General features: G+C 70.3%; 99 protein-coding genes, 4 tRNA genes and 1 pseudogene (2 of these 104 only partly in view). 53 read left to right on the top strand and 51 right to left on the bottom strand.

Going from position 1 to position 114,293, the window contains the following annotated elements; genetic code table 11:
- The 6 genes from IPJ17_12635 to IPJ17_12610 form a co-directional block, all read right to left on the bottom strand.
- On the bottom strand, window positions 1-1,275 hold the 5' portion of the coding sequence (locus IPJ17_12635; GenBank protein QQR72361.1) for a M14 family metallopeptidase. 558 nt of this gene lie to the left of the window's left edge; 1,275 of the gene's 1,833 nt are visible here — the first part of the coding sequence; the start codon lies at window positions 1,273-1,275; the stop codon falls past the left edge of the window.
- Between the two features lie 236 nt (window positions 1,276-1,511).
- The gene (locus tag IPJ17_12630; protein QQR72360.1) at window positions 1,512-3,629 is read right to left on the bottom strand and encodes an enoyl-CoA hydratase/isomerase family protein; all 2,118 of its coding nucleotides are present in this window, start codon (window positions 3,627-3,629) and stop codon (window positions 1,512-1,514) included.
- Window positions 3,608-4,789, bottom strand: coding sequence for a CoA transferase (locus IPJ17_12625; protein QQR72359.1), 1,182 nt, complete (start codon window positions 4,787-4,789; stop codon window positions 3,608-3,610). The genes IPJ17_12630 and IPJ17_12625 overlap by 22 nt, the downstream gene beginning before the upstream one ends.
- A complete protein-coding gene (locus IPJ17_12620; protein QQR76160.1) occupies window positions 4,786-6,228 on the bottom strand; it encodes an acetyl-CoA C-acyltransferase in 1,443 nt (480 codons plus the stop codon). The genes IPJ17_12625 and IPJ17_12620 overlap by 4 nt, the downstream gene beginning before the upstream one ends.
- A 28-nt stretch (window positions 6,229-6,256) precedes the next feature.
- A complete protein-coding gene (locus IPJ17_12615; GenBank protein QQR72358.1) occupies window positions 6,257-7,069 on the bottom strand; it encodes a hypothetical protein in 813 nt (270 codons plus the stop codon).
- A gap of 20 nt (window positions 7,070-7,089) precedes the next feature.
- Window positions 7,090-7,368, bottom strand: coding sequence for a hypothetical protein (locus IPJ17_12610; protein QQR72357.1), 279 nt, complete (start codon window positions 7,366-7,368; stop codon window positions 7,090-7,092).
- A 58-nt stretch (window positions 7,369-7,426) separates the two neighbouring features.
- Between IPJ17_12610 and IPJ17_12605 the strand changes: the two genes are divergently transcribed.
- Window positions 7,427-9,166, top strand: a complete 1,740-nt coding sequence (locus IPJ17_12605) for a M48 family metalloprotease (protein ID QQR72356.1) — start codon at window positions 7,427-7,429, stop codon at window positions 9,164-9,166.
- A gap of 4 nt (window positions 9,167-9,170) precedes the next feature.
- Here the strand turns inward: IPJ17_12605 and IPJ17_12600 are convergent, their stop codons facing one another.
- The 3 genes from IPJ17_12600 to IPJ17_12590 form a co-directional block, all read right to left on the bottom strand.
- Window positions 9,171-9,635: a CBS domain-containing protein gene (locus tag IPJ17_12600; protein ID QQR72355.1), complete on the bottom strand. Its 465-nt coding sequence runs from the start codon at window positions 9,633-9,635 to the stop codon at window positions 9,171-9,173.
- Between the two features lie 116 nt (window positions 9,636-9,751).
- Window positions 9,752-10,282 carry a DinB family protein gene (locus tag IPJ17_12595; protein ID QQR72354.1) on the bottom strand — a complete coding sequence of 177 codons (531 nt, stop codon included), beginning with the start codon at window positions 10,280-10,282 and terminating at the stop codon, window positions 9,752-9,754.
- A 64-nt stretch (window positions 10,283-10,346) separates the two neighbouring features.
- A tRNA-Phe gene (locus tag IPJ17_12590) sits at window positions 10,347-10,422 on the bottom strand.
- 171 nt (window positions 10,423-10,593) lie between these two features.
- On the opposite strand from IPJ17_12590, the gene IPJ17_12585 reads away from it, so the two are divergent.
- The 4 genes from IPJ17_12585 to IPJ17_12570 are packed head-to-tail and all read left to right on the top strand — an operon-like array spanning window position 10,594 to window position 14,633.
- Window positions 10,594-11,445 (top strand): hypothetical protein, encoded by an 852-nt coding sequence (locus IPJ17_12585; GenBank protein QQR72353.1) that lies wholly within the window; start codon window positions 10,594-10,596, stop codon window positions 11,443-11,445.
- Window positions 11,352-12,905, top strand: coding sequence for a bifunctional phosphoribosylaminoimidazolecarboxamide formyltransferase/IMP cyclohydrolase (gene purH, locus IPJ17_12580; protein ID QQR72352.1), 1,554 nt, complete (start codon window positions 11,352-11,354; stop codon window positions 12,903-12,905). Before IPJ17_12585 ends, purH begins: the two co-directional genes overlap by 94 nt.
- Before the next feature lie 8 nt (window positions 12,906-12,913).
- Window positions 12,914-13,576 (top strand): outer membrane lipoprotein carrier protein LolA, encoded by a 663-nt coding sequence (locus IPJ17_12575; GenBank protein ID QQR72351.1) that lies wholly within the window; start codon window positions 12,914-12,916, stop codon window positions 13,574-13,576.
- A gap of 37 nt (window positions 13,577-13,613) precedes the next feature.
- Window positions 13,614-14,633 (top strand): polyprenyl synthetase family protein, encoded by a 1,020-nt coding sequence (locus IPJ17_12570; GenBank protein QQR72350.1) that lies wholly within the window; start codon window positions 13,614-13,616, stop codon window positions 14,631-14,633.
- Here IPJ17_12570 and IPJ17_12565 read toward each other — a convergent pair.
- The gene (locus tag IPJ17_12565) at window positions 14,556-15,668 is read right to left on the bottom strand and encodes a hypothetical protein (GenBank protein ID QQR72349.1); all 1,113 of its coding nucleotides are present in this window, start codon (window positions 15,666-15,668) and stop codon (window positions 14,556-14,558) included. The two genes, IPJ17_12570 and IPJ17_12565, sit on opposite strands and share 78 nt — an antisense overlap.
- Window positions 15,669-15,787: 119 nt before the next feature.
- Between IPJ17_12565 and kdsB the strand changes: the two genes are divergently transcribed.
- The 7 genes from kdsB to selD all read left to right on the top strand — a co-directional run bounded on the left by kdsB (window position 15,788) and on the right by selD (window position 22,568).
- Window positions 15,788-16,528 carry a 3-deoxy-manno-octulosonate cytidylyltransferase gene (gene kdsB / locus IPJ17_12560; GenBank protein ID QQR76159.1) on the top strand — a complete coding sequence of 247 codons (741 nt, stop codon included), beginning with the start codon at window positions 15,788-15,790 and terminating at the stop codon, window positions 16,526-16,528.
- A 3-nt stretch (window positions 16,529-16,531) separates the two neighbouring features.
- Window positions 16,532-18,190, top strand: a complete 1,659-nt coding sequence (locus IPJ17_12555) for a CTP synthase (protein ID QQR72348.1) — start codon at window positions 16,532-16,534, stop codon at window positions 18,188-18,190.
- The gene (gene kdsA, locus IPJ17_12550) at window positions 18,187-19,023 is read left to right on the top strand and encodes a 3-deoxy-8-phosphooctulonate synthase (protein QQR72347.1); all 837 of its coding nucleotides are present in this window, start codon (window positions 18,187-18,189) and stop codon (window positions 19,021-19,023) included. The genes IPJ17_12555 and kdsA overlap by 4 nt, the downstream gene beginning before the upstream one ends.
- The gene (locus tag IPJ17_12545) at window positions 19,020-19,991 is read left to right on the top strand and encodes a KpsF/GutQ family sugar-phosphate isomerase (protein ID QQR72346.1); all 972 of its coding nucleotides are present in this window, start codon (window positions 19,020-19,022) and stop codon (window positions 19,989-19,991) included. The genes kdsA and IPJ17_12545 overlap by 4 nt, the downstream gene beginning before the upstream one ends.
- Window positions 19,992-20,007: 16 nt before the next feature.
- Complete coding sequence (locus IPJ17_12540; protein QQR72345.1) at window positions 20,008-20,580, top strand: HAD hydrolase family protein; 573 nt, start codon at window positions 20,008-20,010, stop codon at window positions 20,578-20,580.
- Window positions 20,581-20,585: 5 nt separating this feature from the next.
- The gene (locus tag IPJ17_12535) at window positions 20,586-21,512 is read left to right on the top strand and encodes a lysophospholipid acyltransferase family protein (GenBank protein QQR72344.1); all 927 of its coding nucleotides are present in this window, start codon (window positions 20,586-20,588) and stop codon (window positions 21,510-21,512) included.
- A gap of 75 nt (window positions 21,513-21,587) precedes the next feature.
- A complete protein-coding gene (gene selD, locus IPJ17_12530) occupies window positions 21,588-22,568 on the top strand; it encodes a selenide, water dikinase SelD (protein QQR76158.1) in 981 nt (326 codons plus the stop codon).
- A 42-nt stretch (window positions 22,569-22,610) separates the two neighbouring features.
- On the opposite strand, the gene tatC is transcribed toward selD, so the two are convergent.
- Together tatC and tatA are read right to left on the bottom strand one after the other, a co-directional pair.
- Window positions 22,611-23,342, bottom strand: coding sequence for a twin-arginine translocase subunit TatC (tatC, locus tag IPJ17_12525; protein ID QQR72343.1), 732 nt, complete (start codon window positions 23,340-23,342; stop codon window positions 22,611-22,613).
- A gap of 81 nt (window positions 23,343-23,423) precedes the next feature.
- Entirely contained in the window at window positions 23,424-23,807 is a 384-nt protein-coding gene (gene tatA, locus IPJ17_12520) for a twin-arginine translocase TatA/TatE family subunit (GenBank protein QQR72342.1), read from the bottom strand.
- A gap of 76 nt (window positions 23,808-23,883) precedes the next feature.
- Here tatA and IPJ17_12515 point away from each other — a divergent pair, with 76 nt between their 5' ends.
- Window positions 23,884-25,515, top strand: a complete 1,632-nt coding sequence (locus tag IPJ17_12515) for a S41 family peptidase (protein ID QQR72341.1) — start codon at window positions 23,884-23,886, stop codon at window positions 25,513-25,515.
- A 391-nt stretch (window positions 25,516-25,906) separates the two neighbouring features.
- On the opposite strand, the gene IPJ17_12510 is transcribed toward IPJ17_12515, so the two are convergent.
- The 7 genes from IPJ17_12510 to IPJ17_12480 all read right to left on the bottom strand — a co-directional run bounded on the left by IPJ17_12510 (window position 25,907) and on the right by IPJ17_12480 (window position 30,922).
- Window positions 25,907-27,136, bottom strand: a complete 1,230-nt coding sequence (locus IPJ17_12510) for a hypothetical protein (protein ID QQR72340.1) — start codon at window positions 27,134-27,136, stop codon at window positions 25,907-25,909.
- Window positions 27,137-27,282: 146 nt separating this feature from the next.
- Window positions 27,283-28,221 carry a histone deacetylase gene (locus IPJ17_12505; protein ID QQR72339.1) on the bottom strand — a complete coding sequence of 313 codons (939 nt, stop codon included), beginning with the start codon at window positions 28,219-28,221 and terminating at the stop codon, window positions 27,283-27,285.
- Between the two features lie 39 nt (window positions 28,222-28,260).
- Entirely contained in the window at window positions 28,261-28,881 is a 621-nt protein-coding gene (locus IPJ17_12500; protein QQR72338.1) for a hypothetical protein, read from the bottom strand.
- An 82-nt stretch (window positions 28,882-28,963) separates the two neighbouring features.
- Window positions 28,964-30,355: an amidohydrolase family protein gene (locus IPJ17_12495; protein QQR72337.1), complete on the bottom strand. Its 1,392-nt coding sequence runs from the start codon at window positions 30,353-30,355 to the stop codon at window positions 28,964-28,966.
- A gap of 76 nt (window positions 30,356-30,431) precedes the next feature.
- Entirely contained in the window at window positions 30,432-30,587 is a 156-nt protein-coding gene (rpmG, locus tag IPJ17_12490) for a 50S ribosomal protein L33 (protein ID QQR72336.1), read from the bottom strand.
- A gap of 149 nt (window positions 30,588-30,736) precedes the next feature.
- Window positions 30,737-30,813, bottom strand: a tRNA-Asp gene (locus IPJ17_12485).
- A 34-nt stretch (window positions 30,814-30,847) separates the two neighbouring features.
- A tRNA-Val gene (locus IPJ17_12480) sits at window positions 30,848-30,922 on the bottom strand.
- Window positions 30,923-31,121: 199 nt separating this feature from the next.
- On the opposite strand from IPJ17_12480, the gene IPJ17_12475 reads away from it, so the two are divergent.
- The 9 genes from IPJ17_12475 (at window position 31,122) to glmM (ending at window position 39,623) form a co-directional block, all read left to right on the top strand.
- Window positions 31,122-31,730 (top strand): superoxide dismutase, encoded by a 609-nt coding sequence (locus IPJ17_12475; protein QQR72335.1) that lies wholly within the window; start codon window positions 31,122-31,124, stop codon window positions 31,728-31,730.
- A 95-nt stretch (window positions 31,731-31,825) separates the two neighbouring features.
- Window positions 31,826-31,901: transfer RNA gene (locus IPJ17_12470), tRNA-Met, on the top strand.
- The gene (gene tilS / locus IPJ17_12465; protein QQR72334.1) at window positions 31,901-33,298 is read left to right on the top strand and encodes a tRNA lysidine(34) synthetase TilS; all 1,398 of its coding nucleotides are present in this window, start codon (window positions 31,901-31,903) and stop codon (window positions 33,296-33,298) included. Before IPJ17_12470 ends, tilS begins: the two co-directional genes overlap by 1 nt.
- A complete protein-coding gene (locus tag IPJ17_12460) occupies window positions 33,295-33,828 on the top strand; it encodes a hypothetical protein (GenBank protein ID QQR72333.1) in 534 nt (177 codons plus the stop codon). The genes tilS and IPJ17_12460 overlap by 4 nt, the downstream gene beginning before the upstream one ends.
- A 72-nt stretch (window positions 33,829-33,900) precedes the next feature.
- Entirely contained in the window at window positions 33,901-35,832 is a 1,932-nt protein-coding gene (gene ftsH, locus IPJ17_12455; protein QQR76157.1) for an ATP-dependent zinc metalloprotease FtsH, read from the top strand.
- A gap of 62 nt (window positions 35,833-35,894) precedes the next feature.
- A complete protein-coding gene (gene folP, locus IPJ17_12450; protein ID QQR72332.1) occupies window positions 35,895-36,800 on the top strand; it encodes a dihydropteroate synthase in 906 nt (301 codons plus the stop codon).
- Window positions 36,797-37,591 (top strand): TIGR00159 family protein, encoded by a 795-nt coding sequence (locus IPJ17_12445; GenBank protein QQR72331.1) that lies wholly within the window; start codon window positions 36,797-36,799, stop codon window positions 37,589-37,591. The genes folP and IPJ17_12445 overlap by 4 nt, the downstream gene beginning before the upstream one ends.
- Window positions 37,588-38,280, top strand: a complete 693-nt coding sequence (locus IPJ17_12440) for a hypothetical protein (protein QQR72330.1) — start codon at window positions 37,588-37,590, stop codon at window positions 38,278-38,280. The genes IPJ17_12445 and IPJ17_12440 overlap by 4 nt, the downstream gene beginning before the upstream one ends.
- Window positions 38,277-39,623, top strand: coding sequence for a phosphoglucosamine mutase (gene glmM / locus IPJ17_12435; GenBank protein QQR72329.1), 1,347 nt, complete (start codon window positions 38,277-38,279; stop codon window positions 39,621-39,623). Before IPJ17_12440 ends, glmM begins: the two co-directional genes overlap by 4 nt.
- A 7-nt stretch (window positions 39,624-39,630) precedes the next feature.
- On the opposite strand, the gene IPJ17_12430 is transcribed toward glmM, so the two are convergent.
- Window positions 39,631-41,337: a M28 family peptidase gene (locus IPJ17_12430; protein QQR72328.1), complete on the bottom strand. Its 1,707-nt coding sequence runs from the start codon at window positions 41,335-41,337 to the stop codon at window positions 39,631-39,633.
- Window positions 41,338-41,460: 123 nt separating this feature from the next.
- Here IPJ17_12430 and IPJ17_12425 point away from each other — a divergent pair, with 123 nt between their 5' ends.
- Window positions 41,461-41,928: a CoA-binding protein gene (locus IPJ17_12425; protein ID QQR72327.1), complete on the top strand. Its 468-nt coding sequence runs from the start codon at window positions 41,461-41,463 to the stop codon at window positions 41,926-41,928.
- Window positions 41,929-41,977: 49 nt separating this feature from the next.
- Here the strand turns inward: IPJ17_12425 and IPJ17_12420 are convergent, their stop codons facing one another.
- The 7 genes from IPJ17_12420 to IPJ17_12390 all read right to left on the bottom strand — a co-directional run bounded on the left by IPJ17_12420 (window position 41,978) and on the right by IPJ17_12390 (window position 49,379).
- Window positions 41,978-42,703 (bottom strand): pyridoxine 5'-phosphate synthase, encoded by a 726-nt coding sequence (locus IPJ17_12420; protein QQR72326.1) that lies wholly within the window; start codon window positions 42,701-42,703, stop codon window positions 41,978-41,980.
- Between the two features lie 16 nt (window positions 42,704-42,719).
- Entirely contained in the window at window positions 42,720-42,935 is a 216-nt protein-coding gene (locus tag IPJ17_12415) for a hypothetical protein (GenBank protein ID QQR72325.1), read from the bottom strand.
- A gap of 3 nt (window positions 42,936-42,938) precedes the next feature.
- The gene (locus IPJ17_12410) at window positions 42,939-44,432 is read right to left on the bottom strand and encodes a sigma-54-dependent Fis family transcriptional regulator (protein QQR72324.1); all 1,494 of its coding nucleotides are present in this window, start codon (window positions 44,430-44,432) and stop codon (window positions 42,939-42,941) included.
- Between the two features lie 66 nt (window positions 44,433-44,498).
- Window positions 44,499-46,547, bottom strand: coding sequence for an NAD-dependent DNA ligase LigA (ligA, locus tag IPJ17_12405; GenBank protein ID QQR72323.1), 2,049 nt, complete (start codon window positions 46,545-46,547; stop codon window positions 44,499-44,501).
- A gap of 87 nt (window positions 46,548-46,634) precedes the next feature.
- Window positions 46,635-48,146 carry a hypothetical protein gene (locus IPJ17_12400; protein QQR72322.1) on the bottom strand — a complete coding sequence of 504 codons (1,512 nt, stop codon included), beginning with the start codon at window positions 48,144-48,146 and terminating at the stop codon, window positions 46,635-46,637.
- A gap of 28 nt (window positions 48,147-48,174) precedes the next feature.
- Window positions 48,175-48,714: a hypothetical protein gene (locus IPJ17_12395; protein ID QQR72321.1), complete on the bottom strand. Its 540-nt coding sequence runs from the start codon at window positions 48,712-48,714 to the stop codon at window positions 48,175-48,177.
- 47 nt (window positions 48,715-48,761) lie between these two features.
- The gene (locus tag IPJ17_12390; GenBank protein ID QQR72320.1) at window positions 48,762-49,379 is read right to left on the bottom strand and encodes a sigma-70 family RNA polymerase sigma factor; all 618 of its coding nucleotides are present in this window, start codon (window positions 49,377-49,379) and stop codon (window positions 48,762-48,764) included.
- 72 nt (window positions 49,380-49,451) lie between these two features.
- Here IPJ17_12390 and IPJ17_12385 point away from each other — a divergent pair, with 72 nt between their 5' ends.
- From IPJ17_12385 to IPJ17_12300, 18 genes and pseudogenes are all read left to right on the top strand, one after another.
- Complete coding sequence (locus tag IPJ17_12385) at window positions 49,452-50,009, top strand: chalcone isomerase family protein (GenBank protein ID QQR72319.1); 558 nt, start codon at window positions 49,452-49,454, stop codon at window positions 50,007-50,009.
- Between the two features lie 3 nt (window positions 50,010-50,012).
- Window positions 50,013-51,932 (top strand): M1 family metallopeptidase, encoded by a 1,920-nt coding sequence (locus IPJ17_12380; protein ID QQR72318.1) that lies wholly within the window; start codon window positions 50,013-50,015, stop codon window positions 51,930-51,932.
- Complete coding sequence (locus IPJ17_12375) at window positions 51,929-52,933, top strand: hypothetical protein (GenBank protein QQR72317.1); 1,005 nt, start codon at window positions 51,929-51,931, stop codon at window positions 52,931-52,933. The genes IPJ17_12380 and IPJ17_12375 overlap by 4 nt, the downstream gene beginning before the upstream one ends.
- Window positions 52,930-53,715 (top strand): DNA alkylation repair protein, encoded by a 786-nt coding sequence (locus IPJ17_12370; GenBank protein ID QQR72316.1) that lies wholly within the window; start codon window positions 52,930-52,932, stop codon window positions 53,713-53,715. The genes IPJ17_12375 and IPJ17_12370 overlap by 4 nt, the downstream gene beginning before the upstream one ends.
- A 138-nt stretch (window positions 53,716-53,853) precedes the next feature.
- On the top strand, window positions 53,854-54,663 hold the full coding sequence (locus IPJ17_12365; protein ID QQR72315.1) for an RHS repeat-associated core domain-containing protein: 810 nt from the start codon (window positions 53,854-53,856) through the stop codon (window positions 54,661-54,663).
- 938 nt (window positions 54,664-55,601) lie between these two features.
- Complete coding sequence (locus tag IPJ17_12360; GenBank protein QQR72314.1) at window positions 55,602-56,612, top strand: RHS repeat-associated core domain-containing protein; 1,011 nt, start codon at window positions 55,602-55,604, stop codon at window positions 56,610-56,612.
- Between the two features lie 223 nt (window positions 56,613-56,835).
- Window positions 56,836-57,183 carry a hypothetical protein gene (locus IPJ17_12355; protein QQR72313.1) on the top strand — a complete coding sequence of 116 codons (348 nt, stop codon included), beginning with the start codon at window positions 56,836-56,838 and terminating at the stop codon, window positions 57,181-57,183.
- Window positions 57,184-57,608: 425 nt separating this feature from the next.
- Window positions 57,609-58,574, top strand: a complete 966-nt coding sequence (locus IPJ17_12350) for a hypothetical protein (GenBank protein ID QQR72312.1) — start codon at window positions 57,609-57,611, stop codon at window positions 58,572-58,574.
- A 750-nt stretch (window positions 58,575-59,324) separates the two neighbouring features.
- Window positions 59,325-59,597, top strand: a complete 273-nt coding sequence (locus tag IPJ17_12345) for a hypothetical protein (protein QQR72311.1) — start codon at window positions 59,325-59,327, stop codon at window positions 59,595-59,597.
- 287 nt (window positions 59,598-59,884) lie between these two features.
- Window positions 59,885-60,118: a hypothetical protein gene (locus IPJ17_12340; GenBank protein ID QQR72310.1), complete on the top strand. Its 234-nt coding sequence runs from the start codon at window positions 59,885-59,887 to the stop codon at window positions 60,116-60,118.
- A gap of 192 nt (window positions 60,119-60,310) precedes the next feature.
- Window positions 60,311-61,864, top strand: a complete 1,554-nt coding sequence (locus tag IPJ17_12335; protein QQR72309.1) for a 2-isopropylmalate synthase — start codon at window positions 60,311-60,313, stop codon at window positions 61,862-61,864.
- Window positions 61,861-63,279: a 3-isopropylmalate dehydratase large subunit gene (gene leuC, locus IPJ17_12330; GenBank protein ID QQR72308.1), complete on the top strand. Its 1,419-nt coding sequence runs from the start codon at window positions 61,861-61,863 to the stop codon at window positions 63,277-63,279. The genes IPJ17_12335 and leuC overlap by 4 nt, the downstream gene beginning before the upstream one ends.
- Complete coding sequence (leuD, locus tag IPJ17_12325) at window positions 63,276-63,899, top strand: 3-isopropylmalate dehydratase small subunit (protein QQR72307.1); 624 nt, start codon at window positions 63,276-63,278, stop codon at window positions 63,897-63,899. Before leuC ends, leuD begins: the two co-directional genes overlap by 4 nt.
- Complete coding sequence (gene leuB / locus IPJ17_12320; protein QQR72306.1) at window positions 63,896-64,945, top strand: 3-isopropylmalate dehydrogenase; 1,050 nt, start codon at window positions 63,896-63,898, stop codon at window positions 64,943-64,945. The genes leuD and leuB overlap by 4 nt, the downstream gene beginning before the upstream one ends.
- A complete protein-coding gene (locus tag IPJ17_12315) occupies window positions 64,942-65,901 on the top strand; it encodes a branched-chain amino acid transaminase (GenBank protein ID QQR72305.1) in 960 nt (319 codons plus the stop codon). Before leuB ends, IPJ17_12315 begins: the two co-directional genes overlap by 4 nt.
- 420 nt (window positions 65,902-66,321) lie before the next feature.
- Window positions 66,322-67,482 (top strand): annotated as a pseudogene (locus IPJ17_12310) (PD40 domain-containing protein).
- A gap of 2,611 nt (window positions 67,483-70,093) precedes the next feature.
- Entirely contained in the window at window positions 70,094-70,348 is a 255-nt protein-coding gene (locus IPJ17_12305) for a type II toxin-antitoxin system VapB family antitoxin (protein QQR72304.1), read from the top strand.
- Entirely contained in the window at window positions 70,348-70,743 is a 396-nt protein-coding gene (locus tag IPJ17_12300; protein ID QQR72303.1) for a type II toxin-antitoxin system VapC family toxin, read from the top strand. Before IPJ17_12305 ends, IPJ17_12300 begins: the two co-directional genes overlap by 1 nt.
- 187 nt (window positions 70,744-70,930) lie before the next feature.
- Here the strand turns inward: IPJ17_12300 and ilvC are convergent, their stop codons facing one another.
- The 13 genes from ilvC to IPJ17_12235 form a co-directional block, all read right to left on the bottom strand.
- Entirely contained in the window at window positions 70,931-72,010 is a 1,080-nt protein-coding gene (gene ilvC, locus IPJ17_12295) for a ketol-acid reductoisomerase (GenBank protein QQR72302.1), read from the bottom strand.
- A 17-nt stretch (window positions 72,011-72,027) separates the two neighbouring features.
- Complete coding sequence (gene ilvN / locus IPJ17_12290) at window positions 72,028-72,588, bottom strand: acetolactate synthase small subunit (protein ID QQR72301.1); 561 nt, start codon at window positions 72,586-72,588, stop codon at window positions 72,028-72,030.
- Entirely contained in the window at window positions 72,585-74,297 is a 1,713-nt protein-coding gene (gene ilvB, locus IPJ17_12285) for a biosynthetic-type acetolactate synthase large subunit (protein ID QQR72300.1), read from the bottom strand. Before ilvB ends, ilvN begins: the two co-directional genes overlap by 4 nt.
- The gene (ilvD, locus tag IPJ17_12280; protein ID QQR72299.1) at window positions 74,294-76,048 is read right to left on the bottom strand and encodes a dihydroxy-acid dehydratase; all 1,755 of its coding nucleotides are present in this window, start codon (window positions 76,046-76,048) and stop codon (window positions 74,294-74,296) included. The genes ilvB and ilvD overlap by 4 nt, the downstream gene beginning before the upstream one ends.
- Before the next feature lie 276 nt (window positions 76,049-76,324).
- On the bottom strand, window positions 76,325-77,116 hold the full coding sequence (locus tag IPJ17_12275) for an arylamine N-acetyltransferase (GenBank protein ID QQR72298.1): 792 nt from the start codon (window positions 77,114-77,116) through the stop codon (window positions 76,325-76,327).
- 3 nt (window positions 77,117-77,119) lie between these two features.
- Window positions 77,120-78,655, bottom strand: a complete 1,536-nt coding sequence (ilvA, locus tag IPJ17_12270; GenBank protein QQR72297.1) for a threonine ammonia-lyase, biosynthetic — start codon at window positions 78,653-78,655, stop codon at window positions 77,120-77,122.
- A gap of 57 nt (window positions 78,656-78,712) precedes the next feature.
- Window positions 78,713-79,837, bottom strand: a complete 1,125-nt coding sequence (locus IPJ17_12265; protein QQR72296.1) for a hypothetical protein — start codon at window positions 79,835-79,837, stop codon at window positions 78,713-78,715.
- A gap of 331 nt (window positions 79,838-80,168) precedes the next feature.
- Entirely contained in the window at window positions 80,169-80,318 is a 150-nt protein-coding gene (locus tag IPJ17_12260; GenBank protein ID QQR72295.1) for a lmo0937 family membrane protein, read from the bottom strand.
- 171 nt (window positions 80,319-80,489) lie between these two features.
- Window positions 80,490-81,266: a succinate dehydrogenase/fumarate reductase iron-sulfur subunit gene (locus IPJ17_12255; protein ID QQR72294.1), complete on the bottom strand. Its 777-nt coding sequence runs from the start codon at window positions 81,264-81,266 to the stop codon at window positions 80,490-80,492.
- Complete coding sequence (locus IPJ17_12250; protein QQR72293.1) at window positions 81,266-83,179, bottom strand: fumarate reductase/succinate dehydrogenase flavoprotein subunit; 1,914 nt, start codon at window positions 83,177-83,179, stop codon at window positions 81,266-81,268. Before IPJ17_12250 ends, IPJ17_12255 begins: the two co-directional genes overlap by 1 nt.
- A 13-nt stretch (window positions 83,180-83,192) precedes the next feature.
- The gene (locus tag IPJ17_12245) at window positions 83,193-83,927 is read right to left on the bottom strand and encodes a succinate dehydrogenase cytochrome b subunit (GenBank protein ID QQR72292.1); all 735 of its coding nucleotides are present in this window, start codon (window positions 83,925-83,927) and stop codon (window positions 83,193-83,195) included.
- A 16-nt stretch (window positions 83,928-83,943) separates the two neighbouring features.
- Window positions 83,944-85,317 carry a polynucleotide adenylyltransferase PcnB gene (gene pcnB / locus IPJ17_12240; GenBank protein QQR72291.1) on the bottom strand — a complete coding sequence of 458 codons (1,374 nt, stop codon included), beginning with the start codon at window positions 85,315-85,317 and terminating at the stop codon, window positions 83,944-83,946.
- Between the two features lie 9 nt (window positions 85,318-85,326).
- Entirely contained in the window at window positions 85,327-86,430 is a 1,104-nt protein-coding gene (locus tag IPJ17_12235) for a beta-lactamase family protein (protein ID QQR72290.1), read from the bottom strand.
- A gap of 188 nt (window positions 86,431-86,618) precedes the next feature.
- Here IPJ17_12235 and IPJ17_12230 point away from each other — a divergent pair, with 188 nt between their 5' ends.
- The 3 genes from IPJ17_12230 (at window position 86,619) to IPJ17_12220 (ending at window position 89,861) form a co-directional block, all read left to right on the top strand.
- Window positions 86,619-86,915, top strand: a complete 297-nt coding sequence (locus IPJ17_12230) for a hypothetical protein (GenBank protein ID QQR76156.1) — start codon at window positions 86,619-86,621, stop codon at window positions 86,913-86,915.
- Between the two features lie 67 nt (window positions 86,916-86,982).
- Window positions 86,983-87,660: an SOS response-associated peptidase gene (locus tag IPJ17_12225; GenBank protein ID QQR72289.1), complete on the top strand. Its 678-nt coding sequence runs from the start codon at window positions 86,983-86,985 to the stop codon at window positions 87,658-87,660.
- 143 nt (window positions 87,661-87,803) lie between these two features.
- Window positions 87,804-89,861 carry a M13 family metallopeptidase gene (locus tag IPJ17_12220; protein QQR72288.1) on the top strand — a complete coding sequence of 686 codons (2,058 nt, stop codon included), beginning with the start codon at window positions 87,804-87,806 and terminating at the stop codon, window positions 89,859-89,861.
- A 91-nt stretch (window positions 89,862-89,952) separates the two neighbouring features.
- Here the strand turns inward: IPJ17_12220 and ltrA are convergent, their stop codons facing one another.
- Together ltrA and IPJ17_12210 are read right to left on the bottom strand one after the other, a co-directional pair.
- Window positions 89,953-91,332 carry a group II intron reverse transcriptase/maturase gene (gene ltrA / locus IPJ17_12215; protein QQR72287.1) on the bottom strand — a complete coding sequence of 460 codons (1,380 nt, stop codon included), beginning with the start codon at window positions 91,330-91,332 and terminating at the stop codon, window positions 89,953-89,955.
- A gap of 549 nt (window positions 91,333-91,881) precedes the next feature.
- Entirely contained in the window at window positions 91,882-93,561 is a 1,680-nt protein-coding gene (locus IPJ17_12210) for an outer membrane beta-barrel protein (protein ID QQR72286.1), read from the bottom strand.
- Window positions 93,562-93,746: 185 nt separating this feature from the next.
- Between IPJ17_12210 and argH the strand changes: the two genes are divergently transcribed.
- Both argH and IPJ17_12200 read left to right on the top strand, forming a co-directional pair.
- Complete coding sequence (gene argH, locus IPJ17_12205; GenBank protein ID QQR72285.1) at window positions 93,747-95,240, top strand: argininosuccinate lyase; 1,494 nt, start codon at window positions 93,747-93,749, stop codon at window positions 95,238-95,240.
- On the top strand, window positions 95,237-95,833 hold the full coding sequence (locus IPJ17_12200; protein ID QQR72284.1) for a hypothetical protein: 597 nt from the start codon (window positions 95,237-95,239) through the stop codon (window positions 95,831-95,833). The genes argH and IPJ17_12200 overlap by 4 nt, the downstream gene beginning before the upstream one ends.
- Here the strand turns inward: IPJ17_12200 and IPJ17_12195 are convergent.
- Window positions 95,830-97,131 (bottom strand): aminoacetone oxidase family FAD-binding enzyme, encoded by a 1,302-nt coding sequence (locus IPJ17_12195; GenBank protein QQR72283.1) that lies wholly within the window; start codon window positions 97,129-97,131, stop codon window positions 95,830-95,832. The two genes, IPJ17_12200 and IPJ17_12195, sit on opposite strands and share 4 nt — an antisense overlap.
- Before the next feature lies 1 nt (window position 97,132).
- Window positions 97,133-98,125 (bottom strand): aldo/keto reductase, encoded by a 993-nt coding sequence (locus IPJ17_12190; protein QQR72282.1) that lies wholly within the window; start codon window positions 98,123-98,125, stop codon window positions 97,133-97,135.
- 153 nt (window positions 98,126-98,278) lie between these two features.
- Between IPJ17_12190 and ftcD the strand changes: the two genes are divergently transcribed.
- The 7 genes from ftcD to IPJ17_12155 all read left to right on the top strand — a co-directional run bounded on the left by ftcD (window position 98,279) and on the right by IPJ17_12155 (window position 106,284).
- Window positions 98,279-99,958, top strand: coding sequence for a glutamate formimidoyltransferase (gene ftcD, locus IPJ17_12185; GenBank protein QQR72281.1), 1,680 nt, complete (start codon window positions 98,279-98,281; stop codon window positions 99,956-99,958).
- Window positions 99,959-99,989: 31 nt separating this feature from the next.
- Complete coding sequence (locus IPJ17_12180; protein QQR72280.1) at window positions 99,990-100,742, top strand: hypothetical protein; 753 nt, start codon at window positions 99,990-99,992, stop codon at window positions 100,740-100,742.
- A 66-nt stretch (window positions 100,743-100,808) separates the two neighbouring features.
- Window positions 100,809-101,069, top strand: a complete 261-nt coding sequence (locus IPJ17_12175; protein QQR72279.1) for an acyl carrier protein — start codon at window positions 100,809-100,811, stop codon at window positions 101,067-101,069.
- Between the two features lie 6 nt (window positions 101,070-101,075).
- Window positions 101,076-102,317 (top strand): beta-ketoacyl-[acyl-carrier-protein] synthase family protein, encoded by a 1,242-nt coding sequence (locus IPJ17_12170; GenBank protein QQR72278.1) that lies wholly within the window; start codon window positions 101,076-101,078, stop codon window positions 102,315-102,317.
- Window positions 102,314-103,558 (top strand): hypothetical protein, encoded by a 1,245-nt coding sequence (locus IPJ17_12165; protein ID QQR72277.1) that lies wholly within the window; start codon window positions 102,314-102,316, stop codon window positions 103,556-103,558. Before IPJ17_12170 ends, IPJ17_12165 begins: the two co-directional genes overlap by 4 nt.
- Window positions 103,555-104,790 carry a hydroxymethylglutaryl-CoA reductase gene (locus IPJ17_12160; protein ID QQR72276.1) on the top strand — a complete coding sequence of 412 codons (1,236 nt, stop codon included), beginning with the start codon at window positions 103,555-103,557 and terminating at the stop codon, window positions 104,788-104,790. Before IPJ17_12165 ends, IPJ17_12160 begins: the two co-directional genes overlap by 4 nt.
- A gap of 6 nt (window positions 104,791-104,796) precedes the next feature.
- Window positions 104,797-106,284, top strand: coding sequence for an NAD(P)/FAD-dependent oxidoreductase (locus IPJ17_12155; GenBank protein QQR72275.1), 1,488 nt, complete (start codon window positions 104,797-104,799; stop codon window positions 106,282-106,284).
- 479 nt (window positions 106,285-106,763) lie between these two features.
- On the opposite strand, the gene IPJ17_12150 is transcribed toward IPJ17_12155, so the two are convergent.
- From IPJ17_12150 to IPJ17_12120, 7 genes are all read right to left on the bottom strand, one after another.
- Complete coding sequence (locus IPJ17_12150) at window positions 106,764-107,849, bottom strand: hypothetical protein (GenBank protein ID QQR72274.1); 1,086 nt, start codon at window positions 107,847-107,849, stop codon at window positions 106,764-106,766.
- 209 nt (window positions 107,850-108,058) lie between these two features.
- Window positions 108,059-108,511, bottom strand: a complete 453-nt coding sequence (locus IPJ17_12145; GenBank protein QQR72273.1) for a hypothetical protein — start codon at window positions 108,509-108,511, stop codon at window positions 108,059-108,061.
- Window positions 108,512-108,539: 28 nt separating this feature from the next.
- Complete coding sequence (locus IPJ17_12140) at window positions 108,540-110,822, bottom strand: RHS repeat-associated core domain-containing protein (GenBank protein ID QQR72272.1); 2,283 nt, start codon at window positions 110,820-110,822, stop codon at window positions 108,540-108,542.
- Window positions 110,823-110,995: 173 nt separating this feature from the next.
- A complete protein-coding gene (locus IPJ17_12135) occupies window positions 110,996-111,511 on the bottom strand; it encodes a hypothetical protein (GenBank protein QQR72271.1) in 516 nt (171 codons plus the stop codon).
- A 7-nt stretch (window positions 111,512-111,518) separates the two neighbouring features.
- Window positions 111,519-112,664, bottom strand: a complete 1,146-nt coding sequence (locus IPJ17_12130) for an RHS repeat-associated core domain-containing protein (GenBank protein ID QQR76155.1) — start codon at window positions 112,662-112,664, stop codon at window positions 111,519-111,521.
- Window positions 112,661-114,076, bottom strand: a complete 1,416-nt coding sequence (locus IPJ17_12125; protein QQR72270.1) for a carotenoid oxygenase family protein — start codon at window positions 114,074-114,076, stop codon at window positions 112,661-112,663. Before IPJ17_12125 ends, IPJ17_12130 begins: the two co-directional genes overlap by 4 nt.
- Window positions 114,073-114,293, bottom strand: the end of a protein-coding gene (locus IPJ17_12120) for a tryptophan 7-halogenase (GenBank protein ID QQR72269.1). It continues 1,558 nt past the right edge of the window; the window shows 221 of its 1,779 coding nt (coding positions 1,559-1,779); its start codon lies off the right edge, out of view — the gene reads right to left on this strand; the stop codon is at window positions 114,073-114,075. Before IPJ17_12120 ends, IPJ17_12125 begins: the two co-directional genes overlap by 4 nt.

Below are 114,293 nucleotides of genomic sequence, written 5' to 3'. Positions count from 1 at the left end.
CACGAGGTAGCCGCGCGGCCGCGGCGCGCTCGCTGCGATCCGGGCACGGTGGCGCCAGGGGACCTCGAGCGCCCGCACCTGGCCGCGCTGGTAGCGGACGATCGGACGGCCCGACACGAGCGAGGGCTCGAGCCGCCAGTCGTAGATCGGGAACAAGATCCGATCGGACGCTTCCGACTCGTCGAAGGCGAGCGACACCGTGGACGCGGCCGCGCCGGGCCGACCGCTCTCGACCTCGGCCCGCTCGGCAGCCGCCACCGCCCCCCGCAGCTCGCCCGCCCCCCGCCCGACCTCGACGAGAAGCGCCCCCAGGAAGTCGCGCACGGCCAGCACGCGGTCGCGGTACGGCTTGTAGGAGTGCATCTCGACGAGGATCGACGGCCGCTGACGAAGCGGGAAGTAGCCCGTCGAGTAGCGCGGCTCCGCGTTGAATGAGGAGAATCCCTTCGCCGGGTCGCTGCCGTCGAGCAGGTCGACGTACGGTCCGGTCTTGTGACCGGCGGCCGCCGTGGCGGCGAGCGCAGCCGGGAGGTGTGCCTTCATCCAGTTGTCGAGCGGCGCGGCAAGCTGCGGCGCCTCGGGTGCCGCCCAGGTCAGCACCCAGTCGAAGTCCGAGCCGTCGGTGACGTGGATATCCACCATCAGGTGAGGTCGCCACGCGTTGAAGAGGCCGACGAGCGCCCGCGCCTCCGGAGTCTCGACCTTGAGGAAGTCACGGTTCAGATCGTGCCCGTCGACGGTGGTGCGGAACCCCATCCCCTGGTGCGGACCGTCCTGGTTCGGGCGGTTCCACGGCGACATCCGCTCGTGGCCGTCGACGTTGTAGACCGGAACGAAGAGCACGGTCGCCGCGGACAGCAACTCGGGGTGGCGACCAAGGGCGAGATCGCGCAGGAGCATCAGGGTCGCGTCCTTGCCGTCGATCTCGCCGGCGTGGATGCCGCTCCAGACCAGCAGGACCGGCTTGCCGCTCGCCGCGGCCGCCTCCGGGGTGAAGGAACGATCCGCCGAGAGGATCGCCACGGTCATCGGCCGTCCAGCCGCCGAGGTGCCGAAGCGCTCCAACCGGAGCGCCGGGAAGCGCGCGGCCAGTCGCTCGAGAAAACCGATCGTCTCGGCGAGCGGCGGCGTCGCCTCGAAGGCGGCGAGCTCCGCGGGGGTCCGCCATTCAGCCGGGATGTCGTCGCCCGCGGCCGCCCGAGCTGCAGCGCAGGCGAAGGCGGTGAGCAGCAGAATCGTGGCGACGAACGGCGAGCGCGAGCGGCGAGTCGTCATGACCGGCGACTCTAGCCCGGATTTCTCACCCCATTCCGTCGCGAGGCGGCGCAGATGGCTGTGGCTGCAAGGCGCCGCGACCGAGGCCGGCGCAGGCGTACTGGGCAGTACGTCGAGCCGGCCGACCGAGCGCAACGCTGCAGACGCGGCCAGATGCGGCGCCGCAGCAGGAGCGGGGTGAGAAATGCGGGCTAGCTCAGCCGGCGAATCCGCATCGCTCGCTCGTGCCCAGGGATTCAGTCGTAGAAGCGCCGACCGCTCGCCGCCATCTCGCGCAGCAGATCGGGGGGCTCGAAGGCCGGGCCAGCCACGGCGACGAGGCGCTCGAACCGGCGGATGGCTTCGCTCGCCCCGAGGCTGTCGAGCAGGCGGAACGGCCCGCCGAGGAAGGGCGGGAACCCCAACCCGAGCACCGCCGCAAGGTCGCCGTCGCGCGGGCAGCGCACGATCGACTCTTCGAGGCAGCGCGTCGCTTCGGCCACCATGGCGAAGAGCAACCGGTCGGCCAGCTCGGCGCGCGGCAGCGAGCCCGCCCCACGCTCCGGCAGCACGCCGACGAGATGCGCGATCGTGCGATCGGGGCGTTTGCGCCGTCCGCGGTAGTCGTAGAACCCCCGCCGGCTCTTGCGGCCGATCCGCCCCGACTCGACGAGACGGGCGAACGGCTCGGGGAACGGCATGCGGGATCCGAACGCGGCCGCAAGGGTGCGCGCGGCTCGACCGGCGACGTCGATACCGACTTCGTCGAGGAGCGTGAGCGGCCCCACCGGAAAGCCGGCGGCGCGGCCGGCCGCGTCGATCGCTTCGGCCTCCGCACCGGAGAGAAGCAGCCGGCCGGCCTCGGCAAGGTAGGGCGCCAGGATCCGCGTGGTGTAGAAGCCGGGACCGTCGCGGACGACGACCGGCGTCTTGCCGAGCGCCAGGACGAAGGAGCGGGCCCGTTCGATCGCGGCTTCGCTCGTCGCCGCATGGCGCACGATCTCGACGAGCGGCATGCGGTGGACGGGCGAGAAGAAGTGCAGGCCGAGGACGCGCTCGGGATGCCGCAGTCCGAGCGCCAGCTCCCCGATCGGCAGGGTCGACGTGTTCGAGGCGAGAATCGCCTCGGGGGCGAGCTGGCGTTCCACGCGAACCAGCAGCTCGCGCTTGACGTCGAGATCCTCTACCACCGCCTCGACGACCAGGTCGACGCGGCGGAAGCCCTCGAGCGCGAGCGTCGGCGCGATGCGATTCAGGGCGGCGCGGGCCTCCTCTTGCCGCCAGCGCCGGCGCCGCGCGAGCTCGGCGAAGCGCTCGGCGCAGAATCCGTAGCCTCGCCCGAGCGCTTCGGGCGAGCTGTCGAGCAAGCGCACGCGGCATCCCGCGCGCGCCGCCGCGGCAGCGATCCCCGAGCCCATGAAGCCGGCGCCGAGGACGCCGACGAGCTCGACCGGCGCTGGACGAGCGACGTCTTCGGCCGTCTCCTCCGCGGCGGCAAGCTCACGCGTGGCGCGGAAGATCTCGATCAGCCGGCGGGACACCGGTCCGGTCGCGAGCTCCCCGAAGCGCGCAGCCTCGACGGCCTCGCCGGCGCCACGCCCGCCCTTCGCACCCGCCTGGGCCGCGGCGAGGATCGCCCGTGGCGCCGGGTAGAACCCACCGGTCTGGCGCTCGGCCCGCGCCGCCGCGGCGGCGAAGACGAACCGCCGTCCGAGGGGATAGCCCGCCAACAGAAGCTCGCGCCAGCCTCTGGTACGGCGCGGGCGGCGACCGGCCGCAAGACGGCGCGTCGCCGCCGCGAACAACGCCGCCGGCGGCACGACGTCGTCCACCAACCCGATCCGCAGGGCCTCGCGAGGGGCGAGCCGTCGCCCGGAGAGCAGCAGGTCGAGTCCCCGCTCGAGCCCGACGAGCCGCGGCAGCCGATGGGTGCCGCCGAGCGCGGGAAGCAGCCCGAGCTGCACCTCCGGCAGACCGAGCACCGTCGCCGGGTCGTCCGTCGCCACCCGCCAGGTGCAGGCGAGGGCGACCTCGAGACCGCCACCGAGGGCTGCGCCGTGAATGGCCGCGACGCTCGGCACCGCGAGGTCCTCGAACCGCCGGAGGACCTGCTGGCCGCGTTCAACCCAGGTGCTCGCCTGTTGCGCCGAGTCGATCTCGTCGAGCTCGTCGAGGTCGGCGCCGGCAAGAAAGATCGTGGGCTTGGCCGAGAGCAGCACGACGCCCCGGAGGTCGCGGTCCGACTCGAGCAGGTCGAGCAGTCGTTCGAGCTCGTGGATCGCCGCCGTGCCCAGGGTGTTGACCCGCTTGCCGGGCGAGTCGAAGGTGACGACGGCGAGCTCGTCGCGCCGCTCTAGCCGGATCCCAGCCGCCATCGCAGGCTCCTCCAGCTCCAGCGAGGTGCTACTCCCGCCCGTCGGCGTGCGAGATGCGAGGCTCCGGCGAGCGGCGAGCCGAGCTCGGCGAGCAGCCGTCGCGTGTCGGCACCGAGCGCCGGCAGGTCGCCGCATCGTGGCGGCCGTTCGCCGTCGAATCGCGCCGGAAAGGCCGGTCGCGGCAGACCGTCGGCACCATTCGCCACGACGCCGCGGGCGACGACCTGCGGATCGGCGAGCGCCTCGACCGGCGAGCGCACGACCTCCGCCGGCAGATCGTCGGCGACGAACAGCGCCTGCCAGTCGGCCGCGTTCCGCGAGCCGATGAGCTCGGCGACGCGGCGCCGCGCGATCGGGCTCTTGTCGTACTGCACCCGACGCAGGTCGCGCCGGCCAGTGAGGGCGCAGAAACGCTTCCAGAATTTCGGCTCGAGCAGGGCGAGCGCCACGCCACGGCCGTCGCGGGAGCGGTAGAGGTTGTAGCAGGGCAGCGCACCGGTGAGGTCACCGGCGACCGACTCGGCGCCGCCCGCCGCCGCGGCCCACTGGACGAGGTTGCCGTGCACCGCACCGTCGAGCAGGCTCGCGTCGATGGCGCTGCCCTCGCCGCCCCGCTCGCGCGCGACGAGAGCCGCCAGCACCGACGAGACCGCGCTCCAGGCGCCGAGCAGATCGGCCGCCGGGATACCGGGCATCGACATCGGCGAGGCCAGCGTGCCGGCGACGGCCTGGTAGGTCAGGTCGTGTCCGGCACGACCCGCCGCCGGGCCGTCCTGTCCGAAGCCGGAGATCGAACAGACCACCAGCCGCGGATGGCGCCGCCGCAGCTCGTCGAGTGGGAACCCGAGCCGGGCGAGGGTGCCCGGTCGGAAGCTCTCGAGCAGCACGTCGGCCCGTTCGAGCAGACGGGCGAGGAGGTCGCGTCCTCCCGGTCGCTTGAGGTCGGCCGCCGCGCTTTCGACGCCGCCGAGCAGCTCGGTGGCGAGCAGCGAACGACCCTGCCGCGCCGGCGGGGCCTGGCGCACCGGGTCACCGAGCTCCGGCTCCTCGATCTTGACGACCCGCGCACCGAGGTCGGCGAGCAGCCGGGCGACCAGCGGTCCCGGCAGGTGCCGGGAGAGGTCGACGACCAGAAGACCCGCGAGCGGCGCGGCGCTCATGCGCGCTCGACCACCATGGCGAAGCCGTGCCCGCCTGCGGCGCAAACGGTGAGCAGACCGAGCTGGAGGTTCCGCCGCTTGAGCTCGGCGAGGAGCTGGATCGTCAGCCGCCCGCCGGTCGCACCGAACGGATGGCCGAGGGCGATCGATCCGCCGTTGACGTTGACGCGTTCGAGGTCGAGCTCGCCGAGCGGGGCGCTCCGCCCGAGCTCCTCCCGGGCGAAGCGCGGTGAAGCGAAGGCCTTGAGGTTCGACAGCACCTGGGCGGCGAAGGCTTCGTGCATCTCGACGAGGTCGATGTCGGCGAGCGTCAGCCCGGCGCGATCGAGCGCGAGCGGTACGGCGTAGGCCGGACCCTGGAGGAGCTGCCCCCCCGGATCCACGGCGGCGAACGCGTAGGAGCGAATGAAACCGAGCGGCGCGATCCCGAGCGCCTTCGCCTTCTTCTCGCTGGCGAGCAGAACGGCCGATCCGCCATCGGTGAGCGGGCTGGAGTTGCCCGCCGTCAGCGTGCCAAAGCGCCGATCGAAGGCCGGACGCAGCGCGGCAAGCGCTTCGGCCGTCGTGTCGGGACGCACCCCGCGGTCGGAGAGAACGGCGCGATCGTAGGTCGGCGGAGGAAAGGTGGCGACGATCTGTCCCGCGAACCGACCTTCGGCCTGCGCTGCCGCCGCGCGCTGGTGGGAGAGCAGGGCGATCTCGTCCTGGGCACGGCGCGAGATGGCGTTCTCTTTGGCCATCTTCTCGCAGGCCTCTCCCATCGAGAGGCCGGTGGCGTACTCGGCAATGGCCGGGGGGACCGGCGCGAAGTCCCGCAGCCGGAATCGCGCACCGATCGCCAGCCGCTCGGCAGCCGAGCGTGCCCTGGAGAGGGCGACGAAACGCCGCGCGGCCTGGCGCCGGAACTGCAGGGGGACATTCGAAAGCGACTCCGCCCCTCCGGCGAGCCCCACCTCCGCCTCGCCGAGGAGGATCGCTTCGGCCACCGACACGATGGCGCGGTTGGCCGACGCACACGCCAGATTGACCGTCGTGCCGGGCAGCGACATCGGCAACGAAGCGCGGAAGACCACCTCCCGACCGAGGTTCGGCGTCTGCTGCGACGGCACGACGACCCCGAAGACCGACAGGTCGAGCTCCGACGGGTCGATGCCGCTGCGCGTGACGAGCTCGGCGGCAGCCACTCCGGCGAGATCGACCGCCTCCATCTCGCAGAGCTCGCCCCCTGCCCGGCAGAACGGCGTGCGGCAGCCGTCGAGGATCGCCACTCGGCCGGAGCTCCCGCGGAGCTTCTGGCGACGGGTCGGCGCGACTGCCGGCGCCGCCGTGGCGCGGGTGCGAACCGTGTCGGCGCGTCCCGAGATCTCCTCCTGCGCCGAAGGCTCCTCTCCCTGCGGCTGCGCCAACGACACCGGGGGTTCGGGTGAGCTTGCGTTCATCGTCGCCGGCTCGGAGCTTCGAGACATCCTAGCTCCCGGAGGCCCGGCCGGAAGGCGCTACCGCGACGCCGAAGGGCCAGCGCTCGACCCGAGCGCCCAAGCCGGCAAAGAGGGCGCTCGCGGCTTCGACCGGCGGAGCGTCGAACCACCAGACGCGCGAGAGTCGATCGAGCCGGCGCCGGAGCCTGGCCTCCGGCTGCCGCCCACCGGCGAGGGCGCGCAGGCGAGCCGCGAGCTCCGTGAGAACCGCGCCCGACTCGGCGAGGTGGGTCGGCCGGGCCCACAGGACACTGGCGCCGAAAGCGTCGACCGCCGGCTCGAAGAGCAGTGCCGCATCGGCGGCAATCGACCAGCCCAGCCGTTCGAGATCGACGTCCGACCAGGGCGACCCGGAACGCACCATCGACGGACGCACCCCGCCGCTCCGAGCCGTCGCGGCGATCGCCTCCCAATCCGCGGCCCGCCGCTCGCCGGCCGGGCCGCTTTCGCGTCGTTCGGCCACGAACTCGAGGCAGAAGCGCACCTGCGAGGCGATGAGCCCGGCGGCCTCGAGGACCTTCGCCGGACAGACTGCGCTGGCCACAGGACGAATGCCAGCCCGGATCGCACCGAGCAAGGCGCAGATGGTGCCCGGCAACACCGGCTCGGGCAGCCCGACGAGATTCCCGCGGCCGAAACCGACGTTCTCCAGAAGCTTGGCGACACGGGCCGCTCCGGCGTCGACCTCGGCCCAGGACCACCAACGCCAGTCGGCTCCTACCGGAGCGAACAGCCAGGGTTCGAAACCGCCGCGCTCGCCGTGACGGCGCAGGAGGTCGAGGATGTCCTCGGGGAGCGACACCGAGCCCCCGAACCGACCGCTCAGCCGGCGACGGCGCGCAGCGCCGCCGAGACCTTCTCTTCGATGACCGAACGCAGGAGGGAGGCGGGGGGCCTGAGCTCTGCCCGACCGATCAGCCGGCCCTCGACCAGCTTCACCGTCGCCTGGGCGCCAGGGCCCCAAAGGTGCAGGACGTCCTCTTCCCAGCGGCGCTGCAGCATTCCTCCCGGGAAGTGCTGATGCAGGGCAGCGTCGAGTGCCGGCCGGATCTCCGCCATCGCCGACTTGGCGGTCTCTACCTCGATGACGAGCTCGCTCATGGCGCCGAAACCTAGCACAGGAAAGGGTCCGGCACGCTTCCTGCTACACTGACTCGGCATGAAGCGGACCCTCGCCTTCCTGCTCCTCTCGACGCTCCTCGTCGGCCCGCTCGCCGCCCCGCTCGCCGCCCAGGCGCAGCCCCCCGAGAACCGACTCCAGGAGCTGTTCTTCAAGAGCCTCGAGGCCTCGCAGGAGGCGCTCGACCAGTACGGTGCGTGGGACAACCAGGTCGAGCTCGAACGGGTCAATCGCATCGGCTACCGGGTGGCGCGGGAGACCGGGTACTCGAAGTTCCCCTTCAGCTTCTATCTCATCGACATGGCGGAGCCGAACGCCTTCGCCCTGCCCGGCGGCCAGGTCTTCGTGACTCGCGGCATGCTCGAGATCGGCCTCTCGGACGACGCCCTCGCCGCCCTCCTCGGCCACGAGATCGGCCACGTGGTCAAAGACCACGGCATGCGGATGCAACGGCGGGCGACGCTGCTCAACCTCCTCTCCCAGGCGTTGATGGTGGGCGTCCTGATCCACGCCAATCAGAACGCCGACCGCAACACCCTGGCGCGGGTCCCCGACCCCTACGGCCTCGAGCGCACCACGAGCTCGACCGGCGACCTGGTCCAGGGGACGTACGCGGCGAGCATGATCGTCGGCGAGCTGTTGTTGCGCAGCTACAGCCGCGAGTTCGAGGACGAGGCCGACGAGGTCGGTCAACGGATCGCCGCCCAGGCCGGATTCGACCCCGAAGGCACGCGTCGGCTCATGGCGCAGCTCGGCTCGCGCCTGCCGCAGTCGCACGAATACGGCTACTGGCGCACGCACCCCTATTTCGAGGATCGCGTTCTGGCGGCCAACGCCCGCGGTGCCGAGCTGCGGCGCTTGGAGCCGAAACCTGACGAGCCGTTCCGCCAGGAGAACCAGGTCCAGCTGATCGGCTACCTCAACGGTGCGCCCAAGCCGGAGCTCGCCACGACGCTGAAGCGTGCGGCGCTCGAGGCCTGGCCGCTCGGGGATCAGGCCGAGAAGCTGCGGATCGAGAAGCTCCACGAGCAGCGGCGCAGCGAGCTCGACCGCTCCACCCTGGCGCGCGACTACGGCAAGCTCCTCGCCGCCTACGACCGGCAGATCGAGATCGTCGCGCGCCTGACGCCGCAGAGCCCGTTTCTCTCGACGCTGCGGGAAGAGCGGCTCGAGCTCGATCGCGTTCGCGCCGAGCTCTATCCGCAGGCCCTTGCGATCTGGAAGAGCGGCGTCTATGAGACGCCGTTCCTCGAGACGTTCCTGTCCAACTACCCGAAGGCGGAGCCGGTCAGTGAAGTGGCCGGCAAGCTCGGCGAGGCCTACAGCCGGCTGGGGAGACAGCCTGAGGCGGTCGAGAAGTTCCTCCTTGCTCAGCGCAGCGCTCCGCCAGGATCCGAGCAGGCATGGCGGATGGCGAACGGGCTGCGACGACTCGTGCCGGTCCTCGACAAGGTGGCCGCCCTCGGCGAGCTCGCCGAGCAGACCGACGACGTCGAGCTCGCGACGCTGGCGCGCGAACGCCTGACGACGCTCGCCGGGACCTACGGCGACATCGCCGACGGCGCCTCCTACCTGCACCGCTTTCCGACGGGCGAGCATGCCGGTGCCGTGCGCACCCGGCTCGAGGTCCTGGCGATGAATCTCTACGGAGAGGTGGTCCTCTACCAGGGCATCGGCGACAGCATCAAGGCGCTGGAGAGGATCCAGCGCATTCTCACCTATGCCCCGACCTCGCCGGCAGCCGACCGGCTGCGCGAAAAGGTCGTGGTCGAGAGCTGAGCCGTCAGAGCTCGACCGGCACCGCGTCGAACGGGTCGGTCAGCTCCTCCAACCGCGCCTCCCGGCGCTCGCGATCGATCAGCTCTTCGAGCTCGCCGACGAAGAACTGCAGGAAGTCGCGCGTCGAGAGAATCCCCACTGGACGCCCGTCTCCATCGACGACTGGCAGGTGCCGGAACCCCTTCTCGCGGATCAGCTCGGCACAACGCGAGATCGCCGTGTTGGCTGGCACGGTGACCGGGTCGGCGGTGGCCACGGCGCCGATCGGGGTGAGCGCCGGGTCCTTCCCCTCCGCCACCACGCGGCGGAGCAGGTCGCGCTCGGAGAAGATGCCGACGAGCCGGCTGCCGGCGACGACGAGCACCGCCCCGAGGTTCAGATCGCGCATCTTGCGCACGGCGAGCGCCACCGACTCCTGCGGCTCGGCGGTGAGCAGGCGCATCTTCATCACCGACTGGATGGTCGCCATGGATGATCTCCCCACGGCTGTCCGGAGACCAGGACCGGACGGTCCGTTCGACTGGAATGCTAGCGGGCGCGTCGCCATGGCGCCCCGCCCGGAAAGGGAGGGGCGCCCCCGGGGCGCTACCGCCCCAGCCCGTAGCGTTCGGCGAGAACCTTGCGGTGGTGGAGCTCGTGGCCGGCGGTGATCCAGGCGAGGGCTCGCACGCTGACCTTCTGCTTGCTGGCCTCGCCGCCACGGTTCCACATCTCCTCGTCGAGCGGCGCGAGCAGGGACACCGTCGACCGCCGCAGCCAGCCGAGCTCGGCGAGCAGGTCGCCGAGCGGCACGCGATCGTGCGGCGCCGTCTCGGCGTAGAGGTTCTCGTCGAACGAGGCGAGAGGTGTCTCGTCACCGCGCGAGAAGCGGAGGATGCGGTAAGCGAACACCCGTTCGGCATCGGCGAGATGCCCGACCACCTGGCGGACGCTCCATTTGCCCTCCGCGTAGCGGTAGCACTCCTGCTCGGGATCGAGCGAGCCGAGTCGCTTCGCCGTCTCGAGTCCTTCGCGCACGAGCGTCTCGAGGATGTCGCCGTCGGGAACCTGGCCGACGTACGGGGCATAGTACGGGGCGAACTCCGTGGACGACGGGCGAATCGCGCGGAAGCTCATCGGGACCTCCGTGGCTCCGGCGATTCGCCGGAGTGTCTGTGCCGAGTGGCTGGAAGGAGAAGGATGGTGCCCAGGGCCGGACTTGAACCAGCGACACCGGCATTTTCAGTGCCGTGCTCTACCAGCTGAGCTACCTGGGCGGAGTCACCTCGAGAGGAGCCCCGTCGCGGAAGCGACCGACGAACGATAACCGAGGGGCGAGCGAGCGTCAACCGCTGCATGCATCGGCAACCCGCGATGCGCCGCCCGCGCTATGATCCCGCCGCGCCCCGCGCGACCTGAGCGCGGCCGGCGCAGAGACTCCGAGCCCGATGCGAACCCGTACGTCAGCCGCGGCCCTCGCCGCCGCACTCCTCTTCTCCGTCGCCCCGCCGGCCGGAGCCTGGAGCGAGTCGACGCGTGCCGAGCTCGCCGAGCGGGCACGACGCCTGGCACCAGCCGATCTCGCCCGCCTCCTCTCCCGGCACCGCGATCGGCTGCAGGCCGGTGCGAAGGACCCGCGCCTCCAGATCACGCCGCAGCACCTCGCGAGCGAAGTCGACGACGCGGTGCGCCTCGTGCGCTCGCACCGTCCGTTCGCTGAGCTCGCCGAACGGCTGGGCCGGATCTCCGCGCTCGCCTCCGAGCTCAACGATCCGCTGCGCGCCAGCGACGCCGATCCGCTCGAGCCACGCTACGCGCCCGACTTCCCGCGCTACGTCGACAGCGCCCGCGGGCGATTTGCCCCGGTCTTCTACGGGCTCGACCGCGACGTCGAACGCAGCGGCGGCGTCGTCCGCCTCGGTGAGCGCGCCCTGGGACGGGGCCGACCGTTCTACGAGGCGCTGGGCCGAGAGTACCGACGAGTCGGGATGCGGCCGGGCAGCGAGGCCTTCGACGATCGCTCGACCGCCTTCGCGGTTTCGGCGATTTCGTTCAGCCGCGCCCTTTCCGACGCGGCTCAGCTCTTCCGTCTCGTCTGGTTGACGGCCGGAGGGGGGATCGCGCGGCTCGCCTTCCCGCCGCTGGCGGACCGCTCCTGCTGCTCGCGCCTGCCGCCGCGAGGCCCTGACTCCGCGAGGAGGCCCCGATGCCCGCTGTCCGACGCGCCCTGCTCTCCGTCTACGACAAGACCGGCCTGGTCGATCTCGCCCGGGGCCTGGCCTCTCGGGGAATCGCCCTGATCTCGACCGGCGGTACCCTCGCCGCGCTGCGGGCCGCCGGTTTCGAGGCCCAGTCGGTCTCCGAGGTCACCGGATTCCCGGAGATCCTCGACGGCCGGGTCAAGACCCTCCATCCGGCGATCCACGCCGGTCTCCTCGCCGATCGCCGGCGAGACGACCACGTGGCGACGCTCGCCGAGCAGTCGATCGCGCCGATCGAGCTGCTGGTCGTCAACCTCTACCCGTTCGCCGCAACGCTCGCCTCCGGCGCCGGTCGCGAGGAGGTCGTCGAGATGATCGACATCGGCGGGCCGGCGATGGTGCGCGCCGCGTCGAAGAACCACGGCAGTGTCGCGGTGGTCGTCGATCCGGCGGACTACCCCCGACTGCTCGCCGCGCTCGAGGAGGGCGACGGCTCCATCGCCGAGCCGCTGCGACGCGAGCTCGCCGCCAAGGCCTTCGCCACGACCGCCGGCTACGACCGCGATGTGGCGCGCTGGCTTGCCGACGAGAACGCCCGGCCGGCGAACGCGGAGCTGCCCGCGACGCTGGCGCTGCGGCTCGAACGCGAGATCGCCGCACGCTACGGCGAGAATCCGCACCAACCGGCCGCCATCTACCGCGAGAGCGGCGGCGCCGGCGTGCTGGGCGGCTTCGTCCAGCTTCAGGGCAAAGAGCTCTCGTACAACAACCTGCTCGACGCCGACGCGGCGCGCAAGCTCGTCGCGCTCTTCCCCGACGAGGCCGCGGTGGGGATCGTCAAGCACAACAACCCTTGTGGCGTCGGCCGTGGCTCGAGCGCGCTCGCGGCCTACGAACGGGCGCTGGCCTGCGATCCGGTCTCCGCCTTCGGCTCGATCGTGGCGACCAACCGGGAAGTCGACGGCTCGATGGCGCGCGCTCTCGCCGACCTCTTCGTCGAGGTGGTGATCGCGCCGGCGATCTCCGCGGAGGCGCGCGCGACGCTCGCCGGCCGCAAGAACCTGCGCCTGCTCGTCGCTCCGCCCTACTGCCCGGCAGCCGAGGCCATCGAGCTGCGCGGCATCGACGGCGGCTTCCTCGCCCAACGCCCCGACGCGGCGCTCGATCCCGCGGAGGAGTGGACGGTGCCGACCCGTCGCCACCCCACCGAGGTCGAACGAGAGGCGCTCGCCTTCGCCTGGAAGGTGGCGCGCTACGTCAAGTCGAATGCGATCGTGGTGGCCAACCGCGAGCAGACGGTCGGCATCGGCGCGGGCCAGATGAGCCGCGTCGACTCCTGCCGCCTGGCGATCGGCAAGGCGCAGCTACCGCTCGCCGGCACGGTCGCGGCTTCCGACGCCTTCTTCCCGTTCCGCGACGGTCTCGACGTGCTGGCGGATGCCGGGGTGACCGCGGTGATTCACCCCGGGGGGAGCGTGCGAGATGCCGAGGTGGTCGCCGCGGCGGACGAGCGCGGATTGGCGCTGCTCGTCACCGGACGCCGCCACTTCCGACACTAGGCGACCGTATGAACGCCAAGCGCATGTCGGCAAGCGGGTGGGCTGCTCTGCAGCTGCTCGCCGCGGCCTGTCCCGCCCTCGCGCAGAGTGCCGGCGCACCCGACCCGTGGACGCTGCTCGGCGAGGTCCGCCGACGTCTCGCCAGTGAAGGGGCGATCGCCACCGACTTCGTCCAGACCTACACGCCGAACGGCTTCACCAGCGGCGAGAAGGAGAGCGGTCAGCTCGCCCTGGCCGTGCCCGACTGTCTGCGGTGGGACTACGAAGAGCCGTTCCCCAAGGGCTTCCTGCTCTGCGGCGAGATCGCCTACCAGTGGACACCGGGCGAACCGACCGGGCGGCGCATCCAGGTCGAGGCGCGGCAGCAGGCCGGTCTCGATCTCTTCCTTCTCCCGGTCGCCGCGTTGCAGGAACGCTATCTCGCGACGGTCGAGCCGAAGGGCGAGCTGATCGAGGTCGAGCTCGTCCCGAAGTCGTCGACGCTCGGGCTCAAGCAGGCCCGCCTGGCACTCGACGCCGCGACGTTGCGGCCGCGCTGGCTGGCCTACAGCGACCTCGAGGGAAACCGCTCGCGATTCGACTTCTCCGCCTACCGCACTCTCGCCGACCGCGACGCTTTCACGCCGCCCCCCGAGGTCGACTGGCGGGACGAGCGACCGCCCCATATATAATCCGCGCGCCGTTCAAGGCAACTTCCGAGACCGCCGCTTGAGCCCTCACCCGAGCCTCGCCCCGACCGACCCCGCGACCGCCGTCAAGGCGGAGCGCTTCTTGTCGCTCGTCGCCGACAAGCTCGCCGCGACCGAGGAGCTCTTCCGCCGCACCCTCGACTCCGATGTGCCCTTCATCCACCAGGCCGGGGCCTACATCGCCGCGGGCGGCGGCAAGCGGATGCGACCGGCGCTCCTGCTGCTCTGCTCCCAACTTCTCGGCCACGACGGCGACGAAGAGGTCAGCTACGCCGCGGTGGTCGAGCTGTTGCACAACTCGACGCTGATCCACGACGACATCATCGATCACGCCAACCTGCGGCGCGGGCGGCGCACCCTCAACGAGCTGTGGGGCAACAGTCTCACCGTGCTGCTCGGCGACTGGATGTACGCCACGGCGATGCGCACGGCGCTCGCGCACGACAACGTGGTGGTGATCACCCGCCTCTGCGATGCCACCCTGGCGATGACCGAAGGCGAGCTGCTGAGCCTCGAACGGCTGGGCGACTCGACGCTGACGCGGGCGCAGTATCTCGACATCATCGACCGCAAGACGGCGCACCTCTTCTCCGCCGCGTGCGGCATCCCGGCCCTGATCCCCCCGGCACGTCCGGAGGCGCAGGCCGCCCTCGAACGCTACGGCCGCGCGCTCGGGCTCTGCTTTCAGATCGTCGACGACCTGCTCGACTTCACCGGCGAGGAGGGTCGGCTCGGCAAGCCGGTGCTCTCCGACCTCAAGGAGGGCAAGCTGACGCTGCCGCTCATCGCGGTGCGCGACCGCGTCGGGCCGGAGCGCTGGAAGCGGGTCGAATGGGTGCTCGAAGACCGCGACTTCGTGCGGGTCGAGCCCCGGCAGATCCTCGAGCTGGCGCGCGAGGCCGGCGGGCTCGACGAGGCCGCGGCGCTGGCGCTCGAACAGGCCTCGGCCGCCAAGGCCGCGCTAGCGGGCTTCCCGCCGAGCGCCGCTCGGGAGGCCCTCGAGCTCGCGCCAGATTTCGTCCTCCACCGGCGCTCGTAGGGGCGGCGGCACGATCCCCAGCACCCCGCGGCTCGCCTCGGCCCGCAGCTCCGACGGCGTGCGGGCACCCTCGGCGAGGTAGACCTTGGCATCGAGCAGCTCTTCCCCCACCACGACGGTGGCGTAGCGGAAGCGGCGCGGCAGGGGATCCACCCAGTAGTTGCTTCCGGGAACCCTGAGGACCAACTCGTCGGCGGGAGGCCTCTCGCGCACCGGTGGCGCGTCGCCGAAGACGACGAGACCGGGCCTCCCTTCGCCGCCGGCGAGCTCGAGCGCGAGGTAGCCCTCGACCGGCCCTCCCCAGTCGAACGTCACCGCCCTCCCGAGGGGATGCCCGGTCCTCGCCGGCTCCTCCGGCTCGACCCAGGCGTCGCCGCCGAGAAGCCGGTGACGCAGCGCCCGCACCTCGGCGAAATCTCGAGACCCAGCCGCAGGACGCAACGATCCGGCCGCCGGACTTCCCCAACGACCGACGGGGCTCGTTCCCAGATCTACCGGCAGCTCCCCCGGCGGCAACGCGGCTCGCGATTCGACTCCCGGCACCCGGTAGCGGAGGACGCGCCAGGTCCGGTCGCTGCGCAGAAGCACCTTCCCGTGGTCGTCCACCAAGCGGGCGACGAAGCCGCCGGGACCGTGGCTGCTGCGCAGATCCACCACCACCCGATTGCGCCCCGGTCGCAGGAGCGGCGTCACGTCCCAGTGATCCAGCAGGGCACCGGGATGAAACCGATTCGCCCCGACCCACTCGCCGTTGAGCAGGAGCGAGTACTCTTCGTCTCCCATCGTCAAGAGACGGGCCTGGGCCGGGACCTCCGTCAGGTCGAACTCGCGCACGAGGAGAAACGTCGCCGGGCTCAGCTCGAAGCGCTCGGTCTCCGCCCAGACCCAGCGGGCCGTGCCGACTCCCTCCGCGTCGACTCGCAACCAGGGGAGAACCCAACGCTGCGCTGCCAGGGCCGCCACTGCCACGACGATCCACGAGGCAAAGACGCCGACCCGCCTCGTCGAACCGGGTCGAGCGGGAGCCGCGATCATCGCGCGAATTTACCATGCGCCCCCCAGCGGCCCGGTCTCCAGACGCTTCACACGTCGCGCCTTCGATTGACGGCACCAGGCGGCACGGACTAGATTGGGACGTGCAACTCTCCAAGGAAATTCGAGTCGTCGGAGCCATCCCGGCGCGCTACGGTTCGACACGTCTCCCCGGCAAGGCGCTCGCGCTGCTCGCCGGCAAGCCGATGGTCCAGCACGTTGCCGAGCGCGCCCGGTCGGCGCGCGGGCTCGATCGCGTCGTCGTCCTGACCGACGACGAGCGGATCGCCGACGTCGTCCGCGCCTTCGGCGGTGACGTCGAGATGACCCCCAGCGACTGCGCCAGCGGCACCGACCGCATCGCCTGGGCAGCACGACGCTGGCAGGTCGACGCGATCGTCAACATCCAGGGCGACGAACCGCTGATCGATCCCGAGGGGATCTCGCGCGTCGCCGAGCACCTGCGCGCTCACCCCGAGGACCCGATCGTCACGCTCGCCGCCGACGCGCTCGCTGGCGACCTCGAAACCCCGAGCGTCGTCAAGGCGGTGCTCGACGCCCGCGGCTACGCCCTCTACTTCAGCCGGGCGCCCATTCCGTTCCCGCGGCAGCCCGGCGGGGCGGCCCCACTGCGCCACCTCGGGATCTACGGCTACCGCAAGGAGGCCCTCCTGCGCCTCGCCGCGCTGCCGCCAGACCCGCTCGAGCTCTCCGAGTCGCTCGAGCAGTTGCGGGCGTTGGCCAACGGCATCCCCATCCGCGTCCTGACCGGTGCGGCGCCCTCGCTCGGCGTCGACACCGCCGAGGACGCGGCGCACGCAGAACGCCTGCTCATCGAAGCCGCCAGCCGCCAGGGAGCCTGAGCCATGTCGACCAAGTTCATCTTCGTGACCGGCGGCGTGGTGTCGTCGCTCGGCAAGGGCGTGGCCGCCGCGTCGGTGGGCGCGCTGCTCGAGGCCCGCGGCTTCAAGGTCACGCTCATGAAGTTCGACCCGTACGTCAACGTCGACCCGGGCACCATGTCGCCCTATCAGCACGGCGAGGTCTACGTCACCGACGACGGCGCCGAGGCCGACCTCGACCTCGGCCACTACGAGCGTTTCACCCACACGATCACCAGCAAGCGCCACAACTACACGACCGGCAAGATCTACGAGTCGGTCATCGCCAAGGAGCGCCGCGGCGACTACCTCGGCAAGACCGTGCAGGTGATCCCCCACATCACCGACGAGATCAAGGACGCCATGCGGCGCGTCGGCGACGGCCAGGACGTGGTGATCGTCGAGATCGGCGGCACGGTCGGCGACATCGAATCGCTGCCGTTCCTCGAGGCGATCCGCCAGTTCCGCCTCGAAGCCGGGCGCAACAGCGCGGCGAACATCCACGTCACCCTGGTGCCCTACATCGCGGCCGCCGAAGAGCTCAAGTCGAAGCCGACCCAGCACTCGGTGCGTGAGCTGCGCGCCATCGGGATCCAGCCCGACCTGCTGCTCTGCCGGGTCGACCGCGCCCTGCCCGACGACCTGAAGCGGAAGATCGCCCTCTTCTGCAACGTCGCTCCGGAGCAGGTGATCACGGCGCGCGACGTCTCGACGATCTACGAGGTGCCGCTGCACTTCGCCCGCGAGGGGCTGGACGAGATCCTCCTCGGACTGCTCAACATGCCGCGCTACGACCGCGACATGTCGCGTTGGGAGACACTCGTCAACCGCATCAAGAGCCCGCGCCACCACGTACGCGTCGGCATCGTCGGCAAGTACGTCGAGTTGCCCGACGCCTACAAGAGCTTGAACGAGGCCCTGCTGCACGGCGGCATCGCCAACGACTGCCGGGTCGAGCTGGTCTACCTCAACGCCGAGGAGATCGAAGTCGGCACCTGGCCGCGCGAGCTTTTCGAGGTCGACGCCCTCCTGGTGCCGATCGGATTCGGCTCCCGCGGCACCGAGGGGAAGATCCGCGCCATCCGCTACGCCCGCGAGCACAAGGTGCCGTTCTTCGGCATCTGTCTCGGCATGCAGTGCCTGACCATCGAGTACGCTCGCAACGTCTGCGGCCTCAAGGAGGCGACCTCGACCGAGTTCGACCCCGAAGCCGCGACGCCGGTCATCTACAAGCTGCGCGACCTGCTCGGCGTCGAGGAGATGGGCGGCACGATGCGACTCGGGGCCTACCCTTGCCGGCTCAAGGAGGGAACCCTGGCCCGCCGGATCTATGGAGCTCCGGAGATCCGGGAGCGACACCGCCATCGCTACGAGGTCAACCAGAAGTTCCTTCAGTTGCTCGTCGATCACGGCCTCGTCGTCTCCGGAATGAGCCCCGACGGCAAGTTCGTCGAGATGGTCGAGCTCTCCGATCACCCCTGGTTCCTCGGCTGCCAGTTTCATCCCGAGTATCGTTCGAAGCCTTGGGACCCGCATCCGCTCTTCGTCTCCTACATCGGCGCGGCGCTCGCCGAGCGGCAGCGGCGGGAGGCCGCCGGCATCTCGGCGGCGACCGCGTCGCCCACCCACGAGGTCGCCCGATGACCGAGGGCTTCGCGCTCGCGCCAGGCGTCGCGGTCGGCGGCGACAGCTTTCCGGTGATCGCCGGACCCTGCCTGGCGGAGAGCGAAGAGCTGCTCCGCGCCGTCGCGCGCGAGCTGGCAGCGATCTCGCGGCGACTCGCCCTGCCGATCGTGCTCAAGGCCTCCTTCGACAAGGCGAACCGCAGCGTTGCCGGCGCCGCTCGCGGTCCCGGGCTCGAACCGGGCCTCGCCTGGCTCGCCACCGTCGGCCGCGAGACCGGTCTGCCCTTGCTCACCGACGTGCACGAGCCCTGGCAGTGCGAGAAGGCGGCGGCGGTCTGCGACGTCTTGCAGATCCCCGCCTTCCTCTGCCGCCAGACCGACCTCGTCGAGGCGGCGGCCCGCACCGGACGGGCGGTCAACGTCAAGAAGGGCCAGTTCATGGCCCCGGACGACATGCGCCGGATCTGCGACAAGGTGCGCACCGCCGGCAACGAACGCGTTTTCGTCACCGAGCGTGGCGCCTCGTTCGGCTACCACAACCTGGTCGTCGACATGCGCTCCTTCGCCCTGCTGCATCGCGACGGCATCCCCTGCGTCTACGACGTGACGCATTCGCTCCAGCTCCCCGGCGCGGCAGCCGACGGCAGCGGCGGTCAGCGCGAGTTCGCCGAACCGCTGGCCCTCGCGGCGGTGGCCGCCGGCGCCGACGGACTCTTCCTCGAGGTCCATCCCGACCCGGCGCAGGCGCTCTCCGACCGCGAAACCCAGCTTCGCCCGGAGCGGGCAGAGCGCCTGCTGGCCGCGGCCCTTGCCGTGCGACGGACGGTGCGAGCCGCGGGAGGTCCGGGGTGAGCGACCAGCGCTCGTCGCGCGCCGTCGCCGAGGAGGTCCTCCGCATCGAAGCGGCGGCGATCGTCGGCCTGCTGCCGCAGCTCGACGACTCGTTCGACCGGGCGGTGGCACTGCTCCTCGGCGCGCGCGGACGAGTCGTCTGCACGGGGATGGGAAAGAGCGGCCTGGTGCTGCAGAAGGTGGCGGCGACGCTCGCGTCGACCGGCACGCCGTCCTTCTTCCTTCACCCCGCCGAGGCGATCCACGGCGACCTCGGGATGATCGTCGAGGGCGATGTCGTCCTCGCCGCGAGCTTCTCCGGGACCACCGAAGAGTTGTTGCGCCTGGTCGAGACCGTCCAGCGGCTCGGCGTGCCGCTGGTGGCGATCACCGGCAACCGGGAGAGCCCGCTCGCCCGCCATGCCGACGCGCATCTCGCTGCGGCGATCGACAAAGAGGCCTGCCCGCTCAATCTCGCGCCGACCGCCTCGACGACCGCCACGCTCGCCCTCGGCGACGCACTCGCCATGGCGCTCATGGAGGCGCGCGGCTTCACCCCCGAGGATTTCGCCCGCCTCCATCCCGGCGGTCAGCTCGGCAAGCAGCTGCTCAAGGTTCGCCAGCTCATGCACGCCGGCGACGACCTGCCGAGCGTCAACCTCGAGACGCCGATGCGCGAGGCGATCTACGAGATGTCGCGCAAGCGGCTCGGCATCACTGGCGTCGTCGACGCCGCCGGGCGCCTCGCCGGGGTGATCTCCGACGGCGACCTGCGACGACTGCTCGAGCAGGACGAGGCCCTGCTGCGCAAGAGCGCGGGCGAGTGCATGCACACGCAGCCGCGCACCATCGACGGCGACGAGCTCGCGTCGGCTGCGCTGCGCAAGATGGAGGAGCACCGCATCACCTCGCTCTTCGTCTGCGCAGGCGACGGCCGGCTCGAGGGGGTCGTCCACCTGCACGACCTCTGGGGCCTCGAGCTCTTCTAAGTCAGGAGGCAAGGCGATGAAGACAGGCTCTCCAGGAGCGGCCGAGTTCGACATCCGTGCCGTGCGGCGCGCACAGCTGATCGACTGGCTGTTGCTCGACGTCGACGGGGTCCTGACCGACGGACGGCTCTACTACAGCGGCTCGGGCGAGGCGCTCAAGGTCTTCCACGTGCGCGACGGTCTCGGGATGCAGATCGCCCGGCGAGCCGGCGTCCGCGTGGGTCTGCTCTCCTCGCGCCGCTCGGCGGCTCTCGGTCGGCGGGCCGCCGAGCTCGACCTCGACGCGGTGATGATGGGACGCGACGACAAGCTGCGCTCCTACAACAGCTTCCTGACGGCCCATGCCACGCGCCCCGAGCGCGTCGCCTACATCGGCGACGACCTGCCCGATCTGCCGGTGATCCACCGCGCCGGGCTCTCCTTCTGTCCGGCCGATGCCGTCCCCGAGGTCCGCTCGGCGGTCGACCGGGTGCTCGGTTCGCCGGGGGGACAGGGAGCGGTACGCGAAGCGGTCGAATGGCTGCTGCGCGCTCGCGGCAGCTGGGAGTCGCTCGTCGCCCAGTGGTCCGGCGCTTCGCGCGGCGGGTGAGCGGCTTGGCCACTCCGTCTCGGACGCGTCACGCGTGGCGCGACCGCCTGTTGCTCCGCCCGCTCGCCTGGCTGCTGACCGCGTTCTTCCGCGACCTGTCGTGGGAGGAGGCGCAGGCCACCGGCGCCGGCCTGGGGCGCTTGCTCTGGCATCTCTCGCGCCGCGACCGTCGCCGGGCGCTCGATCACCTCGCGCTGGCCTTTCCCGAGCTCGACGCGAGGCGGCGCCGCGACATCGCCCGCGCGACCTTCGATCATCTCGGAACGACCCTCGCCGAGTGCCTTCACCTCGCCGACAAGGAGAGCGCCAGCGTCCTGCGGCGCGTGGCGTCGACCGGTTGGGAAGCGATCGACGAGGCCAAGCGGCAGGGCCGTCCGGTCCTCGTGGTGACCGGCCACTGCGGCAACTGGGAGCTCCTCGCCGCCTGGCTGGGCTGTCGCGGCCTGCCGCTCCATGTCGTCGCCCGGCGGCTCGAGGATCCGTATCTCGATCGCCTGCTGCTCTCCTTGCGCGCTCGCTTCGGCTCGACGACGATCCAACGCGGCGAAGCGGGATCGGCGCGCGCCCTCTTGCGTGCCGTTCGCGGCAGTGGCGGAATCGGCATGTTGATCGACCAGGACACCCGCGTCGACGGCGACTGGGTGCCGTTTTTCGGACGGCCCGCCTTCACCCCCCTCGGCGCGGCCGACCTTGCCCTGCGTTTCGACGCCGCGGTCGTCACCGCCTTCATCGAACGACAGGACGACGGCCACCATCAGGTCACCATCGAGCCGACAGGACCGTTGCCAACCGACCCGGTCGTGGCGACCGCCGCGCTCACGGCGGCGATCGAACGTCAGGTGCGACGCCGTCCCGAGCAGTGGGTCTGGTTCCACCGCCGCTGGCGGACGAAACCGCCGGCGAGCGGTCAGCTCCCCACCGCTTCCCCGTAGAATGCGCCCATGGCGTTCTGGCGCAGGAAGTTCCGACTGAGCAACGCGGCCACCAGCGGGGGTTGAGCGGGCAAGATCGGTCCGGGGGACCTGTCTTCGCTGCTCGGTCCTCTCCTCCGGGCGAACCGGATGGACGAGGTGATTGTCGGTCCCGAGACCGGCGACGATGCCGGTGTGTTCCGGCTCGACGACCGCGGGCTCGTGGCGACTGCCGACTTCATCATGCCGGTCTGCGACGACCCGCGTCGTTTCGGGCGAGTCGCTGCCGCGAATTCGCTCTCCGACGTCTGGGCGATGGGAGGTCGGCCGATCTTCGCCCTCAACCTCTGCATGATCCCGCGCTACGTCCCCGACGAGGTGACCGCGGAGATCCTTGCCGGTGCAGCCGACGTCCTGCGCGAGACCCGCACCGCGCTGCTCGGCGGCCACTCGGTGCGTGACGAGGAGCTGAAGTACGGTCTGGCGGTCGTCGGACTCGCCGATCCGTCCCGCCTGCTCACGAACGCCGGCGCCCGTCCCGGGGATCGCCTCCTGCTCACCAAGCCGCTCGGCACGGGCGTGCTGGTCAACGCCTTCAAGGCCGAGAAGATCGACGAGGCCGGTCTCGAGCCGGCGCTCGCCGGAATGGAGCGCCTCAACGACGTCGCCTCGCACTTCGCGCTCGGACACGGCGCCCATGCCGCGACCGACGTGACCGGGTTCGGACTCGCGGGCCACGCGCTGACCCTCGCTCGAGCCTCCGGTGTCGCCCTGCAGGTCGAGCACGCCGCCCTGCCGAGCTATCCGGGCTTCGCTGCCTGCGTGGCGGACGGCATCTCGACCGGCTGCACGGAGCTCAACGCCCGATTTGCCGGTGACGATCTCCTCCTCCGCAGGCCACTCGACGCCGCTGGCCGCGAGCTGTTGTTCGACCCGCAGACCTCCGGCGGGTTGTTGATCGCCGTGCCCGCCGAGCGCGCCGCCGCGCTGCTCGCCGCGCTGCTCGAATCCGGGCACCAGGCCGCGGCCGTCGGCGACGTGGTCGCCGCCGAACGTCCGACGCTCGAGATCATCTGACGACGAGGACCCGGCCGACTCGCCGGGGGCCGAGCTTGCCGCTCAGGCAGCTGCCGCTTCCGCCCGCTTGCGTTTGGCGCGCGAAACGAGCGCCGCACCGGCGATGCCCAGCAGGTAGAGCCCGATGGTCGGCACCGCGAAGAGGCAGAGGTTCACGATGTCGGAGGTCGGCGTGACGATCGCCGAGACGACGAAGATGATCAGCACCGCCCAGCGGAAGTGGCGCAACAGGAAGCGCGGTGTCACCAGACCGATCGCCGCCAGCAGGACGATGAGGATCGGCAACTCGAACATCAGGCCGAGCCCGAGGACGATCGTCATCAGGAAGCTGAAGTAGCGATCGGCGGTGATCACCGCCTGGAAGTCCTTGCCCAAGTCGAGCAGGAACTCGACGGTGAAGGGAAAGGCGATGTAGTAGGCGAACGCCCCGCCCGCCACGAAGAAGAACCAGCCGAAGAAGATGAACGGCCCGGCCCACCGTCGCTCGCTCGGATAGAGGCCGGGCGAGATGAAGAGCCAGACTTGCCAGAGGATCACCGGAAAGGCGAGAAAGGCACCGGCGAGCAGCGCCACCTTGAAATACAACATGAACGGGTCGGTGACCCCGAGGAAGGCGAGCTTGCTTCCCGGCGGCATCACGCGGTAGATCGGCGCGGCCAGGAAGCGGACGATCTCGGGGCTGTAGGCGAGCGTCGCCGCCACCCCGGCCGCCAGTGCCGCGAGCGACCAGACCAACCGGCGACGCAGCTCTTCGAGATGTTCGAGCAGGGTCATCCGCGGGAGCTCGGGAGGCGGCGCCCCCGTCGCGCGAGGCACGCGTGGCTCGAGAGTGGGCGTCATGCGGACGTGGGCGGCCTACGCCGGCGGCGTCTCCGGCGGGACGACCGCCTCCGGCGCCGCGTCGCTCGCCTCGGACTCGACCGGCGCTGCCGGCGGAGCCGCAGCAGGCTCGGGCGACGTGCTCGCTGTCGGGACGGACGGCTCGGCGGCGACCGTCGTCTCGGTGGCGAGCGGGCGGCGGGGAGACACCGGCGGGATCGAGGACGGCAACCGCCGGTCGTCGTCCACGGAGAGGATCTCGGTGTCGATCGTCCGCTTGAGGTCGTTGGTCGCCCGCCGAAACTCGGACAGTCCCTTGCCCAGCGTCTTCCCGATCTCCGGCAACCGCTTGGGCCCGAAGATCAAGAGGGCGAGGACCATGATGAAGAGCAGCTCTGGTAGTCCGATCGATCCGAGCATGGCAGTCCGCCGCGAATCATCGGCTCGCGCGGGAGGGAAGTCAAGGAGCGACAGGGCCGATGGTAGACTCCGCGCCATGCGCAAGCCCTGGCGCCGCGCCGCCCTCGTCCTTTTCGTCGTCGCTCTCGTCGGGGGCGGACTGTTCGGCAATCGCCTGCTGGCAATGAGCGACGAGGTCCGGCAGCGGCTGCGCCTCTACACCGAGCTGGTCACGGTCGCCAAGAGCAGCTTCGGCGCCGAGGTGAGCCATCGCGACCTGGCCTTCGCCTCGATCCAGGGGATGCTCCGTCCCCTCGATCCGCACACCAACTTCCTGACTCCGGTCGCCTACTCCTCGATGCGCGAGCGGCAGCAGGGCAGTTTCTACGGGCTCGGCATCCTGGTCGGCGTGCGCAACGGCCAGCTCACCGTGATCTCGCCCATCGAGGGGACCCCGGCGTCCCGGCTCGGCATTCGTGCCGGCGACGTGATCAGCACGATCAACGGCGAGCCGACCGAGCCACTGTCGCTCGACGAGGCGGTCCAGAAGCTCAAGGGACCCAAAGGAACCCAGGTCCGGATCGCCATCGTCCGGCGCGGACTCACCGAGCCGCTCGAGTTCACGGTGACCCGGGCCGAGATCCCCCAGACCACCGTCCGCTACGCCTACATGATCGCTCCGGGGACCGGCTACCTGTCGATCAGCGATTTTTCGCGCTCGACCGGTGGCGAGGTGACGCGCGCTCTCGCGCAGTTGCGCCAGCAGGGAATGAAACGACTGCTGCTCGACCTGCGCAACAACGGCGGCGGGCTGCTCGACCAGGCGATCGAAGTCGCCGATCAGTTCCTGCCGCCGGGGGCCAAGATCGTCGAGACCCGCGGGCGCACCCGCGACGCCTTCCAGAGCTGGAACGCCGGCGCCGACCATCCCGATCTCGGCGTTCCGCTGATCGTCCTCGTCAACACCGGGACGGCGTCCGCCGCCGAGATCCTGTCCGGAGCGATCCAGGACCATGACGTCGGCCTGGTCATCGGCACCACGACCTGGGGCAAGGGGCTCGTGCAGACGGTCTACAACCTCTCGTACGGCGCCGGCATCGCCCTGACCACTGCCAAGTACTACACCCCCTCCGGCCGTCTGATCCAGCGCGATTACAGCTCGTACTGGGACTACTACACACGTTCCGAAGAGGCCGACGAAGCGACCGGGACCTCCGCCGAACACCTGCCGAAGCCGGTAGCACCCGCCGAGGAGTTCAGCACCGACCTCGGTCGCAAGGTGTACGGCGGCGGCGGCATCACGCCCGACCTGGTGGTCGAGCCCACGGAGCTTCCCGAGTACGCCCAGTTCCTGCTGGCGCACAACGCCTTCTTCAATTTCGCCATCGAGCTCCAGGGCAGGCGGCCGGTCCCGTCCCGCGACTGGCGCCCCGAGGCCGCCCTCCTCGACGAGTTCCAGCGCTGGGTCGTCGAGCAGAAGGTGGACTCGGCCGAGGACGTCGCACACGGCCTCGCCGACGAGGCAACGCGCGCCGCGGCGCTCCGCCAACTGCGCGCCGACGTCCTGAGCTCCGCATTCGGGCTCGAGGCAGCGCACGCCGCGCTCGCCGAAGGCGACGCGCAGGTGCAAACCGCCCTGCGTCAGTTCGACCGGGCTGCCGAGCTGCTGGCCCGGCGCGAAGCGATCGGCCGCCCCGGAGCGACGTCCCGCACCGCCTCCGTGCGCTGAGCCGAGCCCCGCGGCTTCTCGAAGCCCGGGCACGCAACCCGCATCTCGAGACCTCGCGGCAGCGCTCGCCCGGGACTCGCACGCTGGCGCTGACCCTGGCCCCTTCGCCAGCTCGGAACAGGCCGCCTTCCTCTCGACGCAGCGCGTGCGCACGCGACGCCGAGCGGCCGCCGCGACCTCGCCGTTTCGACGCGGGCTCGCCCATCGAGGGGCACGGAGCCACCTCGACCCGGGGCCGCTCGGCCCGACGCCTCGGGTCAACCCCGTTCGATCCAAGAGTACGGCGCGCCCGCGACAGCGACGTTCCCCGGAAAAACGAAAGGGCCGGGACCCGAAGGGCCCGGCCCGAATCGCGAATGCTCTTGACCTGCGTCGGCGCAGGTCGCGGACGTCAGTGCCCGCCGCCTCCGCCGAAGTAGGAGTCGGTGAGGAAGGTCACCTCACCGATCACCGTGTCGGCGCCGAGCTCGTCGCGCGCCACGACTTGGAGGGTGTGGACGCCGTCCGCGTAGCGCGTGGCATCCCAGGTGAACGACCAGCCGCCTGCCGGCGTATCGGGATAGCCCGGGTAGTAGAGGTTCAGCCCGGGGTAGACGAGCCCGTAAGTGGCGTCGCCCAGCTCGAGTCCGTCGACGAAGATCCGCACCCGGTCGATCCCTTGCCAATCGAGCGCCCAACCGGTGAAGGTGACCGCCGAACCGCCGTAGATGCCGTTGGGCACCGGGAACGAGATCCCGCCCACCGAGCCTTCGGCGCCCACCGCGTAGTCGCAAAGGAAGACCACCGGGATCTCGGCGATGTTCGCCACCTGCCCCGAGTAGTCGCCGACGCGCACGGTCAGCTCGTGGAAGCCCTGGTCGAAGCCGAGGGCGACGAGCACGCCGATATCGAGGACGAATCGGTAGCCGCTGTTGAAAGCGTTGGGGATCGACGGGTACCGGGTCTTGATCTCGGGACGCGGCAGGCCGAAGAAGTTCGACCAGCCGCCGGTCGCGTCGCTGTAGAAGGAGTCGGTCACCGTGTTGGCGTAGACCGCACCGTTGATCAGCAGCTCGACCCACTTCACTCCCGTGTCGCCGAGCTCGATGCCGGTGTCGAGGGCGTATCCGGTGACCACACTGTAGCGGCGGACCGGGTCGCTCAGGTCGCAGTTGCCGAACATCTGCGCCGACGAATGGGGGAAGTCGATCGCCCCGAACGGCACCAGCGTGTGCGTGGTGTTGGTGAAGAGAATCGAGTACTGCTGGCCGTAGGTCACGCGCTCGCCCGACTTGCTCACCATCACGGCGGTGATCGTGTGCATGCCGTTGAGCCACAGCGCCGAGTTGAGCTCGAAGCCGAAACCGGCAGTCGGCGAGTCCGGGTAACCGGGATACATCGCCTGCACGTCCGGCCGCGCGAAGCCGTAGTAGGCGGTGCCGGCCGGCTGACCATCGACCCAGATCTCGACCCGGGCGATGCCACCGTCGTCGAGCGCCCATCCGTGCAGCGGCAGGAACCCGCCACCCGCGTTGGCGCCGCCGATGATGCCTCCGAAGTGACCGAACGGAGCGGCGGCGAGCCCCGGAGCGGCGAGGGCGAAGAGCCCTGCGAGCAACAGCGTCCACGTCTTACGCGTCATCGTGCTCTCCTTCGGCCGCACTGCGGTGTCGCGCGCGATCGCAGAGAGACAGGCGTTCCGCCATACCCCCGCCGCAGGCGACGACCTCGTTGGCTCGAGCGACGTCCGTCACTTGGCACAAAGTGTACGCCCCCCGAATGCGCAAGTCAAACGTCGACAACAGATAAGCCCTTCACATGAGAGGCGGCGAGGTCCGGCAGGGCGGCGACGTCGTAGCCGCCCTCGAGCACCGAGACGACCCGGCCGTCGCAACACTCGGCCGCCAGGCTCGCCAGCCGGCGGCTCCAGTCGAAAAAGCCCTGCTCCGTCACCCGCATTCCCCCGAGCGGGTCCCCCTGCCAGGCGTCGAAGCCCGCCGACAGCAGGAGCAGTTGCGGCCGGAAGCGCGCCAGCGCGGGCAGGATCTCGCGCTCGATCGCTTCGTCGTAGGCCGCATCGCCGCAACCCGCCGACATCGGCACGTTGAGGGTCGCCCCGACGCCACCAGCTCGGCCCTGCTCGCTTCGTGCACCGGTGCCCGGATAGAAGGGGAACTGATGAACGCTCGCGTAGAAGACGTCGCCGCGCTCCTCGAAGAGATGCTGGGTTCCGTTTCCGTGGTGCACGTCGAAATCGAATATCGCCACGCGTTCGAGCCCGTGACCCCGGATCGCGCGTTCGGCCGCCACCGCCACGTTGCCGAAGAAGCAGAAGCCCATCGCGCGATCGCGTTCGGCGTGGTGCCCCGGGGGGCGAACCGCCGCGAACGCCTTGCGGCCCGGCGCCGCCACCACCCAGTCGAGTGCGGCGACCGTCGCGCCGACGGCCGCCCAGGCCGCCTTCCAGGTCCCTGGAGAGAGCGGATTGTCGGCCGAATCGAGCAGGCCGTCTCCGCGCTCGCAGGCGCGTTCGAAGCGCCGCACGTAGCGTTCGTCGTGGACCGCGAGGACGGCCTCTTCGAGGCCCGCGGGGCGGTCGCTTCGCCGCTCGCGCCAGGCGGGCTCCGCCAGCCGGTCGAGAACGGCGGAGAGTCGTTCCGGCACCTCCGGATAGCCGTGCGGGCCGCGGTGTTCGAGGCAGTCGACGTCGTGAAAGAGCCGGACCATCGCGCCATGATAGTCGGCGATCGGTCGTCACGCTCCCCCTCAGCGCTCCGGCGGCTGTAGTCCGAGCGCCGTCATGCGCCGCCGGACCCGGTGGACGAGCGAGTCGACGGCCCCGGCGGAGGTCCGACCACGCGAGCGCGCGGCAATTTCACGCGAGGTGAGCCCACCGAGCAGCGCGAGCTCGACCGCATGGCGATTGCGCCGGCTGGTCCGCGGGCCGAGGAGATCGTGCAGTCGCCGGCGCGCCGTCTCGCGGCGCTCCCGCCGCAACAGTCGCGCCTCCGGACCCGGGGTGAGATCGGCGAGGTCGTAGCCGCCCAGTCCCAGCAGCACGGCCCGACGTTTCTGCGCCCGCCGGTAGCGCAGGCGGTCGACCACGACGCTGCGCGCCACGGCCGCAAGGTAGGCCGCAGCCTCGGAGCGACTCTCGCCGCGAAACGCGGTGAGGAGCCGCCCCTCGGCGGCGAGCAGGCGGCACCAGAGCTCCTGCATCAACTCGTCGACGTCGTCGTCGCCGGGGTTTGTCGCCCGTTCGACGGCCGCAGCGCGGCGCACGACGCTGCCGATCCACGGACCGAACTCGGCAACCAGCGTCTCCCAAGCAGCCGACTCGCCGCGGGCACAACGGGTGAACAGATTCGACAGGGGTGACTTGTTCATTCGCTCCTCCTTCTCGCGTTGGCGGGAAAGCGGAACGAACGGCCGGGCGGCCGGGAACGTCAGCCTCGCGAGTCTATCGCACTCACCCGAGGAAAGGAGCCGCCGCCGAAAGCTCCAGTCCCTGACGGCGAGCCCGCGAGGCGAGATCGCGCCACGCCGTCGAGGCGCGGGAGAGGATCGTCTCCAGGTGGAGACGGGTCAGCACTCCGTCGCGCACCAGCAGCTCGCCCTCGACGGCGACGTGGCGCACCGCGCCTGCCCCGGCACCGAAGACGACGACATCGTGCGGGTCCGCTTCGGGAGCCGACCAGAGCTCCGGATGGCCGGGACGGAGAACCAGCAGGTCGGCCCGCTTACCCACTTCGAGCGAGCCGACCTCCCGATCGAGCCCCAGCGCCTTGGCCCCTTCGGAGGTAACGAGCCGCAGGGCGTCGACTCCGGTGAGCTCCCGCGGCCCATGACGCGGGCGCTGCAACAGGGCGGCGAGACGCGCTTCGGCGAGGGCGTCGAGCCGGTTGCTGCAGGCCGCGCCGTCACAGCCGAGACCGACCGGCACGCCGCGCCGGCGGATCTCGACGACGTCGGCGATGCCCGAGGCGAGCTTGAGGTTCGAGCTCGGACAGTGAACGACACTCACCCGCCTCCGGGCGATTCTCGACAGGTGCGACCCCTCGAGCCAGACGCCGTGCGCCAGCCGGAGATCGAGGTCGAGAAGCCCTTCGTCGTCGAAGTAATCGATCTCGTCGCGCCCGGCCTTGAGGGCGCGGACGGCGGCCCCCTCCTCGCGCTGCTCGAGCGCATGGGTGTGCACCGGCCAACCGCGCCGGGCGGCCACCTCGCGCAACCCGCGCCAAAGGGCATCGGAGCAGGAGAGGATGAAACGGGGGTTCAGCACCGGTCGTACCCGCCCGCCGGTCGCCCGCTCGAGCCGTTCGCCGAGGCGGATCGCGTCGTCGAGGGCGCGCGCTGTCTCCTGGCAGAGCGCGTCGGGAAGTCCGTCGCCGACGTCCATCAGGCAGAGCCCGGCGAAACCTCGCAACCCGGAGTCGGCGATCGCCGCGAGCAGGCCCGCGGCCCCGGGGCCGATTCCGATGTCCTGGACCGTCGTCGTGCCGGTGAGCAGACACTCGGCTGCGCCGAGCAGGCCGCACCAGTAAGCCGACTCGTCGTCGTGCGCCGCCTCGAGCGGCCAGATGCGCTCGCGCAACCAGGCGAGCAGACGCCGCTCCTCGGCGAGGCCACGGAAGAAGGTCTGCCCGAGGTGGACGTGCCCCTGGACCAGACCCGGGAGCACCCAGTGACCGGCGAGGGCGAGCGTCTCGCCATAGCCTTCCGGGTCGATCCGTGGTGCCATCTCGACGATCCGGCCGCCGCGAACGCCGAGATCCCAACCCGGCAGCACCCGCGCCGGTTCGTCGAGGCACAACAACGTCGCCCCCTGGAAGAGCAGGGAGCCCGATGACTCGGCGATCACGGGAGAGGTCACGGGAGGCGGAGTGCGGCAGAATCCGCCGGAGAATCGGAGGGGCGGGCCATTCGGCCCGCCGCGCTCAGCGGAGCTTCTCTTCGACGAACTCGACGTGCTTGCGAACGACCGGATCGTACTTCTTCATCTTGATCTTCTCGGTCGTCGTCTTCTTGTTCTTCGTCGTGGTGTAGAAGTAGCCGGTTCCGGCCGAGGAGACGAGCTTGATGTTGTCGCGCATGATGCCTTCCCTACTCTGAGATTAGGCTCGAGGTCGATCTCGAGCATCCCTCGCCGTCGCCCGGTGCTGACGCTGACCGATCCTGCGCCTCACCGGCACATTCGGCCGGCGGCGAGGAGGGACCAGCGGGCAAGCGGCGCGATCGAAGTTGGCGGGGCCGACGGGACTCGAACCCGCGACCTCCGGCGTGACAGGCCGGCGTTCTAACCAACTGAACTACGACCCCGACTTCGAGTCGTCCGCTTGCAGGGGAGCTCGCCTGGTGGGAGGTGAGGGATTCGAACCCACGGCCCCCTGCGTGTAAGGCAGGTGCTCCACCACTGAGCTAACCTCCCTGCCCTCCAAGCCGGGCGACTATAGGCCACGGCACGACTCAAGTCAACGGTCTCGCACTCGCGCGCGGCGGTGCGACGCTGGACAAGCCGGGCGCCTGCGAGAAGAATGGGCTACCGGATCGACTCGCGATCGCAGGTGACGGATGCCCCGCGCTATGGCGGATGCCAACCCGAGCCACAACCCGCAGGAGAGACACCGATGCACGAACTACCCAAGCTGCCTTACGCCTTCGACGCACTCGAGCCGCACCTCGATGCTCGCACGATGGAGATTCACCACGACAAGCACCATCAGGCCTATGTCGACAACTTGAACAAGGCCCTCGCCTCCGCTCCGGAGCTCGCCGGCAAGAGCGTCGACGACCTGATGCGCGGCTTCGACGCAGTGCCCGAGGCCATTCGCGGCGCCGTGCGCAATCACGGGGGCGGCCATGCGAATCACAGCCTCTTCTGGGAAGTCATGGGTCCCGATGGCGGCGGCGCGCCGACCGGCGAGTTGGCAGCGGCGATCGACAAGGCGTTCGGCACCTTCACTGCCCTGCAGGAGAAGCTGACCAACGCGGCGGCCGGCCAGTTCGGCTCGGGCTGGGGCTGGCTGGTGGTGAGCGGAGGGAACCTCGAGGTGATCGCGCGTCCCAACCAGGACAGTCCCTTGGCCGAAGGCAAGACGCCGATTCTCGGCGTCGACGTCTGGGAGCACGCCTACTACCTCAAGTACCAGAACCGGCGTGCTGACTACCTCAAGGCTTGGTGGAACGTCGTGCGCTGGAGCGCCGTCGCCGATCGCTACCGCGCGGCCCGCGGCTGATCCTCCGGGGTGAGGTCGCGGCTCGCACCGCAGGACCGCGACCTTGCCCCCCTCCTTCGTTTATACTTCGTCGTCTTGCGGCGTGGCCGCGCTTCGGCGGTGTAGCTCAGTGGTTAGAGCGAGCGGCTCATAACCGCTAGGTCAAGGGTTCGAGTCCCTTCACCGCCACCATGATCCCCGCGTCGTCCCGAGTCCTTTCCGAGCTCGACACCGCGCTCGCCGGGTGCGCCCTCGCCGCTCCGGGCGCCCGGCTGCTCGTCTCCTTCTCCGGCGGCCCCGACTCTCTCGCGCTGCTCGCCGGGCTCGCTCACCTCGCCCCGACCCGGCGCGTCGAGATCGTCGCCTTTCATCTCGATCACGCTCTCGACTCCGGTTCGTGCGCTCGCGCCGAGCGCGCCGGTCGACTCGCCGCGACCCTCGACGTCGACTGCACGATCCGCCGCCGGTCGGTCGCCGACGAACGGCGCGGCGGCGAGAGCCTCGAGCAGGCGGCGCGGAGGGTCCGCTATGCCGAGCTCGCTGCTTGCCGGGTGGCGAGCGGCGCGTCGCTCGCGGTCACCGCTCATCATCTCGACGACCAGGTCGAGACGCTGCTGCTGCGATGGCTGGCCGGATCGCACTGGCCCGGGCTGGCCGGCATCGCGCCGCTCCAGGGGCAGATCCTGCGGCCGCTTCTCCGGCTGCGCCGCCGCGAGCTTCGCGCCGCCCTCGCCGAGTGGACCGGGCCGTCGGGCGACCTCGAACCGATCGACGATCCGTCGAATGCCGACCGCCGGCTGGCGCGCAATCGCATCCGCCTGCTCCTGCTTCCCCACCTCGTGGCCAGCGAGCCGGACTTGGTCGAGGCGGCGTCGCACCTCGCCGCCACCGCCTGGCGCGCGCGCGGCGCGCTCGCCCGTCATCTCGCACCGGCTCTGGAGCCGGAGGGCGTCCCCCTCGACTGGTGGCTTTCCCTGCCGGAGCCGGTGCAGCGCGAGGCGCTGCGCCTTGTTGCCGATCGCGGCGCGGGCGGTCCGGGGCTCCGCTCGACGGTGTGGTCCGAGATCCGACGGCAGGCCGCTCGCGGCGCCGGCTCGCGCTGGTCCTGCGACGCCGGCGAAGGTCGTCGTTTCGTGGCCGCGCGAGGGCGCCTGCGGCTCGAAGGAGGACCGGAATCGCCTCGGGAGTTCTCGTATACTGTCGCTGTGCCCGGATTTGTCGAGATTCCGGAAGTGAAGGGTCGCCTCCGAATCCGGCCGGTCGAGCCCGGCGAGAGCCTGACGCCCCGGCGTTCGCCCGGCCTGAGCTCGACCCCTCTTCGTGTCGCCGCCGAAACGGTGCCACCGTCCGCCGCGTGGTCGGTCCGCAGCCGTCGGCCCGGCGATCGCTTGCGCCCGGAGGGGGCCCCCGGACGGCGCAAGCTCAAGGATCTTCTGATCGACCGCAAAATCCCTCGCGCCGAGCGCGACCACTTGCCGCTCCTCTGCCGTGGCACGGAGGTCGTCTGGGTGCCCGGGGTGAGCGTGGCCGCAGGCTGGCGTCCCCGTCCGGGCGAACCGGCGTGGATCGCAGAATGGGAGAGGTCATGAGCGAGCCCCCGATCCGGGTCGTCGCCGACGCCCGAACGCTTGCCGACCGCGTGCGCGACGTGGCGCGCGAGATCCAGGAGAGCCTGCGCGAGCAGGACCCTCTCCTGCTGGGGATCCTCTGGGGATCCGAGGTGTTCCTCGCCGATCTCATCCGAGCGCTCGACTTTCCGGTTCGCTACGAGTTCCTCCGCGTCGAGTACGCGACCGACGGCGACTCGCCGGAGAACGTGATGGCGATCCACTTCCCGATCCCGGTGGACGTCCGGGACCAGCACGTCGTCGTAGTGAAGGGTGTGGTGGCGAGCGGCGTGACCGAGAGTTACCTCGGCGCCCAGCTTCGCGACCGCGGCGCGGCGAGCGTCCGGTTCGTGGCCCTGGCAGACCTCGCCGACGAACGCAAGACCTATTTTGCCCCCGACTTCCGGGCGTTCATGCTGCACCGCGCCGGACGGCTGGTCGGATATGGACTGAAAGGGGACGACGGACGCCTGGGTAGCCTGCCGTACCTCGGCGAGATTGCGCGCGACTAGCGCGGCCCCGTCCCTCACCCGACTCGAGGCACGAGAACGTTGAATTCGACACTTCGCACCCTGATCCTCTGGATGGTCATCTTCGTGGTGGTCATCGTTCTCTGGAACACCTTCCAGGCCGGGCGGGCGAGCCGGCAGGAGCTCACGTACAACGAGTTCCGCGAACAGGTCGGCAAGAAGCAGGTTGCCGAGGCCATCCTGCGCGGCACGCGGGTGAGCGGGACCTTCAAGGGCGGCGCCGAGCACGCCGAGGGGACCGAGTTCAACACCGAGCTCCCCTTCGTACCCACCCCCGATTTCATCGGCGAGCTGGTCGCCGCCGGCGTGCAGGTGCGCGCCGAGCAGCCGAAGGAGAACCCGCTGCTCACCATCCTCGTGGGCTGGGCCCCGGTGCTGCTGCTCGTCGGGCTGTGGATCTTTTTTATGCGCCAGATGCAGTCCGGCGGCAACAAGGCGATGTCGTTCGGCAAGAGCAAGGCCAAGCTCCTCTCGGCCAGCTCGAAGAAGGTGACGTTCAAGGACGTCGCCGGGGTCGAGGAGGCGAAGGAGGAGCTGCAGGAGATCGTCGAGTTCCTCAAGGACCCGCAGAAGTTCCAGAAGCTCGGCGGCAAGATCCCGAAGGGTGTGCTGCTCATGGGCCCGCCGGGAACCGGCAAGACGCTCCTCGCGCGCGCCATCGCCGGCGAGGCCAACGTCCCGTTCTTCTCCATCTCCGGCTCCGACTTCGTCGAGATGTTCGTCGGTGTCGGCGCCAGCCGCGTGCGCGACCTCTTCGAACAGGGCAAGAAGAACGCCCCGTGTATCGTCTTCATCGACGAGATCGACGCCGTCGGCCGCCATCGCGGCGCCGGCCTCGGCGGCGGACACGACGAGCGTGAACAGACGCTCAACCAGTTGCTCGTCGAGATGGACGGCTTCGAGACGAACGAGGGCGTGATCCTCATCTCGGCCACCAACCGCCCCGACGTGCTCGACCCGGCACTGCTCCGTCCCGGCCGTTTCGACCGCCGCGTGGTGGTCGACCGGCCCGACCTCAACGGCCGCATCGGCATCCTCAAGGTCCACACCAAGACGACGCCGCTGGCCGAGGACGTCGATCTCGACACGATCGCTCGCGGCACCCCCGGATTTGCCGGCGCCGACCTCGCCAACCTGGTCAACGAGGCGGCGCTGATCGCGGCGCGGCGCAACAAGAAGCGGATCGAGATGGCCGACTTCGAGTTCGCCAAGGACAAGATCGTCATGGGCACCGAGCGCAAGACGCTCGTCCTGACCGAGGACGAGAAGCGCGTCACCGCCTTCCACGAGGCCGGGCACGCCCTGGTCGCCGCCTTCCTTCCCGGGCACGACCCGGTGCACAAGGTGACGATCATCCCGCGCGGCCGGGCGCTCGGCGTGACGATGCAACTGCCGACCGAGGACAAGTACACCTACTCGCGCGGACACGTGACGAATCAGATCGCCATTCTCATGGGCGGTCGCGTCGCCGAGGAGCTCACCCAGAAGGACATCACCACCGGGGCGGGCAACGACATCGAGCGCGCCACGGCGCTGGCCAAGCGCATGGTCTGCGAATGGGGGATGTCGCAGCTCGGCCCGCTCGCCTTCGGCGGCGGCGAAGAGCCGGTGTTCCTCGGTCGCGACTTCGCGCAGCGCTCCGACTACAGCGACGACACCGCCCTGCGCATCGACCGCGAGGTACAACGAATCGTCCAGGAGGGCTACGAGAGCGCCAAGCGGATCCTCGCCGAGCGGCGCGCCATTCTCGACCGCCTCTCCGAGGCGTTGCTCGAGAAGGAGTCGATCGACGGCGAGACGGTCTACCGGATGATCGAGGAGATGACCGGCCTCAAGCTCGAGCCGCCGCGCCCGGTGCGCGAGGCCAAGCCCCCGGGCCCGGCAGAGCCGACCCTCCAGGCCGACGGCGGAGCTCCCCCGCTCCCCGCCGCGGCGCCTCCGGGTGACGCCCTCCCGGCGACGCGCGACGTCAGCGCCACGATCTGAGCCGGAGCGCTCCGGCTGCTAAACTTGCGGTCCGGCGCCCCGACCCGGCACCGGACCGCCTGATGCCTTTGCCGCTCGCGCCCGCGATCCGTCCCACGTACACCCTCGCCCTCGCCGGAGGGCGTCGGCTCGAGCTCGTGGCCGGTGCGCCCCGACTCCTCGGGGTGGTCAACATCACACCCGACTCGTTCAGCGACGGTGGCCGGTTCTTCGAGCCGGGCCGCGCCGTCGACCACGGACTGCAGTTGCTCGACGAAGGGGCCGACCTCCTCGATCTGGGGGCCGAGTCGACACGCCCCGGAGGCGCCGTCTACGGCGCCGGGGCACCCGCCGTGCCGGTCGACGAGGAGCTCCGGCGCTTGCTGCCCGTGCTCACCCGGCTGCGCGCCGCCACCGCCGCGCCCATCTCGGTCGACACCCGCAAGGCGGCGGTCGCCGAGCGCGCGCTCGCGGCCGGAGCCGACCTGATCAACGACATCGGCGCCCTGCGCGATCCGGCGATGCGCTCGCTCGTCGCCGCCGCCGGCTGTCCGGCGATCCTCATGCACGCGCGGGGCGAGCTCGCCGACATGCAGCGAGCCCCCTCCTACGGCGACGTCGCCGCCGAAGTCCGGGACGAGCTCGCCGCGGCGGTCGCCGCCGCCGAGTCCGCCGGCGTCGCACGGTCGCAATTGCTGGTCGATCCGGGCCTCGGCTTCGCCAAGAACGCCGAGCAGAGCCTGCAGCTCCTTGCCGAGCTCGAGCGTCTCGCCGAGCTCGATCTTCCCCTGGTGCTCGGAGCGAGCCGGAAGAGCTTTCTCGGCCAGCTCACCGGTGCCGCGGTCGACCGCCGCCTCGCCGGCAGCCTCGCCGCGGCTGCCTGGGGCGCCGCCCGCGGTGCGGCGATCGTGCGCGTGCACGACGTCGCCGAGACGCGTCAGCTCCTGACGGTCTGGCAGGAGCTCGACCGGCGGAGGTCGGGACGATGAGCGCCGGGCTGCTCGGGCTGCTCGACCTGCTGTCGTGGAAGGACCTGCTCGACGTCGCCGTCGTGACGCTTCTCTACTACAACCTCCTCTTGCTGATCCGCGGCACGCGGGCCGTGCAGATGCTGCTCGGCATCCTGACGATCGCCGTCCTCTTCTTCGTCGCGCGACTGGCCAACCTGGTCACGCTCGAAGCGTTGATGGACAACTTCCTGATCTTCCTGCCGTTCGCCGTGATCGTGCTTTTCCAACACGAGATCCGCCGGGCGCTCGCGCGATTCGGGCGCAATCCGCTGCTCTCGCGCAGCTCGCGACCGCACATCGAGGCAACCATCGACGAGATCGTGCTCGCCTGCTCGGCGATGGCGGCGCGCAAGATCGGCGCGTTGCTCGTCGTCGAGCGGCAGGAGGGGCTGCGCAACTACGCCGAGAGCGGCATCCGACTCGACGCACGACTCTCCTTCGACCTGCTCGTCAACCTGTTCACTCCCGGGACGCCGCTGCACGACGGCGCGGCGATCATCCAGGGCGACCGCATCGCCTCGGCGGCCTGTTTCCTGCCGTTGTCGAGCAGCCACGAGCTGACCAAGGACTTCGGCACCCGCCATCGCGCGGCCGTGGGGATCAGCGAGGAGACCGACGCCCTCGCCGTGGTGGTCTCCGAGGAGTCCGGCCGGATCTCGCTCGCCGTCGGCGGCCAGCTCTTGCGGGACCTCGACGCCGCGGCCTTGCGCCGCGAGCTCGGCGAACGGCTCGCCGTCGACCCGCACCGTCACGCCAAGGGGGTCGCGTGAGCGAGCGCGCACGGATCTGGGGACTGCGTCTGCTGGCGCTGGCCCTGGCGCTGGCGACCTGGTACTTCGCCTCGCTCGAGAAGCGCGAGCGGCCGAGCGAGCGGGTGGTCGACGCGACGGTCACCTATCTTCCCCCGCGCGGCCTGATCATCCTCGACCCGATCCAGACGGTGAAGGTCCGTCTGCGCGGGAGCGACCGGAAGATCCGCTCCCTCAGCCCGTTCCTCATCGACGTGGTGATCGACCTGCAGAGCGCGCAAACCGGCAACGTCGACTTCCACCTCGGCGAGGAGAACGTGCTGCGTCCCGACGACGTCGAAGTGGTCTCGATCGAACCCAACTCGGTCCGTCTGCAGCTCGACCGGGAGGGCACCCGGCTCTTGCCGGTCCAGGTCCGGCTCACCGGTGAGGCGGCGGCCGGGGCCGTGCCGACCGGGCCGCCCGTCGCCGATCCCGAGACCGTGCTGGTCAGCGGCCCCGAGTCGCGGCTGCGCACGCTCGTCTCCGTCGGCACCGTGCCGGTGAGCCTCGACGGACATGCTTTCGACTTCGTGGAGACCGCCATGGTTCTCGCCCCCGACCCGCTGGTCAAGATCGTCCAACCCGCGGCGGTGACCGCCCGCGTCACGCTGCAGCGGCCGGAGGATCAGCCGATCCCCGAGCCGACTCCTCGCCGGAGGCGCGAGTGAGCGGTCGTCGCCTGTTCGGCACCGACGGCATCCGGGCACGCTTCGGCGAAGGGCCGCTCGTCGAGGAGACGGTGCGCCGCATCGGCGAGCAGCTCGCCCGCTTCCTCGACGACGGCTTCGACCGCCCGCATGTCGTGGTCGGCGGCGACACGCGAGAGAGCACCGCGACGCTCCTCGCCTGGCTCGGCGACGGCCTGCTCTCCGGGGGCGCCATTCCGGTCGCCGTCGGCGTCCTGCCTACCCCGGCGCTGGCGTTCCTCGTCCGGCGCGAAGCGGCGGCGGCGGCGGTCGTCGTGTCGGCCAGCCACAATCCGGCCGAGGACAACGGCATCAAGCTGATCGACAACCACGGCTTCAAGTGGGCCACGGCGGCCGAGGCGGCGTTCGAGAGCTGGCTCGAGCATCCACGGCCACGCCCCCTGTCGTCCGTCTCTCACTCGCTCGACCGCACCGGCGAGGCTCGTGCGGCTTACCTCGAGTTCCTCACCCACTCCCGGGAGGAGAAGCAGCCGCTCGCCGGGCTGCGCGTCGCTCTCGACGCGGCGCACGGCGCCGCGTCCGACCTCGCCGGCGAGGTGTTCGCCTCGCTCGGCGCCGACGTCGACCTGCACTTCGCCGCCCCGGACGGACGCAACATCAACGCCGGCTGCGGCTCGACGCATCCCGAGGCGCTCTGTGCTCTGGTGCGCGCCGGTCGCTTCGACCTCGGGTTCGCCTTCGACGGCGACGCCGACCGTGCCCTGCTCGTCGATGAGCGGGGCGAGCTGCGCGACGGCGATGCGATGCTCTTCCTCTGGGCCTCGGCCCTGGCCGAAGCCGGCACCCTGTCGCCGGCGGCGATCGTCGCCACGAGCATGAGCAACCTCGGGCTCGAACGCGCCCTCGCCGGTCGCGGGGTCACGGTGTTGCGCTGCGACGTCGGCGACCGCGAGGTGGTGGCGATGCTGCAGCGCGAAGGGCTGCGGTTGGGCGGCGAGCAGTCCGGGCACCTGCTCGATCTGCGGCGCTCGACCACCGGCGACGGCCTGCTCACCGCGGTGGCGATCGCCCGCTTGGCGCGACGCGCCGAGCGCCCGGTCTCCGAGCTGCTCTCCGGATTCGTGCGCTACCCGCAGCTGCTGCGCAACGTGCGCGTCACGCGGAAGCTTCCGTTTGCCGAGATCCCCCAGGTCGCCCGCGCGATGCGCCACGCCGAGCAGACGCTGGGCGACGACGGGCGCCTGCTGTTGCGCTACAGCGGCACCGAGCCGCTCGCCCGCATCATGCTCGAAGGTCCGGACGAAGGCGTCATCGGCTCGCTCGCCGACGATCTGGCGAGCGCCCTCGCCGGCGCACTCGGCTGAGCCGCCCTCAGCGGCGAGCGGCTGCGGCCCGACTCGCCGCACGGGCCGCAGCGAACTCGCTGCCCGGCTTCCATTCGGGAACCGCCTCGCTGTCGGCGAGTGAGTGACCGACGGCGAAGAGCAGGCGCGCGTCCTCGACCGTCCCCGCGAGATCCCAGTCGGCCTTCACCTCGTCGCTCGGCTGGTGGTAGTCCTCGGCCAGGTAGCGCTCGCGCCGGCTCCTGGCGAAGTCGTCGGGCTGGCCGAGATACTCGGCGCCGGGGAGCAGGAAGTGGAGCGCCGGGACGCCGCGCTTGGCCAGCTCGAAGTGGTCGGAGCGGTAGAAGTAGCCCTTCTCCGGCTCCGGATCGGCAAGGACGACCCGCCCCTGTCGCGCCGCCTCGGCCGCCAGCAATTCGTCGAGGGTCGACATCCCCTGGGCGATCGAGACGATACCGCGGGCCCTCCCCCAGACGTTCATCATGTCCATGTTCAGGTCGGCGACCGTCGCGGCAACGGGCCAGAAGGGATGGGCTGCATAGTGGGCCGCGCCGAGGAGCCCCGACTCCTCCCCGGTGGGCGCGAAGAAGAGCACCGACCGCCGCGGCGGCTGCGGCAGGCGGGTGAAGGCCTCGGCGATGCCGAGCAGCGTCGCCAGGCCGGAGCCGTTGTCCAGCGCTCCGTTGACGATGTCGTCCCCCGCCCGGCCCGGCTTGTGCCCCAGGTGATCCCAGTGAGCGCTGAAGACCACGACCTCGTCGCGACCGCGCCGGTCGCGTCCCTCGAGCCGCGCCACGACGTTGTGCGACACGAAGCGGCGCAGGCGGTTGTGGACGACGAACGACGCCGTGGCGGCGAGCGGCACCGGCCGGAAATCGCGCGAGACCGCGGCGGACTTCAACGCCTCGAAGCTCTTGCCGCAGGCGGCGAGCAGCTCGCGCGTGCGCTCGAGGGTCAGCCAGGACTCCACCGCCGCGTGGGCCGCGAGCGCCTCCGGGGCGTCGAGCCCGTAGCCCTCGCCGGTCCAGCTCCCGCGCACCACGCTCCAGCCGTAGCCGGCCGGCCCCGCTTCGTGGACGAGGATCACGGCAGCGGCACCCAGGCGTGCGGCGATCTCGTACTTGTAGGTCCAACGGCCGTAGTAGGTCATCGCCCGACCCTTGAAGCTCGCCGGATCGAGCCGGGACGGATCGGCCGGGTCGGGAACCGGCGGATCGCCCACCAGCATCAGCAGCGTCTTGCCGCGCAGGTCGACCCCCTTGATGTCGTCCCAGCCGAGCTCCGGGGCGACGACGCCGTAGCCGACAAAGACGATCGGCGAGTCGCGCACCTCGGCGGCGGGCGTGCCGCGGCGAGACACGGCGACGTAGTCGTCCGCGAAGGCCAGCTCGAAGGTGCGATCTCCAGCCCGCAGGCGTGCCTGGGCCTGGGCGGTGAAGGCGATCATCGGCACATCCTGGACGTAGCGACCGTCGGGGTTTCCAGGCGCGAGACCCATGGCCCTGAAGCGCTCGACGAGATAGGCGACAGCGCGCTCCTCGCCCGCCGTCCCGGGGCCACGCCCCTCCATCCCATCCGCCGAGAGAGCGCGGAGGTCGCGCCACAGCCCGTCGGTGGTGATCGCCGCCGCCGCGGCGTCGAGCGGCCGACCGGACGCCACCGTCTGGCCCCAGGCACCGGTGAAGGCAGAAGTCAACCCGACCGAGAGAGCTGCTAAGGCAGAGCGAAAGGACATGGAGGGTCTCCTCGGATAACGGGCGCCAGCCACCGATGATACCGGTGCGCGCCGTGCTTCCCGCGGCGTCGCCGCCTTCCGGTGCTTGACGGACCCGACGCGCCTGCCGATGATCGTGGGGTCATGGCCAAGCTCCCCGAGACTGTCGCTGCCTTCCTGCAGGGCCGCCGTTTCGCCGTCGCCGGCGTGTCCCGCGACGGGAACCTCCCGTCGAACCACATCCTGCGCAAGCTCCGCGCTTGCGGCTACGACGCGGTGCCGGTCAACCCGAATACCGACGACCTCGCCGGCGAGCGCTGCTACCGCGATCTCGCGTCGATCCCGGGGACGATCGACGGCCTGGTGATCGCCGCCCCGCCTGCGGTCGCCGCCGACCTCGTGCGCCAGGCTGCCGCGCGGAACGTGCGGCAGATCTGGTTCCACCGCTCGTTCGGCGACGGCAGCGTCTCGCCCGAGGCGCTCGCCGAGTGTGCCCGCCTCGGCATCGAGCCGGTGGTCGGCGGCTGTCCGATGATGTTCTGCCAGCCGGTCGATCTCGCCCACCGCTGCATGCGCTGGTGGCTGGCGCTATCGCACCGCGTTCCGACCTGAACGGCCGGCCGGGAGCGCGGAGCGCGTCCCGAGGCGGCGGGCCTCCGGCTCAAGGCGCCGGCGCGAGCGCCGCGAGATAGGCGCGAACCGCCCGGTCGAGCCCCAGGAAAAGCGCGTCGGAGAGCAGCGCGTGGCCGATCGAGACCTCCAGCAGGCCGGGGAGGTGCTCGGCAAGGAACGGCAGGTTCTCCAGATCCAGATCGTGCCCGGCGTTGAGCCCGAGCCCCGCCTCCACCGCCGCCTCGGCGGTCCGCCGGTAGCGCGCGAAGACCGACATCCGGTCCGGCGTCGCGAACGCGCGGGCGTACGGCTCGGTGTAGAGCTCGACCCGGTCGGCGCCGAGATCGCAGGCCCGCAGCGCCTGTTCGGGCTCCGGATCGATGAAGAGACTCACACGACAGCCGAGGGATCGGAGGCGGGCGACGATCGCCGCGAGCTCGCTCCGGTCGCCGCGCAGGTCCCAGCCCGCGTTCGAGGTGAGCACCCCGGGAGGGTCCGGAACGAGCGTGGCCTGGGCCGGACGGACCGTTTCGACCAGCTCGAGCCACTCGGCTCCCGGATACCCCTCGATGTTCAGCTCCACCGGCAGCCACTCGGCGAGCTCGACGACGTCGGCGCGGCGGATGTGGCGCTCGTCCGGCCGCGGGTGGACGGTGATGCCGTGGCAGCCGGCGGCGATCGCCACCTCGGCCGCGGCCCGCACGCTCGGGCGGTCGCCGCCGCGCGCGTTGCGCATCGTCGCCACCTTGTTGACGTTGACCGACAGGCGGATCACGGCGCCCTCCGCCGGTTCAGCGCTCGATCTCGCCGAGGTCCGACGAGGATTCTTCCGGCGTCGCGCTGATCACCACGGTGCGTGCCGTCGGCAGCAAGGCACGATGCCGGCGATCGCCGAACTGCAGATTCACCTCGTAGTAGCCCGCGACATTGACCTGCAGCAGCGTCGCCCGGGCTCCCTTGAGACCGAGCGTGTCGTTGTGGATCAGCACCTCGTTCGGCGTGTCCATCCGTCACTCCTTGTAGTGGCCCTGGTCCTTGTACTCCTTGAGCTTGCGCTGCAGCGTCCGGAGCCCGATGTCGAGCGCCCGGGCCGCCTCGGCGCGACGCCCCCCGGCGCGCTCGAGCGCCGAGAGGATCGCCTCGCGCTCGATGTCGGCCATCGTCCGCGGCAACCGCACCGAGGGGACCACCGGAGCCGAAGGGGCCGCCGGGGCCACCGGAACCGCCGGCGCAGCCGTCGCCCCCGGGACCGGGGTCGCGACGTTCTCCACCTCCGCGGCCGTGGGCACCGGCGGTGCCGCCGACCCGACGAGCGTCGGGCCGAGTCCACGCAGCTCCGGCGGCAGGTCGGCGTAGCGCACCTCGTGGCCGGCGTGGAAGACCACCACCGACTCCATCAGGTTGCGCAGCTCGCGCACGTTGCCCGGCCAGGGGTGGCAGAGCAGCGCCTCCACCGCATCGGCTCCCAGCGTCTTGGGCTCCCTCCCGTGCTCGCGACAGAACTGGGAGAGATAGTGCTCGGCGATCAGCGGAATGTCCTCGCGCCGTTCGCGCAGCGGCGGAATGCGCAGCGTCACCACCTTGAGCCGGTAGTAGAGATCCTCGCGGAAGCGGCCGTTCGTCACTTCGCGATCGAGGTCGCGATTGGTCGCCGCGACCAGCCGGAAGTCGACGTCGACGAGGTCGCTGCCGCCCACCCGCATGATCCGCCGCTCCTCGAGCACGCGCAGCAGCTTCACCTGCAGCTCGGGATAGAGCTCGCTGATCTCGTCGAGGAAGAGCGTGCCGCGATGCGCGAGCTCGAACTTGCCGATCTTGCGGCCGATCGCCCCGGTGAACGAGCCGCGCTCGTGACCGAAGAGCTCGCTCTCCAGGATCTCGGTGGGGATCGCCCCGCAGTTGATCGCCAGGAAGCGCTCGTCGCGACGCGAGCTCACCCGGTGCAGGGCGTTGGCCACCAGCTCCTTGCCGGTCCCGCTCTCGCCGATGATCAGCACGGTCGACTTGGTCGGCGCCACCAGCCGCATCTGCTCGAAGAGCCGCTCCATCGCCGCCGAGCGCCCGATGATGCTTTCGAAGCCGAAGCGCTTGTCGAGCATCTGCTTGAGGCTCGACACCTCGTCCTTGAGCTGGCGGTTCTCCAGCAGGTTGGTCACCCGCCGCCGCAGCTCGTAGAGGTCGACCGGCTTGGTCAGGTAGTCGTCGGCGCCGACGCGCATCGCCTCGACCGCCGATTCGATCGAGCCGAAGGCGGTCAGCAGGACGACCGCGAGGTCGTGACCGCGCTGGCGCACTTCGGCGAGAAACGCCAGCCCGTCGGTGCCTGGCATCCGCAGATCGCAGACGGCCAGTCGGGCCGAGGCGTCCTCGTCGAGAAAGTCGAGCGCACGCCGCGCGTCGTCGAAGGTCCGGACGGGAAATCCCGCCTTCTCCAGTGCGATGGCGACCGACTCACGCGAGCCGGTCTCGTCGTCAATGACCAGGATCAGGGGTTTTTCGGACATCGCTGCCATTTTGGCACAAGCGAGGGATCTCGCGAGTGGCGCACGCGGAATTCCGCGCCGCCGCGGTCACTCCCACGAAGCGCCGGCGAGGAGCGCGGCGAGGCGCTCCTCGCTGGCGATCGGCACGCCGAGCTGAGTCGCCTTGGCGAGCTTCGACCCGGCCTCTTCGCCGGCGATCACCAGATCGGTCTTCTTCGACACCGACGACGCCACCCGCGCCCCCAGCGATTCGAGCCGCGCCGTCGCCTCCTCGCGGGTCATCCCGACGAGCTTGCCGGTGAGCACCAGGGTGCGACCGGCGAGCGGCCCGACGCTGGCCTCGCTCCGCTCGACCGGCGGCGGCTCGACACCGGCGGCGACGAGCGCGGAGAGCCGTCGCTGCTGTCGCGGATCGGCGAAGAACGCCTGCACCGCCGCGGCGACCTTAGCCCCGACCTCCGGCACGGTGAGCAGCTCGGCCTCGCGCGCCGCCGCGACCGCGGCGAGCGAACCGAAGGCGGCGGCCAGGAGCCGCGCCACCCGCTCGCCGACGTAGCGGATGCCCAGGGCGAACAGCAGCCGGTCGAGCGTGCGCCCGCGGCTCGCGGCGATCGAGGCGAGCACGTTCTCGGCCGACCGCTCCCCCCAGCCTTCGAGCGGGGTGAGCTGCTCGCGTGTCAGCTCGTAGAGAGCGGGAAAGTCGGGCAGCAGCCCGGCGCCGTGCAGCTGCGCGATGCGCTCGTCGCCGAGCCCCTCGATGTCCATCGCGTTGCGCGAAACGAAGTGACGGATCGACTCGACGATCACCGCCGGACAGACCGGATTGACGCAGCGCCACGCCACCTCGTCGGCGAACCGCACCACCGCCTCGCCGCACTCCGGACAGGTCGAGGGCAGCTCGAACGGCGCCGCTCCGTCGGGGCGGGCGTCGAGTCGCACCTCGACGACCTTCGGGATCACGTCGCCGCCCTTCTCGACGAAGACGACGTCGCCGACCCGCACGTCCTTGCGGGCCAGATCTTCGTAATTGTGGAGCGTCGCGCGGCGCACCGTCGAGCCGCCGACGAAGACCGGCTCGAGCTCGGCCACCGGCGTCAGCACCCCGGTGCGGCCGACCTGCACCGTGATGCCGGAGACCCGCGTCTCGACCCGCTCCGGCTCGAACTTGAACGCCACCGCCCAGCGCGGCGCCTTGGCGGTCGAGCCGAGCCGTTCGCGCAAGGCCAGGTCGTCGATCTTCACCACCACGCCGTCGGTCTCGAAGTCGAGCTCGTGCCGGCGCTCGCGCCACTCGTCGATGTACGCCTCGACCTCGTCGAGCGACTTGCAGGCCCGCCACTCGGCGTGGACCGGCAGGCCCCACTCGACGAGCCGCTCGAGGTTGCGGGCGTGACGGTCGGCGGGAAGCTCCTCGGCGACCGCCTGATAGGCCGCCGCGGCGAGACGACGCGCTGCCACCTCGCGACTGTCGAGCAGGCGGACGGAACCGGCGGTGGCATTGCGCGGGTTGACGAAGAGGGGCTCGCCCGCCTCGTCGCGCGCCTCGTTCAGGCGGCGGAAGACCGAGCGCGGCATGTAGACCTCGCCGCGCACCAGCAGGCGCGCCGGCGGCGTGCCGCGCAGGCGCAGCGGCAGGTTGCGCACCGTGCGGATGTTGACGGTGACGTCGTCTCCCGTCGTGCCGTTGCCGCGCGTCGCCGCCTGCACGAGCACTCCATCGTCGTAGCGCAGCGAGATCGACACACCGTCGACCTTGAGCTCGGCGACGAACGAGAGCTCGGCGTCCGGCGCCAGCCGCTGCGCCCGCTCGGCCCAGGCACGCAGCTCGTCGAGACTGTAGGTATTGTCGAGCGACTGCATCGGCGGCTCGTGGCGCACCGGGGAGAACCCCTCGATCGGCTCGCCGCCGACGCGCCGGGTCGGGCTGTCGGGCCTGGCGAGCTCGGGATGGGAGGCCTCGAGCGCCACGAGCTCGGCGAAGAGCGCGTCGAACTCGCGATCGCCGATCTCCGGGCGACCGAGTCGATAGTAGAGATCCTGGTGGCGCGCCACCTCGCTCTGCAGCCAGAGAGCGCGCGCTGTCGGCTCGTCGCGCGGCGGTTCGCCGGGGCTCGCGACAGTAGGGTGGTCGACCATGCGCGAGAGGTTACCAGGGGAGACGACGAGCGAGGGAGGCTCGCACCCCCCTCGCTCGATTTGCTGCCGCACGCAGGCGGCGGTCGATCAACCGGCGGCCGGCCCGTCGTCTTCCCGGGAGGCAGCCTCACCCGGCGCAGCCGTTTCCGCCCGATCGACCGGGCTCTCCTCGGCGGTCACCGTCCTGTCCGGAGCCGGCTCGACCGCCGCTCCGGCACTCGGCGGCGGAGGCGGTGGCGAGAAGCGTTCCGCGGCGCCGCGCCGCCGCAAGGCGAAGACCCCGAGCAGCACCGCACCGAGGCCGATCGTCCAGGCGATGAACCGCGCTGCGAAGCCGAGCAACGAGACCACCGTCCCGAGGAATCCCACGACGCCGCCTCCCAGGTCGAGCAGGTCGCCGAGAATCGACAGCGACTGGATCGCCAGGATCCCGAGCACCGCCGCGGCGTAGGGCGAGGCCGGTGAACGCCCCCACCGCGCCGAGACCCAGCGGCCGACGCTGGTGGCCACCCCGGTGAAGCCGACCAGTGCGGCGATCACCACCGCGACGAGCAGGAAGGGCACGAGCAGCAGCAGCGGGATGCCGATGATCGAGATCAGCAGCACGAGCACGAGCAGGACCAGCATCGGCACGAAGAGCAGCTCGGCGAGCAGTCCGATCAGTCCGGCGCTCCAGACCTCGCTGCGCACCCGCTCGCCCGTCTCGTCGGCGAGGCGCGGCGCCACGAGCAGGACGATGCAGACGAGCAGCGCCAGGAGCGCGATGCCGATCAGCCGCTTGATCAGATCGAAGACCCCGTCGAACCAGGAGTGGTCGTCGTGCGTGCCGACCTTGATCGAGGCGCCGTCGCCGCTGCGCAGAAGCGCGTCGCCCACCGCCACCTCGGTCACCTTGCCCAGGACCTTCGCCCCCGGGGCGCGATGGACGGTGCCACCCACCGCCACCGCCTCGCCGTAGACCTCGGCGGTCTCGCTGAGGTGGACGCTGCCGCCGATCGCCACCACGTCGCCGTAGACCTTGCCGCTCACCCGGTTCGACCCGCCGATCGCCACGGCGTTGCCCATCACCTCGCCGAGCACCCGCACCGATCCGGCGATGCAGACCACTTCGTCGGCACGCTCGTCCGCTTCGATGGTCACGCCGTGACCGAACGCCACGCGCGCGTCCGAGGCCCGGCCGTCATGGGCCGGCGGTGCGGGGACGGCCGGAGGCACGGGCGGGGCTGGCGCAGCGGGCTCCTCCTCGCTCGCCTCCTGCCGCGGCGCCAGGCCGAGGGCCGCGCGCCGCGCCGCCGGCTCCAGCCGCAGCAGGGTCGCCACGACCTCGGCGCCGGCCGGCCCGTAAGCCGCGCTCACCTCCCCGGCATCGAGCTCGCGGCCCGAGACGATCGCCGACTCGCTGTCGTCGGGCAGCTCGATCTGCGGCAGGCGCGACTCCGTGGCGAGCGGACGCAGCACGACGCGGTCGGAGAGGTCGAGGATCTCGAAGTGCTTGAGCACCTCGGTCCGCTCGGCCGGGCTCGTCGCGGCCGAGGCGGGAACACCCACCGCGAGCACCACGAGAGCGGCGAGCGCGACGAGAGAGAGACCTCGCGACACCGCGAGTCTCGAGACGCAGAAGGACCGATCAACCGAAGGACGCGACATGACGAGCTCCTTTCCCCCGCTCCAGAACACGAGCGAGCGAGGCGAGGGCCAACGACGAAACGGCGACCAGGCCGACGAGGGCACCCACCACCTGCGGGTGAGCGAGGGCCCGGGCGACCGGACGCAGCACAGCGAGAAGTTCCTGCCAGGTTCCGAGGGCGCGAGCCGACGAAGCCGCGAGCACGGCGATCAGCCGCGCCGCGAGCCCCGGCAGCGCCGCCCAGTCGACCAGGCCGACCAAGGCGGAGAGCGCCGGCAGCAGGAGCGCCACCGCAACCCCCGCCGCGGCGAGCAACCCACCGGCGAGAATCCGCCGGGCGAAACGGCGCCGGGCGCTGCGCCGCGACGCTTCGGCCGTGGCGCGGGCGACGACCCGATCGGCGAATCCGGCGGCCGGCGCGGGCGAGTCGAGCTGCGCGAAGAGGGCCAGGAGCCGCGCTTCGGCCTCCTCGGACTCTCCCGCGGACTCGGCGGCGAGCCAGCCCTCCCAGTCCATCGCCTGCTGTTGCCGGGTCTCCATCGTCGTCTCCCAACCCGCCTTACGTCTCTGGTGGCATCCGGTTTCGCTCATCGACCACCTTTTCCGGCGCTGTCTCGGGCGACGGCCCGTGCCAGCTCCTGGCGGGCGCGATGGATGAAGGTCTTCACCGTCCCGAGCGGGATCCCCATCACCGTGGCGATCTCCTCGTAGGGCATCTCGTCGCGGAAGCGCAGCAACAGGGCCGTACGGTGCTCCGGTCGCAGCGCCCGCAGCCCGGCCTCGAGCTGACGGGTGAGGTCGCGCCCCGCCGCCTCGTGCTCCGGATCGGGGCGCGAGAGATCGGCGACCTCGAGCTCCGGCCCGTCCTCGTCGCCGAGTGGGGTCCCGAGCGAGATCGTCTTCGGCCCGCGGCGGCGCAACGAGTCGATCGCCGCGTTGTGGGCGATGCGCAGCAGCCAGCTGGCGAACTTCCGCCCCGGATCGTAGGAGGGCAGGGCGCGGAAGGCACGCAGGAAGGCCTCCTGCGCGAGGTCCTCGGCGGTGGCCCGGTCGCGGACGAGTCGCACCACCAATCCGAAGACCGGCCGTTCGTAGCGCCGCACCAGCTCGCGGAAGGCCTCCGCGTCGCCGGCCGCGGCAGCCGCCGCCAGCGCTTCGTCGGGGGGATCGGCGGCGCGTCCTGGTGGAACGGAAATGGGTTGCATCGGCGGTCCGCGCGGCTAGACTACTCCACGATTTCGTCCGACGAAGTCCAACCGCTCCCTGGGAGGCCCCGCATGCGCAAGCCGTACCTCGCCCTCGCCCTGGCTGTCGTCCTCGCCGCCCCGCTCGCCGCCGGCACGCTCGCCGGCGTCGCCATGTCCGACTCGGCCAAGGTGGGCGAGCAGACCCTGGTGCTCAACGGCATGGGCCTGCGCACCAAGTACTCGTTCAAGGTCTACGTCGCGGGCCTCTACCTCGGCGCCAAGTCGTCCGACGCCGCAGCGGTCTTCGCGGCCGATGCGCCGCGCCGCATGGTGATGCACTTCATGCGCAGCGTCGGACCCGAGAAGGTCTGCGAGGGCTGGGACGAAGGGCTCGAAGCCAACACGCCGCACGCCTCGGCCGAGCTCAAGAAGCAGTTCGCCCTGCTCTGCAGCTGGATGCCCGAGACCGAGGACGGGATGGAGCTCGTCTTCACCTACACGCCGGGGACCGGCACGGCGGTGACCGTGGCCGGGCAGACCAAGGGCACCATCCCGGGCAAGGCGTTCGCCGACGCGCTGCTCGCCTGCTGGATCGGCCCGAAGCCGGGCCCGGGCGAGGACTTCAAGAAGGCCCTCCTCGGCGGCTGACCGGTGCGTGCGGCCGCCTCAGCTCTGGCGCTCGTGCTCGGCATCCTGCCGAGCCACGACGCTCGGGCGGACGCGACCGCCCCCCGTGTCGCGAGCTACGACCTCGCCGCTCGTCTCGACGCCGAAGAGCACCGGATCGAGGCGAGCGGCACCCTGCGCTGGCGCAATCCGTCGGCGCTGCCCGCCGACCGCCTCTGCTTTCACCTCTACCTCAACGCCTTCCGCGACGAGCGCTCGAGCTTCCTGCGCGAGGCCGACCCGGCCGTCGCCGACGAGCTGGCGGCAAGCGGCTGGGGTGGCATCGACCTGCGTCACCTGCGCGACGAGTCGGGTCGTGATCTCGCCGATCGTCTCGTCTTCGCCGCACCGGACGACGGCAACGCCGCCGACGCCACGCTCGCCTGGGTCGATCTCGCCCGACCGGTCCCGCCCGGCGGCGAGCTCACCCTGACGATGGAATGGACGGCGCGTCTCCCCGCGCTGGTCGACCGAGCCGGCCAACTCGGCCATTTCGTCTTCGCCGGGCAGTGGTTCCCGAAGATCGGCCGACGGCGCGCCGACGGTGCCTGGAGCTGTCATCAGCATCATGCGACGAGCGAGTTTTCGGCCGACTTCGGCGACTACCGGGTGGCGCTCGACCTGCCCGCCGGCTGGGAGGTCGGAGCCACGGGAGCCGCGGCCGCACCGGCGAGCGAGACGGCCGGTCGCCGGCAGATCGCCTTCGCCGCCACGGGCGTCCACGACTTCGCCTGGAGCGCCTCGCCGGACTGGAGCCTCGAGGAGACCGCGCTGCCACGCGCCGCGGCCCCGGCGGTCCAGCTCAGACTCCTGCTCCAGCCGGCTTCACGGCGCCTCGCCGCTCGACTCGTCGCCACCCTGACGACCGGCCTCGAGCGCTTCGAGGCGCTCTACGGTCGCTATCCGCACGACACGTTGACGGTGGTCGAGCCCCCACCGGGGGGCGATGCGGCCACCGCGATGGAGTATCCGTCCCTCTTCACGATGATGGTCGCGCCGCTTCCGACGCGTTCGCTGGAGCTCGAGGAGACGGCGCTCCACGAGCTCGTGCACCAGTGGTGGCAGGGCGTCGTCGCCACCGACGAGGTCGAGGAGCCGTTTCTCGACGAAGGGCTCGCGACGTACGCCTCCCTGCGCGTCCTCGCCGAGCGCTGGCATGGCGCGGCACCCGGGCTCCGCCTGCTCGGCTGGAGCCTCCCGCTCCCCGGCCAGCCGCTCGACCCGTTCGAGCAACTGCGTCTGCGCTGGCGCGGCAGCGATCTCCACGGTCCCGGCTCGCCGGTCGACCCCATCGCTCGTCCGGCGTGGAGCTTCCGGGATGCAGAAAGTTACGGCACGCTCGTCTACGACGGCGCTGCCCTCGCCTTTCTCCAGCTCGAACGTCTGATCGGCCGCGACGCGTTCGACCGCGGCCTCGCTCAGCTCGCCACGCGGCAGCGCCACGCGCATCCGACCTCCGCCGACTTCGTCCGGGCGCTCTCGGCAGCGGCGGGCGAGGACCTGTCGCCGCTCTGGGAGGAGCTGATGGGCGGCACCGGCTCGGTCGACTACGCCGTGGCCGACGCGACGAGCGAGCCCGACGAGAGCGGCGGCTCCTTCGCCAGCACGGCGACGATCGAGCGCCGCGGCGAACGACGGCTGCCGGTGGAGATCGAGTTGCGCTTCGCCGACGGCTCGACTCGTCGTGCAGTCTGGGACGGTCGCGAGCGCTGGGCTCGCCTGCGCATCGTCGGGCCGCCGCTCGTCGACGTGCGGCTCGACCCGCAACGGCGCCTCGTCCTCGACGCCGACCGGCTCGACGACTCGTTCCGCCTCGCTCCCGACCCGCGCCCGCGCCGTGCCGTCACCCAGCGCCTGCGCTTCCTCCTCCAGCTCCTCCTCGAAGCGCTCGCCGACCTCGCATGAGCCGCTCGGCGCTGCTTCGTTCTCGCCCCTCCCTGGCCCGGCTGATCGCCGCCGCCGCGACCGCCGTTCACGGAGCGCCGCAGACGCTGCTCGCCCTGGCGCTCCCCGCCCTGCTGGCCGCCTGGGTCGCCGGCGCGGCGATCCATCGGCCACTCGCCGCGCGCCTCGACCGCGCCCTCCCGGCTCCCGGAGAGACCCTCGAAGCGCTCACCGACGACCCGCCGGCAGTCTTCCCGTCCCGCCAGCTCGCCGAGCTCGTGCACGGCGGCACCGCGTCGCAGATCCTCGACACGACGGCGGCAAGCGCTCTCGGCTCGACGCTGCTTGCCGCGGGAATCGCCCTCGCACTCCTTCACGGCCCCCTGCAGTGCGCCGCTCTCGCCGTGCTGCGCGGGCGCTCGCGCGGCGAACGGGTGACGCTGCTCGCCTCCGCCGCGCGACTGGCGCTCCCGGCCACGGCGCTCTCGGCGCTCTCCGCCGCCGGCTATGCGACCTGTCTCGTGGCGATCGACCGACTGGGCATCCTCGGCCGATCGCTTCCGGAGGGCGTCTCCGGCCTGCTCGGCTCGTCGGCGATGCGCGGACTCGGCGACGCGGCACGCCTGGCGCTGCTGCTCGCCGGCCTCTTCGTCGTCCGCTCCCTGCTCGATCTGTCGCGCGCGGCGCTCGTCGAGCGTGGCGGGCGGAGCTGGCTCCGTCCGGCGGCGCAGGCACTGCGTTGCCTGCCGTCGCTCGCTGGCTCACTTCTGCCGCTCTATGCTCTCTACTGGCTGGCCCGCCTGCTCGCCTTCGCGCTCGCCTGGCCGCTCGGCGCCGCGTCCGGCGGCAGCTGGGCCGGGCTCGTCGCCGGATTCGTCGCCCAACAGCTCCTCGCCGGCAGTCTCGCCGGCATCCGGCTCTTGCGCCTCGAGACGGTGCGCCGGCTGCTCGTCGCCTTCGAGGAGCGCAACGCCGCGCCGGTCTACAAGCTCGAGGCTCCGGCGGTCGCCGCGCACTCATGAAGCGCAGCCGCGAGTCGGCTTCTCGCACGAAGGCGCCCGCCACGGCGGATGTCGATCGCCTCGACGCCCACGAGCTCGTCGCCGAGGTCGAGCGACGGCTCGCGCCGCTCGGCACGCCCGCACGGGCGCAGGGCGAGAAGGCCTACCTCAAGAGCGATCTCGACTTTCTCGGCGTGCCGATGCAGCCGCTGCGGCAGTTTGCCGCCGCGCTGCTGCAGGAGCGGCCCGAGCTCACCGGAGGCGCGCTGCGACGCGCGGTGCTCGCCCTCTGGCAGCCGCGAATCCACGAGCTCCGCACGGTGGCGATCGAGCTCCTCGCCCGCCGCCGCCGCGAGCTCGTCGTCGCCGATCTCGAGTTTTTCGAAGGCCTCCTGCGTGACGCGCGCACGTGGGCCTACGTCGACACGATCGCCACCCGACTCGTCGCCGAAGTCGTCGAGCGCCACGGCGCCGAGGCCGAGGTCGCCGCGACGCTCGACCGCTGGGCCGTCGACCCCGACTTCTGGCTCCGCCGCACGGCGATGCTCGCCCTCCTCCCCCAACTCCGCCGCGGCGCCGGCGACTGGCCACGCTTCGTCCGCTACGCCGACGCCCAACTCGCCGACCGCGAGCTCTTCCTGCGCAAGGCCATCGGCTGGATCCTGCGCGAAGTCGGCAAACAACGCCCCAACCTGGTCGTCGAGTTCCTCGCCCCCCGCCTCGCCCGCACCTCCGCCCTCACGCTGCGCGAGGCGGTGAAGTACCTGCCGGAGGAGATGCAGAAGGGGCTCCGAAAGAACTAGCGCACTTCCGGAGCTCAGCCGGCGCGCGCAAGGTCACACCCCCGCATCCCGCGGGACGCGCCGCACAACCCGCCGGACGACGACCACACCGACCACCTCGGCACGCCGCGGCTGATCACCGGCTCGCGGCATGAGCGGGTGGCGCAGCCGAACGACGACCCGTTCGGCGAAGAGGTGACGACCACCGGCAACCAGCAGACGATCGACGACAAGAAGTTCACCGGCCACCAGCGCGACACCCTCGGCACCCCCGGCGTCGCCGACGACATCGACTACATGCACGCCCGGTTCTACTCGCCGCTCTTGGGAAGGTTCCTGAGCACGGATCCCGTACTCGGGCGACCTCGGGCGCCGCAGTCGTGGAACCGCTATTCTTACGTGAGGGGAAACCCAATCCTCCTCACCGATCCAACCGGGCTCAAAGACCTTAAGAAGACTGCAGACAAAGCCCTGCTGGAAGACCCACAGGTGTTGCAGGTCGTCGGCGATATTGTAAAGATAACGAACTTCAGTGCTCCGCTTGCAAAGCGGGTGGAAGCCGGCGCTGTGATCGTCACGGACGGCAATGGGGACTTTAATGCCGAGGGCGGTGCGAAAACAGACAACGACATTGGCAAGGTGTCCCTAACACTCGGCCGGAATTCGGACGGCGAAGTAACGAGCGCTTCGGGCCGCGAACTCGCGGCCACCATGCATAGCCACGTCGGCACCGGCAAAGTTCCGATTCCCGGAGGCGAGAAAGTCCTGTTTGCAGCGTTCCCTAGCAAGGCAGATAAGGTCCAGGCTAGCGTCACAGGCAAGCCAGTCTTCATTCTCGCGGGCACTTCATTCTTGATGAAGTTGGAATCCACGGGCCCAAGTACCTACACGACCAGTCGAATGCTGACAGGAAGCGACTACGCGGACTGGCTCACTCGTGCGGCAGCTGCCACGAGCGAACAGAAATAGAACTTCCTTGTCTTTCGAAGCGGAGAACGACTCATGGGACTCAGAATTGGTGCTGCTTGCAGCTTGGCGATAGTTCTTTTGTCAACCCCGGCAATTGGCGAATCCCCTGGTCAGACCCAAGACCCGTGCCCTGTCCGGTTCGGGCCCGGGCTGCCATCTATCGACGTTGAGGACCCGAACCTCAACCTTACCGGCCTAGACGGCTTGTCCGAGTTGGAGGTCCTGGCTCCGAGCGAGTCGGGCTTGTTCCTCGCCCGTTCACACGGCCCGGACAACGGCCCGCTCGTACTCGAGATTCAGACGACGGAGGGCCGCCCTTCAAGGAAGGTCCCAGTCCGCTCTCTGGCGGGCGCAATCAGCCTCTCACCTGCGGTTTCAGAAGGTGATCACGCTGCTGGTCTGGTAGCTGCGGGACAATACCGAGTCGTCCTTTGGTATAAGTCACCTCAGGCTCCGTCTGCGGGAAGGCTGCAGCGCCTCTGCATGGCCGTCTCTGGCTCATTCGTCACCTCCAAGGACCTATGGGTGCACCGATTCGAGTGACTCGCTGCCGACTAGTGCTGTTCGTCAAGACCAAGGAACATACCCCTCGGACCAGATGCACGATCCGTTCGAGAGTCTCAGGCGTCCCTTCATGAGCCGGAACCTCGCCATCGTCCCCGTGCTGTCGCGCCCGAACGCTCTCGCGCTCGGCTCGCTGCTTCTTCTTACCGGCGCCAGGGGACCGGCGATCTAGTCGCACGAGGAGCGAACGGACCGACCCAGGCCCCCGAGGAGACTCGGGGGCCTTTCGCGTTTCAGGCCTTCGCCCGCAAGACCTCTTCCGTCGCATGCTCAGGGTCTGCGGCGCCGAATGCAGCGACTCGTCGAACCGTGGACGCACCAGTCTCCCCTCCGTCCTCGGCAACCGCCGCATCGCGCGGGACGAGTCGCACAACTTGCCGGACTACTACCACGCCGACCACCTCGGCACGCCGCGGCTGATCACCAACTCGCGCCACGAGCGGGTGGCGCAGCCGAACTACTACCCGTTCGGCGAGGAGGTGACGACCACCGGCAACCAGCAGACGATCGACGACAAGAAGTTCACCGGCCACCAGCGCGACACCCTCGGCACCCCCGGCGTCGCCGACGACATCGACTACATGCACGCCCGGTTCTACTCGCCACTGCTGGGGAGGTTCCTGAGCACGGATCCTGTGCTCGGAATGCAACAGAACCCGCAGTCGTGGAATCGGTATTCCTATGCTCACGGAAACCCAGTCAACTACCTCGATGCCAACGGAGAGACGCCACTCGCGGTCGTTGGCGCGGGTGTAGGCGCTGCATTTGGCGCGCTCGGATCAATCGGAGCTCAGCTGTATCAGGGTACTGAGCTGAATTGGCAAGATGTCGGCGCAGCGGCGGCTGGAGGCTTCGTGGCGGGGGGTCTTGCGGGGCTCACGCTTGGTGCCTCAGCCCTCGCTGAGGCAGGACTCGCTACAGTAGCAACCGTCAACGGTGTTTCGAGCGTGGTCGGAGGCGCAGTGACCCGATCCTTAGATTCCTCCGACAGCTCATCCGCTCTTGACCCTAAGGCTGCAGGCCTAGACTGCGGGACCAGCGCACTTGGGGCCGGCATCGGATTCCGTGTCAATTCCGATTTCCAGTCCCGGGCGGCGGCGGCGACATTGCAGGCTGAGCGGTCAGTGGCTGCAGCAGCCAGCGGGAGCTTCAGCGCCGCACGTGTGGTGGCATCTCACACTGCAATAGCCCAGAGTCTCACCTCGCGCGCCCCAATGGTCAGTGCCATTAGTGGGGCTTCCGTCTCAACCTCAATTTCCACGATCGTTCCGCTGCTACCGTCCCATCGGCCAAGCACGGTTTCTCAAGAGGAACTCGACAAGGCCTTGAATGCCCGAGCTCACGGGAACTTCCTCCCAAGGTCAGTAGACAAGGGGGTACGGTGACTACAGGGACCACTCACCTCCGAACTACCGACGATGAGATAGCAGCCGAGCCACCGAGGGCAGAACGACCTCTGGCTGCCGCAGACAGAAGGACCTTGAGCGTGAGCCTTTTCCGCCATGAGATAACGACCGCACCTTCCGTCGTTGTTCGATTGCCACGGTACAGTCGGCGACCAACGGACTCGAGAGAGCTACTCGATAGCGCCCTGCAGGAGAAACAACGATGAAAGAACCCAGAAGACAACTCCTCTCGGACTCAGAGCTACTGATCATCTACGAGGACCTTGCTCGCCGGTACAAGAATCAGATGTTCCTTGGTCTCTCCACTTTTCCGGCGGTCGGCCTGATAGTCGCGGCCTACTTCCTCGGCGTACTAACTCTGGAATCGAAGCTCCTTAGACTGCTTCTCGCTATTCTGCTCCTCGTCACTGCATCTCCGCTCATTCACGGCGCCACTCAGTACTTGAATGCACGGAGTCAAGCGAAACAGCTGAGAACATCCATCTCGAAGGGTCGCATGGAAGAAGCACTACACATGGCGCGGACAGGAGGACCCGCTAGGGAGGAATAGACTCGACTTGGCTGCGATCTACGACGATGGCTCAATAGGAGAGACGCTCTCCTTGGCCAATTGCTGAGGTACCCATGAGAGCCTCGACTCCAGGCCCGGCGCCGCCTCAAGTCGACCCTCGCACTGGACGGGACGAAGCCATCGTCCCCAGCTTGCCGCGCCCGAGCGCTCTCGCGCTCGGCTCGCTGCTTCTTCTTACCGGCGCCAGGGGACCGGCGATCTAGTCGCACGACGAGCGAACGGATCGACCCAGGCCCCCGAGGAGACTCGGGGGCCTTTTGCGTTTAGGCCTTCGCCCGCAAGATCCTCTGCGCCGGGTGCTCAGGGTCTGCGGCGCCGAATGCAGATTCTCGTCGAACCGTGGACGCACCAGTCTCCCCTCCGTCCACAGCAACCGCCGCATCGCGCGGGACGAGTCGCACAACTTGCCGGACTACTACCACGCCGACCACCTCGGCACGCCGCGGCTGATCACCAACTCGCGACACGAGCGGGTGGCGCAGCCGAACTACTACCCTTTCGGCGAAGAGGTGACGACCACCGGCAACCAGCAGACGATCGACGACAAGAAGTTCACCGGCCACCAGCGCGACACCCTCGGCACCGCCGGCGTCGCCGAGGACATCGACTACATGCACGCCCGGTTCTACTCGCCGCTCTTGGGGAGGTTCCTGAGCACGGATCCTGTGCTCGGAATGCAACAGAGCCCGCAGTCGTGGAATCGGTACTCCTATGTCGAGGGCCGACCTCTAACCCGCACGGACCCGACCGGCAAGCTCGCGACAGCGCAGACTGCAGACAAGGCAATCAGCATGGTGGAAACTGCAGGCGCTGCGGCAGCAGATGCGGTCAACGATGGCTCGGTCATGGGCGTGTACGTGGCCACACAGATCGCGAACGGAGTCACCGCTGCCACCTCCGTCATCGACTTGCTGAAGGCCGGGGATGCTGTCGGAACGGCGATTGGCTCTGGTGCCAGTCCAGGACAGATTACAGTGGCTGTTGCCGTAGACTCGCTTCGGACGGCTGGGCTGATTGCACCTCTCTCGAGCCTCCTTAGGCGCGGAGCGACGGCAGGAGCCACAGAAGTAGTCCAACGCGCTATGTCCACGGCCGAACTCGAAGCCACTCGCGCGAGTGGCCTTCTCCGTGGCGGCAGAAGCGGCACACACTATGTAAGCGATGCGATCAGCTCCTCTGCAGACCGAGCAAGACAGCGCTTGGCCCTCGCACAGACACCGGAAGTGCGCGTCACACTGGAGGTGCCCGCAGGGGCCTTCTCTGCTCCAACGCGGGTCACGCCAGCCAACGGAATGCCAGGCGGCGGGATGGAGCGAACTGCGACAGGCAGTATCCTCGTCCGAATACTGGACGTACTCAGCTATCGCTGATAGTCGGAGGAACAATGGAACCAAATTCGCCATCGCGCGTGTCTTTCACCTTCAGCGATCCCTGGGAGCTCGGTGGCACTGAGGCCTCCGGAAACGTAACCGAAACGGCGACGGGCACAAGCGAGAGAATCCTGCTAAGCCTAGATGTGGCAATCGAGCATCGCGGTGTGACCTACCGTTCCCTGCTCGTGTCGCCGCGCCTCGAGGGTCAATCCCTGTTCGGCATCAAGCAGGGGCGCTCGGTCCCGTCCAACGCTTTCGGGCTCGAGAACGAGACTACTCTGGCTGATGCCCTATCGATCGCATCTCGTTGGCGCGGTGGAGGGCTCGCCGCGATTGGCAAACTGTCCCCGGCCTTGGCTGCGAACAGCGTTGGGTCTCGGCCGCAAGGCAGCTGAGTCGCACGCGGCCTGACACCCGGAGCGAATCCGCCTAGACTCCGCCCCCACATGAGCCGGAACCTCGCCATCGTCCCCGTATCGCCGCGTCGGAGCGCTCTCGCGCTCGGCTCGCTTCTTCTTACCGGCGCCAGGGGACCGGCGATCTAGTCGCACGACGAGCGGACGGATCGACCCAGGCCCCCGAGGAAACTCGGGGGCCTTTCGCGTTTCAGGTCTTCGCCCGCAAGGCCTCTTTAGTCGAATACTCAGGGTCTGCGGCGCCGAATGCAGAGACTCGTCGAACCGTGGACGCACCAGTCTCCCCACCGTCCTCGGCAGCCGCCGCATCGCGCGGGACGAGTCGCACAACTTGCCGGACTACTATCACGCCGACCACCTCGGCACGCCGCGGCTGATCACCAACTCGCTCCACGAGCGGGTGGCGCAGCCGAACGACTACCCGTTCGGCGAAGAGGTGACGACCACCGGCAACCAGCAGACGATCGACGACAAGAAGTTCACCGGCCACCAGCGCGACACCCTCGGCACCGCCGGCGTCGCCGACGACATCGATTACATGCACGCCCGGTTCTACTCGCCGCTCTTGGGGAGGTTCTTCAGCGTCGACCCTTGCTCGGCGTGAAGTCGTTCAGTTATCTTCCGACAGGGCCGCCTGACTTTCGCCCTGGCGTGTCGAGGTAGAAGAAAGGCGGCCACCCGGATCTTCGTTGAAAACAGTGCTGTCTTGAGAGAGGTAAGACCATGACCAACGACTTCGTCTTTGCGCTCGAGCAGACAGCACGGCTACTAGCTCGGTTCTCCACGCGAGACTCGCCAACGTCACTCAGGTGGGATGGGCGCGCATATACCGCCGGGACAGAATCGAGATTCGATCCCTTCGCAGCAATCTGGTGGAGCCGACTGAGTGCCATGGCTGAGCTGCTTTCCAGACAAGATGGGCCGCTATCCGGTCTGCAAGCAGAGTACCTGGCTCAAACCTTGTTCGGCGGAATGGGCAGTCTCAACGATCTTCAGGTGGACGAATCTCGTGTTGGCCCTGAGGCAGGTGCGGCGAATCAGGAACTGGACCGCTTGCGAAAGGTTCTCTTCGAAGAATTCCGCCGCACCTTCCTCGGACTTGACTCCCGGGTCGGAAATTCCTAGTATCCCGCCCCACATGAGCCGGAACCTCGCCATCGTCCCCGTGCTGCCGCGTCGGAGCGCTCTCGCGCTCGGCTCGCTGCTTCTTCTTACCGGCGCCAGGGGACCGGCGATCTAGTCGCACGACGAGCGAACGGATCGACCCAGGCCCCCGAGGAGACTCGGGGGCCTTTTGCGTTTCAGGGGGTTTGCGAGATGGGCGGGAGAGCGGAATCGAGCGGAGAGGTCGGCGGTCGGCTGGCGATTTTCGACACGACGCTGCGCGATGGTGAGCAGTCGCCCGGCTGCAGCATGAACCGGCGGGAGAAGGTCGACCTCGCCCGACAGCTCGAGCGGCTCGGCGTCGACGTGATCGAGGCGGGCTTCCCGATCGCCTCGGCGGGCGAGGCCGACGCGGTGGCGGCCGTCGCCGCCGAGGTGCGGGGCGCGACGATCGCCGCCCTCTGCCGCACGCGCGAGGAGGACATCGCCTGCGCGGCACGCGCGCTCGCCGGGGCGGCGCGGCCGCGCCTGCACGTCTTCATCGCCACCTCCGATCTTCACCTCGCCCACAAGCTGCGCATCGACCGCGCCGGGGCGCTGCGGCAGGCGGTGGCCGGCGTCGCCTTCGCCCGCTCCTTCGGCTACGAGGTCGAGTTCTCCGCCGAGGACGCCTCGCGCTCCGACCCGGCGTTCCTCATCGAGGTGCTGCAGGCGGCCCACGAGGCGGGAGCGAGCGTGCTCAACGTCCCCGACACCGTCGGCTACGCCCTCCCCGACGAATACGGCGCCCTCTTCGCTCGCCTGCGCACGGCGATCCCCGGTGCCGTCCTCTCCGCCCACTGCCACAACGACCTCGGCCTCGCGGTGGCGAACTCGCTCGCCGCCGTCGCCAACGGCGCGCGGCAGGTCGAGGTGACGATCAACGGCATCGGCGAGCGCGCCGGCAACACGGCGATCGAGGAGCTGGTGATGGCGCTCTACGTCCGGCGCGAGTCGCTCCCCTTCTCGACCGGCGTGCGCAGCGAGGAGATCGCCGAGAGCAGCCGCGCGCTCTCGACGATCACCGGCGTCTGGCCGCAGCCGAACAAAGCGATCGTCGGCCGCAACGCCTTCGCCCATGAGGCGGGGATCCACCAGCACGGCGTGCTCGCCAACCCGCTGACCTACGAGATCATGACCCCCGCTTCGGTCGGTCTCTCGCAGTCGCTCCTCGTGCTCGGCAAGCACTGCGGACGCCATGCCGTCGACGTCCGCCTGCGCGGGCTCGGGGTCGCGCTGGCGCCCGAAGAGCTCGAGCCGATGACGGCGCGCGTCAAGGAGCTCGCCGACCGCCAGAAGTTCGTCTACGACGAGGACCTCCTCGAGCTCGCCGCCGGCGACGCGGCGCACCACGCCCGGCTGGTGCGCTACCACGTCGTCTCCGGCAACCAGCTCCTCCCCACCGCCACCGTCGAGATCGAGCTCGACGGCGAGCGGCGCTCCGCCTCGGCGCTCGGCCACGGGCCGCTCGACGCCGCGCTGCGTGCCACCAACACCGCCCTCGGCTTCGAGGAGGGGCTCGAGCTGCTCGAGTTCCACACCCGCGCCGTCGGCCACGGGAGCGACGCGCTTGCCGAAGTCCTCATGCGCGTGCGCGACGGCGAGGTCGAGTCGACCGGCCAGGCCGCGAGCGGCGACACCATCGAAGCCGCTCTGCGCGCCTATCTGTCGGCGGTCTCGGCAGCGCACCGGCTGCGCACCACGGCGCGCGAGGCGGTCTCCGCATGACGGCGCCCGGCATCCACGAGCCGCAGACCCTTTTCGACAAGGTCTGGCAGGCGCACGTGGTGCGCGCGGCCACGCCCGACACCCCGGCGACGCTCTACGTCGACCTTCACCTCGTGCACGAAGTGACCTCGCCGCAGGCGTTCGCCGAGCTCGCACGGCGCGGCCTCGCGGTGCGCCGCCCCGATCGCACGCTGGCGACGATGGACCACGCCATTCCGACGATGTCCGCTCCCGGGGGAGCGCGCCGGGTCACCGAGCCCCAAGCCGCGCACCAGGTGGCCGCGCTCGGCGACCACTGCGCGCGACACGGTATCCCGCTCTACCCACTCGGCGACGATCGGCAGGGGATCGTGCACGTCATCGGCCCCGAGCTCGGCGCCACGCAGCCCGGCATGACCATCGTCTGCGGCGACAGCCACACCAGCACGCACGGAGCGTTCGGCGCCATCGCCTTCGGCATCGGCACCAGCGAAGTGGCGCAGGTGCTCGCCACCCAGTGCCTGCTCGCCGAGCAGCCGCGCACGCTGGCGGTCGAGATCGGCGGACGGCTCCGCCCGGGCGTCCTCGCCAAGGACCTGATCCTGGCGCTCATCGCCCGGCACGGCGTCGCCGGCGCCACCGGCCACGCGGTCGAATACCGCGGCGAGGCGATCGCGGCGCTCTCGATCGAAGAGCGGATGACCGTCTGCAACATGTCGATCGAGTGGGGCGCGCGCGTCGGCATGGTGGCGCCGGACGAGACCACCTTCGCCTACCTCGAGGGCCGTCCGTTCGCCCCGCGCGGCGAGGACTTCGCCGCCGCCGTCGCGCGCTGGAGAGCGCTCGCCAGCGACGCCGGGGCGCGCTTCGATCGCACCCTCGAGCTCGACGCCGCGACGGTCGAACCGATGATCACCTGGGGAACGAATCCGGGGATGGGCATCCCCGTGCGCGGCGTCGTCCCCGCGCCCGACGGCGACGCCACGGCCGCGCGCGCGCTCGCCTACATGGGGCTCGAGCCCGGCCAACCGCTGCTCGGGCGGAAGGTCGACGTCGTCTTCATCGGCTCCTGCACCAACGGACGCCTCTCGGATCTGCGCGAGGCGGCGCGACTCTTCGCGGGCCGACGGGTCGCCCCGGGCGTCCGCGCTCTCGTCGTTCCCGGCTCGCAGGCGGTGCGCCACGCGGCGGAACAGGAAGGGCTCGGCGAGATCTTCCGCGCCGCCGGCGCCGAGTGGCGCGAGTCGGGCTGCTCGATGTGTCTGGCGATGAACGAGGACCGCCTCGCGCCCGGCCAGACCGCCGTGGCCACCTCGAACCGCAACTTCGAAGGAAGACAGGGACCCGGCGGTCGCACCCTCCTCGCCAGCCCGGCCACCGCGGCGGCGGCGGCCATTGCCGGCGTCATCGCCGATCCCCGGGAGATCGCCTCGTGAGCCGCGCACCCTTCGTCACCCTGACCTCCCGTGCGCTCCGCCTGCGGGGGGCCAATGTCGACACCGACCAGATCATTCCGGCGCGCTTCCTCACCACCACCGTGCGCGCCGGCCTCGGCCGGCATCTCTTCGCCGACTGGCGCTACGCCGCCGACGGCAGCGTCCGACCCGACTCGCCGCTCGACGGCGAGCACGCCGCCGGGCGGAGCATCCTCGTTGCCGGACCCAACTTCGGCTGCGGATCGTCACGAGAACACGCCGTCTGGGCGCTCGCCGATTTCGGCTTCCGGGCCGTGGTGGCTCCGCGACTCGCCGACATCTTCCGGCGCAACGCCCTCGGCAACGGCGTGCTGGCGGTCGAGATCGACGCTGCGAGCCACACGGCCCTGGCGGCCCGGCTCGACACCGATCCCGCGGCCGAGGTCACCGTCGACCTCACCGCCTGCGAAGTGCGGTGGCCCGGCGGCCGTGCCGCCTTCGCGCTCGAACCGTTCGCCCGCCACTGCCTGCTGCACGGAGTCGACGAGCTCGACTATCTGCTGGCGCAGGACGACGAGATCGCCCGGCACGAACGCGCCCATCCGCTCCCGGCGCTTCACGCCGACGGAGGTGTCGCATGAGCCGTCCACGGATCGCCGTCCTCCCGGGCGACGGCATCGGCCCCGAAGTCACCGCCGTCGCACTCTCCTTCCTCTCGCGCCTGCTGGCTTTCGACGCGACCGAGGCGCCGGTCGGCGGCGCCGCGATCGACGCCACCGGCGAGCCGCTGCCGGACGCCACGCTCGCCCTCTGCCGCGCGAGCGACGCCGTCTTCCTCGGCGCCATCGGCGGTCCGAAGTGGGAGGGCGGCACGGTGCGACCGGAACAGGGGCTGCTCGCTCTCCGTCGCGGCCTCGACGTCTACGCCAACCTGCGGCCGGCCCGCGATCTCGGGCTGCCGGTGCCGCTCCGGCGCGAGATCGTCGCTGGCGCCGACATCCTCGTGGTCCGCGACCTGCTCGGCGGCGTCTACTTCGGCGAGCCGCGCGTCGAAGGCGAGCAGGAGGCGCTCGACACCTGGCGACAGACCGCCGAGCAGACGCGCCGCGTAGCGCGCGTCGCCTTCGATCTGGCGCGCCGGCGGCGACGCCGCGTCACCTCGATCGACAAGGCGAACGTCCTCGCGGCAAGCCGGCTCTGGCGCCGCACGGTGATCGAGGTGGCGCGCGAGTATCCGGAGGTCGAGCTCGAGCACCGCTTCGTCGACGCCGCCTCCTTCGAGCTGATCGCTGCCCCGCAGCGCTTCGACGTCGTGCTCGCCGACAACCTGTTCGGCGACGTGCTTTCCGACGAGCTGGCGGCCGTCGCCGGCGGCATCGGCCTCCTGGCCTCGGCCTCGCTCGGCGACGGTCCGGGGCTCTTCGAGCCGGTGCACGGCTCGGCGCCCGACCTGGCCGGGCACGGCATCGCCAATCCCACCGGTGCTCTGCTCACCGTCGCGCTGATGCTCTCGCACGGTCTCGGACGCCCCGATCTCGGCAGCGCCCTCGAGCGCGCCGTGGTCGAGGCGCTCGCCGACGAACGCACCGCCGACCTCGGCGGCAACGCCACCACCGCAGAGTTTGCCCACGCCGTCGAGAGACGGCTCGCTCGCAGCCCCGCCCACCCGCAGGAGGTCCCCCGATGACGTCGCGCTATGTCTGGATGAACGGCGAGCTGGTGCCGTTCGAAAACGCCACCGTCCACTTCCTCACGCCGTCGCTCCACTATGGCACCGGGGTCTTCGAGGGGATCCGCGCCTATGCGACACCCGACGGTCCGGGGGTCTTCCGGTTGCGCGAGCACGTCCAGCGCCTCGTCGCCTCGGCGCACCTGCTCGGCGTGCGCGAGCTGCCGTTCGACGAGGAGGAGATCGTCCAGGCGTCGCTCGCCGTGGTGGCGGCCAACGAGCTCGCGGCCTGCTACATCCGGCCGCTCTTCTTCGTCGCCAGCGGCGGCTGGAACCTCACCGTCGACCGCTGCGAGGTGGGGCTCGGCATCGCCGCCTGGGAGTGGGCCGCCTACCTCGGCGCCGAGGCGCGCGAGCACGGCGTGCGCGCCAACGTCTCCTCCTTCACCCGCCATCACCCGAACATCTCCCTGACCAAGGCGAAGATCGCCGGCAACTACGTCAACAGCGTGCTCGCCAAGACCGAGTCGGTGCGGCTCGGCTTCGAAGAGGCGATCATGCTCGACCCGTTCGGCTTCGTCGCCGAGTGCACCGGCGAGAACCTCTTCCTGGTGCGCAAGGGCCGCATCGTCACCCCCGACAGCGCCACGGTGCTCGAGGGGATCACCCGCGACGCCCTGATCACCGTCGCTCGCGACCTCGGCTACGAGGTCGCCGAGAGCCCGGTGTCGCGCGACCAGCTCTACGCCGCCGACGAGGTCTTCGTCTGTGGCACCGCCGCCGAAGTGGTCGGCCTGCGCGAGATCGACTTCCGCACCATCGGCGAGGGGCGCACCGGTCCGGTCACCCGTCGCATCCAGGAGGTCTTCAGCCGTGCGGTGCGCGGCGACGACGCGCGCTACCGCCACTGGGTGACCCTGGCGACACGAGCGGCTCTCCCCGAGGCGTGGCGCCGCCTGCGCGAAGCGTCGTAGCCCCCCCGCCCGGGAACCTGGGAGGCGGGCTAGACTCCCTCCCAGGCATGGGCAAGAAAGCAAAGAAGCTCGGCTGCTGCGAGGCCTACAAGGACGACAAGGGGAAGACCTGCAAGGACTGCCCCTACGCCGCCACGCTCAGCAAGGAGAAGCGCAAGGCGCTCAAGGAGAAATACCGCTAGCGGAGCCGACTCCTCGCGGTACCCGCCTCCGGCCTAGAATGCCACTTCCGGACTCGCTCGACCCGGAAACCGAGGGGAGACCATGGGCCTGCGCACTCGACGCTCTCACGAGCTCGCCGCCGTTGCGTTCGTCATCGGAGCGCTTCTCGCCGGGCCGGCGAGACCCGCCGCCACCGAAATCGTCACCCAGGCCGCCGCTCCTTCCCTGGGGATCGGGGGCCGCAGCGACGCCACCGGCATCTCGACCGACGGACGCTACGTCGTCTTCAGCTCGGAGGCTTCGAATCTCGCCGCCAACGACACCAACGAGCGGGCCGACATCTTCGTCTTCGACCGCCAGACCGGCGCCATCCAGATTGCCTCGCTCGACAGCGGGGGCGTGCAGGGGAATCGATCGAGCTCCTTCCCGGCCATCTCGGGGGACGGGCAGTGGGTCGCCTTCTACTCCGAGGCGACGAATCTCGTCGCCGGGGACAGCAACGAGCTGTCCGACCTCTTCCTGCGCAACCTCGGCACCGGCAGCACGACGCGAATCTCCGTCGACAGCTCGGGGACGCAGGCCAACGGGGCGAACGCCTACGCTGAATCGCCGTCCCTGTCCGGGGACGGGCGCTATGTCGCGTTCTCCTCCACCGCCACCAATCTCGTGGCCGGCGACGCCAACGGAACCTCCGACGTCTTCGTCCACGATCGCCAGAGCGGAACCACCACCCGGGTTTCGGTGGCGACCGGCGGGGCGGCGGGCAACGACACCAGCTACTCCCCCGCCATCTCCGCCGACGGTCGCTACGTCGCGTTCCTCTCCGCAGCCTCGAACCTCGTCGCCGGCGACACGAACAGCCGCGACGACGTCTTTGTCCACGACCGCACGACCGGGAGCACCTGGCGCGTCTCGATCGACAGCGTCGGAGCGCAGGCCAATTCCTACAGTCGCTTCCCGGCGATCTCCGCCGACGGCCGCTTCGTCGCCTTCCTCTCCCTGGCGACGAACCTGGTCGCCGGCGACACCAATGGGACGGTCGACGTCTTCGTCCACGACCGCCAGAGCGGCGCGACCAGCCGCGTCTCGGTGAGCTCGAACGGCAGTCAGGGGAGCGGTGGCACGGGCGTGCTCGCGCGGCTGTCGATCTCTCCCGACGGCCGCTTCGTCGTCTACCCCTCGGCCCTCGCCAATCTGGTGGATGGCGACACCAACGCGACCTACGACGTCTTCGTCCACGATCGGCAGAGCGGTGCGACGTCGCTCGTCTCCAGCGACGGTGGCGGCGCGGTCGGACGCGGCCCGAGCTACGACCCGGCGATCTCGGGAGACGGGCGGGTCGTCGCGTTCGCGTCGCTCGCGCCGAACCTGGTCGCCGGCGATCGCAACGCGGAGAGCGACATCTTCGTGCGCGATCGCCTCGCCGGTACGATCAGCCGCATCCCGGCGACGCCGGTCGCGCCGCCGGCCGGTGCGCTCGTCCTCGCCGACGGGGCGAGCCACGTCTCCCGCCAGGCGACGGTCGGGGGGCGCTGGGTGGTGTTCACCTCGAGCGCCGGGAATCTGGTCGCCGGGGACACCAACGCGAGCGCCGACGTCTTCGTCCGCGATCGTCAGAGCCAGACGACCGAGCGCGTCTCCCTGGGCAGCGGCGGCGCACAGGCCGATGCCGACAGCACCGACGGGGTGATCAGCGGCGACGGCCGCTACGTCGCCTTCGCGTCGAGCGCCACCCATCTGGTCGCGGGCGACCTCAACGAGAGCTCGGACATCTTCCTGCGCGATCGCCAGAGCGGGACGACGTCGCGAGTCTCGATCGGCAACGACGGCGGAGAGGCGGAAGCGGCGAGCTCGCGGCCTTCGATCTCGAGCGACGGCCGCTACGTCGCCTTCGAGTCGGAGGCCGAGAATCTCGTCGACGGCGAGCCCAACTGGGTCGTCGACGTCTTCGTCCGCGACCGCCAGACCGGACAGACGCAACTGGTCTCGGCCGACAGCGCCGGCACCCCGGGCGACCTCGACAGCTTCGACCCGGTGATCTCCGGCGACGGCCGCTACGTCGTCTTCACCTCCTGGGCGAGCAACCTGATCGCCGGACAGACCGACGACGACGACTACTACGACGTCTACCTCAAGGACCTGGTGAGCGGCCAGGTCGAACGAATCTCCCTCGACAGCGCCGGCAGTCAGGCTGCCGGTTTCAGCTTCGCCCGCGCGATCTCGAGCGGCGGCCGCTTCGTCGTCTTCGACAGCGACGCCCCCAATCTCGATCCCTCCGACTTCAACGGCACCCGCGACGTCTTCCTGCGCGACCGGCAGAGCGGCACGACGACGCGCGTCTCGGTGGCGAGCTCGGGGGCCGAGGCGAACGACGACAGCCTCGACGGCTCGGTGTCGGCGGACGGGCGCTTCGTCGCCTTCGCCTCCCGCGCCGAGAATCTCGTGGTGGGAGACACCAACCACTCCTGGGACGTCTTCCTGCGCGACCGCCAGGCGGGATCGACCACCCGAGTTTCGGTCGCCGGCACGCTCGCCCAGTCGACCGCCGGCAGTTGGGCGACGCCGACCGTCTCCGAGGACGGGCGCTACGTCGTCTTCGACTCGTGGGCCGCCGATCTCGTGACCGGCGACTTCAACGGACAGTCCGACGTCTTCGTGCACGACCGGCTCGGCTCGACCGTCGTTCCGGCGATCACCGTCTCCGGCCCCACTTCGGGCCAGACCGATCAGGTCCTCACCTTCACGGCCACGGCCACGAACTGCGCCCCCTCCGCCACCGGCTGGAGCTGGAGCACCTCCGGGGCCCTGCCGGCCGGCGAGACGAACGGGCCGAGCATCTCGCTCTCCTGGAGCTTCGCCGGGACGAAGACCGTCTCGGTGAGCAACAGCGCCTGCGGGGCCGCCACCGGGACCCACAACGTGACGATCAGCGACGGCGGCGGACCGGGAAGCTGCGTGCCGACGGCCCACGCTGCCTGCCTGCTCGACGGTCGATTCCAGGTCGACGTCGACTGGACCACCGGGAGCGGCAGCGGGCACGGCGGCGTGATGACCTTCGCCGGGGCGCGCGCCGAGTCGAACCAGTCGGTGTTCTTCTACTTCTTCGACAACGCCAACTTCGAGATGGGCGTCAAGATGGTCGACGCCTGCTCGTTCAACGACAGCTTCTGGGTCTTCGTGTCGGGACTGACCAACCAGGCGTACACCGTCCACATCCGCGACGTCGCCACCGGCCAGACTCGCAGCTACTCGAATCCCCTCGGCAACTACCCGCAGACCATCGGCGCCACCGACGGCACGAGCGGGTTCGACTGCACGCCGTCGGGTGCGACGGCCCCGCAGCCCGCCGCGGACCGCGAAGCGGTGGCTCGTCTGCTCGCCGCCGCCCCGAGCGATCCCCTCGGCGCGCGGCTCCTCGCCCTGCGCTCGGCTGCCGGCGAGCTGCCCACCGACGCCTGCACCCCCGACGCCGACACCGCCTGCCATCTGGCCGGACGCTTCCGAGTCGAGGTGCACTGGGCGACGGCCGCCGCCGCCGGTTCGGCCGCGGTGATGTCGTTCGCCGGCCAGCGCGCCGCCTCCGACCAGTCCTCGTTCTGGTGGTTCTTCCAGCCGACGAACTTCGAGATGGGCGTCAAGATGGTCGACGCCTGCTCCGCCTTCGGCTCCTATTGGGTCTTCGTCAGCGGGCTGACCAACCAGGCGTTCGAAGTCACCGTGACGGACACCGTCAACGGCAACGTTCGCACCTACGTCAACCCGGCGGGCACCTACCCGCAGACGGTCGGCGCCACCGACGTCGTGCGCGGCTTCCCCTGCGCGCCGTAGGAGACCCGGGTTGACGACGACCGCTTCGAGAAGCAGCATCACGGCGCAGCCGCCCCCGACCTCCTCGATCTCGTGGTGGTGAGCCCGGATCCGGTCGCAGCTGAGGCGCATTCCGCGAACCTGCAACCGCCGGAGCTCCCCGGATTGCACCCATCAGGCCACCGGTGTTACCTTGTCGATCAGAGGCTGGAGAGCTACACGCATGGCACTCAACATCCGCAACCCCGAGGCAGAGAGACTCGCCGCGGCGGTCACACGCCTCACCGGCGAGACCAAGACCGAGGCGGTCACCCGGGCGCTCGCGGACCGGCTCGCGCGGCTGCGGCGGGAGCGATCTCAACGCCGCCTGGCTACCGAGCTCGACGAGATCGCCGAGAGCTGCGCGCGGCTCCCCGTGCTCGACGACCGGCCCGCCGACGAGATCCTCGGTTACGACGACCTCGGAGCTCCTCGTTGATGGTTCTCGACACTTCGGCGTTGCTCGCGATCCTGCAAGACGAGCCCGAACGCCGTTCTTTCAACGAGGCAATCGAGGCCGCCGAGTCGCGCTCGCTCTCGGTTGCCAGTTGGGTGGAGGCTTCCGTCGTGGTCGAAGCCCGGTTCGGCGCCGCCGGGTTGCGGCACCTCGACCGCCTCGTCGCGCGGGCGGAAATCGAGCTGGTCGCGGTGGACCGCGAGCAGGCCGAGCAGGCCCGCGAGGCGTTCAGTCGATTCGGCAAGGGCCGTCACCGCGCCGGGCTGAACTACGGCGACTGTTTCTCCTACGCTCTTGCCAGGGTGCTCGGCGAGCCTCTCCTCTGCAAGGGCGACGATTTCCGGCACACCGACCTGCCCCTTGCCCTGATGGCCTGACCACCGGATGGAGCGTTTCCTCCACCGGTCGCTGCCCTCCGGTCCGGCGGGATCGAGCTCGACCGCCGCCCGCAATCAATTCTCCGCTTTGCGGCTCGGCGGTCAGCGCTTCGCTCTCGCTCGTCGGAACGGCGCCTCAGACCGGCGGCCGAGGCTCGAATTCGAAGCCGCGGGTCGGTGATCTCGCTCAGCGCCGTCCGGGAGCCGCGGCATGGCCCCCCACCGGCACGCCGGCATCGCCTCCGGCGCGGATCTCGCCCTCCGGGGTGACGACGACGGCGTCGAGAAACGGCATCATGGCGCGCAGCCGCTCGCCGACCTCCTCGATCTGGTGGTGGCGCTCGGCGCGACGGCGCGCGTCGAAGGCCGGCCGCCCGCTCTCGTTCTCGGCGATCCAGTTGCGGGCGAACGTCCCGTTGCGCACTTCGGAGAGGAGCTGGCGCATCGCCGCGCGCGTGGCGTCGGTGACGATGCGCGGACCGGCGACGTAGTCGCCCTGCTCGGCGGTGTCGGAGACCGAATAGCGCATGTACGAGAGCCCGCCCCGGTACATCAGGTCGACGATCAGCTTGAGCTCGTGCAGACACTCGAAGTAGGCGATCTCCGGCTGGTAGCCGGCCTCGACCAGGGTCTCGAACCCCGCCTTGACGAGGTGCGAGACGCCGCCGCAGAGCACCGCCTGCTCGCCGAAGAGGTCGGTCTCGGTCTCCTCGGCGAAGGTGGTGACGAGCACTCCGGCGCGCGTGCAGCCGATCCCCCGGGCGTAGGCGAGGGCATCGGCGAAGGCGTGTCCGCTGGCGTCGCGGTGGACGGCGAGCAGTCCCGGCGTCCCCTGCCCCTCGGTGAAGACCTCGCGCACGCGGTGACCCGGGGACTTCGGCGCCACCATCGAGACGTCGACGCCCTCCGGCGCCTCGATCGCGCCGAAGCGGATGTTGAAGCCGTGGGCGAACATGAGCGTCTTGCCGGGACGCATGCCCGGGGCGATCTCGTCGCGCCAGAGCTTCGCCTGGCCGGTGTCGGGGGTGAGGATCATCACGATGTCGGCGCGCTCGGCAGCCGCGCGCGGCGTCAGCACCTCGAGCCCCTGCGCCTCGGCGCGGGCGCGCGAGCGGCTCCCTTCGTGCAGTCCGACGACGACCGGCACGCCGCTGTCGCGCAGGTTGAGGGCATGGGCATGCCCCTGGCTGCCGTAGCCGATGATCGCCACGGTGCGTCCGGCGAGATCCTCGATGCGGGCGTCGGTGTCGTAATAGATGCGGGCCATCTCTCCTCTCCTTCCTCTCAGCTCGCCGCTCGCGCGGCCGTCTCGTCCTCGGACTCCCCTTCGCTCTCAGCCTCGTCGGCGGCAGCGCTCTTCGCCCCGCGGTGACCGCCGCGCGCCATCGCCACCTTGCCGGTGCGCACCATCTCGAGGATGCCGCGCGGCCGCAGCAGCTCGACGAGCCCCTCGACCTTCTCGACGTCGCCGGTGATTTCGACGATCACCGAATCGGCGGCCACGTCGACGATGCGCGCGCGGAAGATCGAGATCAGGTCGTTGATCTGCGAGCGTTCCCCCTCGCCGCAGCGGACGCGGATCAGCGCCAGCTCGCGCACCACCGACGGCACGTGGGTGACGTCCTTGACGTCGAGCACCGGCACGAGCTTGCGCAGATTCGCCTCGACGAGGCGCGACGGCACGCGCGAGGTGTCGACGACGAAGGTCATGCGCGAGACGCCGGGGGTCTCGCTGGCTCCGACCGACAGGCTCTCGACGTTGAACGCCCGGCGGCGGAACATCGAGACGACGCGCACCAGCACGCCGGGGTGGTCCTGGACTCGGGCGACGAGGGTGTGTCTCATGCGGCCACCTCCGGCTCTCCGGCGTGCGGGCGACGGATCATCGCGTCGAGGTCGGCCCCGGCCGGCACCATCGGGTAGACCGCCTCCTCCGCCTCGACGACGAAGTGGACCAGGACCGGACCCTTCGTCGCCCGTGCGCGTTCGACGGCCGGCCCGACGTCGGCACGCGTCTCGACGCGCTGCGACGGAATGCCGTAAGCCGCGGCCAGCTTGCCGAAGTCGGGCGACAGGAGCGGCGTCGCCGCGTAGCGCCGGTCGTAGAAGAACTCCTGCCACTGTCGCACCATGCCGAGGAATCCGTTGTCGATCACGGCGATCTTCACGTCGAGCCGCTCCTGCATCAGCGTGGCGAGCTCGCACTGCGTCATCTGAAAGCCGCCGTCGCCGGCGACGACCCAGACCTCCGCCTCCGGTCGCGCCAGCTTGGCGCCGATCGCCGCCGGCAGGGCGAAGCCCATGGTGCCGAGGCCGCCCGAGGTGAGCAGTGTCCGCGGCTTCTCGTGCGGGTAGTACTGGGCCTCGAACATCTGGTGCTGGCCGACGTCGGAGACCACCACGGCGCCCCCGTCCGTGGTGCGCCAGAGGTCGTGGATGACGTGCGCCGCGAAGAGATGCTGGCCGTTCGGGCGGTGCAGGATGTCGCGCGAACGGGTCTCGGCGCGCCGCGCTTCGATCGTGGCGAGCCAGGCGGCGTGTGCCTCGGCGCCCTGGTCCGGCACGATCTCCAGGAGCGCTTCGAGCACTTCGCGCGCGTCGCCGCAGATCCCCAGGTCGACCGGCACGTTCTTGCCGATCTCCGACGCGTCGAGCTCGACGTGGATCTTCTTCGACCCGCGCGCGTAGTTGGCGAGCTTGCCGGTGACCCGGTCGTCGAAGCGCATGCCGACGGCGAGCAGCAGGTCGGCCTCCTGCACCGCGTGGTTGACGTACGCCTCGCCGTGCATGCCCATCATCCCGAGACAGAGCGGGTGACTGCGCGGGAAGCCACCGAGGCCGAGAAGCGTCAGCGCCACCGGCGTCCGGGTCCGCTCGGCGAGCTCCTGCAGGACGCGCGACGCGCCGGCCTCGATGATGCCGTGCCCGGCGAGCACCAGCGGCCGCTCGGCCGCGGCGATCAGATCGGCCGCCTTCTTGAGGTCGGAACGCCGCGGCCCACGCGCGGGAGAGGTCGTCCCGACCTCTCGGGGTGGCGGCCAGACGAGCTCGGCGGTGGCCTGCTGCGCGTCCTTGCAGATGTCGACGTGCACCGGGCCGGGCCGGCCGCTGCGGGCGATCGCGAACGCCTCGAGGATCGTCGGCACGATCTCCTCGACCCGCGTCACCAGGGCGTTGTGCTTGGTGATCGGGATGGTGATGCCGGTGATGTCGGCCTCCTGGAAGGCGTCGGTGCCGAGCACCGACGACGGCACCTGGCCGGTGATGATGACCAGCGGGATCGAGTCGAGCATCGCCGTGGCGATGCCGGTGACCAGGTTCGTCGCTCCCGGCCCGGAGGTGGCGATCGCCACGCCGACCCGGCCGCTGGCACGGGCATAGCCATCCGCGGCGTGGGCCGCGCCCTGCTCGTGGCGCACCAGCACGTGACGCACCGGGTAGTCGAGCATCGCGTCGTAGGTCGGCAGGATGGTCCCGCCCGGGTAGCCGAAGACGGTGTCGACGCCCTCGCGGACGAGACACTCCCAGATCATCTGCGCACCGGTTCGCTTCATGCGGTCCTCCCGGCCGGCTGGCCGTCCGTCAGGGTCTGAGGCGTCACGACCGGCGCCGGCTCGGCGACGGCGAAAGGCAGATCGGGCTCGGGATCGCGCAGCACGGCGCCGCGCGAGGCGTTGGTGACGAGCGAGCGATAGCGCCGCAGCCACCGGCTCGCCACCGGCCGCGGCGCGATCCGCCCGGCCGCGCGACGAGCCGCGAGCTCGTCCGCGGGGATCTCGAGATCGAGCGTCCGAGCCTCGAGGTCGAGGGCGATCGCGTCGCCGTCGCGGACGAAGGCGAGCGGTCCGCCCTCGGCCGCTTCGGGGCTGACATGCCCGACGCAGGCACCCCGGGTGCCGCCGGAGAAGCGACCGTCGGTCACCAGCGCCACCGAGGCGCCGAGCCCCATGCCCATGAGGGCGCCGGTCGGCGAGAGCATCTCCTGCATGCCGGGACCGCCCCGCGGCCCTTCGTGCCGGATCACCACCACGTCACCGGCCTTCACCCGGCCCGCGGTGATCCCGGCCATCGCCTCTTCCTGGCTCTCGAACACGACCGCCGGGCCGCGGTGCCGGCGCATCTCCGGCACGACGCCGGCCGTCTTCACCACCGCGCCCTCCGGTGCGAGCGAGCCGAAGAGGACGGCGAGACCGCCGCGCGGCGAGTGCGGGCGGTCGAGCGGCCGAATGACCTCGTCGTCGCTCGCCGGCGCCGTGGCGACGTGATCGCGAAAGCTCCCGGCGACGGTCGGCCGTTCGAGGTGCAACAGCCCCGCGCCGGCGAGGCGCGCGAAGATCGCCGGCACGCCTCCGGCACGGTGCACGTCCTCCATGTGCCACGGCCCCGACGGCGCGACCTTGCAGAGATGCGGCACACGGTCGGCGATCTCGTTGAGGCGCGCCAGCGGGAAGCCGACGCCGGCCTCCTCGGCCAGGGCCAGGCCGTGCAGGACGGTGTTGGTCGAGCCGCCCATCGCGACGTCGAGGGCGAAGGCGTCGTCGAACGCCTCCCGGGTGACGATCTGACGCGGGCGCACGCCGCGGGCGATCAGCTCGACGATGCGCCCTCCGGCGCGGGTGGCCAGCGCCTCGCGCTCGGGGCTCTTCGCCAGCGCCGTTCCGTTGAAAGGCAGCGCGAGGCCGAGCGCCTCGAGCAGACAGTTCATCGAGTTGGCGGTGAAGAGGCCAGAGCACGAACCGCAGGACGGGCAGGCGAGGTCCTCGAGCTCCTGGAGCCGTGCGGCGCCGATCTTCCCTGCGCGGTAGGCGCCGACCCCTTCGAAGACCGAGACGAGATCGATCGCCTCGCCCGAGCGGCTGCGACCGGCGGCCATCGCCCCGCCGGAGACGAAGATCGCGGGGACGTCGAGGCGCAGCGCCGCCATCATCATCCCCGGCGTGATCTTGTCGCAGTTCGGGATGCAGACCATGCCGTCGAAGCAGTGCGCCGAGATCATCGTCTCGACGCAATCGGCGATCAGCTCGCGGGACGGCAGGCTGAACTTCATCCCGTCGTGCCCCATGGCGATCCCGTCGTCGACGCCGATCGTGTTGAACTCGAACGGCACCGCGCCGGCGGCGCGGACCGCCTGCTTGACCAGGGCGCCGAACTCGCGCAGGTGGACGTGGCCCGGGACGACGTCGACGTAGGAGTTGACGACGGCGACGAACGGCTTGCCCATGTCGGCGTCGGTCACCCCGACCGCCTTGAGGAGGCTGCGGTGCGGCGCCCGTTCAGGGCCCTTCTTGATCGTGTCGGATCGCATACGTTTCGTTCTCCCGCTCCCCTTCCCCGCTCTCGACTGCCCGAAAAACAAAAGACCCCCGGATCGCTCCGGGGGTCTCGAGTGATCTTGCGCTTGCCGCGGCTACTAGATCCCTCGACCCCCGGTCGGGCCAAGAACGAGGACCCGGACGATAAGGGCGAGGACGACCAGCGCAAGGCCCAGCGTCTCCGGCGAGAGGAGAACGACAAGACGGCGGGCGACGCAGGCGGAGCGGCTCATGAAGTGCGCGGACAGTAGACGAGCCTGGAACGCTTGTCAAGCCCGGCGTGGACCGGGCGGTCGCGAGAGATGGACGCCGAAGCGACTGGCATAGACGTCGAGCAGGTCCTGCGGGGCGATGTCCGACTCGCGGCGCTCACCGGCATGCGTTTCGATCAGCCTCGTGCCCCGCAGCGTGACCCGCCCGCCCGCAGTCAGGCGCGTGCAGACCGGGCCGCTGGTGAAGTGCGACTGCGGCGACGTCTGGTGGTGGTGGCAACCATCGGCGAACTCGTCGAGCCGGCGCGGGGTGAGCGAGAAGCGGTACTGGGGCTTGCCGTTCTCGCGCAGGTCGAGCCAGCCGTCCTCCTCCGCCGGGACGATCTGGTACGTGCCCTGAGGATCGTCCTGCGGCTCTGGGGTGGCGAGTCGCAACGGATGCTCGAACGAGGCGCCGAAGCCGACGTCGACCAGCCACGGCTCGTCGAGGTCGACACGCAGGCAGAGGTGGTCGAAGCGCATGCCCGGCACGTCTCCGTCGTGGACGCGCGCTTCGAGCCGCGTGACGACGAATCCGAGCGCCGCGAGCAGCTCGGCGAAGGCGCCGTTGAGCTCGTAGCAGAAACCGCCGCGGCCGGCGAGGATCTTGGCCACGAGCGCCTGCGGCTCGAGGACGATCGGCACGCCCAGGTGGATGTCGAGATTCTCGAACGGGACCGACAGCAGATGGGCGCGCTGCAGACGGCGCAGACCGGCGGGCGAAAGCTCGACCGCTGCCGCGAAGAGACCGAGGCGCTCGAGGTAGCGGGTGACCGTCTCCGCCGACAGCGTGGAGTTGCAGCGATCCATCCCTCAGCTTCTCTCGTGTTGGAGGAAGAGGCGGTAGGCCGGATTCGCGCTCTCGTCCCAGTGCCGATAACCGAGGCCGGCAAGGAAGCGACGGAAGGCCGCCTCCTCGGCCGGCGGCACCTGGATCCCGGCGAGCACGCGGCCGTAGTCGGCGCCGTGGTTGCGGTAGTGGAAGAGGCTGATGTTCCACCCCTGATTCATGCTCTCGAGGAAGCCGAGTAGTGCTCCCGGACGCTCCGGAAACTCGAAGCGGAACAGTCGCTCGTCGGCCGCACCGGGCGCTCGCCCGCCGACGAGATGGCGGACGTGGAGCTTCGCCATCTCGTTGTCCGTCAGATCGACCGTCGGCAGGTCGTGGTCGCGGAAGCTCGCGACGAGCGGCGCGATCTCGGCCTCGTCTCCCACCTCGAGGCCGACGAAGACGTGGGCTTCGCGCGGATCGGCGTAGCGGTAGTTGAACTCGGTGATGTTGTGGCGCCCGACGAGCGCGCAGAAGGCGCGGAAGCTCCCGGGGCGCTCGGGGATGGTCACCGCGAGCAGGATCTCGCGCCGCTCGCCGAGCTCCGCCCGTTCGGCGACGTGCCGCAGCCGGTCGAAGTTGACGTTCGCTCCGCTCGCCACCGCCGCCACCGTCGCGCCTTGCCGGCCATCACGCGCGAGCCATGCCTTGAGACCGGCGACCGAGAGCGCCCCGGCCGGCTCGAGGATCGAGCGCGTCTCCTCGAAGACGTCCTTGATCGCCGCGCAGATCGCGTCGGTGTCGACGCAGACGACCTCGTCGAGGAGCTGGCGGCAGAGACGGAACGGCTCCCGGCCCACCTCGCGCACCGCGACGCCGTCGGCAAAGAGGCCGACCCGCTCGAGCCGCACGCGGCGGCCGGCGGCGAGCGAACGAGCCATCGCGTCGGCGTCCAGCGGCTCGACCCCGACGATTCGGATCTCCGGCCGCAACCGCTTGGTGTAGGCGGCGATCCCGGCCACGAGCCCTCCCCCACCCACCGGCACGAAGATCGCGTCGAGTGCGCCCGGATGCTGGCGCAGGATCTCCATGCCGATCGTCCCCTGCCCGGCGATGACTTCTGGGTCATCGTAAGGATGAACGAAGGTGCGCCCCGACTCGGCGGCAAGCGTGCGTGCGTACCCATAGGCATCGTCGTAGGTGTCGCCGTGCAGGACCACCTCGGCGCCGCGTGCCGCGACGGCGGCGACCTTGATGCGCGGCGTGGTCACCGGCATGACGATCGCCGCGCGGCTGCCGAGTACCTGCGCGGCGAGCGCGACCCCTTGCGCATGGTTCCCCGCCGACGCCGCGACGACGCCGCGCGCGAGCTCCTCGGCGGAGAGCGAGCGCATCCGGTTGTAGGCGCCGCGCAGCTTGAACGAGAAGACCGGTTGCAGATCCTCGCGCTTCAAGAGCACCGTGCTGCCGAGCCGCCGCGACAAGAGCGGGGCCGGCTCGAGCGGCGATTCGATCGCCACCTCGTAGACACGCGCGGTGAGGATCCGTTCGAGATACCCGCGGTTCGCCGACTCTCGCATGACGAGAGTCAAGACCTTTCAGCGGCCGTCGTCAAGCGCGACGGGGAGACCCGCCAGTCAGGGGGCGTGGCCACCCGACCATCGCCCCAAGCCCGACTCGAAGCTGTCGACGAAGAGCGGCACGACGATCTCGGTGCGCACGCAGTCCCAGGTCTCGCCGATGCGGGCCCCGGTGTCGAGCACCTGGAAGTGGGTGATCGCGAGATCCGTGGCGCCGGGCGTGAGGTCGAAGAGGCGCGAGTCGACGCCGAGATCGGCCCACGAGGTGGCCGTGTAGAGGTCGCTCTCCGCCGTCAGCGCCACGCTGCCGCCGTCGGCGAGCACGATTCCGTAGCGCTCGAAGGTGTTGAGCAGCACGCGCGCCGCCGGGTTGTAGCCGGTGCGCGGAAAGCCCGGCGCGAGCCGAAGGCGTGCCCCGTAAGGCACCGAACCGACCGGACCCGATGGGCTGCCGGCGTGCGTGCCCGGTCGCGCGTAAAGCCGGCCGCCGACGCCGCCGAGCGACGGATCGTTGGCCATGCGCTCGTTCGGCAGGATGAACCGAACCGCGTGCCCGAGATCGACCGTGTCGCCGGTCGGGTCGAAGGCCAACACAGCGGCGATCTCGTCGGCGTTGAAGAGCAACGGAGCGATCGGGAAGCCGGCAGCGTCGGCGCTCGTGCAGTGCTCGCCGCGCCCCTCGGGCGGATAGCTCGCGTCGAGATGCCAGGTCGCCAGGCAGTGGGTCTCGAGCGTGGTCGCGCTGACCGCGGTGGTGGCGTAGAGCTCGTAGAGCGTGCGCCCCTGCACCACCAGCAGGTGGCAATCGTTGTTGACGTGGTCGCAGTCGAGACCGCTCTCGCCCTCGATCGCCGCATCGAGCGGCACCGGCACGGCGGTCCCGAGCGGATCGCAGTCGGGGTCCCAGTAGCCGTCGGGATGGGCGGCGATGACCCGCGTCGGGGCTCCGGCAGCAGCGTGGACGACGTGCATCGAGAAGTCGATCTGCATGCGGCCGAAGCCGAAGCCGCCGAGGCCAGCGAGCGTGGCGATCATCGCCGCCGACTGCGGATGCACCGGCGCCGCGACGACGCTCTGATTCCACACCGCGTTGCCGGCAAAGCGCGGCAGCGGTTCGGCGGCGAGCGGGGCGACCCCCACGAGCAGCCCGGCTGCGAGTACCCCCCGAAGCGCTCGGCTCACGGCGGGCAGAGTCTAGACCCCGAAACGGGCGGCGACAATCTCACGCACGGCACCCACCGGGAGTCGGCAGGCCGGGGCTCCGGGCTCGTCGAAATCCGTGCCTGTCCCGGATTTCTGCGACCAGGACCTTCGGGAGATCGCCACGGAAGGAAGAGCGAGACATCGCCTCGGCCGGGAGGCTTCTCGCTCTTGCGGACATGACTCGCTGGCGAGCCTGGAAGGAGCGCACGACCGCCTGGGTGTCGCGGGTTGCGGGCTCGCGATTCACCACAGAACCGCCCGGCGACGGCTCTTCCAACCACTCGACATCGCCCCGCCAAGTCCTCCGCGATCAGCGGTAGGGACGCCCCTGCATCAGGCGCAACGCCACCACGACAGCCGCCGCGGCGAGCAGCAGGTGGGTGTAGACGCCCAGGGTGTGGGGGCTCATCATTCCGAGTGCCCAGAAGAAGACGAGAATCGCGGCGACGACCCAGAGCATGGAACCTCTCCTTTCCGCCCCCACGCCGGGAGGTCGACGGGCAGCGCGGGAGCGTCGACGGGCTCGTCGATCTCATTGTACGCCTCGCCTCGCCGGCCGTTTCGGCGAGAGAGCAGAATGCCGGGTCTCGCGACCCGGCATTCGAGGGAAAGACGAGCTGGAGGCGCCGGCTCAGCCGGCACCGGCGCTACCGCGGGCCTCGCGCTTCGGACGGAAGCGAGCCTTGAGGTAGTCGCGGTTGAGCTGGGCGATGAAGTCGACCGAGATCTCCTTCGGACAGACCGCCTCGCACTCGCCGTAGTTGGTGCAGGATCCGAACGCCTCCTGCTCCATCTGGGCGACCATCTTCTCCACCCGGTCCCAGCGCTCTGGCTGGCCCTGCGGCAGCAGGCCGAGGTGCGACACCTTGGCCGAGACGAAGAGCTGGGCCGCGCCGTTCGGGCACTGGGCGACGCAGGCGCCGCAGCCGATGCAGGAGGCCGCGTCCATCGCCAGGTCCGAGTCCTGCTTGGGGACCGGGATGGCGTTGCCGTCCGGCGCCGACCCGGTGTTGGCGGAGATGAAACCGCCGGCCTGGACGATGCGGTCGAGGGCCGTGCGGTCGACGACCAGATCCTTCAGCACCGGGAAGGCCTTGCTGCGCCACGGCTCGATGGTGATTTCGTCGCCGTCCTTGAAGTGCCGCATGTGGAGCTGGCAGGCGGTCGTGCCCTTCTGCGGGCCGTGCGCCTTGCCGTTGATCACCAGCCCGCACATGCCGCAGATCCCTTCGCGGCAGTCGTGGTCGAAGGCGATCGGCTCTTCGCCCTTCTCGATGAGACGCTCGTTGACCACGTCGAGCATCTCGAGGAACGACATGTGGCTGCTGATGCCGGGAGCCTCGTACCGCACCATGCGGCCCGCGTCCTCTCGGCCCTTCTGCCGCCAGACGTGGAGTGTGAGGTTCATCACTTGTAGCTCCTCTGGCTCGGCTTGACGTAGTCGAAGGTCAACGGCTCCTGGTGCATGGCGGGGGCGTTGCCCTCCCCCTTCCATTCCCAGGCGGCGACATAGGAGAACTTCTCGTCGTCGCGTTGCGCCTCGCCCTCCTCGGTCTGGCTCTCCTCGCGGAAGTGGCCGCCGCAGGACTCGCTGCGGTTCAAGGCGTCGCGGCACATCAGCTCGCCGAGCTCGAGGAAGTCGGCGACGCGGCCGGCCTTCTCGAGCGACTGGTTGAGCTCCTCCCCCTCGCCGAGCACGCGGACGTCGCGCCAGAACTCGGCCCGGAGCTGCGGGATGAGCTCGAGCGCCTTCTTCAGCCCGGCCTCGTTGCGGGCCATGCCGCAGAACTCCCAGCAGATTTTGCCGAGCTCGCGATGGAACGAATCGACGCTCCGCTTGCCGTCGACGGCGAGCAGTCTCTGCACCCTCCCGGTGACTTCACTCTCCGCCTGCCTGAACTCCGGCAGGTCGGTGGTGACCTTCTCGCCCATGTGCTTGGAGAGGTAGTCGCCGATCGTGTACGGAATGACGAAGTAGCCGTCCGCCAGTCCCTGCATGAGCGCCGAGGCGCCGAGCCGGTTGGCGCCGTGGTCGGAGAAGTTCGCCTCGCCGAGCACGTAGAGACCGGGGATGCTGCTCTGCAGGTTGTAGTCGACCCACAGGCCGCCCATCGTGTAGTGGACCGCCGGGAAGATGCGCATCGGCACGGCGTAGGGGTTCTCGCCGGTGATCTTCTCGTACATCTCGAAGAGGTTGCCGTAGCGCTCCTCGATCTTGCCGCGGCCGAGCCGCTGGATCGACTCGGCGAAGTCGAGGTAGACGCCGAGCCCGCTCGGGCCGACACCGCGACCTTCGTCGCACACCATCTTGGCGTTGCGCGAGGCGACGTCGCGCGGCACGAGATTCCCGAACGCCGGATAGCGACGCTCGAGGAAGTAGTCGCGGTCGCTCTCCGGGATGTCTCCGGCGGCCCGCTTGTCTCCCGCCTTCTTCGGCACCCAGATGCGGCCGTCGTTGCGCAGCGACTCGGACATCAGCGTCAGCTTCGACTGGTAGTCGCCGGCCACCGGGATGCAGGTCGGGTGGATCTGCGTGAAGCACGGGTTGGCGAAGAGCGCGCCGCGCCGGTGGGCGCGCCAGATCGCCGTGGCGTTGCACCCCTTGGCGTTGGTCGAGAGGTAGAAGACGTTGCCGTAGCCGCCCGTGCAGAGCAGCACCGCGTCGCCGGCGTGCGAGGAGACCTTGCCGGTCACCATGTCGCGCACGACGATCCCCTTGGCGCGGCCGTCGACGACCACCAGGTCGAGCATCTCGGTGCGCGGGAACATCTTCACCTGGCCGCGACCGATCTGGCGCGAGAGCGCGTGGTAGGCGCCGATCAGCAGCTGTTGCCCGGTCTGCCCTCGCGCGTAGAAAGTGCGCGACACCTGGGCGCCGCCGAAGGAGCGGTTGTCGAGATAGCCGCCGTACTCGCGGGCGAACGGCACGCCCTGGGCGACGCACTGGTCGATGATGCCGGTCGACACCTGCGCCAGACGGTAGACGTTCGCCTCGCGCGCGCGGAAGTCTCCCCCCTTGACCGTGTCGTAGAAGAGCCGGAAGACGCTGTCGCCGTCGTTCTGGTAGTTCTTGGCGGCGTTGATCCCGCCCTGGGCGGCGATGGAGTGGGCGCGTCGCGGGCTGTCCTGGTAGCAGAAGCACTCGACGTTGTAGCCGAGCTCCGCCAGCGTGGCCGCCGCCGAAGCGCCGGCGAGGCCGCTGCCCACGACGATGATCTTGAACTTGCGCTTGTTGGCCGGGTTGACCAGCTTGAGGTCGAAGCGGGCTTTGTCCCACTTCTGTTCGATCGGTCCGGCGGGGATCTTGCTGTCGAGCGTCATGGCCTCCCCTCCCTCACCGGACGAAGCCGGTCAGCACGGCGATCGGGAACGACACGTTGCCCGCGGTGACGATCACCGCGAACGCCGCAGCGAACCGCCTGCGCCAAGGGTTGAATCCCGGGCTGTTCCAGCCCAGGGTCTGGAAGAGGCTCCAGATGCCGTGGTAGAGGTGCAGCCCGAGCGCGAGGTTGGCGACCACGTAGATCGCGGCGATCCACGGGACCTGGAAGCCGGCGACGATGTTCTCGTACGGCTTGCCCGGCTGGAAGCCGTCGGTGGTCCAGCCGAGCGTCAGATGCGCCAGGTGGTAGAGCACGAAGGCGCCGATGATCACGCCGCCCCAGCGGACCGTCCGCGAGGCGTAGGTGGTCTGCACCGCCTGCTGCATGCGGTAGCCGACCGGCCGCGCCGCCCAGCTGGTGCGGGTCAGCACCCAGGCACAGTGCATGTGGAGGACGACGCAGAGCAGCAGCACCGCTCGCGCGATCCACAACACCTGTCCGTGGAGGAAGACCGGCGCGCCCACCTCGCGGAGGAACTCGCCATAGTGGTTCAGCTTCTCCGGCCCCAGGTACAGCTTCAGGTTGCCCACCATGTGGACGAACACGAAGCCGAACAGCACGAAGCCGGTCACGGCCATGACCGCCTTCTTGCCGAGGGCCGAGCGGTAGGACTCGGCGAACCATCCCATCGTCACGCCTCCCCTGGCGGGCAGCACCGACGCGCTGCCCTGTCGCGTGGTCAACATCGTCCCCGTTTCCTCGTCACGTCCCGGCGATCTCGCCGGCCACGCCGCGTCCCGACGCGCGGCGACGGCGGCGGCGCGAACGACTGCGCTTGCCGGCCGCGGCGGGAGGCGACCCACCCTCGCGCTCCCCGTCGACACCCGGCGACGCGCCGGCGATCAGCTTGAGACGCGGCGCCCCCGGCGTCTCGGCGCGCCAGAGCTGGAGCTCCGCCTGCCCCTCGCCGGTCGCCGCCACGAGCAGCTCGAAGAGCTCGAGCGCCTGACGGAAGAACGGCCGACCGGCGAGACGGGCGCGGCGCTGGCGCTCGCGCGGCACGTCGCAGAGCTCGGCGAAGGCCAGCAGCGTCTCGCGGATCTCGAAGGTGCGCGCCTTGGCGAGCGCGAAGCGCTCGGCGAACGGCAACGCCACCTCCTCGACCAGCGTCTCGAGCTCGTGGCGGCGCAGTGGTCGCTGGCCGAGCGCCTCGACGTCGTAGCGCCGCAGCAGGAGCTTGGGCAGCAACAGCAGCGAGAGCAGCAGCGAGTCCTTGAAAGACCGCCCGCCGAGCACCATCTCGTCGACCACCGGCAGCAGCCGCCCGAGATCGCCGAGACCGCGCTGTCCGGCGGCCACCATGGCATACGCCTCCGGCAGCTGGACTTCGAGCAGCCCGAGGTCGAGCATCCACTGGAGCGCCGCGCCGGCGCGCCCGCAGGAGAGCAGCTCGACGAGCTCCTCGGTCACCCGCGGCGGCGCGGCGCGCGAGATCTCGCCGCGGTGGCGATGGATCGCCTCCTGCGTCTCGCTCTCCATCCCGAAACCGAGGCGGGCAGCGAGCTCGCAGGCTCGCATCATCCGCACCGGGTCTTCGCGGAAGCGCACGTTTGGGTCGCCGATCGAACGGATCACCCGCGCTTCGAGATCGGCGAGGCCGCCGACGAAGTCGATGACGCTGAAGTCGGCGATGTCGTAGAAGAGGGCGTTGATCGTGAAGTCGCGACGGAACGCGTCCTGCTCGGGACTGCCGAAGACGTTGTCGCTGGTGATCAGCAGGTCGCCGGCTCCCTCGGCCGGCCGCTCCTCCGCACCGGGCCCCGCACGGAAGGTCGAGACCTCGACGATCCCCTCCTTGAAGAGGATGTGCGCCAGGCGGAAGCGCCGCCCGATCAGGCGGGCGTTGCGGAAGATGCGACGGATCTCGTTGGGTTTCGCGTCGGTGGCGACATCGAAGTCCTTCGGCTTGCGCCCGAGCATCAGATCGCGCACGCCGCCGCCGACCAGGTACGCGGTGTGACCGGCCTCGTGGAGGCGGTACAGCACCTTGAGCGCGTTCTTGTCGATGAGGCTGCGCGAGATCGGATGCTCGGAGCGGGGAAGGACCCGGGGCTCGAGCAACGCCGCACCACTCACGAAGTCCGATTATAGCCCGACGAGCCCCAGATCTTCGAAGAGCGCCGCGAGGATCTGGTGAAAGCGGAGGCGGTGTGTCGCCTCGCTCGGCATTCCGTTGACCGCCAGCGCCACCACCAGGCCCGGTTCGGGGTCGCAGAAGCCGGTCGAAGACTGCGCCCCGCTGTGTCCGAAGGTGCGCGACGAGGCGTGCGGACCGTAGCCGTAGGGCATCTCCGGCTCGCCATGCCAGGCCGAATTGACGATCACGCCGAGCCCCCAGTCGAGCTGGGCACGGAAGGTGTGGTCGAAAAGGCCGACCCGATGCCGCGCGACGAGCGCTTCGACGGTCTGCGGTGCCAGCAGTCGCACTCCGTCGAGCTCGCCGCCGCAACGCAGCATCTCGTAGAAACGCGCGAGCTGGCGCATCGGACCGCAACCGTTGGTTCCCGGCGAGCTCCGCGTCAGGCGTTCGCGGGAGTGCCAGGGACGCATCTCCGGCTCGCCCTCGCAGCGCCAGAGCGGCGCGAGCCAGGGCTGCGCGCGCTCGTACTCCTCGTCCGGCATGCCACCGAGCCAGCAGTCGCTCATGCCGAGCGGCAGGAAGATCTCGTCGCGCGCGTAGCGCGGGAAGTCACGGCCATCGAGCCGGCGGACGATCTCGCCGAGGACGAACCAGGTCGACATCGGATGGTACCCGGCCTTGCGCCCGGGGACCCAACGCGGCTCGAGCCGGTGGGCGCAGATGTGCGCCAGGATCTCCTCCCAGGAGCTCTCCGGCCACCCCACCTCCGGCATGCGCAAGCCGGCCGTGTGGGTCAGCAGGTGGCGGACCGTCACGCCCTCCTTGCCGGCGGCTCCGAACTCCGGCAGATGGCGAGCCACCGGGTCGTCCAGCCCCAGCCGGCCGCGCTCCCAGAGCTGGGCGATCGCCAGGGCGGCCACCGGCTTGCCCGAGGAGAGCCAGAGCATCCGGTGGGCGGTGGTCATCGGCTCTCCCGGGCGCACGTCGCCGAAGGCCAGATCGGCGACGAGGGCACCGCGCCGGAGCACGCAGAGCTGACCACCGAGGTGCTGGCCAATGCGCCGACCCTCGTCGAGCCGTGCGAGCGTCGCGTCGAGAGAGAACCCCATTGCCCGACTCTAGCCCGACCGGCCCGGCTTGTGCCCACGCCGCTCCGCGGGTACCGTGCATGGGTTCCGATGGGCAGCGGCCGCGCGTGCCCTGGCCCGGAGAGGAGATTCCGATGAGCGCCATCGAACCGAAGCCCGGTGCCCGACATCTCGCCCACCATCTGCACCACGTGCGCGTCGCCGAGGCGATGCTGCGACGCAACCTGGGGATCGCCGCCGGTGCCGTCGCGGGATCGCTCGCCGTTGGCGCCGCCGGCTATCACGCCCTCGGGGGGCTCGGCTGGCTCGACGCGCTGCTCAACGCCGCGATGATCCTCACCGGCATGGGCCCGGTCGATCGCATGGAGTCGGCGGCGGGCAAGCTCTTCGCCACCGCCTACGCGCTCTTCTCGGGGGTGGTCTTCCTCTCCCTCGTGGCCCTGCTGCTCGTGCCGCTCTTCCGCCGTGGGCTGCACCGCTTCCACCTCGATCTCGCCGACGAGTGAGCCGGAGGACGGACGCGCTATCGTCGGCAGCGCACCCCAACGCGCTGTGACCCGGGAGGACCTGTCGATGTGCGGCCGCTACACGATCTCTTCGCCCGGCGACGTCGTCGCCGAGGTCTTCTCGCTCGACGCCCCGCCGGAGCTCGCGGCGCGCTGGAACGTCGCTCCGACCCAGCATGTGCCGGTGGTCCGCGTCCCGGCGCCGGGGGCACCGCGCGAGCTCGCCCTCGTCCGCTGGGGGCTCGTCCCCGCCTGGGCCAAGGACGCGGCGATCGGCAACCGGCTGATCAACGCGCGCGCCGAAACGCTCGCCGAGAAGCCGGCGTTCCGCGGCCCGCTGAAGCGTCAACGCTGCCTCGTCGTGGCGGACGGCTTCTACGAATGGAAACCCGAGGGCAAGCGCAAGCAACCGTGGCTCTTCCGCCGTGGCGACGGCCGACCGTTCGGCATCGCCGGCCTCTGGTCGCGCTGGACCGATCCCGCGACGGGAGACCTCGAGAGCTGCACCCTCGTCACGACGACGCCGAACGCCGTCCTGGCGCCGGTGCACGACCGGATGCCGGCCATTGTCGCCCGCGAGCAGTTCGCGCTCTGGCTCGATCCCGCCATCTTCGACGTCGCACGCCTCCTCCCGCTTCTCGCTCCGGCGCCGGACGACCTGCTCCGAGGCTTCCCGGTCGGTCTGGCGGTCAACAACCCGGCTCACGACCGGCCCGAGTGCGCAGCGCCGCTCGCACCCTCGTGACGTGACGCGAGCGGTCCGGGGTGGAATCGGCTCCCGCCGGCACGCTCCGGGCCTCCCCGCCCCCCCGAATCGCGACCATCGGCAACTCTCGGCGCGCCGGCGCGTAAGAAGACCGGATGCGTCCGTCTACCCAAGGAGGATCGATGTCAGCAATCCGTCTCGCCGCTCTTGCCACCCTCACTCTCGGTCTCGCCGGCCCGGCGCTGGCCACCGACCTGCCGCCGGCCGCCGGCCAGTCGACGATCGCCCAGCAGGTGCTCTCGTCGATGGACCTCAAGGCCGATCCCTGCCAGGACTTCTACCGCTACGCCTGCGGCGGCTGGCTCGACTCGACCAAGCTGCCCGCCGATCAGGCCCGATGGACTCGCAGCTTCTCGACCATCAGCGAGCGCAATCGCGAGATCGTTCGCACGATCCTCGACGAGGCCGCCGCCGCCCCCGGCACCGACCCGCACGCCGAGCGTGCGCTCGTCGGCAACTACTACGCCGCCTGCATGGACGAGCCCGCGGTCGAGAAGGCAGGCACCACGCCCCTCGCACCCTGGCTCGCCGAGATCGACAAGGTGAGCGACCCGGCGTCGCTCTTCGCGGTCGCCGGCAAGTTGCACCGCGCCGGGGCCAACACGCTCTTCGGCGCCGGACCGGTGCCCGATTTCAAGAACCCCGAGCTCAATATCCTCTTCCTCATCCAGGGCGGCCTCGGCATGCCCGAGCGCGACTACTACGTCAGCGAGGACCCGACGAAGAAGGAGCTGATGCAGAAGTACGAGGCGCACGTCGCCCGCATGCTCGGCCTGCTCGGCACGCCGGCGGCGCAGGCCGCCGCCGACGCCAAGGCGATCGTCGCGTTCGAGACCGAGCTCGCCCGCGCTTCCCGCCCGAACACGGAGATGCGGCAGATCGAGAAGCTCTACCATCCCGTGGACCGTGCAGGGCTGACCAAGGTCGCTCCGGGTCTCCCGTGGGACCGCTACTTCGAGGCGATCGGCTTCCCGGCGCTCGCCGACCTGAACGTCGCGACTCCCGAGTTCTTCACCGCTCTCGAGAAGCTCGCCGCGACGACGCCGCTGCCGACGCTGCGCGCCTACCTGCGCTGGAGCGCGGTCAACTCGGCCGCCGACCAGCTCGCCAAGCCGTTCGTCGACGCCAATTTCGACTTCTACGGCAAGACCCTCTCCGGCCAGGCTGAGATCCAGCCCCGCTGGAAGCGCTGCGTCGCCGCGACGACCGGCGCCCTCGGCGAGGCGATCGGCAAGGTCTACGTCGACCGCGAATTCGCCGGCGACAGCAAGGAAAAGGCGCTCGAGATGATCCACGACATCGAGACCGCCTTCGTCAATTCACTCCCGCGGCTGCGCTGGATGGACGACGCCACGCGCGAGCGCGCCAAGGAGAAGTCGCTGGCGATCGCCAACAAGATCGGCTATCCGGACAAGTGGCGCGACTACTCGACGATGAACGTCGGCCGGACGAGCTACTTCGACAACACGGTCTCCGGCTCGATCTTCGAGTTCGACCGCCAGATGCGCAAGGTCGGCAAGCCGGTCGATCGCACGGAGTGGGGGATGACGCCGCAGACCGTCAACGCCTCCTACAACCCGCTGCAGAACGAGATCTCGTTCCCCGCCGGCATCCTCCAGCCGCCCTTCTTCCACCGCGATTTCCCGGCGGCGCTCAACTACGGCGGAATCGGTGCGGTGGTCGGACACGAGCTCACCCACGGCTTCGACGACATGGGTCGCAAGTTCGACTCCAAGGGGCAGCTCCGCGAGTGGTGGGCCCCGGAGGTCGCGGCGCGTTTCGAGGGCCAGACCTCGTGCGTCAAGGACTTCTATTCGAAGTTCGAGGTCGAGCCCGGCGCCAAGGTCAACGGCGAGTTGACGCTCGGCGAGAACATCGCCGACCTCGGCGGCCTCAAGCAGGCCTACGCGGCGTACAAGATCTGGGAGAAGCGCCACGGCCCGCCGCCGCCGGCGGTGCCGGGCCTCACCAACGAGCAGTTGCTCTTCGTCGGCTGGGCGCAGGTCTGGTGCACGGTCGCCGCGCCGGAGTTCCTGCGCCAGCAGGTCGCCACCGACCCGCATTCACCGGGCCATTTCCGCGCCATCGGTGCGCCGATGAACAACCCGGCCTTCTTCGAGGCGTTCTCCTGCAAGGCCGGCACGCCGATGCATCCGGCCGACATCTGCACGGTCTGGTAAGCGCGACCACCAAACCGAGGATCGGGTAGGTGGGGGGCTCACGCCCCCCGACCTCCCACACCACCGTGCGTACGGTTCCGTACACGGCGGTTCAAGGTGAGCACGTCAGCCTCCGGTGCTCCTGGACGAAGCTGAGGAGTCCGAGCTGTGCGAGCCAGCCGGCGGGGAGGGCTTGGTTGAGGTGGGACGCACCGGCGTTCCACCACGGACCGTGACCGTTGTAGGACGAGACGAGCGCCCTGTCGCAGGCGATACCCCGCTTCATGAGCTCCTTGGCGCGGGTTCGTGGCCGCTTCCACTGGCGCCACACGATGCAGCGCAGCTTGCGGCGGAGCCACTGGTCCAGCTCCTCGAAGCTCGAGCGTGTCTCGACATCGCGGAGGTACCCGACCAGGCCACGGATGACCGGGCCGAGCTTCTGAATCGTCTTCGACAGGCTCTGGCCACGACCGCCGCTCAGCGTCTCGCGCAGCTTGCTCCTCATCCGAGCGAGCGCCTCGCGCGAAACCCGCAGCTTCGGCTCACGGTGAGCCGTCATCGAGTAACTCAGAAACCTCCGCACCCACGGACGGTCCACCGCGCTCTTGTCGCGATTCACCGGCAGCCGGAGACGCTTCGCGAGGAAGCGCTCCAGCGAGTCCAGCACCCGCTCGCCGGCACGCTTGGACCGCACGTACACATTGCAGTCGTCGGCGTAACGCACGAAGCGGTGCCCGCGGCGCTCCAGCTCCCGATCCAGCTCGTCGAGCAGGACGTTCGACAGGAGCGGTGAGAGGGGCCCGCCTTGCGGCGTTCCCTCCACCCGCGGCGAGGCCAAGCCGCCTTCCAGCAGCCCGGCTTCGAGGGATCGGCGGATCAGACGAAGGAGGCGCTGGTCCTCGATCCGGCGCGCCAGCCGTGCCATCAGCACGTCGTGGTTGACCCGATCGAAGAAGTCCTTCAGGTCGATATCGACCACCCATCGGTTCCCCGCCTTCACGTGCTCGCGGGCCCGAGACACGGCTTGCTGGGCGCTGCGCCCCGGACGAAAGCCGAAGCTCGCGTCCGAAAACGTCGCGTCGATGGGCGGCTGAATCACCTGAAGGATCGCCTGCTGAATCAGACGGTCGAGGACCGTCGGGATTCCCAGACGGCGCACTCCCCGGCCACCTGGCTTCGGAATCTCCACCAGGCGGACCGCGGCGGGGCGGTACCTCCCCTCGCGTAGCTCCTCGCGGATCGCGTCCCAGTGCTGCACCAGGTGCTTGCCGAGCTCTTCGACGCTCATCCCGTCGACGCCCGGCGCACCCCCGTTGCTCCTGACCCGCTGGTACGCGCGCAGCAAGTTCTCCCTGCGTAGCACCTCTTCCAGTTGCATCGGCGGCGGCTCCCCGACGGAGTCGTTCCATGCCGGGGTCACTGGCGGCACAGGGGCGGTACTTCGGACGGTTCCGCCGTCCGCCTTCCCGCTCTGCCGTGGCATCTCAGCCATCGTTTCTGCCCTTCGTCACCCGCGAATGGTCCGAGCCGGTTCGGCTCACCTCGTTCGGCCCTCGCCGCGGCTACGCCCGCGGCTTCTCGGCCTCTGCTGACACCTGGTCGCCATCGGTCCACCTCGCGGCGGCCCTAGCCTTGCGGCAGCTCCCAGGCTTCCCAGGGTAAGACGCGTGACCTTCACCCCACATACCCGTCGCGTCTACGCCGTCTCGGTCCGGATGACTTCGGGCTTCGAGTCTTCTGGCCCTCTCGCCCACCTACTCCGGCGCCTCTACGCGCTTCGTGTTCCTCGGGCCGGGGCTCTGCCTGCCGCTTCCTTCAGATCCCACCTCGCGGTGAGCACCCTTGCGGTTCGGCTCGCGGTTCCCGTCATCAAGGCCCGCAGGGGACTTCCACCCCCAGGTCACTTCCTGCTTCGGTTTCCCTCCGCAGTTATCCAGCGCCAGACGCCAGGCCCGGCGCTGCGCGCCATGCCTGGCGCACAAGAAAAAAGGGGGGCGGGCCTCGCGGCCCGCCCCCCTTGGTTTTGCGGACTCAGGGACGACTAGAAGCGGTACGCGAAGCCCGCCTCGAACAGCAGCGGCGTGACCGTGATGCTCGGGTTGCCGTCGCCACCGTCGACGTCGAACTTCGGATCGATGTAGCGCAGGCCGAAATGCAGCGCCCACGGCGTGCAGGGGCCGAAGCCGTAGTCGAGGCCGAGCTGGGCGCCGTAGCCGAGCTCGTTGGAGTAGCCGCGCTTGCGGTTGGCACCGAGCACGTTGAACGACGCGTCGTCCATCTGCATGTAGGCAGCGAACGGTCCGACGTAGAAGTCGGCCTTCGAGCCACGGATCAGGTGGAAGTTCGGTCCGAAGGTCAGCGCCTTCATCCCCATCTTGTCGCTGTCGCTGTCGGAGCCGGCGAAGCGGCTGTAGCGGAACTTCGACTCGAGCTCGCCGAAGATCAGCGCGCCCTCGAGGCCCATCAGGTCGCTGAAGCGGTACTCGGCGGAAGCGCCGATCCCCCAACCGTCGTCGACCGTCAGGCTGGAGAGCTCCTCGCTCGTCGTCCCGGCGTTGGTGCGCTGCCAGGCCGAGTTGCTGTTCGCCTTGATCGCCGCGAGGAAGCCGCGGATCGCCCAGCGGGGCTTGACGAGCACGGTCGTCGTGGTCGACGTCGCGTCGCCGATCTCGTTCTTCGCCGTCCCGGAGAAGGTGTAGCTACCCGCCTTGGCCGGCGTGAACGATCCGGTCTCGGCAGTCCAGCGGCCCGCCTCGGGGTCGCTGCAGCGCGCCGTCGTGACGACCAGCGGGTCGACGACGCCGCACTCGGCTTCGCGATCCCAGTGGCCGGTGGCCGTGTAGGTCACCGACTGACCGCGGAAGATCTCGGCCGGCTCGACCGCCAGCGTGATCGACGGCGGCGGCGGCACCGCGCGCGGCACGGAGAAGGTGGCCGTGCAGGCCTCGCCCTTCACCTGCTCGGTGCGGATCGTCTGGCCGGCGAACGAGAGGTTGCCGCAGGCGGCCGGCACCATGAAGTCGTAGACGTCGATCTTCCGGTCGGTGACCGGCGGCGGAGCGTTGACCACGAACTCGGTGTCGAAGCAGTAGCGCTTGACCCACGGCCCTTCCCAGGTGCGCGGACCGTCGGCCGAGATGATCGTCTGCTCTCCGCCCGGTCCCTTCATCACCACCGTGGCGCCCTTCGAGCTCGCCGAGGCGTCGGCCTTGAGGGTCTTGGCGGCGACGTCGCCCGAGGCGTCGAGGCGACAGATGGCGTTGGCGATCTGCACGGCCTGCGGAATCTCGACCGTCATCGCGTAGCCGGGATAGGTCTTCTTGCCGGCGTAGCAGGCCGGCATGATGAGGTCGGCCGGCTTCTTCGCCCGCTTCCGATAGGCCATCCAGTTCAGCGTGTCGCCGGACTTCAGCTCGGCGTCACGCACCTTGCCGGCGGCGACCGCTTCGGCGAGAGGGGCGGCCGTCTGGCCGAGGCCCTGCGATTCGAGCAGCGACTTGATCTCGTCGCCCTGCGCGGTCCACATCGCCTGCAACTCGGCGACGTTCTTGACCGGCGCCTTCTTGGCGAACGGGTGCTGGCCGATCCGCATGATCCGGTTCTTGGCCTTGTAGTCCTGACAAACCGGGCGTTCCGCCGCAGCGGCGCCGGCAGCCAGCGCAAGCGTCAGCGCCGCAGCCACGCCGACGGTGACTCCGGCTTTCCCTCGAATGAGTGCCATGTGAGCTCTCTCTCCTCTCTTGGGTCGATCTTCGATCGTGCCGTCCGGGGGCCCGCGGCGATACACCCGAGGCGCACCGCGTGGACACGGACGATCCGGCCTATTCACGGGTATTCTAAGGCCGTTCCACCCCGAAAGTCGCCCCTCCGGGACGACCGTTCGGAAAAAGCCCGGGAGACCCTCTCTTGAACGACCGCCCCCCCTCCGCCACCCCACCCGAGACGAAGCTCTGGGGCGGACGGTTTCGCGACAGCGTGGACCCAGAGATCCACCGGTTCACGGCTTCCCTGCCCTTCGACCGGCGGCTGGCAAGGGCCGATCTCCTGGGCTCTCTGGCCCACGCCCGCATGTTGCTCGAGCAGGGGATCGTCGATCCCCCGGCCGCCGGTCCGATCCTCGACGGCCTCGCCGGGATCCTCGCCGAGCTCGAATCCGGCCGGCTGGCCGTCGACGGGGCCGACGAAGACGTTCACAGCTGGATCGAGCGGCAGCTTGCCGAGCGGATCGGCGAGGCCGCCGGCCGCCTCCACACGGCACGAAGCCGCAACGACCAGACCGGCCTCGCCTTGCGCCTCTACACCCGCGAGCGGCTCGCCGGGCTCGTGCGACTCGCCGCGACCCTGGCCGAGGACCTCGCGGCCCGGGCCGGGGACCACCTCGAGACCTTCCTTCCCGGCTACACGCACCAGCAGCGCGGCCAACCGGTCTCGCTCTCCCACCACCTGCTCGCGCACGCCTGGAGCCTGCTCGCCGACGCCCGCCGCTTTCGCACCGCCCACGAAACCGCGGGGGTCTCGCCGCTCGGCGCCGGGGCGCTCGCCGGATCGCCGCACCCCGTCTCGCCCGCCCGCGTGGCCGAGTTGCTCGGCCTGCCCGGCGTCTTTGCCAACAGTCTCCACGCGGTGGCCGACCGCGACTACGCCGCCGAGGCGGCCTTCGCCTGCGCCCTCTGCCTCGTCCACCTGTCGCGCTGGGCGAGCGAGGTCGTGCTCTGGACTTCGAGCGAGGTGGGGTTCGCTCGGCTCTCCGATCGCGTCGCCAAGGGCAGCAGCCTGATGCCGCAGAAGAAGAACCCGGAGCCGGCCGAGATCCTGCGCGGCAAGTCGGGTCGCGTGCTCGGCGATCTGCAGGCGCTGCTCGTCGTCCTCAAAGGGTTGCCGCTCGCCTACAACAGCGATCTGCAGGAGGACAAGGAAGCGCTCTTCGACGCCCTCGACACCGCCGAGGGCTGCCTCACGGTCTCGCGACCGCTCCTCGCGGGACTGGCGTTCGACGTCACCCGGATGGGGCAGGCACTGACCGGCGGCTATCTCACCGCCACCGCGCTCGCCGACCTTCTGGTGGGGGCCGGAGTGCCGTTCCGCGAGGCCCACGGCCGCGCCGGTCGCGTGGTTCTGGCGGCCGAGGAGCGCAACTGCGAGCTCTGGGAGCTGCCGGAATCGGTGCTCGGCGAGCTCTGTCCCGAGCTGCCCGCCGGCGCCCGGGAGCGCCTCCTCCCCGAAGCGGCGGCGCGCTCGCACCGCTCCCCCGGCGGTCCGGCCCCCGAGCGGGTCGTCGAGCAGCTCGCCGCCGCACGGGAGGCGATCGCCGCCGAGCTCGCCTGGGTCGACGGACTCCCCGAGCCGCCGCTGCGCCGCGCCCTGCGCGACGGCACGATCACCGCCGACCGTCTCGCGTGACCGGCAGCGCCCACCCGTTCCCCGTCCTGCGCTGGGCCGCCCTCGGGTGGCTCGCGGTCTACTTGCCGGTCTACGCGGCGGCCTACGGTTGGCTCAACTTCCTGGTGCTCTGCAACATCGGCATCCTGCTCACCGCCCTCGGCCTGGTGACCGGCAACGGTCTCCTGCTGTCGAGCCAGGCCGTCGCGGCGCTCCTGCCCTGCACCGCCTGGGGCCTCGACGTCGGGTGGAAGGTCGCCACCGGCGACTTCCTCTTCGGCGGAGCGGCCTACATGTGGGACCCGCAGTACCCGCTCTTCGCGCGGCTGCTCTCGCTCTACCACCTGGTCTGGCCGCTGGTGCTGCTCCACGCGCTGCGGCGTCTCGGCTACGACCGCCGCGGCTACGGCCTGCAGTGCGCCATCGCCGCGCTGCTCGTCGTCGGCGGCCGATTCGTCGACCCGGCGCTCAACTGCAACTGGGCCTTCGCCGACCCGGTCTTTCGACGCAGCTTCGGGCCCCCGCTCGTCCATCTCGCGACCGTGCTCACGGCGACCCTGGCGGGCGTCTACCTCGCGACGCACCGCCTGCTCTTGCGGCTCACGCGCACCTAGCGCGATTCGCTCGCCAGCAGCGCTCGCGCCGCGCCGACCCCGGCGACCTGCCCGCTCGACCAGGCCCACTGGAAGTTGAAGCCGCCGAGGCGGCCGTCGACGTCGCAGACTTCGCCGGCCAGGTGCAGACCCGGGCAGCGGCGCGATTCGAGGCTGCGCAGCTCGAGCTCGGCGAGCGGCACGCCGCCGGCCGTCGCCTCGGCGTGGGCGTAGCCGCGGTCGCCGACCACCGGCAGCTCGAGCTCGGTGAGCCCCTTGACCAGTCGGCGACGCGCCTCGCGCGGCAACCGATAGCCGGGTGTCGCCGCCTCGACGCCAGCGAGCACGGCGAGCGCTTCGATCAGCCGTTCCGGCAGTCGATCGGGCGCGCTCGGCGTGCCGGCCCCGACGAAGCGCTGACCGAGCACGGTCCGCACCGTGCGTCCGCCGAGGTCGCGCAACTCGACCTCGAGCCGCTCGGGTTCGGCGCGCGGGGCCAGAACGGCGACCAGCCGCACTTGCGGGTCGTGGCGCGCCGCGAGGATCCAGTGACGCGAGATATCGAGCGCCGCCGGACCGGACAGACCGACGTGGGTGAACAGCAGCGACCCTTCCGCCACCGCGAGCCGTCGTCCATTCGGCGCACGCACCTCCAACCGGGCGAACGTGGCGACCCCCGAGAGGGCGCGAAACGGATGTCCCTCGGTGAGCACCAGCGGCACCAGCGCCGGGGCCGCCTCGGTCGGCCGGTGCCCGAGCTCGCGCGCGAGCCCGAACCCGGCCCCGTCCGACCCGGTCTTCGGCAGGCTGCAGCCGCCGGTGGCAAGGACCACCCGTCGCGCGCCGATCGTGCCCTGGGGCCCGGCGGCGACGAGGCCGGCCTCGCCCGCGCCGAGCGCATCGACGCGGAACGGATGGCGCAGCTCGACGCCGGCGCGGTGGCACTCGCCGAGCAGCGCCTCCAGCACGGTCTGCGCCCGGTCGGTGACCGGGAAGAGCTTGCCGTCCTCCTCGCCCTTCAGGACGACGCCCAGGCTGGCGAACCACTCGCGCGTCCGCACGGCGTCGAACTGCCGGAGCACCTTGTCGACGGCACGCGGCGAGGAGCCGGCGAAGTCGTCGCCGCGCACCACTTCGTTGGTGACGTTGCAGCGTCCGCCGCCCGAGACGAGGATCTTCGCCCCGAGCGTCCGAGCGCCGTCGACCGCCGTCACGGCGAGCTCCGGCACCGATCGCTTCGCCCAGATCGCCGCGGTCAGACCCGCGGCTCCGGCGCCGATCACCAGCAGATCGACGCGCCCCGCCCCGTCGGCCGCCACCTCAGAGCACCGAGGTGCCGGGAGCGACGATCGCGTCGACGCGGGCGAGGTCGTCGGCGGTGAGCTGGACGTCGAGCGAGCGCAGATTCCCTTCGAGCTGCTCGAGCGTGCGCGGGCCGATGATCGTCGAGGTCACCGCCCGATGCTGCAGCGTCCAGGCGAGCGCGAGCTCGGCCAGCGCCACCCCCTTCTCCACCGCCAGGGCCAGGAACCCCTCGACCGCCGTCAGGCGCGGCGCGAAGCGCGGCTCGCGCGTGTCACCCACCCAGTTGACGGCACGCGGGCTGTCCTGCGGTCGCTCGGCACCGAGCCGGTACTTGCCGGTGAGGAAGCCGCCCTCGAGCGGGCTCCACACCAGGTTGCCGATCCCGAAGCGGAGGCAGGCCGGGAAGAGCTCCGCCTCCATCGTCCGCCGCAACATGCTGTACGGCGGCTGCAGCGCGACGAAGCGCTCGTAGCCACGGCGGTCGGCGATCCACAGCGACTCGACGAGCTCCCACGCCGCGAGGCGCCGCTGGCCCGGGATCTCCTGGTGGTTGGTCGAGCAACCGAGGTAGCGCACCTTGCCCTGCCGCACCAGGTCGGTGAGCGCCGAAAGCGTCTCCTCCCAAGGGGTTTCGGGGTCCGGCCGGTGGATCTGATAGAGGTCGATGACCTCGGTGCCGAGACGCCGCAGGCTCGCCTCGCACTGCTCCTGGATCGCCTTGCGCGACAGCCCGCGCTGGTTCGGGCCGGAGCCCATCGGTCCCCAGACCTTGGTGGCCAGCACCACGTCGTCGCGCCGGCCGGCGAGCGCCTTGCCGACGATCTCCTCCGACTCGCCCTGCGAGTAGATGTTGGCGGTGTCGACGAAGTTGATCCCCGCGTCGAGCGCCCGGTGGATGATGCGGATCGACTCGGCGTGGTCCGGGTTGCCCCACTTGCCGAACATCATCGTGCCGAGGCAGAGCGGCGAGACTTTCACGCCGGTGCCGCCGAGGTTGCGGTAGTCCATGGTCGAGCCTCCGTTCGGGCGAGAGCATACCCTTCGCCACGGTGCGCCTCCCGCGCCGCCGGTTGTCAGCGCCGCGCCGCCCGGCTACCATGCCCGAGCCGCCTCGCCACGACGCGACGGCGGAGTGCCAGCCTGCGAACTGGCGGAGGAAACATGCGCGTCGTCGAATGTGTGCCGAACATCTCCGAGGGGCGCCGCCCCGAGGTTTACGAAGCCGTCGCTCGCGCCGCCGCGAGCGCACCCGGGGTGACGCTGCTCAACGTCGATCCGGGGGTCGAGACCCACCGCACCGTCGTCACCTTCGTCGGCGAGCCGGAGGCGGTTCTCGAGGGGGCCTGGCGCCTGCTCGTCGCCGCGCTCGAGCGCATCGACATGAGCGGTCACCGCGGCGCCCACCCGCGTCTGGGCGCGGTCGACGTGGTGCCGTTCGTGCCGGTGGCCGGCGTCACCATGGAGGAGTGCGCCGAGCTCGCCCGCCGCCTCGGCGAGCGCGCCGGCCGCGAGCTCGGCCTGCCGGTCTATCTCTACGAGCACGCGGCGCGCAGCGAACAGCGCCGCAACCTTGCCGACATCCGCGCCGGCGAATACGAAGGGCTGGCCCGCAAGCTCGACGACCCGCAATGGGCTCCCGACTTCGGCCCGGCGACCTTCCTGCCGGCCTGGGGCGCGACGGTCATCGGCGCCCGCAAGTTCCTCGTCGCCTACAACGTCAACCTCAACACGCTCGACAAGCGCCTCGCCAACCGCGTCGCCTTCGACATCCGCGAGAAGGGCCGCCGCAAGCTCGACGAGGCGGGCAACCCGCTGCTCGACGCCCAGGGCGAGGAGATCTGGGAGCCTGGGCTGCTCAAGGGGATCAAGGCCGTCGGCTGGACGATCCCCGAGTTCGGCTGCGCCCAGATCTCGATCAACGTCACCGACCTCGACGCCACGCCGGTCCACCACGTGTTCGACAAGTGCGTCGAACGGGCCGAGGCGCGCGGCCTGCGCGTGACCGGCTCCGAGCTCGTCGGCCTGGTGCCGCGCTCGGTGCTGCTCGACGCCGGCCGCCACTACCTCGCCCGGATGGGCCGCTCGACCGGCGTGCCCGAGAGCACGCTGGTCCATGTCGCCATGCGCACCCTCGGCCTCTCCGAGGTCAAGACCTTCGAGGCGCGCGAACGCGTCATCGAGTACCGTCTCGCCGGCCCCGAGCGGCTCGTCGGGATGACGCTCCGCGCCTTCGCCGACGAGCTGTCGAGCGAGTCGCCGGCACCCGGCGGCGGCTCGGTCTCCGCCCTCGCCGGGGCGCTCGGCGCCGGGCTCGCGGCGATGGTGGCCAACCTCTCGCACCCCAAGAAGGGGTTCGAAGACCGCCTCGCCGCGCTCGAACGGATCGCGGTGCGCGGCCAGCAGCTGAAGGACGCAATGCTCGCGGCGGTCGACGCCGACACCGACGCTTTCGACGGCCTGCTCGCCGCGATGCGCCTGCCCAAGGGCACCGAGGACGAGCGCACCCGCCGCGAAGCGGCGATGGTGCAAGCCACGGTGACCGCGATCGAGGTGCCGCTCGGCGTCCTCGAAGGCTGCCCGGAGGTGCTCGCGCTCTGCCGCGAGATCGGCGCGATCGGCCTGCAGGCGTCGCTTTCGGACGCCGGCACCGGGGCGCAGATGGCACGCGCTGCCGCCGCCGGCGCCTACCAGAACGTCTGCATCAACCTCCCCGGCCTGACCGACCGGGCGATCGCCGCCGCGCTCCTCGCGCGCGCCGACGCCGCCTGGGAGAAGGTCCGCGAGCTCCACGCGCAGGCCGAGCAGGCCACACTCGGCAAGCTGCGTGGGGCGGCGGGATGAGCGCAGCGGCCACGAGCCCGGCGTCGCAGCCGTGAACCGCTTGCGGCGAGCGGTCGGTTACGGTTTCGTCGCGGCGCTCGCGCTGCTCGCCCTCTCCTGGCTGATGGCCGGCCGGCTTCCGGGACCCGACGCGATCGACCCCGCGCTGACGCCGCCACCGCGCCAGGAAGCGACCGACCGGCGGCCGTTCACCTTCCCCTACAAGGGACGTTCCTGCCGAGTCCGGCCGGTGGCGACCTACGAGCTCACCGGCGTGGTGGTGAGCCACAACGACATCTCGAGCGTCGCCGACATCTACCATGACCGCACCTCGGTCGACACCAAGGACCTATGCGTCGTCTGGGGACCGAACCTCGCAACCGGCCAGTACCTCGAGTCGCGCTACAAGAGCGGCCCGTTCACCTGCTACGTGCAATTCCGCGAGGGGGTCCCCTTCGACCTCACCGGTCTCGGCAACAACCACCTGATCACCGACTCGCCGGCGATCCGCCGGCAGATCGCCGGCGTGCAGATCGGCGACCAGGTGCGCCTGCGCGGACTGCTCGTCGACTACCAGATGGAAGACTGGGAGGGGTTCTGGCGGCGCACCAGCACCCGTCGCGACGACTTCGACTGCGAAGTGCTGTTCGTCGAGCGGATCGACGTGCTGCACCGGGCGACTCCCGGTTGGTACGCCGCCGGCCGGCTTGCCCGGCTGCTCCTCGTGGCCCTGCCGCTCCTCTGGATCCTCCTCTACTGGCTGCAGATCCGCAGCGGCGACAGCGTCTCGGTCGGGCAGATCTGACACCGGATTCCTCCGGCTTGGCCTCTCCGGCGCGGCGACGTCGTGAATGAGGCGAGGAGGCCGACCATGACCGAGCCAGAGATCCGCGACGCGGTGCGCCGCGTCATCGCCAAGGTGACCAACATCAAGCCCGAGCAACTCGGCGACCAGACCCGCTTCCGCGAGGACCTGGCGATCGACTCGCTCTCGCTGCTCGAGATCCGCATCGAGGTCGACTACCGCTTCCAGCTCGGCCTGCCCGACGGCGACGAGCGGATGGGGGCGCTCAACTGCGTCGACGACACGGTGCGCTTCGTCCAGGAGCTGCTCGCCGAGAAGGCGGCCTGAGGCGGCATGGCGGCACGACGGCAGGATCGTGGGACGCGGATCGTCGTCACCGGCCTCGGGGCGGTGACACCGCTCGCCGCCGGCATGGCGGAGAGCTGGCGCCGGCTGCTCGCCGGCGACTCCGGGATCGGACCGGTGCGCTCCTTCGACGCCAGCCGCTTCCCGTCGCGGCTGGGCGCCGAGGTCCACGGCTTCGAGCCGGCGCTCTCCCTGCGTCGCCACAGGCCCGACGAGCTCGGTCGCGCCTCGCAGCTCGCGGTCGCGGCGGCGCGTGAGGCAGTGGCCGACGCCGGGCTCGCCGCCGCCGACCTGCCGTTCGAGCGCGTCGGCGTCGCCATGGGCACCACCTCGGGCGAGCCGCGCGAGGTCGAGGAGCTCGACGACCTCTGGCTCGCCGGCGCGCTGGCGGAGCTCGGACCGGGCTTCCTCCGTCGCTATCCCTGTCACGCCATCGCCTCGGCGGTCGCCGCCGAGCTCGGCGCCGGCGGGCCGGTGGTCCTCCTGCCGACCGCCTGCGCCGCCGGCAACTACGCCATCGCCTGGGCCTTCGACGCCCTGCGTCGCGGTCGCGCCGAGCTGATGGTCGCCGGCGGAGCGGATGCCTTCTCGCGGATCACCTACACCGGCTTCGCCCGCCTCGGCGCCATCGCCCCCGAGCGTTGCCAGCCGTTCGACAAGAACCGCAAGGGGATGGTGCCGGGGGAGGGCGCCGCGGCCCTGGTGCTCGAGACCCTGGCCCACGCCGAAGCACGCGGCGCCCGCGTCCTCGCCGAGGTCGCCGGCTACGGCCTCTCCTGCGACGCCCACCACATGACCGCCTCGCATCCCGAAGGGGACGGGCCGGCGCGCGCGATGGAAGCGGCGCTTGCGGCGAGCGGGCTCGACGCCGCACGGATCGGCTACGTCAGCGCCCACGGAACCGGCACGCCGACCAACGACAAGCTCGAGACGCTCGCCGTCCAGCGTGTCTTCGGCGAGCGCGCCCGGCGCGTCCCGGTCTCGTCGATCAAGTCGATGATCGGTCACACGATGGGCGCGGCGTCCGCCATCGAGGCGGCGGTCTGCTGTCTCGCCGTCGCCGAAGGGCGGATCCCGCCGACGATCAATCACGAGGAGCCCGACCCGGCGTGCGACCTCGACGTGGTGCCGAACCGCATGCGCGAGGCCCCGGTCGAGGCGGCGATGAACAACGCCTACGCCTTCGGCGGCAACAACGCGACGGTGATCTTCCGGCGGGTGGACGCATGAGCCGCATCGCCGTCAGTGCCGCGGGGATCGTCTGCTCGCTCGGCGAGGATCTCGGCGCGGTCGCATCCGCCCTCGCCGCCGGCGCCTCCGGCATCGCTCCGCTCGCCGGCGAGCTCTCCGAAGGACTGCGCGACCCGCACGCCGCCGAGGCCCGCGACTACGATCCTGCCCGGACGCTCGGCGACCGCAACCTCCGGCCGCTCGACCGCACCGCTCGCCTCGCGGCGAGCGCCGCGTCGCTCGCGCTCGCCGCAGCCGGCCCGGAGGCGCTCGCCGGCGGCGAGGTCGGGCTGGCGCTCGGCACGCTCTTCGGGAGCCTGCGCACGATCGCCGAGTTCGACCGTCGCGCCCTGCAGATGGGCGCCAACTACGCGAGCCCGCTCGACTTCGCCAACAGCGTGATCAACGCCGCCGCCGGCCAGGCGGCGATCTGGCACGGGCTGCGCGGCGTCAACGCCACGGTCGGCGGCGGCCCGGTCGCCGGCCTGCTCGCCTTCGGCTACGCGACCGACCAACTGCGCGACCGGGCGAATGCCGGCGGACCCGTGGCCATGCTCGCCGGCGGCGCCGAGGAGATCTGCCGCGAAGCGCTGCTCGGCTTCGAGCGACTCGGCGTGACGGCGGGCAGCGACGGCCGCGCCCCGCAGCCGCTGCCGCTCGGCGCCCGGCGCAACGGCTTTCGCCTCGGTGAAGGGGCGGCGCTCGCCCTCCTCGAACCGTTCGAGCGCGCCGCCGCTCGCGGCGTCCGCCCGCTCGGCGAGGTGCTCGGTCACGGCGAGGCGTTCGACCCCTCGCGCGGTGCCGACCCGGCCGCGAGCGCCGCGGCGCTGGCGCGGGCGATCCGCCAGGCGCTCGCCGACGCGGCGCTCGACCCGGCGGCGATCGATCTCCTGGCGCTCGGCGCGAGCGGCTCGCCGGCGCGCGACCGGGCCGAGGTTGAAGGGCTGGCGCTCGTCTTCGGCCGCGAACGGCTGGCGGCCTTGCCGGCCCTCGCGATCGCCGGTCCGCTCGGCGAATGCCTCGGGGCGGGGGGCGCGCTGTCGACGCTTCTCGCGCTCGAATGCCTGCGCACTGGCCGCCTGCCGGGCCTCGCCGGGTTCGCCGAGCTCGATCGCTCGCTGCCGCTGCCGTCGCTCGCGGCGGCCACCCGCCCGCTTTCCGGGCGCGTCGCGCTGGCGACGGCGGTCGCGCTCGACGGCCCCGTGGCGGCACTGCTCGTCGCCACGCCGGAGACGGCGTGAGCGGGGGCGACGAGCCGCTCCGGCCGGGCGCCATGGCGCTCGTCCCGCGATTCGCCAACGGCGGCTACGCGCGCTCCGACATCGAGGCCCGGCGGGCCTGGCTCGAGGCGCAGTGCGCCGTCGCGATGCCGCTCGCCGGCAGCTTCGACTTCGACAGCGAGGCGATGCGCGGCAACATCGAGAGCCCCATCGGCGTCGCCCAGGTGCCGCTCGGCGTGGCCGGCCCGCTCCTCGTGCACGGCGAGCACGCCGAGGGCACCTTCTACGTTCCCTTCGCCACCACCGAAGGGGCGATCGTCCGCTCCTACGAGCGCGGCATGGTGGCGCTCACCCGCAGCGGCGGCGTGACGGCGCGGGTCGAGCGCGACGAGAACTTCGTCGCGCCGCTCTTCGTGCTGCCGGACCTCGCGGCTGCCGCCGCGTTCGCCCGCGCCGTCGAGGCGCTCGAGCCGGAGCTGCGGATCGCCGCCGGGGCGACCACCCGGCACGGCCGGTTGCTCGGCGTCGCCACCCGCCTGCTCGGCCGGCGCGTCCTCGTCGAGCTGCGCTATGCGACCGGCGACGCCCACGGGATGAACATGATCGTCCGCGCCTCGGAGGCCGCCTGCCGGCTCGTCGAGGCGCGTCTCGGCGTCGCGCCGCAGATGCTCGAGTCGGGCTTCAGCTCGGAGAAGCGCCCGAGCGGACGGCTCCTCGCCGGCGGCAAGGGCAAGCGCGTGGTCGCAGGCGCCCGTGTCGAGCGCCGCTGGGTGCAGGCGATCCTCCACACGACCCCCGAGGCGCTCGCCTCGTTGATGCACGCGAGCCACGTCGCGCACCTCGAGGCCGGCGCGCTCGGCGCCAACGCGCAGGCCGCCAACGCCCTCGCGGCGCTGGCCATCGCCTGCGGCCAGGACGTCGCCAACCTCGCCAACGCCGCGGTGGCGATCACCCAGCTCGAGGTGACCGGCGAGGGCGACCTCTACGCCAGCGTGACGCTGCCGTCGCTCGTCGTCGCCACGGTGGGCGGCGGCACGGGCCTCGGCACCGGGCGCGAATGCCTCGCGCTGCTCGGCTGCGCCGGACCCGACAAGGCGCGCAAGCTCGCCGAGATCGTCGCCGCCACGGTGCTCGCCGGCGAGATTTCGATGAGCGCGGCGCTTGCCAGCGGCGAGTTCGCCGCGGCCCACGAGACCTACGGCAGGAACCGCCCGGAGGCGCCGAGCCCGTCGCCCTCCGGGTCGCGAGGCTGAGCCGCGGTGGCCCGCGCTTTCGCCGGGCTCCGCCGCTCGGGGCCTCGTTCGCGCTACGACGCCGTCGTCGTCGGCTCGGGGATCGGCGGCCTCGTCGCCGCGAACCTGCTCGCCGAGGCGGGCCGTTCGGTGCTGCTCGTCGAGCAGCACTACATGACCGGCGGCTACTGTTCGACCTTCCGGCGCGGCGGCTACACCTTCGACGCGGCGACCCACTTCTATCCGCTGCTCGGCAACCCGGCGACGCTCACCGGGCGCCTCCTGGCGCGGCTCGGCTGCACGACGCAGTGGGTGAAGATGGACCCGGTCGACACCTTCCACTTCCCCGACGGCAGCCGCTTCGACGTGCCGGCCGATCTCGAGAGCTACCTGCGCGAGGTGAAGGCCGCGTTCCCGCACGAAGCGACGGCGATCGACCGCTTCTTCGCCACCGCCAAGGAGGCCTACCTCTACGGCCTCGCCCACTTCTTCCGCGGCCTGCCCGCCGAACGACTCGGCGAGCGTCTCGGCTGGACGCTCGCCGACGCGCTCGCCGCCCACTTCGGCGATCGCAAGCTCCGCCTCCTGCTCGCCGCCGACTGCGCGCACTGGGGCTCGCCGCCCTCGCGCACCTCGTTCGTTTTCGACTCGATGCTGCGCTTCTCCTACTTCCTCGGCAACTACTACCCGGTCGGCGGCTCGCAGGCCTTTCCCGACGAGCTCGCCCGCTGTCTCGAGGCGCGCGGCGGCGACATCCTGATGAGCACGTGCTGCACCGGCATCGTCGTCGCGGACGGCCGCGCCTGCGGGGTCGAGCTCGAGACGACGCGCGGCCCGCTCACCGGCCGTCATCGGGTCGCTGCCGACGCGGTGGTCTGCAACGCCGATCTCCGCCAGACGATCGAGCGACTGCTTCCCGCCGGGGCGGTGCCCGCCGCGCTCGCCGAGCAGGTGCGCGCGATGCGGCTGAGCTTCCCGTGCTTCCTCTCGCACCTCGGCATGCGCGACGTGGCGCCGGAGGAGCTCGCGGCGATCCAGGGCTACTACTGGGACGACTGGGACGCCGACCGCGTTGGCGAAGACGGCCTGCGCTGCAAGATCTTCGCGCCGACGCTCTACGAGCCGGCGATGGCCCCGCCAGGCGGCCAGGTGGTGATCCTGCAGAAGGTGCTGGCGATGGACGCCGCGCGCGTCGACGACTGGCTCGCCCACAAGCACGAGGTCGAGGAGCGCCTCCTCTCCCATCTCGAACGCGTCCTGCCCGACGCGCGCCGCCGCATCGTCACCCGCTCGAGCGCCACCGCGCGTACCTCCGAGCGCTTCACCTGGAACAGCGGCGGCGCCATGCTCGGCTGGGAGATGTCCCCCGACCAACTCGGCGAAGCCCGCCCCGCGGTCGAAGGCCCCCTCCCCGGCCTCTGGCTCGTCGGCCACTGGACCCGCCCCGGCGGCGGCATCACCCCCGTCATCGTCTCCGCCACCCACACGGCGGAGAGGATTCTGGGGGAGGGGTGACGTGTCGACGAGACCGCCCGCTCTCGTGGTCCAGAATCAGCTCGCGTACGACAACGGCAAGTCGTCGGATCTTCGCTTGAGGCCCCGGACTCTGGTCTGAAATGGATCGGAAAAGGGGAACGGCTCACTTCAGCAAACCCGAAGAGCTGGAAGCCGCAGTGAGTTGAGGCTACTCCTTTCGCCTGTAGACCCAAGCCTGGAGTAGTTCGGAACGTAAGTCTCGGCCGCGCTCAAGATACCTAGGGGAGACCTCGACCTCCTGATTCGGAAAGCTCGCAAGGACCTCGCCTTCCAAGTCGGAGCAGGTCTCCCAGTCTTCATTGACGATTGCTCGGTCGTAGATACACCTAGCAGTGATGCGCCGCCCTTCCCAGCCCACCGTCACTGCTCGGAGAGAGGGTGTCACCATGCCAAGTAGCGCTACTTGAAAGGTAAGCAGCACCCTACTTCGGAACTCGGTTGGAAGTTCGCTCATCGATCTAAGGCCTCACCGGAACAATGTGGATCGTCCCATCCGCTGCGTAGATAATCAATCCGTTCGACGTCGGCGTAGCTACACCGTTCTCGATGAAGATGCCGATAGTTTCACCGAAATCCACTCGCTCCTTGAAGCCGGCCTGTCCTCTCGGCACGTTGTTCGCTGGCAGGCCTGTACCTGCTCTTGCCGCTAGCGCTTCTGGGTCAGCCGTGAGGATGCTCCGCCCCTCAATGAAGTTGTTGTGGCCGAGAATGTGCTTACCTTGCTTCCCCATGTTTACCATCGGTGCAGCGGATGGCGACACAAGCTCAACCAATGCCATCTCCGTCAAGCCCACAACGATCTGAATGAGCAGGAGGCTCCTAAAACCACCGATCGTCGTCGTACTCCCAGGGCCAATCGGGACGTCGCTCGGCGTCGGACTGATGCTGTCGAGCCAGTCTCCGAACCGCCTTCCCAGCGTCGGGGTACACGATCGAATGTTGTCGCCGGCGGGCAACGGGCCCCCGAGGCGTACTCCGTCGACAACTCGATCCTCGTAGCAGTCTGCTAGGCCAAACTGGTCAATGCTGTTGATGGGGTCCCCAGAAACATAGCCGTAGAGGCTGCTATCACCTCCCGCAAAGCCGATCGGGTCCTTGGAGGTCCACCTCCCCACCTCCGGGTCGTAGTCCCGCGCACCGAAGCGTGTCAGTCCGGTCTGCGGGTCGTACAGGCCGCCGGCGAAGCCGAAGGGTTGGAATCCCGGGTTCGAGTCGTACGTGATCCGACCGAAGGCGTCGTAGTCGATCTGCTGGACGAGCGCGCCCGTCGTCGCTTCGATCACCAACCGCACCGAGCCGAGATGGTCGGCGAACAGGCGGTACGAGGTGCCGTCTCGCAGCACGTAGTCCGGCACGTTCCCCTTCGTCGCGTACACGAAGGTCGCCGTCACCTGCCCCAGCGCGTCGACCTCCGCCACCGGCGCCAGGCCGCCCGCGTACAGCCAGCCCTTCGTCAGCACGCCGTTGACCCGCTTGCCGATCCGCCGGCCGTCCGCGTCGACGACGTAGCTGATCGCGATCCCGTTCGGCAGGTCGACACCCACCAGCGCGCCCCGCACGTCGTAGCTGTAGACCGTCGTCTTCGTGTCGCTGGCGGCGTGTGCTCACGATCCTCGAAATTCGCGCCAGCGTCCAAATCCTCGACGAGAAACCGAAAAGCTGAGCGCGCGTCGAGGAGTTGAAACCCGCGCGCATGCCGGCTCCCCCTGCCGGCGCGCTCTCGAAAGAACGGTGGCACCTTCCCGGCAGAGGCCTACGCAACGGGCTGGTACGGCATCAAGCGACTCAGCCTCAACGGCATCGGTCGAGGCTCCGGAAGGGTTACAGGGCCGTAGCTCGTCAGGAGCGGCCTATCGACGTGAAGGTAATGAAGAAAGAAAGCAAGTCGCAGAGTGGGCCCCGAGGGTGGATCCCATGCGGTACCAACCACAGATTCGCCATCGTCGCTCAAATACCGTTCGGCGTACGCAGCCTGGTCGGACTGCGGTTGACCAAAATCCTCGATCCGGAACTGGTCATCTCTGTGTAGCACGAGCACCTCGACTAATACGGCCTCCCTCAGTTCGCGTAAGCCAGCTTGCTCCGCGGCCTTCTTCTCTCCTGGCCAGTTCTCTGGCTCCACGAACCGTGCATTGGTCATCTCTCGCACGAGATCGATGGTGATCGTCAGTCGATAAACGCCAAGGACCTCAATCGACGGCTTCATGACGACTCCTCCCGAGATCTCTTGTCCCCTAGGAACACCAAACCCCACACTTCAGCGACAGTCCGTCAGGCAGAGTCTCGGCGCAGGGATTCCTCTCACACTCTTCGATCAGTTGAGCGCGATCCCATGCGTCGAGGATCATGGGAACGAACCCGATTATTCCAAGGGCACGGCCGACGCCACGGCAGGCTCCGGCGAGAGCAGACGCCTCCACCGCCGAGGCTTCTTCGGCCGCATAGCGGGCGGCCGCCTGCTCAACGTTTTGCAGGAAATCGTGAATGACTGGACCTTCTTGAGCACGAATCTCGGCGACGAAAGTGGCGGCCTCGTCAGCAGTCATCGCGCTGGGCGTAATGCCATTTCGTGTCATGTAGTCCTTCAGCAAGTTCCGCGCTGCGTTGTTGTACGCGATGTGCTGCTTCGTGAATCCGACATTCCAGTTCGGCTTGGTGAGCGGGCCGGTAGTTGCCTTGTCAAAGACCGCTGTAGCTTCGGGCGAAAGTCCAGGGATCTCGCTGAAGACGCTTACCGGGACATAGTGATGGCCCACACCCGCGAGGCCCGTCGGGTCAGCTTCATTGACCGGGTCCGAACCAGCGTAGCTATAGAGGCCATAGTCACCGCCGTTGAAGCCGATGGGGTCTTTACTCGTCCACCTCCCCACCTCCGGGTCGTAGTCCCGCGCACCGAAGCGCGTCAGCCCCGTCTGCGGGTCGTACAGGCCGCCAGCGAAGCCGAAGGGTTGGAATCCCGGGTTCGAGTCGTACGTGATTCGACCGAAGGCGTCGTAGTCGATCTGCTGGACGAGCGCGCCCGTCGTCGCTTCGACCACCAGCCTCACCGAGCCGAGGGGGTCGGTGAACAGCCGGTACGAGGTGCCGTCGCGCAGCACGTAATCCGGCACGTTCCCCTTCGTCGCGTACACGAAGGTCGCCGTCACCTGCCCCAGCGCGTCGACCTCGGCCACCGGTGCGAGGCCGCCCGCGTACAGCCACCCCTTCGTCAGCACGCCGTTGACCCGCTTGCCGATCCGCCGGCCGTCCGCGTCGACGACGTAGCTGATCGCGATCCCGTTCGGCAGGTCCACACCCACCAGCGCGCCCCGCACGTCGTGGCTGTAGACCGTCGTCTCCGTGCCTGCCGTCTTCTGGTGCAACTCGCCGTTGTTCGTGTACGTGTACGTCGCACCGCCCGCCGTGAGCATCCGGTCCTGCGCGTCGTACGTCGCCGCCGACGTGCCCCAGAAGTCGCTCCACGCCGTGCGGTTCCCGTTGCCGTCGTAAACGTAGCTCTCGACGACCACGTTGTCCCGCTTCACCTCCTTCAGCCAGCCCCGCTCCGGGTAGTACCCGTACTCCCACACCCGCGTCACGTTGCCCACCGTCTCCGTCTTCTTGCGGATCCGGCCCGCCACATCCCGGTCCAGGTCGTAGCTGTAGAGCGTCTCCCCGGAGATCCTCGCCGTGTAGACGTCCAGCTCCGCGAAACCCGTCCGCGTCCGCACGTCCGAGGTCGTCCCGAGCGTCGTCGACTGCAACTGGCCGCTCGCCACGTCCCGCGTCAGCGTCAGCGCCCCGGCCGAGGTCAGCAGCCCGTCCGCGTCGTAACCGAAGGTGACCGACGGACCGCCGGCAAGCGTCTGGCTCGAAGGACGCAGGTCGGCGTCGTAGCCGAAGCCCACCGTCCCGGGGACCGGACCGCTCGTCGTGATCGAGCTCAGCAGCGGACCTTCATAGCTGTAGGTGCTCTGGTAGCCGCCCGGCGCCGTCACCGAGCTCACCCGCCCGCTCGTGGCGTCGTAGCTGTAGTCCACCATCCCCGTAGGCAACGTCACGAAGTCCGGACGGCCGCTCGCCTCGTAGCCGAAGCTCACCACCTGACCGTCCGGACGCGTGATCGTCGTCACCTGGCCGTCGGCGTTGTACGCATACGACGTCTGACGCGGCGCGAACCCCACGTCCGGCGGCGTGTAGCTCGACAGCTGATCCACCGGCGTGTACCCGAACTGATGCGCCGGTCGCGTCGGCGGCGTCACCGAGGTGACGTTGCCGGCAAGGTCGTAGGCGAAGGTGACCTCTCGCAGGTCCGGGAGGATCTGCTTCGTCACCCGCCCCGCCTCGTCGTGCTCGAACCGTGTCGTGCGCGCCAGGGCATCGGTCACCGAGGCAAGATAACCGCTGCCGGCATCGTACGCGTAGGCGATCCTCCGCAGTGCCGCACCCGCCCCCTGCTCCACCCGGTCGAGCCGGCCGTGGGCGTCGTAGAAGCGCTGGACCGGCTCAGCAACGCCAGGGACATCCGCCGACGTCACGCGGTTGCGCTCATCGAGTCGACACCCACCAGCGCGTCCCGCACGTCGTAGAGGTGTCGTTGCGCTGAAAAGCCCCCTGGCACCTTGTCAACAGAGCGCGCGAGCCTTCGCGATCGCGGCCTTCCTACCCTCAGAGCGACGCGGCCGCAAGACCAGGTGAACTCCTGGCCGATTCACTGAGCGCGCGAGCGCCAGAACCCAAATATCTTCAGCCAAGCATCCCACCCTCTCCAATCCCGGAGGACCCCGACCGACTCGGCAATAGAGCCGCGCACGGGATTCAGCGTCATTGGGCCGAATCCGGCGAGAACCGGCTGGTTGTAGTCCAGATCGCTCTTGGGCCGGCGGACGACCTGCCAGTGGATCCGATCGCCACATTCCCTCAACAGAAGCTCGGCAACCAAGAGGCCCATGTCCGCGGCGAGCGCATAGCCCGCGATGGTGAGCTGCTCGCCCTGCGAGAAGGCCTCTGTTCGGAGGGCTTCCGCTACTCGCTTTCCGAGCACCTCGAGGAGCACGGTTGGGGCGAGTTCTGGAGCAACGCCAAAGAAGCGGAGCAGGTTTGCAGTGCGCGCGCCCGCTTCGCTTCCTAGCCAGGAAGCGTATTCATCCGCCTCGGTTTTCGACCACTCTCGCGGCGTCTTTGTTGCTAGGTTCTCAGGCGGAACGAACTTGGGGTAATCAGACATGGGGACCTCAATGGGAGATGATTGCTATTCCAGCTTCTTTCAGCGCCTTTCGAAGCGGTTCGGTAGGGCCGAGGCCGGTTGGCCCGGGAAAGAAGTGCCACTCCACCTTGAGAACACCGCTACCTGCCGTATTCAATAGCTCAACGTCTTTCGCGATCTGCATCTCGATTCTCGGGGTCAAAGCCGTCCTCCCGACTTTCGACTCACGAGCCACGCCGTTCGCCAGGTTGTCTATGAAGCGCCTCCCAAGCGAGGTCGGCCTCGAGGCCCATCTATCACCACCGTAGGTCGCGAGCAAGAACTCTTCAGCGGCGTGCCCAGCAGCTCGGTTGGCTTTGATTCCACCGACAACGATCTCCCCGGCCCTGACCGACCGCAGCACCAGGCCGCCCCAAGCAGGAACGACTGGCAGTACCAACGCAGCCGCATCTGCTGATGCTGTCACGAACGATGTGCCGATCAGGAGAGCGTTCGCCCCGCTTGGATTCTCACTGAACAAGGAAACGGCGTTGGAGAACTCCGCCGACGACTGCTGGTATGACCACAGATCCAGTACTTCCCAGGGTGTAATCCAAAGCCCAGAGGAGTCCACGGCATTCGCTGGATCGTTGCCCACGTACTCATACAACCCGGCACTCCCCCCGCCAAACCCAATCGGATCCTTACTCGTCCACCTCCCCACCTCCGGGTCGTAGTCCCGCGCACCGAATCGGGTCAGCCCGGTCTGCGGGTCGTGCAGCCCGCCGGCGAAGCCGAAGGGTTGGAAGCCCGGGTTCGAGTCGTAGAGGATCCGACCGAAGGCGTCGTCGTCGATCTGCTGGACGAGCGCGCCCGTCGTCGCTTCGACCACCAACCGCACCGAGCCGAGATGGTCGGCGAACAGCCGGTACGAGGTGCCGTCGCGCAGCACGTCGTCCGGCACGTTCCCCTTTGTCGCGTACACGAAGGTCGCCGTCACCTGCCCCAGCGCGTCGACCTCCGCCACCGGCGCCAGGCCGCCCGCGTACAGCCAGCCCTTCGTCAGCACGCCGTTGACCGGATTCACTTCCTTCAGCCGACCTCGCTCCGGGTCGTAAGCGCACTCCCACACTCGGGTCGCGCTGCCCACCGTCTCCGTCTTCGTAAGGATCCGGCCCAGGAGCGACGCGCTCAGCGCGGCACGAACGTCGTATGGAACTGCGGCGGGGTTCCGGTGGGGAGCGGGAGGCGGGCGAGGGGGCCGCGGGGGAGGTCGAAGGCGTCGAAGAGGACGAGGGCGGCGCTCGGGGTCGTGGCGTCGAAGAGCTGGCAGAGGACGATGCCGGCGTCGCCGCCGCCGGGGGCACGGACGAAGACCGGCTCGGCGCCGAGGTAGTGGCCGGCGGGGGCGCGCCAGAGGTCGACACGGTCGGGTTGCTCCCAGTCTCCGTGAACGATCTCGTCGAAGAACTTGCGACCCGGCTGCCCGGTGGCGGCGATGCCGAGCATCCAGAAATGGCGCGACGGCGAGAGTGCCTCGTGCGGGTCGTGCGCCGCGAAGTCGGGCGCCCGCTCGTAGGCGACCTCGATCGTCTCGACGATCTCGTGGCGCACGAGGTCGACCACCAGACGGCGGGGCCGCCCAGCGCTCACCGACGTGAAGAGCTCGGGGATCGGACGGTACTGGTCGTAGACCGGCGTGTCGAGCTCGAGCAGGTCGATCACCAGCCGATCGCCCGCTTCGAACGCGTTGATCTGGTGCAGACAGTAGCGGCCGTCGAGCGGTACATCGGCGGCGACCTCACCGCTCGCCCGCTCGACCAGCAGCAGGCGGCTGCCGAGCTCGGGACGCCAGGCCAGAGCGTCCATCACCGTGCCGCCGCCGAGCATCGTCCCCATGTCGAGCAGGTACGGATTCAGGTAGAAGATGGCGAAGCGCGGCGAGAGGCCGAAGTCGTGGATCGAGCAGGGATACGGCAGCGGCAGGCGGAAACGGTCGTCCCCCCCGACGGCGCCGAAGCGATAGAGGTTCAGCGTCGGCCGTGACGCCGCGAAGGAGATGCCGAACGACCACATCTCGCCGCTCGTCGGGTCGAAGCAGGGATGGGCGGAAAACGGGCTCGCCGCGTTGAGCGCGCGATCGAAGGTCTGCTCGCCGCGCGTGGCGAGCGTCTGCGGATCGATCGACCAGGGCAACCCCTGTTCGCCGAACGCCACGAGCTCGCCGCGAAACGGATAGACGCTCACGTTGGCCGGCGACGCGAGGCCGACGCCGTGGAGCAGTCGGTCCTCGGCGAAGCGGGTGCCGAAGGTGCGATAGAGAAACCGCCCGGCGCTCTCCTCGTCGGCGCGCTTGCGCGTCGCGACGAAACGCTGCGTCAGGCGCGCTCCGCCCGACCCGTCGAAGCTCACCGCCGAGAGCAGGCCGTCGCCGTCGAGCCAGTGCTCGAGACGCTGGCCGGAGCGCGCGAAGCGACCCGGTCCGTTGGCGAGCCAGGTGCCGCGCAGCCACTCCGGAAGCTCACCTGCGCTCGTGGCGAGCGACCAGACACCCTCGGGTGCCGCCTCCGGGAAGAGTCGTTCGAGGCCGGGAGCGTGGTCGGTCATCCCCGCCCCTCGACGACGGTCGCGGTCGCCATCTCCTCTCCACCGGCCATCGGCTCCTTCGCGGCGAACGCCGCGAGCACCTGCGGATCGAGCGACCAGCTCCAGACCTCCGGGTCGCCCGCCGCGTGCGCCGCGAGGGCGAGAATCTCCGCGGGATCGAACGCTGCGCGCCGCGGGTCGAACGCCTCGACGAAGGCCCGGCGATGGACCAGCGACG

Source organism: Holophagales bacterium, from assembly GCA_016699405.1.
Lineage (GTDB): Bacteria > Acidobacteriota > Thermoanaerobaculia > Multivoradales > JAGPDF01 > JAAYLR01.
Note: the sequence above shows the minus strand (reverse complement) of the source record. Positions and strands in the feature narration are given on the sequence as shown.

What these genes read in the sequence shown, in the direction of transcription:
- IPJ17_12630 (QQR72360.1), bottom strand. Translation starts at nt 3,629, where the DNA reads ATGGCGGCTGGGATCCGGCTAGAGCGGCGCGACGAGCTCGCCGTCGTC.
- IPJ17_12625 (QQR72359.1), bottom strand. Translation starts at nt 4,789, where the DNA reads ATGAGCGCCGCGCCGCTCGCGGGTCTTCTGGTCGTCGACCTCTCCCGG.
- IPJ17_12620 (QQR76160.1), bottom strand. Translation starts at nt 6,228, where the DNA reads ATGAACGCAAGCTCACCCGAACCCCCGGTGTCGTTGGCGCAGCCGCAG.
- IPJ17_12610 (QQR72357.1), bottom strand. Translation starts at nt 7,368, where the DNA reads ATGAGCGAGCTCGTCATCGAGGTAGAGACCGCCAAGTCGGCGATGGCG.
- IPJ17_12605 (QQR72356.1), top strand. Translation starts at nt 7,427, where the DNA reads ATGAAGCGGACCCTCGCCTTCCTGCTCCTCTCGACGCTCCTCGTCGGC.
- IPJ17_12600 (QQR72355.1), bottom strand. Translation starts at nt 9,635, where the DNA reads ATGGCGACCATCCAGTCGGTGATGAAGATGCGCCTGCTCACCGCCGAG.
- IPJ17_12595 (QQR72354.1), bottom strand. Translation starts at nt 10,282, where the DNA reads ATGAGCTTCCGCGCGATTCGCCCGTCGTCCACGGAGTTCGCCCCGTAC.
- IPJ17_12585 (QQR72353.1), top strand. Translation starts at nt 10,594, where the DNA reads ATGCGAACCCGTACGTCAGCCGCGGCCCTCGCCGCCGCACTCCTCTTC.
- purH (QQR72352.1), top strand. Translation starts at nt 11,352, where the DNA reads ATGCCCGCTGTCCGACGCGCCCTGCTCTCCGTCTACGACAAGACCGGC.
- IPJ17_12575 (QQR72351.1), top strand. Translation starts at nt 12,914, where the DNA reads ATGAACGCCAAGCGCATGTCGGCAAGCGGGTGGGCTGCTCTGCAGCTG.
- IPJ17_12565 (QQR72349.1), bottom strand. Translation starts at nt 15,668, where the DNA reads ATGATCGCGGCTCCCGCTCGACCCGGTTCGACGAGGCGGGTCGGCGTC.
- IPJ17_12555 (QQR72348.1), top strand. Translation starts at nt 16,532, where the DNA reads ATGTCGACCAAGTTCATCTTCGTGACCGGCGGCGTGGTGTCGTCGCTC.
- kdsA (QQR72347.1), top strand. Translation starts at nt 18,187, where the DNA reads ATGACCGAGGGCTTCGCGCTCGCGCCAGGCGTCGCGGTCGGCGGCGAC.
- IPJ17_12540 (QQR72345.1), top strand. Translation starts at nt 20,008, where the DNA reads ATGAAGACAGGCTCTCCAGGAGCGGCCGAGTTCGACATCCGTGCCGTG.
- tatC (QQR72343.1), bottom strand. Translation starts at nt 23,342, where the DNA reads ATGACCCTGCTCGAACATCTCGAAGAGCTGCGTCGCCGGTTGGTCTGG.
- tatA (QQR72342.1), bottom strand. Translation starts at nt 23,807, where the DNA reads ATGCTCGGATCGATCGGACTACCAGAGCTGCTCTTCATCATGGTCCTC.
- IPJ17_12515 (QQR72341.1), top strand. Translation starts at nt 23,884, where the DNA reads ATGCGCAAGCCCTGGCGCCGCGCCGCCCTCGTCCTTTTCGTCGTCGCT.
- IPJ17_12510 (QQR72340.1), bottom strand. Translation starts at nt 27,136, where the DNA reads ATGACGCGTAAGACGTGGACGCTGTTGCTCGCAGGGCTCTTCGCCCTC.
- IPJ17_12505 (QQR72339.1), bottom strand. Translation starts at nt 28,221, where the DNA reads ATGGTCCGGCTCTTTCACGACGTCGACTGCCTCGAACACCGCGGCCCG.
- IPJ17_12500 (QQR72338.1), bottom strand. Translation starts at nt 28,881, where the DNA reads ATGAACAAGTCACCCCTGTCGAATCTGTTCACCCGTTGTGCCCGCGGC.
- rpmG (QQR72336.1), bottom strand. Translation starts at nt 30,587, where the DNA reads ATGCGCGACAACATCAAGCTCGTCTCCTCGGCCGGAACCGGCTACTTC.
- IPJ17_12475 (QQR72335.1), top strand. Translation starts at nt 31,122, where the DNA reads ATGCACGAACTACCCAAGCTGCCTTACGCCTTCGACGCACTCGAGCCG.
- tilS (QQR72334.1), top strand. Translation starts at nt 31,901, where the DNA reads ATGATCCCCGCGTCGTCCCGAGTCCTTTCCGAGCTCGACACCGCGCTC.
- IPJ17_12460 (QQR72333.1), top strand. Translation starts at nt 33,295, where the DNA reads ATGAGCGAGCCCCCGATCCGGGTCGTCGCCGACGCCCGAACGCTTGCC.
- ftsH (QQR76157.1), top strand. Translation starts at nt 33,901, where the DNA reads ATGGTCATCTTCGTGGTGGTCATCGTTCTCTGGAACACCTTCCAGGCC.
- folP (QQR72332.1), top strand. Translation starts at nt 35,895, where the DNA reads ATGCCTTTGCCGCTCGCGCCCGCGATCCGTCCCACGTACACCCTCGCC.
- IPJ17_12445 (QQR72331.1), top strand. Translation starts at nt 36,797, where the DNA reads ATGAGCGCCGGGCTGCTCGGGCTGCTCGACCTGCTGTCGTGGAAGGAC.
- IPJ17_12430 (QQR72328.1), bottom strand. Translation starts at nt 41,337, where the DNA reads ATGTCCTTTCGCTCTGCCTTAGCAGCTCTCTCGGTCGGGTTGACTTCT.
- IPJ17_12425 (QQR72327.1), top strand. Translation starts at nt 41,461, where the DNA reads ATGGCCAAGCTCCCCGAGACTGTCGCTGCCTTCCTGCAGGGCCGCCGT.
- IPJ17_12415 (QQR72325.1), bottom strand. Translation starts at nt 42,935, where the DNA reads ATGGACACGCCGAACGAGGTGCTGATCCACAACGACACGCTCGGTCTC.
- IPJ17_12410 (QQR72324.1), bottom strand. Translation starts at nt 44,432, where the DNA reads ATGTCCGAAAAACCCCTGATCCTGGTCATTGACGACGAGACCGGCTCG.
- ligA (QQR72323.1), bottom strand. Translation starts at nt 46,547, where the DNA reads ATGGTCGACCACCCTACTGTCGCGAGCCCCGGCGAACCGCCGCGCGAC.
- IPJ17_12395 (QQR72321.1), bottom strand. Translation starts at nt 48,714, where the DNA reads ATGGAGACCCGGCAACAGCAGGCGATGGACTGGGAGGGCTGGCTCGCC.
- IPJ17_12390 (QQR72320.1), bottom strand. Translation starts at nt 49,379, where the DNA reads ATGCAACCCATTTCCGTTCCACCAGGACGCGCCGCCGATCCCCCCGAC.
- IPJ17_12385 (QQR72319.1), top strand. Translation starts at nt 49,452, where the DNA reads ATGCGCAAGCCGTACCTCGCCCTCGCCCTGGCTGTCGTCCTCGCCGCC.
- IPJ17_12375 (QQR72317.1), top strand. Translation starts at nt 51,929, where the DNA reads ATGAGCCGCTCGGCGCTGCTTCGTTCTCGCCCCTCCCTGGCCCGGCTG.
- IPJ17_12370 (QQR72316.1), top strand. Translation starts at nt 52,930, where the DNA reads ATGAAGCGCAGCCGCGAGTCGGCTTCTCGCACGAAGGCGCCCGCCACG.
- IPJ17_12355 (QQR72313.1), top strand. Translation starts at nt 56,836, where the DNA reads ATGAAAGAACCCAGAAGACAACTCCTCTCGGACTCAGAGCTACTGATC.
- IPJ17_12340 (QQR72310.1), top strand. Translation starts at nt 59,885, where the DNA reads ATGGCTGAGCTGCTTTCCAGACAAGATGGGCCGCTATCCGGTCTGCAA.
- IPJ17_12335 (QQR72309.1), top strand. Translation starts at nt 60,311, where the DNA reads ATGGGCGGGAGAGCGGAATCGAGCGGAGAGGTCGGCGGTCGGCTGGCG.
- leuC (QQR72308.1), top strand. Translation starts at nt 61,861, where the DNA reads ATGACGGCGCCCGGCATCCACGAGCCGCAGACCCTTTTCGACAAGGTC.
- leuB (QQR72306.1), top strand. Translation starts at nt 63,896, where the DNA reads ATGAGCCGTCCACGGATCGCCGTCCTCCCGGGCGACGGCATCGGCCCC.
- IPJ17_12315 (QQR72305.1), top strand. Translation starts at nt 64,942, where the DNA reads ATGACGTCGCGCTATGTCTGGATGAACGGCGAGCTGGTGCCGTTCGAA.
- IPJ17_12305 (QQR72304.1), top strand. Translation starts at nt 70,094, where the DNA reads ATGGCACTCAACATCCGCAACCCCGAGGCAGAGAGACTCGCCGCGGCG.
- IPJ17_12300 (QQR72303.1), top strand. Translation starts at nt 70,348, where the DNA reads ATGGTTCTCGACACTTCGGCGTTGCTCGCGATCCTGCAAGACGAGCCC.
- ilvC (QQR72302.1), bottom strand. Translation starts at nt 72,010, where the DNA reads ATGGCCCGCATCTATTACGACACCGACGCCCGCATCGAGGATCTCGCC.
- ilvN (QQR72301.1), bottom strand. Translation starts at nt 72,588, where the DNA reads ATGAGACACACCCTCGTCGCCCGAGTCCAGGACCACCCCGGCGTGCTG.
- ilvB (QQR72300.1), bottom strand. Translation starts at nt 74,297, where the DNA reads ATGAAGCGAACCGGTGCGCAGATGATCTGGGAGTGTCTCGTCCGCGAG.
- ilvD (QQR72299.1), bottom strand. Translation starts at nt 76,048, where the DNA reads ATGCGATCCGACACGATCAAGAAGGGCCCTGAACGGGCGCCGCACCGC.
- IPJ17_12275 (QQR72298.1), bottom strand. Translation starts at nt 77,116, where the DNA reads ATGGATCGCTGCAACTCCACGCTGTCGGCGGAGACGGTCACCCGCTAC.
- ilvA (QQR72297.1), bottom strand. Translation starts at nt 78,655, where the DNA reads ATGCGAGAGTCGGCGAACCGCGGGTATCTCGAACGGATCCTCACCGCG.
- IPJ17_12260 (QQR72295.1), bottom strand. Translation starts at nt 80,318, where the DNA reads ATGCTCTGGGTCGTCGCCGCGATTCTCGTCTTCTTCTGGGCACTCGGA.
- IPJ17_12255 (QQR72294.1), bottom strand. Translation starts at nt 81,266, where the DNA reads ATGAACCTCACACTCCACGTCTGGCGGCAGAAGGGCCGAGAGGACGCG.
- IPJ17_12250 (QQR72293.1), bottom strand. Translation starts at nt 83,179, where the DNA reads ATGACGCTCGACAGCAAGATCCCCGCCGGACCGATCGAACAGAAGTGG.
- IPJ17_12245 (QQR72292.1), bottom strand. Translation starts at nt 83,927, where the DNA reads ATGTTGACCACGCGACAGGGCAGCGCGTCGGTGCTGCCCGCCAGGGGA.
- IPJ17_12235 (QQR72290.1), bottom strand. Translation starts at nt 86,430, where the DNA reads ATGGGGTTCTCTCTCGACGCGACGCTCGCACGGCTCGACGAGGGTCGG.
- IPJ17_12230 (QQR76156.1), top strand. Translation starts at nt 86,619, where the DNA reads ATGCTGCGACGCAACCTGGGGATCGCCGCCGGTGCCGTCGCGGGATCG.
- IPJ17_12225 (QQR72289.1), top strand. Translation starts at nt 86,983, where the DNA reads ATGTGCGGCCGCTACACGATCTCTTCGCCCGGCGACGTCGTCGCCGAG.
- IPJ17_12220 (QQR72288.1), top strand. Translation starts at nt 87,804, where the DNA reads ATGTCAGCAATCCGTCTCGCCGCTCTTGCCACCCTCACTCTCGGTCTC.
- ltrA (QQR72287.1), bottom strand. Translation starts at nt 91,332, where the DNA reads ATGGCTGAGATGCCACGGCAGAGCGGGAAGGCGGACGGCGGAACCGTC.
- IPJ17_12210 (QQR72286.1), bottom strand. Translation starts at nt 93,561, where the DNA reads ATGGCACTCATTCGAGGGAAAGCCGGAGTCACCGTCGGCGTGGCTGCG.
- IPJ17_12190 (QQR72282.1), bottom strand. Translation starts at nt 98,125, where the DNA reads ATGGACTACCGCAACCTCGGCGGCACCGGCGTGAAAGTCTCGCCGCTC.
- ftcD (QQR72281.1), top strand. Translation starts at nt 98,279, where the DNA reads ATGCGCGTCGTCGAATGTGTGCCGAACATCTCCGAGGGGCGCCGCCCC.
- IPJ17_12175 (QQR72279.1), top strand. Translation starts at nt 100,809, where the DNA reads ATGACCGAGCCAGAGATCCGCGACGCGGTGCGCCGCGTCATCGCCAAG.
- IPJ17_12170 (QQR72278.1), top strand. Translation starts at nt 101,076, where the DNA reads ATGGCGGCACGACGGCAGGATCGTGGGACGCGGATCGTCGTCACCGGC.
- IPJ17_12165 (QQR72277.1), top strand. Translation starts at nt 102,314, where the DNA reads ATGAGCCGCATCGCCGTCAGTGCCGCGGGGATCGTCTGCTCGCTCGGC.
- IPJ17_12145 (QQR72273.1), bottom strand. Translation starts at nt 108,511, where the DNA reads ATGAAGCCGTCGATTGAGGTCCTTGGCGTTTATCGACTGACGATCACC.
- IPJ17_12135 (QQR72271.1), bottom strand. Translation starts at nt 111,511, where the DNA reads ATGTCTGATTACCCCAAGTTCGTTCCGCCTGAGAACCTAGCAACAAAG.
- IPJ17_12125 (QQR72270.1), bottom strand. Translation starts at nt 114,076, where the DNA reads ATGACCGACCACGCTCCCGGCCTCGAACGACTCTTCCCGGAGGCGGCA.